At 38.1% G+C, this 82062-nt stretch carries 63 protein-coding genes, 3 tRNA genes and 2 pseudogenes (1 of these 68 only partly in view); 35 read left to right on the forward strand and 33 right to left on the reverse strand.

What is annotated here, in order from left to right; all coding sequences use genetic code 11:
• Positions 1-2471: the final stretch of a GH36-type glycosyl hydrolase domain-containing protein gene (locus ACFIMI_RS00865; RefSeq protein ID WP_375692174.1), read on the forward strand. 6100 nt of this gene lie to the left of the window's left edge; only the last 2471 of its 8571 coding nucleotides appear in the window; the start codon falls outside the window, past its left edge; the stop codon is at positions 2469-2471.
• A 132-nt stretch (positions 2472-2603) separates the two neighbouring features.
• Complete coding sequence (pncB, locus tag ACFIMI_RS00870) at positions 2604-3908, forward strand: nicotinate phosphoribosyltransferase (RefSeq protein ID WP_375611404.1); 1305 nt, start codon at positions 2604-2606, stop codon at positions 3906-3908.
• A gap of 1463 nt (positions 3909-5371) precedes the next feature.
• Here pncB and ACFIMI_RS00875 read toward each other — a convergent pair.
• The 10 genes from ACFIMI_RS00875 to nth all read right to left on the reverse strand — a co-directional run bounded on the left by ACFIMI_RS00875 (position 5372) and on the right by nth (position 15118).
• Positions 5372-5758, reverse strand: a complete 387-nt coding sequence (locus ACFIMI_RS00875) for a YbaN family protein (protein ID WP_375611405.1) — start codon at positions 5756-5758, stop codon at positions 5372-5374.
• Positions 5759-6168: 410 nt separating this feature from the next.
• Positions 6169-7074 carry a metal ABC transporter permease gene (locus ACFIMI_RS00880; protein ID WP_273790250.1) on the reverse strand — a complete coding sequence of 302 codons (906 nt, stop codon included), beginning with the start codon at positions 7072-7074 and terminating at the stop codon, positions 6169-6171.
• Positions 7071-7937, reverse strand: a complete 867-nt coding sequence (locus ACFIMI_RS00885; protein WP_375611406.1) for a metal ABC transporter permease — start codon at positions 7935-7937, stop codon at positions 7071-7073. The genes ACFIMI_RS00880 and ACFIMI_RS00885 overlap by 4 nt, the downstream gene beginning before the upstream one ends.
• Positions 7934-8764 carry a manganese/iron ABC transporter ATP-binding protein gene (locus tag ACFIMI_RS00890; RefSeq protein WP_375692175.1) on the reverse strand — a complete coding sequence of 277 codons (831 nt, stop codon included), beginning with the start codon at positions 8762-8764 and terminating at the stop codon, positions 7934-7936. Before ACFIMI_RS00890 ends, ACFIMI_RS00885 begins: the two co-directional genes overlap by 4 nt.
• Entirely contained in the window at positions 8761-9669 is a 909-nt protein-coding gene (locus ACFIMI_RS00895; protein ID WP_375611408.1) for a metal ABC transporter substrate-binding protein, read from the reverse strand. Before ACFIMI_RS00895 ends, ACFIMI_RS00890 begins: the two co-directional genes overlap by 4 nt.
• A 290-nt stretch (positions 9670-9959) precedes the next feature.
• On the reverse strand, positions 9960-12374 hold the full coding sequence (gene pheT, locus ACFIMI_RS00900) for a phenylalanine--tRNA ligase subunit beta (protein ID WP_375611409.1): 2415 nt from the start codon (positions 12372-12374) through the stop codon (positions 9960-9962).
• 32 nt (positions 12375-12406) lie between these two features.
• Positions 12407-13489, reverse strand: coding sequence for a phenylalanine--tRNA ligase subunit alpha (gene pheS / locus ACFIMI_RS00905; protein WP_375611410.1), 1083 nt, complete (start codon positions 13487-13489; stop codon positions 12407-12409).
• A 94-nt stretch (positions 13490-13583) separates the two neighbouring features.
• Complete coding sequence (rplT, locus tag ACFIMI_RS00910) at positions 13584-13985, reverse strand: 50S ribosomal protein L20 (RefSeq protein WP_012754515.1); 402 nt, start codon at positions 13983-13985, stop codon at positions 13584-13586.
• Positions 13986-14018: 33 nt separating this feature from the next.
• Positions 14019-14222 carry a 50S ribosomal protein L35 gene (gene rpmI / locus ACFIMI_RS00915; protein WP_183193590.1) on the reverse strand — a complete coding sequence of 68 codons (204 nt, stop codon included), beginning with the start codon at positions 14220-14222 and terminating at the stop codon, positions 14019-14021.
• 155 nt (positions 14223-14377) lie between these two features.
• Positions 14378-15118 (reverse strand): endonuclease III, encoded by a 741-nt coding sequence (gene nth / locus ACFIMI_RS00920; RefSeq protein ID WP_375611411.1) that lies wholly within the window; start codon positions 15116-15118, stop codon positions 14378-14380.
• Between the two features lie 120 nt (positions 15119-15238).
• Between nth and ACFIMI_RS00925 the strand changes: the two genes are divergently transcribed.
• From ACFIMI_RS00925 to ilvD, 3 genes are all read left to right on the forward strand, one after another.
• The gene (locus ACFIMI_RS00925; protein ID WP_375612819.1) at positions 15239-15670 is read left to right on the forward strand and encodes an Hsp20 family protein; all 432 of its coding nucleotides are present in this window, start codon (positions 15239-15241) and stop codon (positions 15668-15670) included.
• Positions 15671-15696: 26 nt separating this feature from the next.
• A complete protein-coding gene (locus ACFIMI_RS00930; protein ID WP_012754519.1) occupies positions 15697-15948 on the forward strand; it encodes a DUF1150 domain-containing protein in 252 nt (83 codons plus the stop codon).
• 970 nt (positions 15949-16918) lie between these two features.
• Positions 16919-18757: a dihydroxy-acid dehydratase gene (gene ilvD, locus ACFIMI_RS00935; protein WP_375611414.1), complete on the forward strand. Its 1839-nt coding sequence runs from the start codon at positions 16919-16921 to the stop codon at positions 18755-18757.
• A gap of 1031 nt (positions 18758-19788) precedes the next feature.
• On the opposite strand, the gene mutS is transcribed toward ilvD, so the two are convergent.
• A complete protein-coding gene (gene mutS, locus ACFIMI_RS00940; RefSeq protein ID WP_375692176.1) occupies positions 19789-22533 on the reverse strand; it encodes a DNA mismatch repair protein MutS in 2745 nt (914 codons plus the stop codon).
• A gap of 195 nt (positions 22534-22728) precedes the next feature.
• Between mutS and ACFIMI_RS00945 the strand changes: the two genes are divergently transcribed.
• Positions 22729-25029 (forward strand): NADP-dependent malic enzyme, encoded by a 2301-nt coding sequence (locus tag ACFIMI_RS00945; RefSeq protein WP_375612821.1) that lies wholly within the window; start codon positions 22729-22731, stop codon positions 25027-25029.
• A gap of 67 nt (positions 25030-25096) precedes the next feature.
• On the opposite strand, the gene secB is transcribed toward ACFIMI_RS00945, so the two are convergent.
• Together secB and ACFIMI_RS00955 are read right to left on the reverse strand one after the other, a co-directional pair.
• Positions 25097-25573: a protein-export chaperone SecB gene (gene secB / locus ACFIMI_RS00950; RefSeq protein WP_375611417.1), complete on the reverse strand. Its 477-nt coding sequence runs from the start codon at positions 25571-25573 to the stop codon at positions 25097-25099.
• A gap of 142 nt (positions 25574-25715) precedes the next feature.
• On the reverse strand, positions 25716-26210 hold the full coding sequence (locus ACFIMI_RS00955) for an FxsA family protein (RefSeq protein WP_375612822.1): 495 nt from the start codon (positions 26208-26210) through the stop codon (positions 25716-25718).
• 174 nt (positions 26211-26384) lie between these two features.
• On the opposite strand from ACFIMI_RS00955, the gene ACFIMI_RS00960 reads away from it, so the two are divergent.
• Positions 26385-27077: a Tim44/TimA family putative adaptor protein gene (locus ACFIMI_RS00960; protein ID WP_375612823.1), complete on the forward strand. Its 693-nt coding sequence runs from the start codon at positions 26385-26387 to the stop codon at positions 27075-27077.
• Positions 27078-27129: 52 nt separating this feature from the next.
• Complete coding sequence (locus tag ACFIMI_RS00965) at positions 27130-27720, forward strand: Smr/MutS family protein (RefSeq protein ID WP_375612824.1); 591 nt, start codon at positions 27130-27132, stop codon at positions 27718-27720.
• A gap of 135 nt (positions 27721-27855) precedes the next feature.
• On the opposite strand, the pseudogene ACFIMI_RS00970 reads toward ACFIMI_RS00965, so the two are convergent.
• Both ACFIMI_RS00970 and ACFIMI_RS00975 read right to left on the reverse strand, forming a co-directional pair.
• A pseudogene (locus tag ACFIMI_RS00970) lies at positions 27856-28104 on the reverse strand (Arm DNA-binding domain-containing protein); the annotation flags it as partial.
• A 528-nt stretch (positions 28105-28632) separates the two neighbouring features.
• The gene (locus ACFIMI_RS00975) at positions 28633-29172 is read right to left on the reverse strand and encodes a GcrA family cell cycle regulator (RefSeq protein WP_375612825.1); all 540 of its coding nucleotides are present in this window, start codon (positions 29170-29172) and stop codon (positions 28633-28635) included.
• Positions 29173-29662: 490 nt separating this feature from the next.
• On the opposite strand from ACFIMI_RS00975, the gene ACFIMI_RS00980 reads away from it, so the two are divergent.
• Genes ACFIMI_RS00980 through ACFIMI_RS00990 form a run of 3 tightly spaced genes read left to right on the forward strand, consistent with a single transcriptional unit; the run spans position 29663 to position 32847 of the window.
• Complete coding sequence (locus ACFIMI_RS00980) at positions 29663-30877, forward strand: aspartate aminotransferase family protein (RefSeq protein ID WP_375612885.1); 1215 nt, start codon at positions 29663-29665, stop codon at positions 30875-30877.
• Positions 30874-31809: an ornithine carbamoyltransferase gene (gene argF, locus ACFIMI_RS00985; protein WP_375611422.1), complete on the forward strand. Its 936-nt coding sequence runs from the start codon at positions 30874-30876 to the stop codon at positions 31807-31809. Before ACFIMI_RS00980 ends, argF begins: the two co-directional genes overlap by 4 nt.
• A gap of 36 nt (positions 31810-31845) precedes the next feature.
• Entirely contained in the window at positions 31846-32847 is a 1002-nt protein-coding gene (locus ACFIMI_RS00990; protein WP_375685947.1) for an Hsp33 family molecular chaperone, read from the forward strand.
• Between the two features lie 841 nt (positions 32848-33688).
• On the opposite strand, the gene ACFIMI_RS00995 is transcribed toward ACFIMI_RS00990, so the two are convergent.
• Genes ACFIMI_RS00995 through ccmA form a run of 5 tightly spaced genes read right to left on the reverse strand, consistent with a single transcriptional unit; the run spans position 33689 to position 36610 of the window.
• On the reverse strand, positions 33689-34282 hold the full coding sequence (locus ACFIMI_RS00995) for a DsbE family thiol:disulfide interchange protein (protein ID WP_375612827.1): 594 nt from the start codon (positions 34280-34282) through the stop codon (positions 33689-33691).
• Complete coding sequence (locus ACFIMI_RS01000; RefSeq protein ID WP_375612828.1) at positions 34257-34508, reverse strand: hypothetical protein; 252 nt, start codon at positions 34506-34508, stop codon at positions 34257-34259. Before ACFIMI_RS01000 ends, ACFIMI_RS00995 begins: the two co-directional genes overlap by 26 nt.
• Positions 34496-35275: a heme ABC transporter permease gene (locus tag ACFIMI_RS01005; RefSeq protein WP_375611426.1), complete on the reverse strand. Its 780-nt coding sequence runs from the start codon at positions 35273-35275 to the stop codon at positions 34496-34498. Before ACFIMI_RS01005 ends, ACFIMI_RS01000 begins: the two co-directional genes overlap by 13 nt.
• Before the next feature lie 46 nt (positions 35276-35321).
• Positions 35322-35987, reverse strand: a complete 666-nt coding sequence (gene ccmB / locus ACFIMI_RS01010; protein ID WP_375611427.1) for a heme exporter protein CcmB — start codon at positions 35985-35987, stop codon at positions 35322-35324.
• An 11-nt stretch (positions 35988-35998) separates the two neighbouring features.
• The gene (gene ccmA, locus ACFIMI_RS01015; protein ID WP_375611428.1) at positions 35999-36610 is read right to left on the reverse strand and encodes a heme ABC exporter ATP-binding protein CcmA; all 612 of its coding nucleotides are present in this window, start codon (positions 36608-36610) and stop codon (positions 35999-36001) included.
• A gap of 295 nt (positions 36611-36905) precedes the next feature.
• On the opposite strand from ccmA, the gene acnA reads away from it, so the two are divergent.
• The 11 genes from acnA (at position 36906) to gpsA (ending at position 51470) form a co-directional block, all read left to right on the forward strand.
• On the forward strand, positions 36906-39593 hold the full coding sequence (gene acnA, locus ACFIMI_RS01020; RefSeq protein WP_375692177.1) for an aconitate hydratase AcnA: 2688 nt from the start codon (positions 36906-36908) through the stop codon (positions 39591-39593).
• A gap of 237 nt (positions 39594-39830) precedes the next feature.
• Positions 39831-40097, forward strand: coding sequence for a 30S ribosomal protein S20 (gene rpsT, locus ACFIMI_RS01025; RefSeq protein ID WP_375612830.1), 267 nt, complete (start codon positions 39831-39833; stop codon positions 40095-40097).
• A 702-nt stretch (positions 40098-40799) separates the two neighbouring features.
• Positions 40800-42371, forward strand: coding sequence for a chromosomal replication initiator protein DnaA (dnaA, locus tag ACFIMI_RS01030; RefSeq protein WP_375611430.1), 1572 nt, complete (start codon positions 40800-40802; stop codon positions 42369-42371).
• A 186-nt stretch (positions 42372-42557) separates the two neighbouring features.
• Positions 42558-43679, forward strand: a complete 1122-nt coding sequence (dnaN, locus tag ACFIMI_RS01035) for a DNA polymerase III subunit beta (protein ID WP_375606188.1) — start codon at positions 42558-42560, stop codon at positions 43677-43679.
• 20 nt (positions 43680-43699) lie between these two features.
• Entirely contained in the window at positions 43700-44833 is a 1134-nt protein-coding gene (recF, locus tag ACFIMI_RS01040; protein WP_375692178.1) for a DNA replication/repair protein RecF, read from the forward strand.
• 54 nt (positions 44834-44887) lie between these two features.
• The gene (gene aroQ / locus ACFIMI_RS01045) at positions 44888-45340 is read left to right on the forward strand and encodes a type II 3-dehydroquinate dehydratase (RefSeq protein ID WP_375611431.1); all 453 of its coding nucleotides are present in this window, start codon (positions 44888-44890) and stop codon (positions 45338-45340) included.
• Between the two features lie 130 nt (positions 45341-45470).
• Entirely contained in the window at positions 45471-46442 is a 972-nt protein-coding gene (gene cyoA, locus ACFIMI_RS01050; protein ID WP_375611432.1) for a ubiquinol oxidase subunit II, read from the forward strand.
• A gap of 76 nt (positions 46443-46518) precedes the next feature.
• Positions 46519-48537: a cytochrome o ubiquinol oxidase subunit I gene (cyoB, locus tag ACFIMI_RS01055; protein ID WP_375611433.1), complete on the forward strand. Its 2019-nt coding sequence runs from the start codon at positions 46519-46521 to the stop codon at positions 48535-48537.
• A complete protein-coding gene (locus tag ACFIMI_RS01060) occupies positions 48534-49202 on the forward strand; it encodes a cytochrome (ubi)quinol oxidase subunit III (RefSeq protein ID WP_375628427.1) in 669 nt (222 codons plus the stop codon). The genes cyoB and ACFIMI_RS01060 overlap by 4 nt, the downstream gene beginning before the upstream one ends.
• Positions 49202-50230, forward strand: a complete 1029-nt coding sequence (cyoD, locus tag ACFIMI_RS01065) for a cytochrome o ubiquinol oxidase subunit IV (protein ID WP_375692179.1) — start codon at positions 49202-49204, stop codon at positions 50228-50230. The genes ACFIMI_RS01060 and cyoD overlap by 1 nt, the downstream gene beginning before the upstream one ends.
• Positions 50231-50462: 232 nt before the next feature.
• The gene (gpsA, locus tag ACFIMI_RS01070) at positions 50463-51470 is read left to right on the forward strand and encodes an NAD(P)H-dependent glycerol-3-phosphate dehydrogenase (protein WP_375612834.1); all 1008 of its coding nucleotides are present in this window, start codon (positions 50463-50465) and stop codon (positions 51468-51470) included.
• A 1846-nt stretch (positions 51471-53316) separates the two neighbouring features.
• Here gpsA and fabI read toward each other — a convergent pair.
• The 3 genes from fabI to fabA are packed head-to-tail and all read right to left on the reverse strand — an operon-like array spanning position 53317 to position 55971.
• Entirely contained in the window at positions 53317-54135 is an 819-nt protein-coding gene (gene fabI, locus ACFIMI_RS01075; protein ID WP_375610038.1) for an enoyl-ACP reductase FabI, read from the reverse strand.
• 48 nt (positions 54136-54183) lie between these two features.
• Positions 54184-55404 (reverse strand): beta-ketoacyl-ACP synthase I, encoded by a 1221-nt coding sequence (gene fabB / locus ACFIMI_RS01080; protein ID WP_375628420.1) that lies wholly within the window; start codon positions 55402-55404, stop codon positions 54184-54186.
• 57 nt (positions 55405-55461) lie between these two features.
• Entirely contained in the window at positions 55462-55971 is a 510-nt protein-coding gene (gene fabA, locus ACFIMI_RS01085; protein ID WP_273722474.1) for a 3-hydroxyacyl-[acyl-carrier-protein] dehydratase FabA, read from the reverse strand.
• 232 nt (positions 55972-56203) lie between these two features.
• Between fabA and irrA the strand changes: the two genes are divergently transcribed.
• Complete coding sequence (irrA, locus tag ACFIMI_RS01090; protein WP_375612837.1) at positions 56204-56716, forward strand: iron response transcriptional regulator IrrA; 513 nt, start codon at positions 56204-56206, stop codon at positions 56714-56716.
• Positions 56717-56762: 46 nt separating this feature from the next.
• Here the strand turns inward: irrA and ACFIMI_RS01095 are convergent, their stop codons facing one another.
• The 4 genes from ACFIMI_RS01095 to ACFIMI_RS01110 all read right to left on the reverse strand — a co-directional run bounded on the left by ACFIMI_RS01095 (position 56763) and on the right by ACFIMI_RS01110 (position 61867).
• Positions 56763-57323 (reverse strand): SH3 domain-containing protein, encoded by a 561-nt coding sequence (locus ACFIMI_RS01095; protein WP_375612838.1) that lies wholly within the window; start codon positions 57321-57323, stop codon positions 56763-56765.
• A 1619-nt stretch (positions 57324-58942) separates the two neighbouring features.
• Positions 58943-59176 (reverse strand): 30S ribosomal protein S21, encoded by a 234-nt coding sequence (gene rpsU, locus ACFIMI_RS01100; protein ID WP_012754552.1) that lies wholly within the window; start codon positions 59174-59176, stop codon positions 58943-58945.
• A gap of 185 nt (positions 59177-59361) precedes the next feature.
• Entirely contained in the window at positions 59362-61035 is a 1674-nt protein-coding gene (locus tag ACFIMI_RS01105) for a formate--tetrahydrofolate ligase (protein ID WP_375611441.1), read from the reverse strand.
• Between the two features lie 755 nt (positions 61036-61790).
• A tRNA-Arg gene (locus ACFIMI_RS01110) sits at positions 61791-61867 on the reverse strand.
• Positions 61868-62235: 368 nt separating this feature from the next.
• Here ACFIMI_RS01110 and ACFIMI_RS01115 point away from each other — a divergent pair.
• The 3 genes from ACFIMI_RS01115 to pgi all read left to right on the forward strand — a co-directional run bounded on the left by ACFIMI_RS01115 (position 62236) and on the right by pgi (position 68360).
• The gene (locus ACFIMI_RS01115; RefSeq protein ID WP_375612839.1) at positions 62236-63375 is read left to right on the forward strand and encodes an efflux RND transporter periplasmic adaptor subunit; all 1140 of its coding nucleotides are present in this window, start codon (positions 62236-62238) and stop codon (positions 63373-63375) included.
• Entirely contained in the window at positions 63372-66506 is a 3135-nt protein-coding gene (locus tag ACFIMI_RS01120) for an efflux RND transporter permease subunit (protein ID WP_375612840.1), read from the forward strand. The genes ACFIMI_RS01115 and ACFIMI_RS01120 overlap by 4 nt, the downstream gene beginning before the upstream one ends.
• 189 nt (positions 66507-66695) lie before the next feature.
• Complete coding sequence (gene pgi, locus ACFIMI_RS01125; RefSeq protein WP_375612841.1) at positions 66696-68360, forward strand: glucose-6-phosphate isomerase; 1665 nt, start codon at positions 66696-66698, stop codon at positions 68358-68360.
• Between the two features lie 317 nt (positions 68361-68677).
• Here the strand turns inward: pgi and ACFIMI_RS01130 are convergent.
• Positions 68678-68767, reverse strand: a tRNA-Ser gene (locus ACFIMI_RS01130).
• A gap of 285 nt (positions 68768-69052) precedes the next feature.
• On the opposite strand from ACFIMI_RS01130, the gene rplU reads away from it, so the two are divergent.
• From rplU to ACFIMI_RS01150, 4 genes are all read left to right on the forward strand, one after another.
• Positions 69053-69532, forward strand: coding sequence for a 50S ribosomal protein L21 (gene rplU / locus ACFIMI_RS01135; RefSeq protein WP_375612842.1), 480 nt, complete (start codon positions 69053-69055; stop codon positions 69530-69532).
• A gap of 12 nt (positions 69533-69544) precedes the next feature.
• Positions 69545-69814, forward strand: coding sequence for a 50S ribosomal protein L27 (gene rpmA, locus ACFIMI_RS01140; RefSeq protein WP_375692180.1), 270 nt, complete (start codon positions 69545-69547; stop codon positions 69812-69814).
• Positions 69815-71223: 1409 nt separating this feature from the next.
• Complete coding sequence (gene ptsP, locus ACFIMI_RS01145) at positions 71224-73755, forward strand: phosphoenolpyruvate--protein phosphotransferase (protein ID WP_375672090.1); 2532 nt, start codon at positions 71224-71226, stop codon at positions 73753-73755.
• A gap of 1273 nt (positions 73756-75028) precedes the next feature.
• Positions 75029-75118 (forward strand) — tRNA-Ser (locus ACFIMI_RS01150).
• A 249-nt stretch (positions 75119-75367) separates the two neighbouring features.
• Here the strand turns inward: ACFIMI_RS01150 and ACFIMI_RS01155 are convergent.
• The 3 genes from ACFIMI_RS01155 to lexA are packed head-to-tail and all read right to left on the reverse strand — an operon-like array spanning position 75368 to position 79089.
• On the reverse strand, positions 75368-76426 hold the full coding sequence (locus ACFIMI_RS01155) for a hypothetical protein (protein ID WP_375612844.1): 1059 nt from the start codon (positions 76424-76426) through the stop codon (positions 75368-75370).
• Positions 76395-77621 (reverse strand): hypothetical protein, encoded by a 1227-nt coding sequence (locus ACFIMI_RS01160; RefSeq protein ID WP_375612845.1) that lies wholly within the window; start codon positions 77619-77621, stop codon positions 76395-76397. Before ACFIMI_RS01160 ends, ACFIMI_RS01155 begins: the two co-directional genes overlap by 32 nt.
• A 4-nt stretch (positions 77622-77625) precedes the next feature.
• Positions 77626-79089 (reverse strand): transcriptional repressor LexA, encoded by a 1464-nt coding sequence (gene lexA / locus ACFIMI_RS01165; protein WP_375612846.1) that lies wholly within the window; start codon positions 79087-79089, stop codon positions 77626-77628.
• 335 nt (positions 79090-79424) lie between these two features.
• Between lexA and ACFIMI_RS01170 the strand changes: the two genes are divergently transcribed.
• From ACFIMI_RS01170 to ACFIMI_RS01190, 5 genes and pseudogenes are all read left to right on the forward strand, one after another.
• The gene (locus ACFIMI_RS01170) at positions 79425-79628 is read left to right on the forward strand and encodes a hypothetical protein (protein WP_375646230.1); all 204 of its coding nucleotides are present in this window, start codon (positions 79425-79427) and stop codon (positions 79626-79628) included.
• Between the two features lie 52 nt (positions 79629-79680).
• Positions 79681-80087 (forward strand): annotated as a pseudogene (locus tag ACFIMI_RS01175) (DUF2924 domain-containing protein).
• A complete protein-coding gene (locus tag ACFIMI_RS01180; protein WP_375629539.1) occupies positions 80084-80296 on the forward strand; it encodes a hypothetical protein in 213 nt (70 codons plus the stop codon). Before ACFIMI_RS01175 ends, ACFIMI_RS01180 begins: the two are co-directional and overlap by 4 nt.
• Positions 80278-80472, forward strand: a complete 195-nt coding sequence (locus tag ACFIMI_RS01185; RefSeq protein WP_375612849.1) for a recombinase family protein — start codon at positions 80278-80280, stop codon at positions 80470-80472. Before ACFIMI_RS01180 ends, ACFIMI_RS01185 begins: the two co-directional genes overlap by 19 nt.
• A gap of 225 nt (positions 80473-80697) precedes the next feature.
• On the forward strand, positions 80698-80856 hold the full coding sequence (locus ACFIMI_RS01190; protein ID WP_375692181.1) for a hypothetical protein: 159 nt from the start codon (positions 80698-80700) through the stop codon (positions 80854-80856).
• A 92-nt stretch (positions 80857-80948) separates the two neighbouring features.
• On the opposite strand, the gene ACFIMI_RS01195 is transcribed toward ACFIMI_RS01190, so the two are convergent.
• Complete coding sequence (locus tag ACFIMI_RS01195) at positions 80949-81272, reverse strand: helix-turn-helix domain-containing protein (RefSeq protein WP_015856199.1); 324 nt, start codon at positions 81270-81272, stop codon at positions 80949-80951.
• A gap of 1 nt (position 81273) precedes the next feature.
• Positions 81274-81624 (reverse strand): type II toxin-antitoxin system RelE/ParE family toxin, encoded by a 351-nt coding sequence (locus ACFIMI_RS01200; protein ID WP_041581387.1) that lies wholly within the window; start codon positions 81622-81624, stop codon positions 81274-81276.
• Positions 81625-82062 lie beyond the last annotated feature (438 nt).

The following is an 82062-nucleotide window of genomic DNA, read 5'->3' on the forward strand; positions in this document are numbered from 1 at the left end:
CAACACAAACTGAACAAAATCTTTTTTCTTCCATTGGTCTTATTAGCCAACAAAAACCATCCTCTTTTCTCCCAAATGGAGAAGATCTAAGGTATTGGAATGGTTACGGTGGTTTTAATCAGCACAATCATTATGTAATACGTCTTCATGGACGTACCACTACACCGCATCCGTGGATTAATGTCATTGCTAATCACAGATTTGGTTTTCATGTCTCTGCTGAAGGTGCAATTTTTACTTGGGCTAACAATAGCCGCGATTATCAACTAACTCCTTGGGCGAATGATCCAACGTCTAACCGACCAGGAGAAGCTCTTTATCTGGTTGATCGCCAGTCTTTAAAACGTTTCTCACCCGTTTCTACTGTTGAATGTGACGAAAATATTGTCTATGAGGCGTGTCATGGGTTTGGATTCTCAACTTTTAAATCAACACATTCAGAAATCGCATTAGAACTGACTCATACACTTGATCCCGAAAAACCTATTCGCTTTTCACGTCTTATCCTTACGAATGAAGGGAAAAAACCACGCAGTTTACGCCTTTATAATTATGTTGAATGGGTTTTGGGAAATGTCCGTACAAAATATGCCCCCTTTATTGTTTCCTCTTATGAGACCAGATGGGGTGCACATTTTATTCAAAATCCCTATCACATCGAGAAATCTCAACAAGTTACATTTTTATCAGCATCCGAAATGCCAACCAGCACGACGACCAATCGCGCTGAATTTATTGGTGCAACGGGAACCGTAACACGTCCAAATGCGATCCGTAAAGCCGCTGCTCTTTCAAATACCATTGAAGCAGGATGTGATCCTTGTTCAGCATTCGCCTATGATATTGATCTTCAACCAGGGCAAACAAAAGAAATCATCTTCTATCTTGGCAGTGCTGAAAATAGGCAAGAAGCTGAAAAATTACTCAATCAAGTACGTGCAAGTGATTTTGAAATTCAGCTCACAAAACAAAAACAGCAATGGAGTGATTTTGTTTCTCCTTTCCAAGTCAAAACACCTGATGCTTCTTTTAATCTTATGGTCAACCATTGGCTTCCTTATCAAATCTACGCATGCCGCATCATGGCACGCGCAGGCTTTTACCAAGCGAGTGGTGCATTTGGTTTTCGTGACCAGTTACAAGATAGCTTGTCTTTGTTATTGCTGGAACCACAATTAGCACGTGAACAATTGTTAAATGCAGCAGCGCACCAATTTCTTGAAGGTGATGTGCAACATTGGTGGTTGCCTGACACAAATGCTGGTGTTCGTACATACATTTCTGATGATATCGTTTGGCTTGCATATGCAACAGCTCTTTATGTCACTACCACTGGTGATGACGCTTTTCTTGATACGCTCATTCCTTTTATTGAAGGTGATGTTCTCAAAAGTGGGCAACAGGATGCTTATTTTCAACCCACCCAATCCCCAAAGGTTGCAACAGTTTATGAACATTGTGTTTTAGCTTTAGACCTTGCCATTAAACGCTGCGGACCACATGGTCTCCCTCTTATTTTAGGTGGGGATTGGAATGATGGCATGAATTTGGTCGGTGTGGAAGGAAAAGGCGAAAGCATTTGGTTAGGATGGTTTCTTGGGTACACATTACAAGCATTTATCTCTTTAGCCAAAAAACGTGGTGACAATAGCCATATGCAAATATGGAGTACGTACCTTGAACATTTAACAAAATGCCTAGAGAAAAATGGTTGGGATGGTGCTTGGTATCGACGTGGTTATTTTGATGATGGAACACCTCTTGGCTCTAAAATCAATGATGAATGTCAAATTGATACCATTGCTCAATCTTGGGCTATCATTTCTCAAATGGCATCGCCTGAACGTCAAAAACAAGCAATGACATCAATGTTGGAACATCTCTATGATAAAAAAGGCGGACTCATTCGCCTTTTTTGGCCGCCTTTTGATAAAAGTACGCTCGAGCCTGGTTATATAAAAGGTTATCCTCCAGGAATTCGAGAAAATGGTGGTCAATATACGCATGGTGCCATTTGGAGTATTTTTGCGTTGGCTGAAATGGAACAAAACGATAAAGCTTATGCTTTATTTTCTATGATAAACCCAATTACCCATGGACAAGATCCTGAAATTTATCGTGTTGAACCTTATGTAATGGTCGCAGATATTTATGCTGTTGAACCACGATGTGGTCAAGGCGGTTGGACTTGGTATACAGGTTCAGCCGGTTGGTTTTATCGCGCCGCAACACAAGCTATTCTTGGAATACAGCGTCAGGGAGACCTATTGTTTTTGCAGCCACATTTACCCTCTATTTGGCCAAAATATGAAGCAACAATGAAGTTTTATGATGCCGTTTATTGCATTAAAGTAAAATGGGGACCTAAAAATATGCTCTATATTAATAGCAAAGAATATACCGAAGTTCATATAGGGATAAAGTTACAAAAAACAGGTCAGCATGAAATTATACGTATTGTCAAATCTTAAAGATTAAAGATGAAAAAAGAGAGCAGACTTTTTATTCTTGTCCAAAACTGTAGAGTTGTTATATTGCACCGCCTATATTAGCCGTGTTGGTGCATAATATTTTAGATTTTATGAAAATGAAAGAAAAAGGTTATGAATCATCCGGATATTGCTAGACGTGTTTACAATCACACTTGGAAACTTGATCCCATTATTCGGTCACTTCTTGATACGGATTTTTATAAGCTTCTAATGGTGCAGATGATTTGGGGGTTATATCCTAATGTTAATGTTACTTTTTCCCTCATAAATCGCTCTAAAACAATACGTCTTGCCGACGATATTGATGAGAGTGAATTGCGTGCCCAACTTGATCATGCTCTTAGTTTGCGCTTTACAAAAAAAGAAATGATTTGGCTTGCTGGTAATACATTTTATGGACGCAAACAAATTTTTGAACCGGATTTTCTTCAGTGGCTTGAGAATTTTCAACTTCCAGAATATGAACTCACCCGCAAAGATGGCCAATATATCCTTCATTTTCATGGACCCTGGGCCCATAGTTCCATGTGGGAAATTCCTGCTCTTGCTATTATTAGTGAATTACGTTCACGTGCTGCTCTCAAAAAACTAGATCGTTTTGCTCTTGATGTACTTTATGCGCGTGCTAAAGCAAAAATGTGGAGTAAAGTTGAACGTCTCAAAAAATTGCCTGATATTAAAATATCTGACTTTGGGACAAGGCGTCGCCATTCTTTTTTATGGCAGCGCTGGTGTGTGGAAGCATTAAAAGAAGGCATTGGTCATTCTTTTACTGGAACTTCTAATGTTCTTCTTGCCATGGATACGGATTTAGAAGCTCTTGGAACCAATGCACACGAATTGCCTATGGTTATTGCGGCTCTCAGCAACAATGATGATGAATTACGCAGAGCTCCGTATCAAGTCTTGCAAGATTGGAATCGTTATTATGGTGGAAATCTTCTCATTGTATTACCTGATACCTTTGGTACAGAAGAATTTTTACGCAATGCACCAGATTGGGTCGCTGATTGGACGGGTTTCAGACCCGATAGTGCGCCTCCTATTGAAGGTGGTGAACGTATTATTCAATGGTGGAAAGAAAAAGGAAAAGATCCACGCAAAAAACTTTTAATTTTTTCTGATGCTCTTGATGTCAATACAATTGAAAAAACCTATCATCATTTCCATGGTAAAGTGCGCATGAGTTTTGGATGGGGCACGGATCTTACCAATGATTTTACAGGCTGTGCACCTCAGGAAATCGAAACTCTTGATGCTCTTTCCCTTGTTTGTAAGGTGACCTATGCCAATGGTCGACCAGCCGTAAAACTTTCAGATAATCCTGAAAAAACGATCGGTGATTCAAAAGAAGTACAACGTTATCTCAATTTTTTTGGTAATAAAAAACGAATTGCTAGACCTATAAAGACATAGTTTCCGGTTCTTTAAAACAAGTATATTGATCCATCATATTGTTTATAAGATTGATTTTTGTCCTACCCTAAGGACGAGGATTCTTAACCTTTGCTGGTCTGTAAACAGTTCGGCTGTTTTTGAGCAGATTCTACTTGGCCTACCACGCATACGCTTCACTTACATAAGGCGCGATAGATAAGACTTAAAAATATTTACGACGCATTAAAAAAATACTTAACGGGCCAAGGAAGTTTAGCCAAGGAGATTTTCTCATTTTAACCCTGTTAAATCAAGCACACTCATCTCCTTGCATGTATGAAGGTTTTCAAGTTCTAAGGGTTATTGTTGTAGTTTGACAGTAGGTTTTATACTAAGTGGGAAGAGGTTGGATTAAGTAGGAATACGTGGTAATTTGTTGTTTTTATGTACAATTTTGACCATTCAATGCGCGTTTTATCAAAATAGATTTTGACACCTAAAATTGCAAAAATTACCGAAAATCAGAAAAAAGTGCGTTTCCATAAGTAAAAATGAGAAAAGGCTTTCAAAACCCTTTGAGAACATCTTTAAACTCTTTGAAAAAATAAATTGGTACAAAATCTAGTGTCAAAATATACAAAACCAGATGACAAGCTATAATTGTAGCATTAGGAATTACTAAGGCAACATTGGAGGATGACAAATAGCATGGTGACTATTGGTGTGCATTTTGAAAGGCAAGGATGATGGTGCTCAAATAGATTTTATACACGTTACAATGAGATTTTACTTTATCCATGTATGGTCTGCTATTATGAAATGAGTAAAGTGTTGGGAGATGTTTCATTAAAATAAATGTGTAAATAACATGATTTGGGAGACCTTTTGTTTTACGTGAGGGGCATGACTTTATTAAAAACAGAGAATGCAATAATATTTTTATTTCGAATAAGCTTTATACAAAGACAGAGAAATTATTTATTCGCATATTATAATAAGAATGCGTGTATATATAAAACCATTTGAAAAACTCTGTTGTTTCTTATGAATTATTCTTAAGTTAATAACAGATGTAACATTAAAGATTGATATAATAGACCGGCTTCTTAACTGTATAAGTATAAAAATGATGGTGTTTAGTAAGCTTTGTATTATATCCTCATTAAGAGATATGAAAACAAACGAAATGTCTTTTAGAAAGAAATGACTATCATATCAATGACTTTTTAATGATGTATATGTAGAGATTCATACAAACATGCTTTACAAAAATAATGACTCTCTTCCATGAATGTGATTTATCATTGTTTACCAAGTGAGAACATTTTGAGTGTTCATAAAAATTATTTCACAAACATATTATTAATTAATTGCGTTCAAAAAGCTTGCTATTTCATATGCATTTTGGAAATGGAGAGCTTATATTCAAAACTTAAAAGTTCTCATAGTTTTTACAAATAAGTTGAAGCTAAAAAGAGTATCCCATAAAGCCTTTTTTATCATTAGGAAGATGGACGTGTTACAATATAAATGGCAATCAGCAATAATATAACCGCAACAAGTAAAGAAATCCACAAAGGAGGGTGTAGCATTACAAAAAAGGATAAAAATCCTCCTGTCATACTCATCATTGCAAAAACTTTAACGAATGGAGAGATTGCTTTTTTTTCTTCCCATCGCTTAATAGGGGGACCAAAAATACGATGATTATTCAACCATTGATGAAAACGTGGAGAAGAACGCGTAAAACACCATGAGGCAACCAATAAAAAAGGCACAGTTGGCATAATAGGTAATACGACACCGATAATACCTAATATAACCATCGCCCACCCTGCTATATAATAGCAGATACGTAAAGGGTGCGATATCTTCAAATCTTTTTTCATTTTCTCGTACTATTTTCCTCTACGCAAAACCCTATACAAAAACATTGTATCTGTTTTTTTCTGTTTACATGTCTGAGTGCACAATTACGCTCTACCCCTTCATGCGTAAGTGTCTTTGCTGTTATAAGTTCCTTGAAAATACCGAATAGCTTACACAATATTATAATCATTTTAAATGATTTCAAGAAAAGAGGAGAGATTTTAGAAAAACAAAAAAATAAAAAGGCTGCAGAAGAAATCAATGCAGCCTCTTAATTAAGAATGCAGTGTTGGGGGGGGGAGAAAATTTACTGCATTCACCTGCTAGATATTAGGAGGAAAAATAATCTAGCACTCGGGACTCTAATTAAAATAAAAATGAGAAACAATATATAAAAATGCATGGCTGATATGCATGAATTTTAACACTTTCAAGTCTCTTGAACTGTGTTTCGACGAAAGAAAATCATCATGAAAATAGCCATAAAAATCAACGTCAAGATCAACACAATTGTGGAAGCAGAATCAGAGCCGATAAATAAGCTGAGATAAATCCCTAAAAAACCAGAAAAAGCTGCAACAAGTATCGCGATCATTAACATAAAAGAAAACCGCTTTGTGACAAGATAGGCAATTGCTCCTGGTGCTATCAGTAAAGAAATAACGAGTACGATCCCTACAGCTTTCAAAGCCGCAACAATTGTAAGAGAAATCATCGTTAGCAGGGTATAGTGGAGTAGAGATATTGGTAACCCCATTGCACGTCCTTGAACTGTGTCAAAAATATACAGCATAAAGTCGCGCCATTTTGCTGCTAAAATAAAAGTGACAACAGCGGAAATGATTGCCGTCTGCGTTATATCAAGCCAGTTAACACCCAAGAGATTACCAAATAGAATATGATTCAAATCTAAGCTACTATAAATAGACGTGGCTAAAACAAGCCCCAAACCAAACATTGAAGAAAAGACCACACCCATCACCGTGTCCTGTTTGATACGGCTATTGCTCCCTAAAAAACCCGTTAATAGTGCACACACCATTCCTGCAACAAAAGCACCGCAAGTAATCAAAGTCATTGTAATATTCTCTGGACGCATATGCTGAAACCAAGCAAATGGCAAAGAAGTTAAAAATGCGATTACCCATGGTGTTGTCATATAACCAACAACAACACCTGGAAAAACTGCATGAGAAATGGCATCGCCTAACAGCGCCCATCCTTTCAAAATAAGAAAACAGGAAAGCATCGCCATGGGAATAGAAAGAATCATGACAATAAGCATACCCTTAAGCATAAAAGAAAACTGAAACGGAAGCAGTAATTGATCAATCATGATAATATTACACCCTTTTTTGCCGCATTTATGCGTAAGCGCGCAGCAATAAACCCATGTTTAGGAGCAAAAATAAAAGCCAAAACAAATAAAGATGCTTGAAAAAGCACTACAACCCCCCCCGTTTGTGCATTCAAAAAATAACTCACATAAACACCCAAGACACTTGTGAAGGTTCCAATTACAACTGCAATAACCAAGATGTTTACGAAACGATCACTTAAAAGATAGGCCGTTGCCCCAGGTGTCACAACAAGACAAATGACTAAGAACGCTCCAACGGTTTGCATCGCAGCAACAGTACAAGCGGCAAGCAATGTGAAAAAGAGAATCTTTAAAAATTTTACGTTTAATCCAATGGCATGCGCATGCGTTTCATCAAATAATGACACAAGAAGATCTTTCCATTTCAAAAGCAATATAAGCAACGAAACAAAGCCGATAAAAGCCAATTGTAGAATATCTGTTGAACTCACTGCTAAAATATTTCCCAAAACAATCGTATCAATATTAACAGCCATTGGTTTTAATGATTTGAGAAACAACCCAAAGGCAAAAAAGGAAGAAAAAATGAGCCCAATAATGGTATCTTCTTTAAGCTTTGTCCGGTGGTTAAAAAAGAGCATTGCTGCTGCTGCAAGACCACCAGAAAAAAAAGCGCCGAGTGAAAAAGGTAACCCTAAAAGGTAAGCTCCTGCTACACCAGGAACAATCGAATGGGAAAGTGCATCACCAATCAATGACCAACCTTTTAACATCAAAAAAGCTGAAAGAAAGGCACAAACACACCCAACTAACCCAGAAACCCACATTGCATTCACCATATATTGATAGCTCAGTGGCTCAAGCAACCAAGAAATCATGCAACGTGCTCCACTCTTTCAATATCTTCACAAACGCTAGACTGCTTTCTTCCCATGAAAACATCATTTTTTTTTGTGGTTTGAAGATCAAAAATATGGTGATGCAAAGATCCTCCAAAAGTTTTCTCCAGATTTTCCTTTGTAAAGATTTTTTCTGTTAACCCAGAAGCTAAAACAGTACCTTTTATTAAAACTGTATGATCACAAAATTCGCGAACAGAACCCAAATTGTGAGTTGAAACCAAGATCACTGCTCCTTCTTTACGGAGATCTTGTAACAAAGCAATGATTTTATCTTCTGTTGTAACGTCAACCCCTGTAAACGGCTCATCTAATAAAATAGCTTTTGCTTTCTGTGCAAGCGCGCGCGCTAGGAAAACACGCTTTTTCTGTCCACCAGAAAGTTCTCCAATTTGGCGCTTGGCAAAAGCCAACATATCAACGCGTTCTAAGGCAATACGAACGGCCTCATAATCTTGTGTACGGGCATAGCGAAAGAAATTCATATGACCGTACCGCCCCATCAATACAACATCTTCAACCAAGACAGGAAAATTCCAATCAACATCTTCACTTTGAGGAACATAAGCAATAAGATTTTTTTTCAAAGCTATATTAACGGGCAAATCAAACATACGAATTTTTCCCTTTGAGGGGCGTACAAACCCCATAATCGCTTTAAATAACGTTGACTTACCGGATCCATTAACACCAACCAATGCCGTAATAGAACCCTTTGGACTTTCAAAATTCACTTCGCGTAAAGCTGTATGTCCATTACGATATGTTACCGTTACTCCTTGGGCAAAAATTCCACATTCCGTCATTGGTTTTTTACTCCCTCTACTAAAGCATTGCTAATACGCCCACTCGTGACACGTAATAAATCAATATAAGTGGGTACCTCACCATTTTTCTCACTTAAAGAATCAACATAAAGAACACCACCGTATTTAGCTCCTGTTTCTCTGGCAACCTGCTTAGCAGGCGCAGGGGAAATAGTGCTTTCAGAAAAAACTGCATGAATATTGTATTTGCGAACCATATCAATAACATGCTTGACCTGCTGTGGTGTTCCTTGTTGGTCAGCATTGATGGGCCATAAATAAAGTTCTTTTAGATCAAAATCACGCGCCAAATAGCTAAAAGCCCCCTCACTGGTCACAAGCCAACGTTTATCTTGCGGTACAGCTTCTAATTCAGCCCTAATTGGATCAATCGTTGCACGAATTTTCTGTTTATAAATTTCAGCATTCTGTTTATAAATTTCAGCATGTTCAGGATCATATTTTACAAAAGCATCGCGAATATTATCAACGTAAATCAAAGCAGAGGTCGGTGACATCCACGCATGAGGATTGGGTTTACCGCTAAAGGGGCCCTCACCAATTTTAATGGGTACAATACCTTTTGAAACAACAACACTTGGAACATCCTTGATATTTTGAAAAAACTTTTCAAACCAAAGCTCTAACTCTAAACCATTCCACAATACAAGGTTAGCTCCCTGAGCACGCATAAGATCGCGTGGGGTGGGTTGGTATTCATGAATTTCCGCACCTGGTTTTGTAATGGATTCAACATCAGCGGCATCACCTGCTACATTGCGTGCCATATCAGCAATGATAGTGAATGTCGTAACAGCTTTAAATTTACCAGCACACAAAGCAAAATTGGGTGTAAAAAAAATAACACTTCCAAAAACTATGGTGAAAAACGTTCTTACGTTCATTGATTCTCTCTTTCCTTTATATGCCTTCTTTTTATTGCAAATAATTTGCATTATCATTTAGCAATAGCAGTTATCTTTTACATTTGCAATGAAGGATTAAGAGAAAAAATAACTTTTCAAGATGTTTAAAAACAGTTTTTTCATATTGAAAAAACTGATGATTTAAGCAGCTTGTTTTGGTAATAAAATCCCCTTTCAAGAAGCTCTATAGCTCTTGAATGCCAAACAAAAAGGGAGCACGCAAAGATGCTCCCACTTCATGTAAAATATCTCATAAAAAATGAGAATACTCAGTAGCGCAAATATGCACCTGTCATTTTGGTAACATTATCCACGATCTTTGAGGCAAGCTTTTCTAAATCTTCATCTGTTAAAGTCCGTTCTATGGGCTGAATAGTTACTTCAATTGCAACAGATTTTTTATCTTCACCAAAGCTTAAATCTTCAAAAATATCAAAAACCTGCACTGAATGAATAAGTTTTTTATCAGCTCCACCTGCCGCACGAATAATAAGAGAAGAGGCAACAGTTTTATCCGCTATAAAGGCAAAATCACGCCGCACCATTTGAAAAGGTGAGAGTTTCAAAGGAGGACGGCTTTTGGTCGTTTTTTTCTTTGATTCTGGAATTCGATCTAGAAAAATTTCAAAGCCGCATAAAGGGCCACTGACATCTAACTTTTCTAATGTAGCAGGATGAAAAACACCAAAAAAACCAAGAATAATCTTTGATCCAAGTTTTATGACACCTGAACGACCAGGATGATACCAATCCGGTGCTCCAACTTCAATCTGCACTTTCCCAACATCCATATCGCATGCTTCTAAAATAGCTAAAGCATCTGCTTTGGCATCAAAAACATCAACGACGGTTGCATTTCCATTCCAAAAACGCCCAGCCCCTTTAAATTGCTCTGTTCCGCGACGAATTCCACTAACAACACGGTGTTGTTTATCAGGGGTGTCGCCCTCATAAATACTTGAAACTTCAAACAAAGCAAGATCGGAAAAACCACGATCAGCATTTCTTTGTGCCGCCATAATCAAGCCAGGTAAAAGGGAAGGACGCATCATTGACATATCAGCAGCAATAGGATTAACTAATTTAAGCTCTTCTTGACCTCCTCCAAAAGCAAGAGCTTGATTTTCAGAAATAAAAGACCATGTCACCGCTTCTTTCATACCACGTTGCACTAGAGCCAAACGTGTAGCACGTGAACGAATTTGTGCGCATGTTAAAATTTGATCTTTTCCTTCTGCAAAGTTTTCCAAAGGAATAGGTTTAATTTTATCTAACCCATAAATTCTCATAACCTCTTCCACCAAATCGGCTTTACCCATAATATCAGGGCGCCATGATGGTACTTTTACCGTAACGACTTCTCCTTTTCCTTCAACAAAAAATCCAAGTTTTGTTAAAATAGAGATGACTTTTTCAGGTTCTATTTCCAAATTTGTTAAACGTTTAATTTCAGAAAAAGGAAAAGCGATCTGTTTGATTTCTTGTTGCTGATAGCCAACGATCTTCTTTTTAGATACTTCACCACCACAAAGACGTAAGACCAATTCTGTTGCAATCTCAAGTCCTGTTTCTATAAAAGCCGGGTCAACACCTCGTTCAAATCGATAACGTGCATCACTAATAAGACCTAATGCTCTTCCTGTTTGTGCAATGCTTCGCGCATCCCAAAGCGCCGATTCAATAATAATGCGATGTGTTGTTTCATCACAACTCGTTCTTTCACCGCCCATGATACCGGCAATCGAAACAACCCCCTCGTCATCTGCAATGACACAATTCTTAGGGCCCAGATGATAGATTTTTCCGTTCAGTGCTTGAAGCTGCTCTCCTTCACGCGCGCAACGTACACACAAATTACCTTTAATTTTATCTGCATCAAAAACATGGAGCGGACGACCAAGGTCAAAACTGATGTAATTGGTCATATCAACAAGCGCATTAATCGGTCTCAGACCAATTGCATTCAAACGCTGTTGCATCCACTGTGGTGATGCACCATTTTGAACATTGCGCACTTCACGCCAAGCAAAACCTAAACATAATGATGAATCTTGCGAAAAATCTAATGAAACATCGAGAGGTGTTTCAAAGGAAGGATCAAATTTTGACAAGGATAATTCTTTTAATTTTCCCATTCCAGCGGCAGCAAGATCACGTGCAATACCACGAACACCTGTGCAATCGGAACGATTAGGGGTCAAACCAATATCAATAACCGGATCATCTAAACCAGCATAAGCTGCAAATGAACCTCCAATAGGTGCATCTTCTGGAAGTTCAATAATCCCATCATGCTCATTTGATAATTCAAGCTCCGCTTGTGAACACATCATCCCAAAACTTTCAACACCTCGGATTTTTCCTACAGATAATGTTACATCAAGTCCTAGAATATAAGTGCCTGGTAGTGCCAGAACACCAACAAGACCTGCGCGTGCATTTGGTGCTCCACAGACAACTTGAACAGGTGTGGAAGTCCCTGTATCGACTGATAAAATTTGAAGTTTATCTGCATCAGGATGCTTTATTGCTGTTAAAACTTTTGCAATCACAAAACCTTTTAAAGAAGACCGATCATCAACGTAATCAACCTCAAGACCTATAGCGGTTAATTTTTCACAAATTTCATTCAAAGATGCATTTGTTTCTAAGTGATCTTTTAACCAGGACAATGTAAACTTCATTTTAAAACCTCACATGAAAGCGATGACTAAGATCACACATTTCTATTAGGAAAAAAAGCAGGCATATCAAAGCAACGAAAGCCATAATGGTCTAACCAACGCAGGTCAGCGTCAAAAAAAGCCCGCAAATCAGGCATACCGTATTTCAACATGGCAATACGATCAATGCCCATGCCCCATGCAAAACCTTGATATTCATCTGGATCTAAACCAACATTTTTCAACACCTGGGGATGCACCATTCCGCATCCTAAAATTTCCAACCAATCCTGCCCTTCTCCGAACTTTACTTCTGAACCAGAACGATCACATTGAATATCTACCTCCATAGATGGTTCGGTAAAAGGGAAAAAAGAGGGACGAAAACGCATTTTTACAGAGGGAACTTCAAAAAATGCTTTACAAAAAGTTTCATGCAGCCACATCATATGTGCAATGGTGGAGGTTTTATCAATGACAAGACCCTCGACCTGATGGAACATGGGAGAATGTGTTGCATCCGAATCCATGCGGTAAGTTTTTCCAGGAATAATGATTCGTATCGGTGCTTTTTGTTTTTCTAGTGTGCGAATTTGTACGGGTGATGTATGGGTTCGCAATAATTTTCGTTCTCCCATTTTATCAACATCAAAAAAGAAGGTATCATGCATTTCACGCGCTGGATGCCCTTCAGGAAAATTCAATGCTGTAAAATTATAATAATCTGTTTCAATATCAGGTCCCTCTGCAAGAGAAAAACCCAACTTTGTATAAATGGCAATAATTTCCTCAATCACTTGTGAAATAGGATGAATGCGTCCCCGTTCTATAGGTGAAGAGCGAACAGGCAAGGTAACATCAACTGTTTCACGAGAAAGACGGACATCCATTGCCTGTCTTTTCAGAAGATCACGCTTTTGTGCCCATAATTCTAAAATGCGATTTTTTAATCCATTAAGAACTGGTCCAACTTTATGGCGCTCGCCAGCATCCATTTTTCCTAATTCTTTTAATTTTTCAGAGATACTACCTTTTTTACCCAATGCTGCAATACGCACTTCTTCAAGTGCTTGTTCATCACCTGCTGCCTCTAAGGCTAAACAAATTTCTTGTTCTAGACGCTCAATATCATTCATATTTTTGCCTATTTTTTAATAAAGAAAAACCCGCACTCGCAATAGCCAGCACGGGACCTCGAATAAATGAATGCTTTAAGAGAACACGACTGGCTTATTTGACAGCGCCTTCGAAAGCATTAGGTGTCGTATCTTTTAAATATTCTAAAGCTTTTTTTGCCGAAGCAACTAAAGCAGAAAATGCTTCTGCCTCATGGATTGCTATATCTGAAAGAACCTTACGATCAACCTCAATACCGGCTTTTGATAAGCCATCAATAAAACGTCCATAAGTTAAACCTTCTGCGCGAACAGCCGCATTAATTCTCTGAATCCACAAAGCACGGAAAGTACGTTTCCTATTTTTGCGGTCACGATAAGCGTATTGCTTTGAACGATCAACCGCTGCTTTAGCTGCACGAATGGTATTTTTACGACGACCGTAAAAACCTTCAGCCTGTTTAAGAACTTTTTTGTGCTTAGCGTGTGCTGTCACACCTCTTTTCACACGAGCCATATTATAATCTCCTCAAAATCAAAAGCGTAAGGTTTAAATACCATTCGGCAAATAATGCTGAATGACTTTTTTAGCATCTTGTTCACACAAAACCATTGTTCCACGTGCATCGCGAATAAATTTATTCGAACGCTTAATCATGCCGTGGCGCTTACCGGCAGCTGCTACTTTAATTTTGCCTGACGCAGTGATTTTAAACCGCTTTTTAGCGGATGATTTGGTCTTCATCTTGGGCATTTTGCTACTCCGTACATTAATTTATTCAATCAAACATTTTATTCACTCAAGCGGACCAACGCTTGAACAAGCATTTAAACAGCCACGGCATGCCCTGCCGGGCGGCTCTTAAAGACGTTTTCATAAGCTAGTATACACAAAATAGCAAGACCGTATTACAAAAAAATCGGCGCTCCATTGCCGTGAAGCTCAACCAAAGGTGCTGGAATTGCATTTGTTTTGATGGCTGCTTTACATAAATCGGCAATAATGCATTGCGTACATTGTGGTTTACGGGCTTGACAAATATAGCGACCATGTAAAATCAGCCAATGATGCGCATGGCGAATATAATGAACCGGTATAATCTTTAATAATTTTTTCTCAACAATTTCTGGTGTTTTTCCAGGCGCCAAACCAAGACGATTGCTTAAGCGAAAAATATGTGTATCTACTGCCAATGTAGGCTGACCAAAAGCAACATTCAAGACCACATTAGCCGTTTTGCGCCCCACTCCAGGAAGGGCCATGAGTGCTTCACGCGTATCGGGTACTTGACCGCCATAATAATCAATTAAACAGTTGCAAAGCGCATAAACATTACGTGCTTTTGCACGCCAAAGGCCAATTGAACGGATATGATTTGCTATTTCTTCTTCCCCTAATGCAACCATTTTTTCCGGTTGATCAGCAAGGCAAAATAATTCTTTTGTCGCTTTATTAACGCTTACATCTGTCGCTTGAGCCGAAAGCACAACGGCAACTAAAAGTGTAAAAGTATTTATGTAGTTAAGATCACTCTTAGGTGTTGGGCGTTGCACAGAAAAACGGCGAAATATTTCCGCAATTTCATCTTTATTATACAATATACTAGATAAATTTCGCACCTTTGATAATTTTATGTTACTTTGAGGCATTGAACTCTCTTAAATCTTCTCTCTTGAAGTTATCATTCACGCTCGCCATATGAGAGGAGTGCAGCGAACACTTTTATAGAGTTTGGTCAAGTAAAGCCGTTTTAAAGAGGATACTCATGAATGACACATGTGACGCCTTTCTCCAATCCTTTTCTTTTAGGGTTTGAAACCGTAGAAAAAATATTGCAACGTATCGGTAAAGCTGATGAGGCTTACCCAGCCTATAATATTGAACGTTTGCATAAAAGTGATGATGCAAATCATATCCGGATAACTTTGGCTGTTGCTGGATTTAAGATTAACCATCTTAATATTTTACTCGATGATAATCAATTGGTTATTCATGGTAAACAAACAGACAACCAAAATCATCAATATTTATATCGCGGTATAGCTGCGCGACAATTCCAGCGAACCTTTGTTCTCGCGGAAGGGATGCATGTTACAAATGCAGAGTTGAAAAATGGTCTTTTATCAATTAATCTGTATCAACCAAAATTAAAAAAAGAAATAAAACAGATTCCAATTAAAGTCAGTAGTGGTGAGTCATAAAAGTTAAGGCGTAAAGGAACAGTGAAATGGGAGAACACAAACAAAACTTGTCGTTTCAGAACACATCCTACTCTGATGCGGGACAGATTGCCTATTTAAAAAAAGTTTGTACAGATGATCTGGCTAAAAACTTTCCAGATCTTCCACCAATGACCCCAGGCATTACGATATGGGCTCTCTTTGGTGAAACAGGTTATCCTATCATTTTATCCGATGAGCGTTCTATCGCCCTTGCTGGAGCCAATGAGCATGAACTACAAATTGTAACTCTGCACTAGATTACCTTACGAGAAAAAGCTGTACTCTTTATAAATTCTATCTGTTTTTTCGTAAAGGGTGTAATGTGAGTTATAATTATATTAAGTATTGATTTATATTCATAATTAATTTTTTACAACTGGAATGAGAGTCCCGAATATCATAAGGTTCTCTCATTTGAGATCTTCTTATATTGAAACAATTAAAGTCACTTGCTTGATGTCATAAGCAGGGAGAGCCATGTGGATAAAAACACTTGAAGAAAGGAATAAAAATATCTCTTTTTAATTGTCTCAATTACCAAGGACGTTCACGATATGGGGATAAAAAATGTATGATGGTGTCAGTTTTCTTCTTCATAAGTGTGAAGATGTCCCTTATAGATTTATATTATTCACGGGGGCTGTTATACCATTCATAGGCGCTATCGTGAAATGGGCTCGAGTGCATTGAAAGATGTCTCTTTAAAATGAGTATAAAGGCTATACAAGTGTATTTTGTTTGGTGTGTTTTGTTCTTCCTGAGGGGAGTAGCTCTATTGAAGAGTGTAAAAACAAAAGCATGAGATAATGCGTCATCATTATTTAAAAGATATTTTTATGAATGCGTTTGAAAGGTGTAAAGCTGAATTATAAGGAGATGATAGATTTTTATCACGATTTCTTTATATTCTTTCCAATTCCAGAAATTACGCAAACAGATAGATGCAATATGCTAACCAAATCTGGCATACAAAAATCTGGAACAGTTCGTGTTATACTGAAGCGTTTTGATATTTGTCTCAAACGTGGACTTGCACAGGGATTAGATGTTGATTAACAGGTAATAAAAAACAAAGGCTTTATGAAAAAGTTTATGCAGAGCTTTTAATTTTGTGCTTCAAATGCCGCAGTACAAGGTATTTTTCTCTTTTGAATATTAAAGCTCTTGTTTTTATAATGAAGTTACAGCACAACAAGCAAAATGGAATTATTTGAGGGGAAAAAAATAATGCCTTCTTACCGTTCAAGAATATCAACCCACGGGCGTAATATGGCAGGAGCCCGCGGACTTTGGCGTGCAACAGGGATGAAAGATACTGATTTTGGTAAACCCATTATTGCGATTGCGAATTCTTTTACACAATTTGTACCAGGGCATGTTCATTTAAAAGATCTTGGGCAATTAGTCGCACAACAGATAGCAGTTGCCGGTGGTGTTGCGAAAGAATTTAATACCATTGCTGTAGATGATGGAATTGCGATGGGGCACGATGGAATGCTCTATTCGTTGCCCTCACGTGAAATCATTGCTGATTCTGTAGAGTATATGGTTAATGCACACTGTGCAGATGCACTTGTTTGTATTTCTAATTGTGACAAAATTACACCTGGTATGTTAATGGCTGCTTTACGGTTGAATATTCCGACAATCTTTGTTTCAGGCGGTCCTATGGAAGCAGGTAAGATTAAATGGAAGGATCAAGATCTAACGGTTGATTTGGTCGATGCCATGGTTGCAGCAGCTTCAGAACAAAATTCAGAAGAAGAAGTTGCTGAAATGGAGCGTGCTGCTTGTCCTACATGTGGTTCTTGTTCAGGAATGTTTACGGCCAATTCTATGAATTGCTTAACGGAAGCATTGGGGCTTTCTCTTCCCGGAAATGGATCAATGTTAGCAACACATGCAGATCGACGAATGCTTTTTGAAGAAGCTGGAAAACAGATTGTTGCATTGGTTAAACGTTATTATGAAGAAGATGATGAAACAGTTTTGCCGCGCTCTATTGCTTCACGCAAGGCTTTTGAAAATGCAATGACCGTTGATATTGCCATGGGGGGATCAACCAATACAGTACTGCATCTTTTAGCTGCAGCGCAAGAAGGTGAGGTGGATTTTACCATGACGGATATTGATCATCTTTCACGTTGTGTTCCTGTTTTATGTAAGGTTGCTCCTGCTGTTGCAAATGTACATATGGAAGATGTTCATCGCGCTGGTGGTATTATGGGGCTTTTAGGTGAACTGGATGCGGCAGGACTCATTGATACATCAACTTATACGGTTCACGCAAAAACAATGAAAGAAGCTCTTTACCGCTGGGATGTAAAGCAAACTAATGAGCCAACAGTTCATGCATTTTATCGTGCCGCTCCAGGTGGTATTCCAACACAGACAGCTTTTAGTCAATCTTGTCGCTATGAGACCCTTGACCTTGATCGTGAAAAAGGTGTGATTCGCGATAGGGAACACGCATATTCACAAGATGGAGGATTGGCAGTTCTTTATGGGAATCTTGCAAAAGATGGCTGCATTGTAAAAACAGCAGGCGTTGATCAATCAATTTTAACTTTTAAAGGTCCGGCAAGAATTTTTGAAAGCCAAGATTCAGCTGTTTCAGCTATATTAACTGATAAGATTAAAACAGGTGAAATTGTTTTAATCCGTTATGAAGGCCCACGTGGTGGACCTGGAATGCAAGAAATGCTTTATCCAACGAGTTATCTCAAATCTAAAGGATTAGGCAAGGTTTGTGCACTTGTTACAGATGGACGTTTTTCAGGGGGAAGTTCAGGGCTCTCAATAGGACATATTTCACCAGAAGCTGCTGAAGGAGGAGAAATTGCGTTGGTGGAAGAGGGGGATATCATAGAAATTGATATTCCAAATCGTAGAATTCATATGTTGGTGGATGACGTTGAGATGAAGCAGCGCCGTTCTAAGATGGAAGCAAAAGGAAAAGGCGCTTGGCAACCGATTGAGAAGCGTCAGCGTAAAGTTTCAAAGGCTCTCAAAGCCTATGCAGCGATGACCACATCTGCTGCAAAGGGTGCAGTACGTAATATTTGATGAGTTGAATAGAGATAGTGCTCTGATTTTTTGCATCTTTTGCACGATATTCTAAGCTAATTATTTTATGAGTTTATGAACTTATCAGAATATTTCGAGTCATGATGAGTATGATTAAAAAGCTATCAATACAACTAAAAACTGCGGTAGATTGCTTATTTTAGCAGCTATGTAAGACAGATACAGTATAATTACTTTTCATATCATATTCCAATCTTATATGAGATTATGATTTCTTATTACTCATAATTTATGAAAGATATTTATTGTACTGGTGGCATTATCTTGTTGTACCGTAAAAACACTGTCATTTAGAGCTGTGATATACGGCATCTTCCTTAAATATTAAGTGTGTTTTTAGTGTGTGGTGAATATTCTTAGACTTGTTTGTAAAGCTTTGAGTTTAAGAGAAGCACATGATTAGGAAGTCAAGGAAAATCCGTTAGAAGCTGGACTATTTGCAGACTTTATTCGAATGAAAATCCTTATCCATTAAGGTGTGGGAAGGAGTTGAAGGATGTTTATGAAAATAAAGTACAGCTGTGATATATCTGATTATATGTTTCATATGAAAACAGTAAAAGAGCTCTTTATAACTTAAAATGTGAAGAAAATACGAGACCCATTATCTATGAATTTATTATGCAAAATGGGATGGCATTCCAACACCAACAGCTTTAAACTAGAAATGTTGCTATGATAACAATAATATCGATCGTGAAAAAGCATAATTCACTAAATATGGCGTATTTGCAAGGTGGAGGAGATTTCATGACAATCTTTACAAAAAACGACTATCTTGTAAAAATAGTCGATCTTGACCAATTTTTTGTATAAGAGCCAATATTAATCTAAGGGAATATGAAATATAATGCATAGGGTTTTGCCTATAGGCAATTACACTTATCAAAATATATTATGTAGAAAAGCGATGGGAATACGATAAATAACTGTTTATGCTGTGGTATATCAAAAATGGTTACGTTATCTCCTATTAAGAAGGTTTTTTAATAAAAAATAACATCTGTTTTCTATAAAGGGTTACTCTTTTCAAGCTGTTTGAGGTGGTAAATTGCTTCTAAAGCTTGTTTAGGAGAGAGTTCATCGGGATGAATATTTTTTAAAGCTTCGTGAAGTATACAATGTTTGTTTTTTGCTTCATTGACGGGAGATGTTGCTTTAAGAGAAAAGAGTGGTAAATCATCAATGAGTTTATGTCCTTTTCCAGCCATTTCGCCTTGTTCTAATTGATGGAGTACATCTGTTGCTCGTGTAATAACGGCTGGGGGAAGTCCAGCAAGCTTTGCGACTTGTACACCATAGGAACGGTCAGCGGCTCCTGGTGTGACCTCATGAAGAAAAACTACATCACCATCCCAATTTTTGACTTTCATGGTTACATTATGCAGTCTGTCAAGTTTTTCGGTAAGTGCAGTCATTTCATGAAAATGGGTAGCAAGAATAGCACGACAATGGTTAACTTCATGGAGATATTCAACAGCAGCCCAAGCAATAGAAAGTCCATCAAAGGTTGATGTTCCACGTCCTATTTCATCAAGAATAACAAGGGAATGGTGGCTAGCATGATTGAGAATCGTTGCTGTTTCAACCATTTCCATCATAAAGGTTGAGCGCCCTCGTGCAAGATCATCGGAAGCCCCAACGCGACTAAATAGGCGATCAACGACACCAATATGTGCTGAAGTTGCTGGAACGAAGGACCCCATTTGCGCCATAATAGCAATAAGAGCATTTTGCCGCAAAAAAGTTGATTTTCCTCCCATATTAGGCCCTGTCAACAGCCAGATTGCTGCATATTGCTGATTTTCTTGCACAGAGAGATCACAATTATTGGCAATAAAAGGTTCTGCTGCTTGTTTGCGGAGTGCTTGCTCGACGACAGGATGGCGTCCTGCTGTAATGCGAAAGGTAAGTGAAAGATCAATTTTAGGGCGGCAATATCCTTGTTCTTCAGCAAGATATGCTAAAGCGACAGATACATCTAAAATAGCAAGTGCTTCAGAGGCTTTGCGAATAAAATCAACTTGTTCGGTAATTTCATGAACGAGAATATCAAAAATCTCTAGTTCAAGTGTCAATGCGTGATTGGCAGCATGGGCAATACGGCTTTCAAGGTCAGCGAGCTCTGTTGTCGTAAAACGCATAGCGTTTACCATTGTTTGCCGATGAATGAAACGTGCTTTAGCTTGTGGATTATTTGTAAGAGCAGATGCTTGTGTACTGGTTACTTCAATGAAATAACCTAGAATATTATTATGCTTTATTTTAAGCGTCTTAATAGCTGTTTCTTGGGCATATTGCGCTTGAAGCTCAGCAATGACACGGCGAGATTCATCACGTAAAGCACGCATTTCATCGAGCTCTTTATGATAATTAGAACGAATAAAACCACCATCACGTTTAAGGAGTGGGAGATCATCAGCTAATGCTTGTTCTAAATGAAAGTATAACGCTGTGGGTAATTTTGAGAACACCTGTTGTACATCACTTATTTCTTGAGGCAGAAGCTCATTATCAAGAAGTTGATGCAATTCACGAATGATTTCAAAGCCACGCTGGATTGTCGCCATATCACGGGGACCTCCTCGTCCAAGAGCCAAACGTGAAACGGCGCGGGGCATATCTGGTCCCCCCTTTAAAATAAGCTTTATCGCTTCTGCAAGAGAAGGATTACGTAGAAAAAAATCGATAGAATCCAAACGCGTATCAATAGCTGAAGGAGTTGTGAGGGGAGCAATAAGGCGGTCAATAAGAAGGCGTGATCCTCCTCCTGTTACAGTGCGATCAATAGCTTTTAATAAACTTCCATCCCGTTGACCTGATGTCGTACGAATAAGTTCAAGGCTTAGTCTGGTTGCAGCATCAATAAAAAGAGTTGCACTTTCATTTTGGCGCTCAGGCTGCATGAGGGGAGGGCGATGCGTGATTTGTGTTTTTTCGATATAACGAATAGCAGCTACAATTGCAGAGAGTTCACAGCGTGAATAATCGGCAACGCCTTCAAGAGTTGAGAGTTTAAAATAATTGCAAATATCGCGTTCAGCGGTGAGTGCATCAAAGAGACAAGCAGGTTGAGGTGAAACGATACGATCAAGAACACTAAAAAGTGACTTGTGAGATTTATCATGAAAAAATGAATCAGAAACAATGATTTCTTGTGGATCCACACGCATAATATCTGCTAAAAGTTTTTCTTGGCGGCTCTCTGTTACACGAAATATGCCTGTTGAGATATCAATCCAAGAAAGAGCAAATTCCTCTCCATCATTGGTTTTTATACGGGAAAGTGTCATCAAATAATTTGCGCGTGTTGGATCAAGGAGTTTTTCTTCTGTTATTGTTCCAGGTGTTACAAGACGAACAACATCACGCCGAACAACAGATTTTGAGCCACGTTTTTTTGCTTCAGCAGGATCTTCTATTTGTTCACAAACAGCAACTCGGTAACCACAAGCAATCAGTTTTTGTAAATAATCATCTGCAGCATGAACGGGAACACCACACATAGGAATATCTTGTCCTAAATGTTTTCCGCGTGCTGTGAGTGTGATTCCTAAAGCCTGAGCAGCTTCAATCGCATCATTAAAAAATAATTCATAAAAATCCCCCATTCGGTAAAAGAGAAGGGAATCATGATGGACGGCTTTGATTTCTATGTACTGCTCCATCATAGGTGTAAGACGTTCTTGAGAGGAAGCAGATGGGGAGGCAGGCTGTGGAATTAAATTATTTTTATGATTGTTTTTTTTATCCATTTGTACGAGGCCTGTTTCCTTTAAGTGAAGTTTTTACTCTTTTTTGTTTACTTCAATATCTATTTATCTCTAAATTGCAACGCATCATCAGATTTGCTAAGGCAAGAATAGCGATTTCTAATATATGAATCAAATTTAATGACTATACGCATTATCAAGCAAAATTTACACTGTTTTTGGAGAAAATAAAGTGAGATGAAAAAGAGCGAGCAAGATCAGAAAATGTCTCAAACTGTTTACAGTGCGAGCGAAAGAGAAGCTCTAGATTTTCATAGTCGTGGTCGACCAGGAAAGCTTGAGATTGTTGCAACAAAGTCTATGGCAACACAGCATGATTTAGCACTTGCTTATTCACCAGGTGTTGCCGTTCCAGTTAAGGCAATTGCTCAAAATCCAGCGCTAGCTTATGATTATACAGCAAAAGGCAATCTTGTTGCTGTTATTTCAAATGGTACAGCTATTTTAGGGTTAGGCAACTTAGGGGCACTTGCCTCTAAGCCGGTCATGGAAGGCAAAGCAGTGTTGTTTAAGCGTTTTGCGGATATTGATTCCATTGATTTAGAAATTGATATAAACGATACAGAAAGTTTTATCAATTTAGTGCGTCATTTAGAACCTTCTTTTGGTGGAATTAATCTTGAAGACATTAAGGCGCCAGAGTGCTTTATGATTGAAAGCCGCCTACGCGAGGTGATGAATATACCTGTTTTTCACGATGATCAACATGGTACAGCGATTATTGTTGCTGCGGGTGTTCTCAATGCTTTGACTTTAACAGGGCGCGATATGCAAAATACGCGGTTAGTCTGTAATGGTGCTGGTTCTGCAGGGATTGCTTGTATTGAATTGATTAAAGCGATGGGCTTTCGTTCCGAAAATATCATATTATGTGACACAAAGGGTGTGGTCTATGAAGGCCGCAAAGAGGGAATGAATCAGTGGAAATCTGCGCATGCTATTCAAACAGATAAACGTACGCTTATGGAAGCAATGGAAGGTGCAGATATATTTTTTGGGGTCTCTGCTAAAGGTGCTCTTACTCCTGAAATGGTAAGATCCATGGCACCCCAGCCGATCATTTTTGCTATGGCTAATCCCGATCCAGAAATTACGCCGGAAGAGGTTATGCAAGTGCGTCATGATGCCATTGTCGCAACAGGACGTTCCGATTATCCAAATCAGATTAATAATGTTCTTTGTTTTCCTTATATATTTCGTGGTGCGCTTGATGTGCGTGCAAGAGTTATTAATGAAGACATGAAGATTGCTGCGGCAAAGGCTCTTGCTAATTTAACGCATGAAGAAGTGCCTGACAGCGTTGCAGAAGCTTATTATGGAAAGCGATTAAAGTTTGGTCCTAACTATATCATCCCTGTTCCTTTTGATCCGCGTTTATTTACGGTTGTTTCAATAGCGGTAGCAAAAGCAGCAATGGAAAGCGGTGTTGCGCAAAAGAACATAGATGATTTAGAGGCCTATGAGCGCGATTTGAATGCGAGACGTGATCCTACTTCCTCGATGATGCGTAGGGTTTATAACCATGTTCGTCAAGCGCCAAAACAAATTGTATTTGCAGAAGGTGAAGAAGAGCAAGTTATGCGGGCAGCCGTTTCCTATGTTCATCAAAAATTGGGACAAGCAATTTTGGTTGGTCGTGAAGAGCAAGTAAGAGAAGCGGCTGTTATCGCTGGAATTGATCTGGAGCGTGAAGGTATTTCTATTATGAATGCTAAGCTTTCTTGCCATACAGATGCTTATGCGAATTATCTTTATAAAAAAATGCAGCGTCAAGGTTGGCTGTTGCGTGATTGTCATCGTCGTATCAATAATGATCGCAATTATTTTGCTGCGTGTATGGTGGCACTAGGAGATGCTGATGCGATGGTTACAGGGGTGACACGCAATTATGAAACAGCGTTGATCGATATACGTCGTGCAATTGATGAAAAACCAAAAGAACGATTGATTGGTATTTCAATGGCTATTTGCCGTGGACGAATTGTGTTTATTACGGATACAGCCGTTTATGAAAATCCTAATGCTGAAGAACTTGCAGATATAGCTGAACAAGCAGCTTCATTTGTGCGAGGATTTGGATATCAACCACGGGTAGCATTTTTAGCATTTTCTACATTTGGTTATATGAAAGGGAAGACGACGCAGCAAATTCAGGATGCGATTAATATTTTACATGAACGCAAAGTTGATTTTGAGTTTGATGGAGAAATGAGTGCTGATGTGGCACTCAATTCCAAATTGATGCAGCAATATCCATTTATGGGATTAACGGAGCCTGCTAACATTTTGGTTATGCCTGGATATCACGCATCTTCCATTGCAAGCAAAATGTTACAAGAACTCGGTGAAGCAACTATCATTGGTCCTATTTTAATTGGATTGGAAAAATCTGTCCAAATTGTACCGTTTAGTGGGAGCGATACAGATGTTGTCAATATTGCAATGCTTGCGGCTTATCATGCCGCAAAAGTCGTCTAAAGGAAAAAAGCCCCTAATATACCAATAATATATCAAGGGGCTTTTTGATAGCAAAAAAATAAATTTTTTAAGAGGGCTGTATTTGATTGTCTTTTTGCTCTTCAGAAAGACGCTTTTGGAAGAGTGCTGCAAAATCAATAGGATCAATCCACAAAGGTGGAAAACCACCACTTTGAGTAGCATCAGATATAATTTGGCGAGCAAATGGAAATAAAAGACGGGGACATTCAATAAAGACCAGTGGCATAACATGTTCTTGTGGAATGTTTTTAAGGTGAAAAACACCACCGTAAATAAGTTCTACATGAAATAAGGTTTCAGTTTCATCATTGGCTTTGACGGAGAGAGACAAAACGACATCATAATTGTCATCACCAATTGGGTTAGCATTGACGTTAATATTGATATCAATTTGTGGTGATTTTTCACGTGCACGTAATGAACGAGGAGCACCAGGGTTTTCGAATGATAAATCTTTTAAATATTGAGTTAATACAGCAAAAACCGGCTCTCCACCACTGTTATTCATTTCATCTTCGGCCATACGACAAACCTCTTCCATTATAATATGTATATTTATTTTAGATCTAAAGACCAGATTGGTTATCACGCCTTGCAAAAGGTTGCAAGAAATGCGCTCTTTATCTTGAATATTTTTTTAGTTTGTTACAGATTTTTTAGGCATTTCAATGGTTATCATCATTTTTGCGCCATGGAGATTCTGTCGTATCATGAATTGTGTAATCTTCTGCTTTTAGATCAATTATTTTTTCAGAGTCATTTTTTCTTTTAGTATTGGGATTCATTTTGTTTTTTAATGATGCAAAGAAATGCCAAGCAACAGAGCGAATTGGTTTAATAAGAAGTAATATTCCCAAAAGGTCAGTTACAAAGCCGGGAAGAATAAGTAAAATTGCACTAAACATGATGAAAGCATCATTAATAATATTATTCTCTAATGTGCGTCCTTGGATAAGTTCATTTTGTATATTTTTTAAGAGGCTAATCCCTTGAATTCGCAATAAAACAACCCCAACTATGGTTGTGAGAATAACCAAGCTCAAGGTTGCCAAAATACCAATTTCTTGACCAACAAAGATAAAACCAGCAATCTCGATTAAAAGAATGCAAAGAAAGATAACAACAAAAAAACGAGGATTTATAGAATAAAGTTTTATCACATGAAAGTTTCCTTCTAGATGAGTAGGGGGAGAAATTCTTAAGAGAACTCCGTTTAAATACAAAATCTATAAAAATATTTGAATGATAAGATTCCTTATTTTACATATTTATTGATAAATGGTATTGACTGCAATGTTTATTAGAGACTTAAGCTTTGGAGATTGACAGCGCCTATGGAATTTGACGTTATACTTGTCATAGCTCTTGTTGTTATGGTTGTTATTTTTGTGCAACTCCGTAATGTATTAGGGAAACGAATTGGGTTTGAAAAGCCACCCTTTGATCCTTATTCACGACGTTCTAAAAAACAAGTTGAAGCAGAAACGGCTGATAATATTGTTTCGTTCCCTCATCAGAAAAATTCACAAAAAGACGACTTTAGTGAAATTGATAAAATTTCACCGGAGGGGAGTGTTTTGAATAAAAATTTGCGGGAATTTCATAGAATTGATCCTCATTTTTCTCCTCAACTTTTTATAAAAGGTGCACAAATTGCGTATGAAATGATTGTAACAGCTTTTGCCAAAGGTGATCGCAATCAACTTAAAAGCTTGCTTTGTCAGGATGTTTTTGAGAGCTTTTGTATGGCTATTGAGCAACGAGAAAAAAATAAAGAAAGAATAGAATTCACTTTTGTTGGAATTAATAAGGCCGAATTTGTTGCGGCGGCAATACAAGAAAAAGATGAACTTTTAACGATACGTATTGTCAGTGAGATGATTTCTGTTACTTATAATGAACAGGGCGAGCGTATAGACGGTGATCCTGATGCTATTGTAGAAATCAGGGATATTTGGACTTTTGTTCGCAATAGTTTATCGTCAGATCCCAACTGGAAGCTTTTTGCTACAGAAAATGAAAATTAAAATACTTTTTGTTTTTCTTCCATAAGCATTCAATGATTTATGAGAAATTAAAATGTCCTCAAGTAAATGGAGACAAAAAAGAGATTTATTGGCTTCACAAGATCGTCTTTTATGGGAGATGGTTTGTCGTACGATAACACCGCTTCACGGTAAGATGCTCTCTTCTGCTTCAGAAACTATTGCAAATATTAATGATAAAAAACAGCCTGTAACTCAAATCTCCTCATTGTCTCAGGAAAATCAACAACCCTCGACAATTATTAAAAGAGAAAAGAGGTCAGTTACACAAGCACAAAAGATTCATTTCTTTGATCATGTTGCATATCGTAAAATTTCCCAAGGTCGTTGTCCTCTTGAGGCGCGTCTTGATCTCCATGGTTATATACAGGAAGAAGCTTATTTTTTCTTAAAAAAATTTCTACAGTCCTCTCAGCAGAGAGGATTGCGTTATGTCCTTGTGATTACAGGAAAAGGACGATCCGTTGGGAGCGATGGAGCTTTGTATAGATTTGTTCCGTATTGGTTATCAACACCAGCTTTTCGATATTATGTCCACGCGTTTGAGCAAGCAGCGCGTCAGCATGGCGGAGAAGGTGCGCTTTATGTTTGGTTGCGCCGTTTTGTGTCGGGAGAAGGAAAGTGATGTTATTGTGGTCGCTCTAGATTTTATATTTATTTATACTTATAATTTATTGTTTTTGTATATTTCGTAAGAGCCTTGAATACAATATTCCCTTCTTTATAATTTTTTATAAAAAATTATAAAGATATTATTTTACATTCTACGTATTGCTTCACGCTTTTGTTTATCGCATTCTTTAACGGGGCACATCCCTCACGCAAAACAGAATGACATTGAATTGCATGTATTCACAGGCTTGTTTTAAAGAAATATCTCTCAACGCTCCCAAGCCTATTTTGCGACGGCATCCGTGAAGAGTATAATGATAAATCCATGAAGCACCCCCTATCTTTATACTTAATAAAAGGGCAATCTGGCATCATCATACACTTTGCCATCTCCCAATGTTGCAACAACCCTTTAAGTCCTTGGCACTTGAAAGCATTTATAAGAGGCATGCTTTTCTTTAAGTGTTTTTAACTCTCCACAGTTCTCATCTCGCTCGTGACGCCCAAACAAAAGATTTTGATTGATTCAATATAAGAGGACTTAAAATGAGAGAGATATAAATGGATCTCATTCAGGTTGCAAAGCGATAAATTATTTTTATAAACCACAGCATTACTCTATTAAATACACGAAGCATAAAAACATGAGAAATTGAGAAACTAGCTTATTCAAAAGATGTCGCTATGGATAGTGTTAAAAGCAGTACAACTAAATTAAAGAAAATTGTGAAAATAAACAGGAATATAACTTTACAACACACAGCTGCGCTATAGCACCAAAAGATACAGTTTCGTTGAATAGTTTCATGAAGAAATTTTTTCATTCATTAAAAGCTCCATTAAATTTCTTTCTCATAATAATTCGATAATTAAAATTTAATAGCGAAGCGCAGAAGGCGTAGAATACGAGATTCAATTGAGGATATTACACTCTTATCCGACGTCTTTCAGATATTGGTTGAAATGCTAGCTTAGCATGAAAGGCACAATAGGGGCTATTTTCATCAGAATCTGCACCACAAAAATGAAAATCTGCTGATAATGGATCGCCAACCGGCCATCTACATGTATTTTCACTCAATTGTAGAAGATTAAGTTGACGTGATATAGGCACAACTACATTGGATTTTGTGGACATATCAACTTCTTTTACATCTTCCACTACAAATTCTGTCTTTAAAGCGGTTTCTTCAATACTTACAGATGATGTGTTTATTGGCGATACCGTGGATGTGTTGCGACGCACACGTGGAGATGATGGGCTGCTACTTCCCACGGGAGTTTTTTGCGCACGCGTGGTGCTTCCTTGTGCTGTCTTACCACGTCCTGGTAACTTTAATCGATGTACTTTGCCGATGACTGCATTTCTGCTGACCCCACCCAATTGAGCAGCAATTTGACTTGCACTTAACCCTTCACTCCAAAGCTTTTTAAGAAGCTCAACGCGTTCACATGTCCAACCCATACCAGCACTCCATTCCGATTACGTCACTAAGATGCTCTCCCCCGTTGCATCTTCAAATGTTTAAATAATGTTTTCATTACGCTGAATGAAAGAACTTTACACTCTACGTGAGCATAAAAAAATCATCCAACCTGTGGATTTACAAATCAAAACACATCATCTTGCTTATTATATTGTAAATTACAATATGCACTCACTCTATGACAAGAGTCTTTACCTCTTAAAGAGTTTATTTAGAATGTTTTCCCCAACTTGCAAATCAATCATAGGTTAAACTTTCACTTTTGTTTAAGGCTTTTTCCCAAAATGCTTATTTGTAGAACCTTCATTGACTTTTTTTCAATTGGTGTAATGATCTATTCTATAGGTGTAATCACTAATCGTAATGAAATGTTGAAAGCACCGTAACGAAATATACCATGCTGTTTTATTTGTAGTGTTGCTTTGTATATATATATATTGAAAAGACTAAAATATAAAGGGAATTATGATGGATGCCGTCTCTATACAACCACTTTATGAATGCTTCGCAAGACGAAATTTGCATTTTGAACAAGGGCATGGTGTATGGCTTATTTCCGATAAAGGAGAACATTATCTTGATTTCACATCTGGTATTGCTGTTAACGCATTAGGGTATTCATATCCAAAATTGGTTGATACGCTCAAAATACAAGCTGAAAAACTTTGGCATATTTCTAATATTTTTCAATCTCCTGAACAGGCATCTTTTGCCACGCGGCTTTGTGCAAATAGTTTTGCGGATAAGGTTTTTTTCTGCAATTCAGGTACTGAAGCATTGGAGTGCGCATTCAAAACGGCACGCCATTATTACTATGCTGCTGGTCATTCAGAACGCATTGAAATAATTACTTTTGAAGGGGCATTTCATGGACGTACACTTGCTGCACTTGCTGCGACTGGGCATGAAAAATATCTTGAAGGCTTTGGACCTAAAGCTGGTGGATTTATTCAAGTACCTTTTTGTGATGAAGTCGCTTTGCGTAACGCTATTAATAAAAATACCGCCGCTATTCTTATTGAACCTATTCAAGGAGAAGGAGGAATACGAACGGTCCCTCATGAATATTTAAGATTTTTGCGCAAAATATGCGATGATAATGGTCTGTTATTGATTTTAGATGAAGTCCAAACGGGTATAGGACGAACAGGAAAGCTTTTTGCTTATGAATGGAGTGATATCACGCCTGATATTCTTACCCTCGCAAAAGGATTAGGAGGGGGATTTCCATTAGGTGCTTGCCTTGCAACGGATAAAGTTGCAAAAAGCATGACACTTGGGACACATGGCTCAACCTTTGGAGGAAATCTTCTTGGAATGGCTGTAGGAAATAGTGTTCTTGATGTTTTGTTAGAGCCAAGTTTTCTTAACCATGTTCAGCGTATGGGGGATAAACTAAAAAGTGGACTTTTGCACATTCTCAATATCTATCCTGATATTATCTGCGCAGTTCAGGGGATGGGGCTTATGTTGGGTATTCAGTGTATTGTACCTTCAAATCTTGTCGTTAATGCTTTGGAAAATGAATATCTCTTAAGCGTTGCAGCCAACAACAACGTTGTGCGCTTATTGCCTCCTCTTATCATTAGGGAAGAAGAAATAGATGAAAGTTTACATCGTATTGAAAAAGCAATAGCGTATCTTTCACAAGTAAACAAAGAAAGACAAATATCACACACATGACAAATGCTCTTCGTCATTTCACGGACTTATCCATTTTAACGCCAGCAATAGCACGTGCACTGATCGATTATGCAAAGATCCTTAAAGCATCTTTTAAAGCAGGAAAAGGTTCAAAACCTTTTATAGGTAAAACACTTGCGATGATTTTTGAAAAACCATCCACACGAACCCGTATTTCATTCGATATCAGTATGCGCCAGCTTGGCGGAGATACAATCATGCTCACGGGTTCAGAGATGCAACTTGGTCATAGTGAAACCATAGCTGATACGGCGCGCGTTTTATCCCGTTTTGTGGATATCGTGATATTGCGAACAACGAAACACCAACGTATGCTCGAATTGGCACAATATGCACAAATTCCTGTCATTAATGCCCTTACAGATGATACACATCCTTGCCAAATTCTAGCAGATATCTTAACCTATGAGGAGCATCGGGGGCCAATTGCTAGCAAAATATTTGCGTGGATGGGGGATGGTAATAATGTGCTTCATTCCTTAATTGAAGCTGCAGCTCTTTTTGGTTTTCATTTGCGTATTGCCACACCAAAGGGCAGTGAACCACAGGAACAATTTGTACATTGGGCACGTGAGCGGGGAGCACATCTTATGCTAACCCATGATCCCCAAAAAGCGGCTCAAGATGCTGATTGTATTATGACCGATACATGGGTCTCCATGGGACAAGAATTTCGTGCTCGCAGTCATTCTATTTTTCAGCCTTATCAAGTCAATGAATCTCTCATGAAATTAGCAAAATCTGATGCTCTTTTTATGCATTGTCTTCCTGCTCATCGTGGTGAAGAAGTGGTTGATTCTGTGATTGATGGACCGCACTCCGTTGTTTTCGATGAGGCTGAAAATCGTCTTCATGCTCAAAAAGCAATTCTTTCTTGGTGTTTACAAGATGCGTTTTTCTCTCCACAATAGCCTCCCTACAACAAATTATATAAAAAAGGCAAAGCTATGAGTGAACAAGCTAAAGATGAAGCCTCTCTCAACAACAACTTCTTGCATGAAGATGATAGTGTTATTCCCTTTCAAGTTGAAGAACTTGATATCCGTGGACGTGCCGTACAACTTGGGGAAACTTTAAATTCTATTCTCACAAGACATCAATACCCTGAACCGGTTTCTTATCTTCTAGCAGAAGCTTTACTTTTAACGGTTCTGTTTGGAACTTCTCTAAAACTTACGGGAAAATTTATTTTACAAACTCATTCCGATGGACCAGTTAATATGTTGGTGTGCGATTTTTTGCCTCCTTCAAGTTTACGTGGATACGCTCGTTTTGATAAAGAACAGCTTAAACAAGCCATAGACAATGGTCAAACCTCTTCAGAAACACTTTTAGGAAAAGGCACTTTAGCTTTCACAATTGATCAAGGTCCCCATATGCAACCCTATCAAGGGATAGTTGCATTAGATGGATCAAATTTACAAGAAGCTTCTCGTATTTATTTTGATCAATCAGAACAAATTCCTACCGATATCCGTCTGGCTGTTGCTATATTAATTAATCGTGACCAACAAGGAAAACAGCAGAAAAGCTGGCGAGCTGGAGGTATTTTGATCCAACTTTTACCCCAAGAATCGTCTCATCATAAAATAGATGCCCCTCATCAAAAGCGAGAAGAAACGAAAACTCATACCCAATTGGATAACCAATGGCAGGAAGCTAAAATACTCATGGCAACGATTGAAAGTTCAGAATTAACAGATCCCCAAGTCGGTAGTAAACAGCTCTTGTTCCGTCTTTTTCATGAACAAGGTATTAGAGTTTTTAACCCTTTTTCTCTTGTCGATCAATGTTCTTGTTCACACGAAAAAATTAAAGGAATCCTAGAAGGCTTTTCTATTGATGAACGCAATAAAATGGTTAAAAATAAATATATTTCAGTCACATGTGAATTTTGCTCAAAAACATATTGTTTTACACCGCAAGAATTTTTAGAAGAAAAAACATAATCAAATATTTTTCATAAAAAATGATGATTGCAACAAAAGCCTATTTTATTTGCGTCATAAAAGTTTACGCATAAGCTCATATGAACTTCTAGAATATTTCTTGTCTTAGAGTTTTTTTAGTGTATACGAGTGATCGTTCTGTTGAGATCGGTAATTACGTCATAGAGTGCTTAAAAAAGAGTTCTCTGTAAAATATATTTTCTCTTCTCGAAAAAGCTTCTTTTGTACTTTTTACATCTCAAAAGTTTATTTCTTACAATGAATTCTTTTATAATTTTCATTGATAAATTGATTATGTACTCATAACTTATCTTCTCTGTTAAATGAGACTTTTTGATTGTAGTCATATTTTCTTACTCGAATTTATCTTATTAAGACTCAATAAAGCTTATTAGTTATAATCATAAGGGAAATTATCGAGAGAATAAGAATGTATAGATTCAATATAGACTTTATGGAGTCTATTACGAACAGATAAGTGTAATGGGAATAAATATAACAATGACGCTGCAAAAGAGCAGATTTATTATTTTATAAAGATGAGAATAGTGGTGAAGTCCCCTCATAACAATGTGTATTTCAGATAAAAAAGCGGAGAAAAAATACTATATGATTTTGAAAACAATAGTTGGTTGCTGTCACTAAGCTAACGATGGTTCTATAGCAATATTGTTTTGTCCAAATAATCAAAAATAAAGCTCCCAAACAGATATTTCTTTACACATGTTTTTGAATCAACAATGGTAATGCTCTTGTAAAATTTTTCTAAGAAGAATGATGGTCCGTATAAATAAAATAGCATACATAGCATGATAAAACGTTATGTTTTTACAAACCTGCATTATTTTTCTTCTGTCATAATCGCTTGTTCAATTTTTGGTAGAATTTTTTTTTGATAAATTTGCCATGTTAAGGGACCAACATGTTTGGCAATAATGATGCTCTCTTTATTCAAGAGAAAGGTTTCTGGAGGTCCATATATTCCCCAATCAATGGCTGTATATCCTGAAACATCAAAGCCAATAAATTTAAAAGGATTACCAAAACTGTTTAAAAAGCGCAGGGCGTTTGTTTTATTGTCTTTGTAATTAATACCAATCAGATCAAAACGTTTATCTTGTGCAATTTGCATAAGAATAGGATGCTCTTCGCGACAGGGCAAACACCAAGAACCCCAAAAATTGACCAATGTGACACGTCCTTTAAACTGTTTTGAATTGAGATAACTGTCTTTATCAAGAAGAGGAAGATAAATATTGGGAGCAGGTTTTTCAGCTAATGCGTTTGGGAGAAGAGAAGAATCTTGAAGGTGTTTTTTATCCATAAAGTTGAAAAAAAACATCATGAGAAGAAGAAAAAGCACAAATGGTCCAAAAAAAACAAGCAGAACAGGCAAAGATATATTTTTTTTAAGTTTTGGAGGGATGTTTTTCATTATACTTTTCTTTTTGTGACAGCTCTTTTTTGTTTAGCTGTTGGAGAATTTTTTTTTGGTAGAGGGCTTTGCAAAGAATATATCCAATAAGACATAAGAGGGATATTGCAGAAAGCACATAGCTTAAAACAACAATTTGCTCGTGTTTAAGGGTGCTCAGGAAAAAATCAATTTTCTGAGATAGATTTCCTAAAAGTCCGCCGTGGATGCCATTTAGGTCGAGCATGATGAAGCGTCCTGTTGTTGTGCACGACGGGATTTTTTAATCTGAAGTATTCGGATATAATGACGATTGATTTCATTTCGCATAGCCATCAAATAAAGAGCAATAAACATAAAGATGAAACAAAAGAGCATTGTTATAAGGGGCCATAACATAGCATTGTCGATTGTTGATCCTCCAGCACGTAACAATGATGCTGGTTGATGCAATGTATTCCACCAATTAACGGAAAATTTAATAACAGGGATATTAACAAATCCAACAAGTGTAAGAATTGCAGTAGCACGAGCGGCTTTTACTTGGTTGTCAAAAGCACGCCCAAGCAGGATAATGGAGAGATAGATAAAAAGCAGAATTAAAACTGATGTTAATCGTGCATCCCAGACCCACCATGTTCCCCATGTAGGTCGCCCCCAAAGCGCTCCTGTCATGAGAGCCAAGGCGGTAAAAATTGCCCCAATAGGCGCTCCACATTTAAGTGCTACATCAGCAAGATGATATTTCCAAATCAGATTTCCTAAAGCCGCTGCACTCATCGTTACATAGCAGAATGTAGACAACCACGCAAAGGGTACATGAAGGTACATAATCTTAACAGTAATGCCTTGTTGATAGTCATCAGGGGAATGCATCACTAGAATAAGCCCTAAGATAAGGAAACACAATGTTATGCCGGCCAACCAAGGTAAGACGACTCTGCTTATTTTCATGAAAAGGGTGAAACTTGCAGGGAGTAACCTGATTTTATATGTACGAGATAGTTTATTCATAAAATTCATAATAGGCAGAGTTTTGCTATGCGGCAATCATCTTTTATTATTCTGATAAAAGTTTAAGCGTTATCGCAGCAACAAAAGAGCTAAAGAGACTCAAAAGAAGTGAAAAAGCGCTGAGAAGAGCTAGAGAAGTGAGAAAAGAGGTATTTGGGTTTATTGGGGCTGTAGCAGCGGAAACACCAAAAATCATAATTGGAATGATCCACGGCAAGATAATGATAAAAATAAGCAAAGTACTGTGCAACAATGAGGTTGCGAGTGCAGCGCCTATAGCACCAATAAAAATAATAGCTGGTGTTCCGCATAAAAGGGTAAGTATTGTTGTAAAAGTTATTACTACATCTAAATGGAGCATGAGGGCTAAAATAGGTGTGGCAAAAATAAGAGGAAGCATTGTTCCTACCCAATGGGCAAGACATTTTGTAAAGACAATTAGTGTAAAACTTTGTCTTTTTCCTGAAAGGATAAATTGGTCGAGATTACCATCATCGCGATCGATTTGGAAAAGTTTGTTCAGATTGAGGAGTCCTGCAAGAAGGGCTCCAAACCACAATATACCTGGTCCTATTTGTGCAAGAGTTTTGGGATCTGGTCCAATGGCAAAGGGGGTTATGACAACAACAGCGATAAAAAACAATAATCCTGTTAGTGAAGTGGCTTGTAGCGCTAATAATAGTTTAAGATCACGCCAGAACAGTGCTTTCATTTTATTCTCTCCTAGAGAGGTAAAAATTTTTCCAGAGCGATTTTATGGTTTTCTGGAATGCCTATGGAATTATGAGTTGCAGCGATAATCATACCACCTTGATTGAGATGACGCTGGAAAATACGAGCGAGGAGTTTTTGAGCATGGTTATCAAGCCCAGATATTGGTTCATCTAAAATCCAAAGAGGACGATAGGAGAGCAAAAGGCGAGCAATAGCTACGCGTCTTTGTTGTCCAGTTGACAGAGCGTTAAAGGGTAAATGTTCAAGGTTAGAAAGACCAATATCGGCAAGAGCTTCATGCGCAAAACGTAAATGTTGACCGTAAAAATCTGCCCAAAATTGCAAATTATCAATGACAGATAAGAGAGGTTTCATAGCATTTTGAGGACCAAGATAATGACAAGCAGTTGCAACAGGGTATATTTGATCATGGTCTTTAAGTATTATATGACCTTCAGCAGCCTCAAGAAGACCGACAATGATTCGGAGTAATGTAGACTTTCCGATACCATTAGGACCGGTGATTGTCATAAGTTGCTGTGAAAATAAACAAAAAGAAAGACCTTGAAACAGAATTTCCTCGTTTCTGTAAGCGGCTAAATCTTTGCCTGATAACACCATGTGATTGCCTATTTTGTTTTTATTTTCATATTCTTTATTGCATTATAGAATAAAAAACACATTTTTTATGCAATTGTACCTAGAATAGTTCTAGAAATAGTTCTATAAGGGATACCTTACATCAATATCTGGTGTAAAATGGTTTTTGGCGCTGATTTCCGCATTATGCCTAGAGGGTGGAGGGGGAAATGGATGGCGGAGGTAATTGCGTCTGCGCTCAAGCTGCGACCTTGACTCGTAGTTTGTGTTGTTCATTCCTGGAAATTGGGTGGTTATAGTATGAGGGTGGACAGTCATGACTCAAATTGATAGCTTTAATTGTCGTAGAGTATTAAATGTTGGTGGCAAAGAATATACTTATTATAGCTTGATTGAAGCGGAGAAGAACGGACTTGAAGGTGTTTCTCGTTTACCGTTTTCGATGAAAGTTATTCTCGAAAATTTATTGCGATTCGAAGATGGTCGCACAGTTAAAAAAGAGGATATCTTCAATGTTGCTAAGTGGTTAAACGACAAAGGGAGCGCTGGGGCAGAAATTGCTTACCGTCCTGCACGTGTTCTTATGCAGGATTTTACAGGTGTTCCAGCAGTTGTTGATCTTTCTGCAATGCGTGATGCTATGGTTAAACTTGGCGGTAACGCTGAAAAAATTAATCCTCTCATTCCCGTTGATCTCATCATTGATCACTCAGTTATTGTTGATGCTTTTGGCAATTCCATGGCTTTTAAGGAAAACGTTGAGCATGAATATGAACGCAATGGTGAACGCTATCGTTTCCTTAAATGGGGGCAACAAGCCTTTCAAAATTTTCGCGTTGTTCCTCCAGGAACAGGGATTTGTCATCAGGTTAACTTAGAATATTTAGCACAATGTGTATGGATGAAGAATGAAGAGGGCTGTGAGACGATTTATCCTGACACCTGTGTGGGAACTGATTCGCATACGACTATGGTAAATGGTTTAGGGGTTTTAGGTTGGGGTGTTGGTGGTATTGAAGCAGAAGCAGCAATGTTAGGCCAACCTGTTTCTATGTTGTTACCTGAAGTGATTGGTTTTCGTCTAACAGGTAAACTTAAGGAAGGTGTAACAGCCACCGATCTCGTATTAACGGTGACCCAAATGCTACGTCGGAAGGGTGTTGTCGGTAAATTTGTTGAGTTTTTTGGTCCTGGTTTGGAGCATATGACGCTTGCTGATCGGGCAACGATTGGAAATATGGCACCTGAATATGGAGCAACGTGTGGTTTTTTCCCAATTGATAAGGAGACAGTGCGTTATCTCAATATGACAGGGCGTGATGAAAGTCGGATTGCCTTAGTGGAGGCTTACACCAAAGCACAAGGGATGTGGCATGATGAAATGGTGGCTCATCCCATTTTTAGTGATACAATTGAATTAGATATGGGAACCGTTGTCCCTTCTATGGCTGGTCCTAAACGTCCTGAAGGACGTATTGCATTGGAAAATGTTGGGCAGGGTTTTGAGAAGGCATTGGTCGAAGACTATAAGAAGACTTCTGGACAAGATAAGCGTTATCAGGTTGAGGGTGAAGAATATACGCTTGGTCACGGTGATGTGGTGATCGCTGCGATTACGTCGTGTACGAATACATCGAATCCAAGTGTTCTTATTGCAGCGGGTCTTTTGGCACGAAATGCTGTGGCAAAGGGTCTTAAGAGTAAACCATGGGTAAAAACTTCTCTTGCACCTGGTTCACAAGTCGTTGAAGCTTACCTTCAAAATTCGGGTCTGCAAAAAGATTTAGATGCATTAGGATTTAACTTAGTAGGATTTGGGTGCACAACATGTATTGGGAATTCTGGTCCTTTGCATCCAGCTATTTCCAAAACGATTAATGACAATGGTATAATTGCATCTGCGGTTCTTTCAGGAAATCGTAATTTTGAAGGGCGTGTTTCCCCTGATGTGCAAGCGAATTATTTAGCTTCACCACCATTAGTTGTTGCACATGCGCTCATCGGGACGGTGTGTAAAGATTTAACCAAGGAGCCTCTAGGTGAAGATTCAAATGGCCACCCCATTTATTTGAGAGATATTTGGCCAACTTCTCAAGAAATACAGGAGTTTATCGAAAAAAATGTCACGCGGAAGGTTTTTGCCGAAAAGTATGCAGATGTTTTTAAGGGAGATGAAAATTGGCAAAAAGTTCAGATTCCTACGGGTTCTACCTATTCTTGGGATGAGCAATCCACCTATGTACGCAATCCACCTTATTTCGATGATATGCAGAAAACACCTGATATCTTACCAGATATTAAAGATGCACGGATTTTAGGTTTATTTGGTGATAAAATCACGACGGATCATATTTCTCCTGCTGGTTCTATTAAAGCAGCTTCTCCTGCCGGAAAATATTTAATGGATCATGGTGTTAAAGTGGCTGATTTTAATCAGTATGGAACGCGTCGTGGGAATCATGAAGTTATGGTGCGTGGGACCTTTGCCAATATTCGCATTCGTAATTTCATGTTAGGGGAAAATGGTCTAGAAGGAGGTTATACGGTTCATTATCCGTCAGCGGTAGAACAAACCATTTACGATGCAGCAATGGCGTATAAACAAGAAGGTATTCCACTCGTTGTTTTTGCAGGTATTGAATATGGTAATGGATCATCCCGCGATTGGGCTGCCAAGGGGACCAATCTTCTTGGTGTCAAAGCAGTGATTGTGCAGTCTTTTGAAAGGATTCATCGCTCTAATCTTGTTGGTATGGGCATTGTCCCTTTTGTTTTTGAGGAGGGGCTAAGTTGGAAATCTTTAGGCTTAAAGGGAGATGAAAAGGTGACAATTGAAGGGATTCATAACTTGAAACCTCGTCAAAAGACTGTAGCGAAAATTACTTTTTCTGATGGTACGGTAAAAACCGTTCCATTATTATGCCGTGTTGATACTGAAGATGAGCTAGATTATTTGCATCATGGTGGAATTTTGCAATATGTCTTGCGTAAGTTAGCCGTTTAAATTCTTTTGTTTGTTAAGGAATATCTATTATTAAGCTATAAAGTTGCGGATCAAAGAGTTTGGCTTCGTTTTTTTATGGCTATCTTTGAAAATCTAATTGACGTTAGCTTTAGGATTGCGCTATAACCCACACGGTTATAGGCAGCTTTATAGTTTTGCTTGGGTTGGATTTATTTATATTGGTAGAGTTGTTATTGAGACTCATTTTACCAAGGTGTTGAAAGAGAGATTATATTTATGGCGAATACACCTTCTGCTCGAAAAGCGGTGCGCAAGGTTGCGGCGCGCGCACAGGTTAATAAGGCCCGCCGTTCACGCGTTCGTACTTTTATACGTAAGTTTGATGATGCTTTAGCGGGTGGCGATAAGGCATCTGCAGAGATTGCATTTAAGAATTTTGAGCCTGAAATTATGCGTGCAGTTTCTAAAGGGGTTTTTCATAAAAATGCTGCTGCGAGGAAAGTATCGCGTTTAGCTAAACGTTTGAAGGCTCTCAGCGTTTAAGCTTTTTCTCCTTTAATTGAGAACAAAGCCAGTATCCATAAGGATGCTGGCTTTTTGTTTATTATTTCAAAAAGTTTCTATTGAAAATAAGAATCGATAATGATTCTCCACTTGAAAAAGGAGAGAAAGTTTATAGGGGGAGGTATGGTTATCCACAAGCTTTGTGGATTTGTACAGAGTCTTTTTTGTCAAGCATTTTATTTTTTTTTTTAAATCTGAAGAGATTCTTTAATTATTGGTAAATTTAGAGAAAAAAAATGAATTGAATCAATATTTTTTTCAGTCCTCATTAATATAAGCATTTTTTTCGGGTTTTTTGATTTTATTTTGACCTCTTGCATTTTACCTCTGCTGTTTTGTATGGTTCTTATGAAGACTAAGAAGCATGAAGGGGTCACATCAGCGCATTATTCTGTATTTTGTTGAATACAAGATGTTTTGATTTAGGCTTTTCGAAACTTTTGTGTTGGAGAGGTTTTCTGACGGTTTTTTAGTTTTCTTAATGGATATGTTTACCATTTTAGAAGGGTGGGTCATATCATGAGTGCAAGTAAATCTTATTGGTCATCTTTGTTAGTAGGGTTGTGATGAGGCTATCCTAGGGGAGGGTGAGTAATCTTATTTGGGGTAGGGCGTTTTGCCTTCGCTAGATTTATTTTAGTTGTTTGGCAGGACAAAATTTTATTTTTATCAGGATGGAAGATGGTGGATAAATTGAACTCTAAAGCTAGTTCCTTTAAAAGGGTTTCGGTAAATATCCTGTCGGCAGAGAACATAATAAAGAATAGGATGACGGAAAGTGATGAGAACGTTTGTAGAAATGCTTCTATAGGGCATTCTATTGTTTCAGAGGAGGAAAGTGCGGCGGCTTTTATACGTGTTATGGCGCAATTAAAGGTGCAGGTTGGTGTTGAGGCTTATACCAGTTGGTTTGGACGTGTGAAGCTTGCTGAATATAGTCATACTCTTGTAAAGCTTTCTGTTCCTACTGCTTTTTTGCGTTCATGGATTAATAATCACTATGGTTCTCTTTTGACTCATTTATGGAAACAAGAGAATTCAGCAATTCTTCGTGTTGAAGTTATTGTTCGTGGTATGGAACGCGTTTCAAGAGATGTCGTTTGTAAAAGAAGTGTTCCTCCTGTTGTGCTAGAGGAGCAGGCGACTTCATCTTTTGTTGAAAGTTGCGCAGAGCATTCAGTTAAGAATTCTCAAACGGGAGTTTTTGGATCTCCACTTGATTCTCGCTATACTTTTGAAAGTTTTGTTGAGGGGGCTTCTAATCGTGTTGCTTTAGCAGCTGCGCGTTCCATTGCAGAGGGGCATAAAAGTGCCTTACGTTTTAATCCTCTTTTTATTCACGCATCTGTTGGCTTAGGAAAAACACATTTGCTTCAAGCGATTGCTGCTTCTGCATTGAAGCGTTTAACGTCTGCGCGCGTTATTTATTTAACTGCTGAATATTTTATGTGGCGTTTTGCAACAGCTATTCGTGATAATGATGCTCTTTCTTTTAAAGAACAGCTTCGTGATATCGACCTTTTGATTATTGATGATATGCAGTTTTTGCAGGGTAAGTCGATACAACACGAGTTTTGCCATTTGCTTAATATGTTGCTTGATAGTGCAAAACAGGTTGTTGTCGCTGCAGATCGTCCACCAGCAGAATTAGAATCGCTTGATCTTCGCGTTCGCTCTCGTCTTCAGGGAGGGGTAGCTCTTGAAATTGAAGCACCAGATTATGAAATGCGTTTGCAAATGTTGCGCCAGCGGTTGAAGGTGGCACAACAAGATGATGGCATGGTATCAATTTCTGATGATATCTTGGAATATATTGCGAAAACGGTTTTAGGGTCGGGGCGTGATATTGAAGGTGCGTTTAATCAGCTCTTGTTTCGTCAATCTTTTGAGTCTGATTTATCTTTAGAGCGGATTGATGAGTTATTAGGTCATTTGACACGTCCTGGTGAACCTAAGCGTATTCGGATTGAAGAAATTCAGCGTACGGTAGCACGCCATTATAATGTTTCTAAACAGGACTTGTTATCTAATCGTCGAACACGTACGGTTGTGAAGCCACGGCAAGTTGCAATGTATTTAGCAAAAGTATTAACTCCTCGCTCATTACCAGAAATTGGGCGCCGTTTTGGTGGGCGTGATCATACAACAGTTTTACACGCTGTGCGTAAAATTGAAGATTTGGTTTGTGGTGATCAGACCTTGGCTAAGGAACTTGAGTTGCTTAAGCGGTTGATTGGAGAACAGGCTGTATAGTGTTTATCGTTTCTTTCTTTGGAGAGACTTTAAAGAATTTAATGAAAAGATTTATTTTTTCTTATGCAGGAGTGACTTGCCATTTTAAGAGAGGTTTAATAAACTCTAGCAGGCGATTCTTAAAGAGGGTCTATTCTTTAAGTCTAAAGAATTCTTATAGTTTTTAGTAAATCATACGGGGCTTTTATGCGGATTACAGTTGATCGCAGTCAATTTCTCAAGTCTCTTGGTCGGGTTCACCGTGTGGTAGAGCGCCGTAATACTGTTCCTATTTTATCGAATGTGTTGATTGATGCAGAAAATGGCCGTGTACAGTTAAAAGCAACAGACCTTGATTTAGAGGTTATGGAATCTTTTGCAGTTAATGTTAAACAAGCTGGAGCAACAACTGTTCCGGCACATTTGCTCTATGATATCATTCGAAAACTTCCTGATAGCAATGAAGTTGTATTATCCCTCGATGAGAATCAAGCAGGTACAATGTCCGTTGTTTCGGGTTGTGCACATTTTCAGCTTCAATGTCTTCCGAAGGCAGACTTTCCAGAGTCGCTTCCTGGGCAATTTGGTTATCGTTTTTCTTTATCGGCATCAGGCTTAAAACATTTACTTGATTGTACACAATTTGCCATTTCTACTGAAGAAACCCGTTATTATCTTAATGGTATTTATTTCCATATTATTAATGATGGTGTTTTGAAATTGCGTTTGGTTGCAACTGATGGTCATCGTTTGGCACAAGTTGAGATGGAAGCTCCTTCGGGAGTTGAGGGAATGCCTGGTGTTATTGTTCCCCGTAAAGCTGTAGGAGAATTGCAAAAACTTCTTTCAGAAGAAAATGATAGCGATGTATGTATAGAGCTTTCGGAGACAAAAATTCGTTTTTCTATAGGCTCTGTGATTTTTACATCAAAATTAATTGATGGAACATTTCCAGATTATCAACGTGTTATCCCTCTTGGAAATGATAAAGAATTAATTGTTAATAGGCAGGACTTTTCTTCTGCAGTTGATCGTGTTTCAACGATTTCAAGTGATCGGGGGCGTGCAGTTAAATTAACGATTGAGCATGGACAGTTAAGGCTTGTTGTTAATAGCCCAGATTCGGGCAGTGCAGAAGATCAATTATCAGTAACTTATGCATCTGAACCGCTTGAGATAGGATTTAATTCACGTTATCTTTTGGATATTGCTGGGCAGCTTTCAAGTGATGAGATGGTTTTTATGTTGGCTGAGGCTGGAGCACCAGCTCTGATTCGTGATAATGATGATGCGGATGTGCTCTATGTACTGATGCCTATTCGCGTTTAGGGGCAGTTGTTTTGCAATGCATGGCCAGTCATGTGCACAAAGTGGCAGTGAGGCAGCTGAAGCTTTTACGTTATCGCAATTATTCTTTTTTCAATATTCATTTTTCTGGTCAGCATGTGGTTTTTACTGGCCATAATGGTGCTGGTAAGACGAATCTTTTAGAGGCGTTATCTTTTCTTTCTCCTGGTCGTGGTTTGCGGCGTGCTGTTTATTCTGACGTTAGTTTTGTAGATGGTGGTGGTGGAGGATTTGTTGTATTTGCGCGTCTTGAATGCGCTCTTTATGGTGAAGTAAAGATTGGTACAGCTTTTGAGATTAGCGATAACAGTCGAAAGGTCCATATTAATGGTATGAATGAGTCGAGTGATTGCCTAACAGATTATTGTCATATTAGTGTCCTAACACCGTCTATGGATGGTCTTTTTACAGGTCCTTCACTTGAGCGCCGTAGTTTTTTGGACCGTATGGTTTTGGCGATTGATCCCTTGCATAGGCGCCGCATAGCCGATTATGATAGAGCTATGCGCGCACGTAATCGTTTGTTTTTAGATGGAAATGAAGATTGTGCTTGGTTTGATGCTTTAGAAAAGCAAATGGCAGAATTGGCGACAGCTATTTCTGCGGCGCGTGTTGATGTTATTCGTCTTTTAAATGACATGTTTACACAAATGCCCTCACAGATACCTTTTCCACGAGCTTTTTTGCAAATTGATGGTTTTTTAGAAACAGCTCTTAGTGAAATATCAGCAACTGAAGTTGAAGAACAATTTTGTGATCGATTGCGGCATAATCGCGCAATGGATCGTGCTGCTGGTCGGACGTTAGAAGGACCACATCGTGCAGATTTGCAGGTTTTTTATGCTGATAAAAATAGAGCAGCAACATCTTGTTCAACAGGTGAACAAAAAGCGCTGCTAACAGGTTTAGTTTTGTGTCATGCACGTCTAACAGGTATGATGTCGGAAAGATCTCCCATTCTTCTTCTTGATGAAATGGTTGCCCATCTTGATTCGCATCGACGTGCTGCTCTATTTGATATTCTTGATGATTTAGCTGTACAAACATTTATGACAGGAACAGATCGTCTTTTATTTGATGACTTAAAAGGACGCGCAGAATTCTTTGAGATTAAGGATGGAGCTTTATTGCCGTAAAAACATGCTAAATATTTTTTTAATAAGTGATAGGTCTGAAAGAAAAGGCTTGCTATGTCAGAGATAATAACGATTTTAAATGGTCCTAATTTAAATTTTCTAGGTCAACGTGAGCCAGAAATTTATGGAACTGAAACTCTAGAAGATATTGAAAAAAGATGCAGAGAATGGGCAAAAAAAAATGATATTATAATAAATTTTTATCAAAGTAACTATGAAGGGCAATTAGTGGCATGGATACAAGAAGCAATAGAGGCAAGTTCTGGATTGATCATTAACCCAGCGGCTTACAGTCATACATCTGTTGCACTTCTTGATGCCCTAAAAATGTTTTCAGGGCCGAAAGTAGAAGTTCATTTATCTCATATTTATCAGCGTGAAGCTTTTCGTCACCATTCTTATACATCTGCAGGTGTAGACGCTATTATAACTGGGTGTGGAGGTGATGGATATCGGTTTGCACTTGAGTATATTGCAAAACAATTAAGCAAAACAATTAAATTGTGATAGGTAAAGAGTAAGCATTTAATAAGAGTAATATAGGCATTTAATTCTCTTGATAATTATTTTCAAATCTGTACAATGTGAGGTATATATTTATGACAGTTTTTAGTGCGTATGACGGGGGTAAATAGAGATGAAAAGCTTTGTTAGACAATTAGAAATGCTTGTGATTTTAGGGGGAGCACTGCTTTTGTCTGGTTGTAAAATTGATGTTATGCAGCCATCAGGTTATGTTGCACGTCAACAGCTCATTTTGATCGTTGTTTGTGTGGTGGTGATGCTTTGTATTGTTATCCCAGTTATGGTGAGTGTGGTATTTTTAGCTATAAAATATCGTGCATCGAATATGAAAGCGGACTATTCTCCTGATTGGGCACATTCAAATAAAATTGAAGCATTGATGTGGGGTATTCCAGTTGTAATTGTAATGGTTTTAGGTTCATTAACAGCTTATTATACCTATAAGCTTGAACCTACAAATCCTCTTCCAGTGGAAGTTGTAGGTGAAGGAAAGCCATTACAGATTGATGCTGTTGCTCTTGATTGGAAATGGCTTTTTATTTATCCTGAATACGGTGTTGCATCGATTAATGAGATTTATGCGCCTGAAGGACGTCAAGTTTTATTGCAATTGACGTCAGAGAATTCTGTCAATGCTTTTTGGGTTCCCAAATTGGGTACAGTTCTTTACGCTATGCCGCAGATGAATGCTAAGTTGCATTTGGTCGCTGAAGAGCAAGGAGTATTCAAAGGAGCCTCAGCAAATTATAGTGGTGATGGTTTTTCGGGTATGCGGTTTAAGTGGCATTCTGTGTCTTTGCAGGATTTTGAGGATTGGATTGTAAAAGCTCGGGCTAATGGTCGAGTACTTGATCGTTCATCTTATCGTCAACTTTCTATTGCGCCTCGTATGGGTGATATTGCTGCGAAGGAAAAAGATGCTGAAGTTCGTTATTTTGCACCTGTTGAGAAGCGGCTTTACTATCGTGTTGTTAATCGATGTGTCGATGAAAAGACGGTATGTAATGAAGATTTAATGAAACGTGCTGCTGCTCAGACGCTATGGGGTGCACTATGTTCAGTATTTGATCCTGATGTTATTTAACAGAGTCAATAAAGTAAAGAGCCCTTTTAACAAAGGTTTCTTTTAAACTTGAATTTCATTTGAAATGGGTTGAGAAATGTTTGGAAGACTTACAGATCCTACGGCAGGTGCTTTTCATGCGCTTGCACATGAACCGATCGTTTTGTATACATGTATTGCGATTGTTTTGGTTGGTTTAATTGCTGTTATTGCTCTAACAGTACTTGGGTGGTGGGGGATTCTATGGCGAAATTGGATTACAACGGTTGACCATAAACGCATAGGTATTATGTACATCGTTCTTGGAATTATTATGCTTGTTCGCGGTTTTGCGGACGCACTTATGATGCGAACGCATCAAGCTTTAGCTCTTGGGAGTGAAACAGCAGGTTATTTGCCCCCTGAGCATTTTGATCAAATTTTTTCGGCGCATGGTACGATCATGATTTTTTTCATGGCCACGCCTATTTTATTTGGTCTTTTTAATTATCTTATACCACTTCAAATTGGTGCGCGTGATGTTGCTTTTCCCTTTGCAAATAATCTAGGTTTTTGGATTACGGCTGCAGGGGCGATATTGATTAACATATCCCTAGGTGTTGGGAATTTTGGTCGTGGTGGTTGGTTGATGTATCCACCTTTTACAGAATTGCAAACGAGTCCAGATACAGGGGTAGATTATTATTTATGGTCACTTCAGCTTTCTGGTATTGCAACAACAATGGGATCAGTGAATTTTATTGCAACGATGATTAAAATGCGTGCTCCTGGAATGACAATGATGAGAATGCCTATTTTTTGTTGGAGTGCTTTTGTCAGCAATGTTCTTATTGTAGTCATTTATCCTGTTTTGGCTGTAGCATTTGCACTCTTGGCATGTGATCGTTATTTGAACATGAATTTCTTTACCAATGTTGGTGGCGGAAATCCGATGGTATGGATTAACTATGTTTGGGTTTTTGGTCATCCTGAGGTTTATGTTTTGGTTGTTCCTGCTTTTGGAATTGTTTCTGAAGTTGTATCAACTTTTTCTTCAAAACGCCTCTTTGGTTATACTTCAATGATATGGGCCATGTTGGTTATTTTGATTCTTTCGCTTCTTGTTTGGGGCCATCATTTCTTCACAATGGGTGGGGGTGAAGCTGTAAATACCTTCTTTAGTATTGCTACGATGATTATTGCAGTTCCAACCGGTGTAAAAGTTTTTAATTGGCTGCTTACGATGTATAGAGGTCGGATTCGCTTTGAGCCTCCTATGCTTTGGTGCATGGGTATGATCTTTACATTTGTTGGTGGTGGATTAACAGGTGTTTTATTATCTATTGTTCCTGCTGATTGGCAGTTTCATAATTCGCTCTTTTTGATAGCACATTTCCATCATACAATTATTGGAGGTGTGGTTTTTGCGTACTTAGCGGGGATTGCATTTTGGTTTCCAAAAGTTTTTGGTTATAAACCAAATCGCATACTAGGTATTACATCTTTTTGGTGTTGGTTTATTGGTTTTTACCTTGCCTTTTTCCCGGTTTATGCGCTTGGTTTAATGGGGGCGACGCGTCGTCTGCAGCATTACATGGAACCTAGTTGGCAGCCGATGTTTATTATTGCTGCATTGGGTGCTTGTATTATCTTACTTGGTATCCTTTGTTTTGTGCTACAGGTTGTTTTGGCGATTTGGTACGGTATTAAGCATAAAGGGCACTTACCGGTAACATTAAATGATTCTTGGGGTGATGCACGTACACTTGAATGGTTTACCTCTTCACCGCCTCCTTCTTATAATTTTGCCCTCCTTCCAAAGATACAGTCTGATGATGCTTATTGGAATATGAAGAAAAGTGGTTATCAACGGCCGACAAGTGGATTTACAAAAATTCATATGCCATCGAATACATCGGCTGGAATTATTGCTGGCTTCTTCTCATTAGTTGTTGGTTTTGCGCTTGTTTGGCATATTTGGTGGCTTGTTGCGGTTGGACTGGTTGGTTTTATTGCAACGCTTGTGTGTCATTCATTAACAGGTGATCATCATGGTTACTATATTCCAGCTGAAGAAGTGCAAAAAACTGAAGATGCCTTTACGGCTGTTCTTAAAGAACAAGGAGTGACAGTATGAGTGCTGTAACAATGAATAACGCGAGTACTATAGATGAACTTCACCACGATAGTAGCTCGGTAATGACGTTTGGTTTTTGGGTCTATATTCTTTCAGACTTAATCCTGTTTTCGACACTGTTTTCAAGTTTTGCTGTATTTTCTGCTTCTTATGGTGGTGGTAAAGCGGGCAGTGAGTTTATAGATTTAAAGTTTGTTTTGGTTGAGACTGCTTTCTTGTTGTTTTCGTCCGTCACTTATGGCTTTGCAATGGTACAAGCACATAAAAATAACATCAGTGGTGTGCGTTTATGGATGGCTATTACCTTTGGATTGGGGTGTTGCTTCATTGGTATGGAACTTTACGAATTTCATGAACTTTTGAGTGAGGTTTTTTATTTTGATCCAAATGCTTATGCGGGTATTGATCCTGCAACAGGTTTACAGCTTTTTGGACGGGAAATTCTCTCTGCTTATTGGTCAGCATTTTTTGCTTTGGTTGGCACCCATGGACTTCACGTAAGTGTTGGCCTTCTTTGGATGGTTGTGATGTTTTTTCATCTTCGTCGTAATGGCTTGGATCAGAACAATAAAACACGTTTAGCATGTCTTTCCATTTTTTGGCATTTACTTGATATTGTATGGATTGGTGTTTTCACCATGGTTTATCTATTAGGAGCGTTGTGATGAGCGTGCAAAATGAAACACATGGTCCCAGTACTGGTTCCTATTTGGTTGGTTTTATTCTGGCTGTATTTTTCACTTTGGGTTCTTTTATTCCTGTGATGTATGGAATGATGGAAAGTTGGGCAGTTAGTACAAAGGTTGCGTATCTTATTGGGATGGCGATTATTCAGATTATAGTACAAATTGTTTTCTTTTTGCACTTGAATTCTGGTCCAGACGCCAAGTGGAATTTAAGCGCGTTGTGGTTTGCTGCTATTTGCGTTTTTGTTATTATTGGGGGAACTTGGTGGGCTATTTCTCATTTGAATTATAATATGATGGGTGGTTCAGGACGTGTTATTGAACCGGAAATATCAAGTAGAGATGATTCTTCAGTGTCTGAGCAGTTATCAAACAAAGATATATCCGTAAGAAAACAGCCAGAAAAGATACAGGGCTCAGAGGTTTCGATGGAGCAAGGTGCAAGTACGCAAACTCCTGTAGATCAAGCACCTGGTTCAGAAATGCCTATGGGGCAGGGTCTAAGTACGCAAACTCCTGTAGATCAAGCACCTGGTTCAGAAATGCCTATGGGGCAGGGTCTAAGTACGCAAACTCCTGTAGATCAAGCACCTGGTTCAGAAATGCCTATGGGGCAGGGTCTAAGTACGCAAACTCCTGTAGATCAAGCACCTGGTTCAGAAATGCCTATGGGGCAGGGTCTAAGTACGCAAACTCCTGTAGATCAAGCACCTGGTTCAGAAATGCCTATGGGGCAGGGTCTAAGTACGCAAACTCCTGTAGATCAAGCACCTGGTTCAGAAATGCCCATGGGGCAGGGTCTAGGTACGCAAACTCCTGTAGATCAAGCACCTGTTTCAGAAATGCCTATGGGGCAGGGTCTAGGTACACAAACTCCTGTAGATCAAGCACCTGGTTCAGAAATGCCTATGGGGCAGGGTCTAAGTACGCAAACTCCTGTAGATCAAGCACCTGGTTCAGAAATGCCCATGGAGCAAGGTCCAAATACGCAGTTTCCTGTGGAGTAGTTGTTAGAAATATCTACGGAGCTGATGCGGCATGTATCAGCTTCGTAGAAGAAATTTGTAGGATATAAAGCAGGAGATAAGTACAAGATATCAGTGGAATGAGTATCATTATTTTGAATATACTTTTAATTTAAAAGAGAAAGTCCGTGGGGTATTTAGTATAGCATTAAAATTATTTGTAATAATAATATGCAATTGAAATCAAAAATTTAGAGAATAATCAGAAAATTTAATGAAAACCGTTGCAATGACAGTTATAGGTGCTGGTTCTTTTGGTACTGCATTAGCGATAGCTCTTGCCCGTAATGGTCATAATGTTTTACTTTGGGGATATAGTCCTCAACATATCAAAGAATTACAGGAACAACGTTGTAATCAAGTATATTTACCCGATGTTCGATTTCCTGAAAATTTATTACTTGAAGCTTCCCTTGAAACTGCAATAACGGCAAGTCACAATATATTAATCGCTGTTCCAAGCCATGTATTTCATCAAGTTTTGTATAATATTCAGCCTTATTTAGATCAGCATTCACGCGTTATTTGGGCTACAAAAGGTTTAGAACATGGTACTGGACGTTTCTTACAAGAGGTTGCTCGTGAGATTTTAGGTGAAAAAATTCCTTTAGCTGTTTTTTCTGGACCAACTTTTGCTCAAGAACTAGCTATTGGTTGGCCTACTGCAATGACGATAGCAGCTTCTGATGTTGAGTTTGGTAAAGAATTGCAGCAACTTTTTCATTGTGACAAAAGTTTTAGAGTTTATAAAAGTTCAGATATGATTGGTGTTCAATTAGGGGGGGCAGTCAAAAATGTTATTGCTATTGGTGCAGGAATATCAGATGGCATAGGTTTTGGGGCAAATGCACGAATAGCTCTTATCACACGAGGACTAGCTGAAATCAGTCGTTTAGGGGAGGCTATGGGTGCTGAGCTTTCCACATTTATGGGAATGACAGGCTTAGGTGATCTGGTTTTGACATGTACTGATAATCAGTCGCGTAATCGCCGTTTTGGAATACTTCTTGGTAAAGGAATAGATATAAAAGAAGCAGAAAAACAAATTGGTCAGGTTGTGGAAGGATACTTAAATACCAAGGAAGTATATACGTTGGCGCAGCGTATTGGGGTAGAAATGCCCATTGTAGAACAAATTTATCAAATTCTCTATTGTGGTAAAAATATAACTGAAGCGGCAAACACATTACTAAGCCGCGCCCTCAAGGACGAAATTCAATAATATCCTGTTTTTTAATAATTCCAATCGTAAAAAATAGAAACATGCTATGATAGACATATAAAATAGATTTTATTGATGGTTGTATAAGGCAGTCATATTCCAGAAAATTATAGATTCATATCATTCGATTCTTTATGAAACATGGCTGAAATATAAAAGTTTTGGCTTTTGTCTAAGAGCTATCTCTTTTAAGATAAATTATCGTTTCCACTTACACATGTTTATGTAATGTAATGAACAAGATATTTTTATTGTCTCTTAAATTCATCTCACAATGATATTTGCAAACAGAATAGTACAAGACTCATTAGGTAGAAGCATCTTATTTATGTAACGTATAAGCTAAGAATATCGGGGCAGGGATATTGTGAATCTCTGTTTTTGTAATTCTTTAAAACAAGAAGACAATCTAATTTGGGAAGAAGATGAAATTTTAAAGCTGAAAATCTGTTCCCATTTCTACAATCATTTTTAAATTCAGTTTTACGCTATCTAAAGCAATATCTTTTAAATAATGGAGATTATCTCACACCTTTATTTTTCTCATTTTCTAATGAAAGCATTTTTCTGATGTGTCAGGTAAAATAGAACGTCCAAAAAAACACGATTGCTGTTATATATTCACGTGCTTGTTTTAAAGAGACCTCTCTTAAAAATCCTAAGTCCAATTTGCGACGGTGACTGTGAATAGTGTAACCGATAAAGCTATTGTGCACATCCCCATCTTTATGTTTATGAAGGAGGAAGACGAGCATCATTACACCCCCAAATGTTGTGAGACAGCTCTTGGCACTTGAAGCTGTTCAGTAGAGATATTTAAGCCTTTTATTTTCTCACATGTCAATTCTGTTTTTTATATGCAAGAAATGATTTTTGGAATTATAACTTTGAAAGTCTAAGATTGAAAAAATGTTATTGTACTTGTTTGTGGCTGTCATTTAAACTGAAAAATAATGTGATTATAAAGATAAAAAATTGATTTATATAAATAATTCATTTTATTTTTGTATTGAGTTAATTAAAAATATATGTTTGCTTGTCACAAGCGGGTTAGTATGTGGATAAAAATTATTAAAGATACTTCTAATGAATCATCTCAAGTGTCAAGGGTTGTTTCAATATTAGAACATGGCAAGTAAAATGACGGTGTCGGTTTGTCATCTGTATAAACATTAAAATGGTGGTAAAAAAAGGATTTTATGTACTTCACAAGGATTTTTTATATGTTCTACAGGTACCATTGTGAAATGGAATGGCGTGCATTGAGAGATATCTTTAAAAAATGCATGAAGGAGAAACAGCTATAGTGTTTTTGGGTGTTCTATTTTACCTGACACATCAGAGCAATGCTTTCATTAAAGAACAATAGTAAGATTAATGATTGATTTCTTTACGCCTTCATATTCATCCTAAATTAGATTGTATTTGCGTTTCAAGAATAAATCAAACGGTAGGAATATTTTTTTCAATTTGCTACACAAAAGCTGAAACTAAGGGTTTTAATAATTCTCTAATCTCTGTTTCAAACTGCGGTGGCATGAGGGTTGGATATTGATTTATAAGCAATGGCAAAAGCGTATGCTTTAGTAAGGTAAATAACGTCATAAAATACACACTTTATCAACCATGGATTGAAGAAATATTCCGGCTTTTATAAAATATTTTGCGAAACAAGGCATCGTACATCTGGTTTTGTATTGACTTATTCTTACAAACATTTGCACATATTCCTTACGTCATATTATTATAAGTCAATACACTATTATATAGCTGAGAAAGTACTCAATACCCGATTAAAGCACTATGTACATGATTGATTTTCTTTTTTAGTGCAATGAAATAAATTTTATTCTTCTTGGGAATCGTCACTTTTTTTCAGTTCTTCAAGTATTGGCATAGACATGATGTTATAGCCTGAATCAACATAATGGATTTCACCTGTAACACCTGATGATAAGTCAGAGAGTAGATAAAGAGCAGATTTTCCAATTTCATGAATATCTACGGTACGCCGTAATGGGGCATTACGGCGTTGATGTGAAAATATTGCCCGTGCAGCTGCAATACCATTACCTGCTAAAGTTCTAACAGGACCAGCGGAAATCGCATTGACACGAATATTTTGAGGACCAAAGTCCGCTGCTAAATAACGTACCATAGCTTCTAAAGCTGCTTTAGCAACACCCATGATGTTATAATTAGGCACAACTTGCTGTGAAGCACCATAGGTAAGAGTTAAAAGTGTTCCTCCATTGGGCATAAGCTTACCCGCGCGCTGGGCAATTTCAGTAAAGGAATAAGCTGAAATAACCATCGTGCGTTGAAAGTTTTCACGTGTTGTAACATCAACGTAACGCCCTTTTAGCTGAGTTTTATCTGAAAAACCAATGGCATGGACAATAAAATCAATTGTTTTCCATTCTTTTTCAAGTTGCTCAAAGACGTAATCAATATTTTCACTTTTTTCAACGTCACACTCTAGCACTAATTTGCAGCCAAGTTTATCTGCTAGGGGATGAACACGTTTTCCAAAAGCATTTCCTTGATAAGTCAACGCTAATTCCGCTCCTGCTTGTGCGAGCTGACAGGCAATGCCCCAAGCAATTGAATGGTCATTCGCAATTCCCATAATAAGGCCGCGTTTGCCCTCCATCAAACCTTTCATATTATTCTCCGTAAGACCGTACTTTTTTCAATTACTAAGAGCTTTTGTTTATACATAACGTTGGAAAACAAGCGTTGCATTGGTACCGCCAAAGCCAAAAGTATTCGACAATACGGTATTCAGTTGTTGATGATCACGTCGTTCACGAACGATTGGCATATCAGCAAAAGCTGGATCAAGTTCTTCAATATGGGCACTTTCACAAATAAAATTATGATTCATCATTAACAATGTATAGATTGCTTCGTGAACACCTGCTGCTCCCAAGGAATGTCCTGTTAGAGACTTGGTAGCGGAAATGGGGGGGCATTGATCACCTGCTCCAAAGACACGACGGATAGCTTCTATCTCAGGAGGATCACCAACAGGAGTTGCTGTCGCATGGGGATTGATATAATCAATTTTATTATCGACTGTTGCAAGGGCCATGCGCATGCATCGTTCTGCTCCCTCTCCTGATGGGGCAACCATATCATGTCCATCGGATGTCGCACCGTATCCAACGATTTCTCCGTAGATTTTTGCACCACGTGCTTTAGCAAGTTCTAAATCTTCAAGGACTAAAACGCCAGCACCTCCAGCAATGACAAAACCATCACGATTAACATCATAAGCACGTGAAGCTTTGTGAGGAATGTCATTATATCTGCTGGACATAGCGCCCATGGCATCGAATAAAACAGATAGTGTCCAATCCAAATCTTCGCAGCCACCGGCAAAGATGCGCTTCTGTTTACCATATTGTATCATTTCGTAAGCATTACCAATACAATGATTGGAGGTAGCACAAGCTGAAGAGATTGAATAATTGATCCCCTTTATTTTAAAGAAAGTTGCTAATGTTGCAGATGCTGTGGAACTCATCGCTTTAGGGACAACAAAAGGTCCAACACGTTTTGGACCTTTTTGGCGTGTAATGTCAGCAGCTTCTACGATTGAATGTGTTGAAGCACCTCCAGAACCCATAATAATACCCGTGTGTTCGTTCGATACTTCATGCGGTTCTAGACCCGCATCAGCAATTGCTTGATCCATGGCGATGTGATTCCATGCTGTTCCACGCCCATGAAAACGTAGAGCACGTCGATCTACGAGTTCTTCTATATTAATATCGGGCTTGCCATAAACTCTGCTACGAAAGCCTAATTCAGCATATTGAGGTGCGTAAGAAATTCCGGATTTTGCTTCACGTAAACTGGTTAAAACAGCTCCAGGATTATTTCCAATTGCGGAGACAATTCCCATTCCGGTTACAACAACTCGACGCATTCATACCTCCTCGTTCCATACAGAATAGTGAAAAGTTCTTTCTGACGGAAATAACGTTCAATCTTCTTTGAATAAAGCAACGCGTAAATCGTTCGCCTTATAAATAGTCTCTCCATCTGCTTTTAGCCACCCATCAGCTATTCCTAAGACTAAATTTCCACGTCGAATACGCTTAAAATCTATTTCATATTCAAGAATTTTGGTTTGTGGAGTTACCATCCCTGATAACTTTACTTCACCTGTTGATATTGCTCTTCCTTTGCCTGGTTCGCCTAGCCAACCAAGAAAAAAACCTGTTAATTGCCACATACCATCCAGTCCGAGACATCCTGGCATGACGGGATCGCCTATAAAGTGACAATTAAAGAACCACATGTCTGGTGTAATGTCAAATTCGGCGCGAACCATTCCTTTATCGTATTTACCATCAGTTTCACTAATTTGAGTGATTCGATGAATCATTAACATTGGCGGTGCTGGCAATTGCGCATTACCTCTACCAAACATTTCGCCGCGAGCGCAGCTTAGAAGCTCTTCATATGTGTAGCGAGACTTTTGTTCAGCCATTGTTACTCCATTTATTTGCATATATCTTTATTTCTGCGCTTTTCCCAACCTACTTTTAGAGCAAATTTTAAAGAGAGGGAAATGATTTTATATCATTTTTAATGACAAAAGCCTTTTTTTATGTATTCTACATAGGTAATTATTTAAAAATGGAATACAAGATTACACCATACTATTCCCATTTTTTTGTATTTTGATCTTATTTAGCAGGAATATATTTGGGTTTGTAATTATGTCAGTGAGTGCAGACAATTTAGATATGAATGAAGAGCAGCAGTTCACAAAAGAGTGTGGAAAAATTGTGCAATATTATTCCATTTCTATGTTAGAAAAACATTTGCGTCAAAATGGTCTGCGTCCAACACGTCAGCGGTTGGAACTTGCACATATGATTTTTTCTCAAGGAAATCGTCATATTACTGCTGAAGAGCTCTATGAGGAAGCGGTGAGGGCAGGTGTACCTGTATCTTTAGCAACGGTTTATAATACGCTTCATCAATTTACGGAAGCGGGATTATTACGGATTATTGCCGTAGAAGGCTCAAAAACTTGGTTTGATACCAATACCTCTGATCACTACCATTTTTATATAGAAGGCGAAAATCGTATTCTTGATATTCCTTATAATTTGGAAGAAGCTCCCATTATTAGAAATTTGCCTAAGCCACCAGAAGGTATGGAAATTTCACATGTTGATTTAATCGTGCGATTGAAACCAAAAAATCAATCTTGTGATAGGCAGTGAGGATATTCAATGAGGAATAAAAATTAAACTTGTTGAGTTTGAGTATTCACCAACCTTTTACTTTTTCATCAGGATAGATTCCCCATAACTGGGGTTGCTGAAGCCATCCGCGCGTATTATTAATGTTTAGTTCGCACCATTGTCCATCACATTGGCGGATGTTACCAATGACGTTAGGTTCTACTTCCGCCACAAGTTCTGCGTTGTCGGTGGGGTTTTTTCGTAGCATCAGCCTTTTTGTTTTATCTTTTTGCCATGGAATAGTTATAGCAGTTCGCTTTCCCGATAAAAGCGATTGATACACCCATCCCTCATCGCCTTCTGCATCACGAATTTTGCGCCATTGATCATATTCTTGAATGATTTCAATAGGTAAGCCCTTCTTTTTGTAGGTGAAAATGATTGAATAGTTGCTTCCTGGTCCGACGCGTACATTAACGCTGGTGGGTTTAATCGAAGCAAATCGCGGAAGTGGTAAACCACTGGGCCCTAAATTTTGATTAAATGTTTGTGCATGCAACAAATGAGATGAACCCAATACAATGACTATTGCTATTAAGATACATGATATGAGTATTGAAACGCGAAACCAACGAGAATTTTGCACACCGAACTCCTTTATTTCGTCATATATTGGAAATTTAAAATCTGAAAGATAAGACTGGAAACTGATAAAAAGTATGACACATTGCTCGTTAAAGAGATCTAAACGATGAAAAAATTGCTACAAAAATATCAAAATAAGGAAAACAAAAGGTTTGTATTTCTTAGTGCTTATCTTGTTTATGAGGGGGTAGATATAAATAAACATTAGATTTTTATGTAGCTGTAAGCGTGATAAAACAGTAAAGTATATTGGAGCCATAGGCAGTTTTTGTACAGGAAATTAGGGCTAAAGTATTGCATCTCTTTTTTGAGTTTGTTTCTCAAAGTAAAAGTGCATGTATGCATACTATGAACAAAGAGCTGTTCAGAAAGGGATTATTGTGTGGCTTGAAAAGAAGTTTTGAATGAACAAAATAATACGATAAATAAAACATTTAAGCGTAAAAATATGAGCAACATTATAGAGTAGATTGATATATGAAGGGCTAATTTTAACAGGACACTTTTTCGTGATAATTCATTTATAAAATTTTCTACACTCTAATCTTATGCCATGATAATGCTTATCCGTATGGTAGATAAGCTGGCTCCATCGTTCTATTTACCAGCTTTCAATGTTATGCAGTTCCTATTATTTATAGTGTTTATAAGAAGCATTTTTGTTTTTTCTTAAATAGCTTTTATTCTATTTGCATACGAATCCCGCTTATGATGTACAAGAAAATAATCTTGATTGATTCAATATGAGAAAGTGTTGAGAAACTTTACGTTATTCAGAATTATTACTTAATATGAAAAACGATTACCTATAATAATAAATCTCCGCGTTAAAAACTTTAACTCGTTATTTAAATTTTAAAAACATTTCCATCAAAAATGGTAATAAAAGGCACATTCACCCATATTAAAATACAGTGTTTTCTCTGTTTATTGTCAATTTTCTTTTTCTCTAACTCAGTATAGAAGAAAGTTGAATGAAATAGAAAGGCTTATTCGATACACTGATGAGGGTAATTACATAAGTGATGAATAGAAGAAATTTATCAAGAAAAAAGAATCTATAGTGCAGTGGTTGAAATTCGTCATCCTTTAGAGAGACAGAATCAAGAGATATAAAAAGTTATGGAATTATATCGTTTCGTTACATAACTGAAGGGAAAGAGGATTATGAATTTGATATTATATTTTACACACAATCGCATATTGCGATAGTTATTTTTGTTTTGTAATCAGACCTAGGATGATCGAAAGATGTAGAATATTTAATGACAAAAAAGAAGTTCATCATGAAATTTGTACATAAGAAGCAGTGATGTAAGAGATATCCAGAAGGAGAAAATTATAGCGAAAAGTGATAATAAAACACCCCGCACTCAATTTACATAGGAAAAAGTCGCTTAAATATCTCAAGTGTAGTTTGTTATCTATTTTTAAAATATAAGAGTGAAATAAAAACCACCTCTATGATAGAAACCTTATTATTTTCAAATAACTAACATATTAGATAACATTGTACATAAAAACCTACACAAGCAATTCATCGCAATTGCCTATGAAGATAAAATTTTCTAGTAGCTTACTATCTATTGCTTATGCAATTATATAATATCATAAAGCACATTACTTTACCGCAACAGTCCGTCCGTTACTAACAAAACCTTCTCTTTGTGCACGCTTACGAGCAAGCTTACGTGTACGACGAATAGCCTCAGCTTTTTCACGAGCACGCTTCTCAGATGGCTTCTCATAATAACTACGCATTTTCATTTCACGGAAGATACCTTCACGCTGCATCTTTTTTTTCAACGCGCGGAGCGCTTGATCAACATTATTATCACGAACGAGTACTTGCACTATTTATCCTGCTTTTTTCAGTGTCACAAATAATAGGAAAACCTACGTCCTTTTAAAGGCATATCCAAAAGGACAGAAACTTATATCATATAAATAAGACATTTGTCTATATCGCTTTTAAAAATTCTATTTTTTTTGTAATAAAATGCTTTTTATAATGAATGATAGATTTCATGATTATAAACTTATGAAAGTCCTTGTATTTGATCATTTTCGTCAAGATGAATTTTTTCCGCCGTGGGATAATGGGGTAGTCCCGGCATGGTCATAACATCTCCACAAATGACAACAATAAAGCCGGCTCCCGCACAGAGACGAACTTCTCGTATGGGAATTTCAAAATCAACAGGAGCTCCGTATTGCTTGGGATCAGAAGAAAAAGAATAAGGTGTTTTGGCCATACAAATAGGGTAGACGCCAAAACCTTCTTTTTCCCAAGTTTCAAGTTGTTTGAGAATAGGGGCTGAGATGATGGCGCCACGTCCACCGTATAGCTTTGTTATAATACAATTAATTTTTTGAACGAGTGGAATATCATCTTGATAGAGAACTTTAAAATCAGAATCGTGCTTTTCAATCAAGGTAACGAGTTCTTGTGCAAGTTCTATAGCGCCTTTTCCACCTTGTTCCCAATGCTTACAGATAATAGCTTTGTGTCCAGTTGTTGCAACTATTTTTTGTAATGTTTTTATTTCAGCATCGCTATCGCTGTCAAAATGATTGATAGCCACAACACAAGGAATACCGTAGTGCTTCATATTTTTTATGTGTCGTAAAAGATTGGCAGCTCCTTTTTCTAAAGCGGTGATATTTTCTTCTGTCAGGTTATTTTTATCCAGACCACCATTCATTTTTAATGCACGAATAGTTGCGACGATCACTGTAGCATTTGGTACAATACCTGCTTGCCTACATTTGATATTGAAGAACTTTTCTGCTCCAAGATCTGCTCCAAACCCTGCTTCTGTGACAACATAATCAGCAAGTTTTAAAGCAGTTTTTGTTGCTATAACTGAATTGCAACCATGAGCAATGTTGGCAAAAGGTCCTCCATGAACGAGAACAGGATTATTTTCAATTGTCTGTACGAGATTGGGTTGTATAGCATCTTTGAGAAGAACTGCCATTGCACCTTCCGCATTGAGATCAGCAACGGTGATGGGCGTTTTATCATAACGATAAGCAACAATAATTTTTTTGAGTCTTTGTGTAAGGTTTTCTAAATTTTCAGAGAGACAAAGAAGCGCCATAATTTCTGATGCAACAGTAATATCAAAACCTGTTTGACGTGGAAAACCATTTGTTATGCCCCCCAATGAAATGACAATATCGCGCAATACACGGTCATTCATATCAAGAACGCGTTTCCAAACAATGCGACGTGGATCAATGTTTAGAGTATTTCCCCAATAAAGATGATTATCTATCATTGCGGCAAGAAGATTATGAGCAGATGTAATAGCATGAAAATCACCGGTAAAATGTAAATTAAGGTCATCCATTGGAATGACTTGCGCATAACCACCACCAGCAGCACCACCTTTTACACCAAAACAGGGACCTAAAGATGGTTCTCTCAAGGTAGCTATTGTTTTTTTACCAATAAGATTAAGAGCATCACTTAGTCCAACTGTTGTTGTTGTTTTGCCTTCTCCCGCAGGTGTGGGATTGATAGCTGTGACAAGGATAAGTTTACCATCTGGATTTTTATTAAGCGATTTTATGTATTCAGAAGAAATTTTAGCTTTATCATGACCATAGGGAATGAGATTTTCATGTGAAATACCAATTTTTTGTGCAATTTCAATAATATGTTGCTTTTTAGCAGTGCGAGCAATTTCAATATCAGTTTTAGGCATGGAAAAATTCTTTAAATTCAGCTTTTATTAATGTTTGAGATCTGTACTCCATGGATTAATTAGAAAAATTCATAGAGAACAGAAAAATATTAAGATATCATAGAAATCGATGATATGCCATGCAAGAGATAATGCTAAAGAAGCACAAGAAGAGTTTTATTGTTTTTTAGGAAAAAGAATCTTTTTGCTTTTAAGCAGTAAAAATACGTTTAATTCAATTAAAAATATTGCGAAAAGAAGCTTTGGTTTGCAACAAATGCTGATGACATTAATGGATACCATAAGTGTTTCATAGTAGTACGTTTGAGAAGTAGTTTATTTATTCTTTCCAACAACACACTGAAAAAGTTTCACATGGTGGTAAACCGGAATTTATGGCGGCACATCTGAAGTCCCTCTTAAGATGGGACTGCTAGGAATAAAATATCCAGAAACATCCAGTTATGGAACAATTAGAAATAAGCACGTAAAAAATTACCTAACTGAGTAGAGAGTATAATCCGGAAGAGACCAAAAACAAGCGCATAGATTGATAAAAGAAAACAACAACATACGCTACTCATGCAATCGCTACGATTATAAGCTAATAAAAGCACCTTAGAGCTGAATTGAAGGACTCATAACATCTTATTCTAGCAAAATGGCTAAAGAAACGACTCACAACAGAATGAAATAACAAAATACAAAGATAGGTAAAAATAAATCACAAAATAAAGAATTTAAAAAGTCTGACTTTATAAGAAGATATTGATAGATGGCGCACCCGAAGAGATTCGAACTCCTGACCCCCAGATTCGTAGTCTGGTGCTCTATCCAGCTGAGCTACGGGTGCATACATTTCAATTTTTTACATTGTCTAAGACAAAGGGTTCCTAATCGTTTCATTAAAGAAATGCAAGTGAAACTTGAGTCGTCATAAAAAAAATCTCTCTTTTTTTATGATATATTTTAAAAAAGGATATAATATATTATGGCTTCAGTTGGTTTTGATATGAACATTTTTTTGTCATGACCATACAAAGCAATATGAACGATAGTTAACTTGACGTTTTAATCTATGAAAGATAGTCAAGCAGAGATGAGATGTGTTTTTTGCGGTGGGGGTAAGATATATACACCCGCTGTTGGGTTTTTGTGTAAAACGCCGATATTACTGTTGAAAACTATTTCAGATGAACATGACACAGCAAGGGCGGATGTATGGCGTTATTAAAAAAGAGCTTTCCATTAGTGTTTTTAATCGTTGTTTTAACGGTTACTTATTGGGCTGGAAAAAAGAGTGCAGACCAACCCATTTCTATGGTGGATAAAACAAGAGTATCGGATAAAGCTTCAAATGAAAAAATGGGAAGGCCACCGGTAAATGTTGTCGTTGATCTTGTAAAAGTTCAAGATCTTTATGAACAACTTAACGTTCTTGGGAGTGGAAAAGCTCTTGCAGAAGTCGAGCTTACCCCTTTATCCTCAGGTGTTATTGATAAGCTTTTTGTATCAGCGGGTACAAAAGTACAAGCTGATGATGTGATTGCAAAGCTTGATTCTAAAAAAGAAGAAATAGCGGCTGCAAAAGCAAAAGTGCAACGTGATAACAATGCGTTGACGCTTTCGCGTATTCTTAAATTACGCGCCAGCAATACAGCAACGGAAGTTCAAGAAATTATGGCACGCTTAGAGTTGGATAACGCAAATTTAGTTTTGCGTAATGCTGAATTAGATCTCGATCGGCGAACAATTCGAGCACCGATTCCTGGAGTTGTTGGTATTTTGCCCGTTGATGCGGGGAATAACGTGACCCTTAATACTGTAATAGGCCGTATTGAGAATAGAGAACGTATTTTGGTCGATATATGGGCCCCTGAACGATATGTGTCGCGCATCCATAAAGGAGATGAGGTAACGGCAACGTTAATCGCGCAGCCAGATAGATCTTTTGTTGGTCATATTTATGCGATTGATAATATCGTTGATCCAGAAAGTCGCACACTTCATGTTCAGGTTGAAATCAATAATGAAAAAGATACGCTCATGTCTGGTATGTCCTTTTCTGTTTCCTTGCAGTTTCATGGTGGTTCTTTTCCTGTCGTTAATCCTCTTGCAGTTCAATGGAATAGTAAAGGGTCATTCGTTTGGCGTGTGAGAGAAGGAAAAGTAGAGTCTATTCCCGTAACAATTATTCAGCATAAAGCCGATCATGTTTTCGTGAAAGCTCCCCTAGAAAATGGTGATCAAGTTGTCATTCAAGGGGTGCAAATGCTTTATCCAGGAAGTAAAGTAACTATTGATGATCCAAAGTCTCATCAACAGCAATTATCAGTAGGTTATGGAACGGATATACAATGAGCCAAGAATTGAGCACAAAACAGCCTATGTCAAAGGTGGAGCAAGGTGGTCTCATTACCTTATTTATTCGCAGACCGGTTTTTACTCTTGTTTTGAATGCTATGATCATTATTGCAGGATTTGCAGCATGGTTAAATGTTGATGTAAGAGAATTACCCGATGTTGATACTCCTGTAACAACGATTGTGACGATGTTTTCTGGTGCATCGGCAGAAACAATTGATCGTGAAGTTACAAAAGTTATAGAAGATGCTGTTTCTCGTGTTTCAGGTGTTAAGACGATTTCTTCAACGTCTTCTTTTGGACGCTCCCGTGTGAAGATTAACTTTAATGTCGGTGTTGATTTGAATGTTGCAGCATCTGATATTCGTGATGCTCTCTCTCGTGTTACCTATTCTTTACCGAAAGATGCGGATTCGCCTTTGATTATTAAAGCAGATTCGAATGCTGCTGCCATGATGTATTTGGTTGTGACGTCACCAACAATGAGTGTTGATGATTTAACCACGATTGTAAACGATCAGATTGTTGATGCTATTTCTGCTGTTGATGGTGTTGGTGATGTACAGGTCGATAGTGCTCGCACAAAGATTTTTCAGATTGATATAGATCAAGCAAAACTTGCAAGTTATGGATTAACTGTAGCAGATATTTCACGTGTTCTTGCTGATATGACAACAGATGTGCCAGTAGGGTCATTACGCAATTCTAAGCAAACTTTAGTTGTACGTGCTACTGCACGTTTAACAACACCAGAATCTTTTGAACAAGTTGTTTTAAAGCCTCATGTGCATCTTGGTGATGTTGCGCATGTTACTTTATCGCCGGATATAGAAACAGTTATTCTTCGTATCAATGGAAAGACAGGTATTGGATTAGGTATCGTGCGTAAAGCACAATCCAACACTCTTAATATTTCTGAAGGTGTGAGAGCCGTTGTTGATAATCTCAAAAGTATTGTTCCTTCTTCTGTAAATATAGACGTTATTAATGACGATGCAATTTTTATTAAAAGCGCTCTTCATGAGGTTGAAGTTGCGTTGGTCATTGCTATTTTGAGCGTTATCTTGGTCATTTTTCTTTTTCTCAGAGACATTCGTGTAACGCTGATACCTGCTTTATCTCTTCCTGTCGCTTTGATTGGTACCATTGCGGCTATTTATCTTGTAGGATTTTCATTGAATATTCTCACATTTTTAGGACTTGTTTTAGCAACAGGGCTTGTTGTGGATGATGCCATTGTTGTTCTTGAGAATATTGTTCGGTGGCGCAATATGGGATTAGGTTCCAGAGCAGCAGCGGTGATAGGAACACGTGAAGTATTTTTTGCTGTTTTAGCAACAACATTGACATTAGTGGCTGTGTTTGTTCCTATTTCCTTTCTTCCTGGGCAAGTTGGAGGTCTTTTTAGAGAATTTGGTTTTGTTTTGGCAATTTCTATTTTGCTTTCTTCAGTTGTTGCCTTAACGCTTTGTCCAATGTTGGCTTCGCGTTTTCTCAAAGAACATATTGAGGAAAAAGAGGAAAAGTCCCATCATTTTGCTTTTTTATATAAATTAGGTACTTTTTTTCATAAGGCATATACTTACAGTTTGCATAAGTGTTTAGAAAAGCCTTGGGCTGTTGTTTTTGCTTCACTAATTTTTGCCGGTCTTTGTGTTGGAGGCTATACGAAGCTACAACAGGAATTAACGCCAGCAGAAGACAGAGCTGTGATCTTTTTGGTTATTAATGGACCACAAGGTATTTCAACACAATATTTGAACGAGCAAATAGAGCAAATTGAAGCAAGTCTACAGCCATTACGTGATGCAGGGGAGATTGCTAACAGTTACTCTATTGCGGGTGCTGGCGGTTCACCCAATACTGCTTTTTTGATTTTATTGCTTTCATCTTGGGATAAACGTTTACGGAGTCAGCAAGAAATCGTGAAAGATATTAATGCAAAGGTTAAACAGTTTCCCGCAGTTTTTGTGTTTGCTGCGCAGGGAAATTCTCTAGGTGTGAGCGGAACTGGGCAAGGGTTGCAATTTGCAATTCTTGGCAATGATTATGCAATATTACAACCCATTGCTGATAAGCTGGTAAGTGCTTTACAAGATGATCCGCGTTTTATTCGCCCACGCCTTACTGTTGATGCAACACAACCGCAATTTTTTATTGAAATCAATCGAAAAAAAGCCTCCGATTTAGGGATTGATATCACCAATTTGGGCGATACATTACAAACAATGTTGGATGGTAAAAAGATTGGTTCCATTAACGTGGATGATCATTCTTACGATGTTAAATTGATATCGCGTACAAATTCTATGAAGAGTCCTAGCGATTTAGAAAATATTTTTTTAAAAACCAAAGACAATCGATATGTTCCTTTATCGGTTATTGCGCGTTTACATGAAAAAGCTATTGCTCCTCAATTAAAACGGGAAAAACGCATGAGTGCTGTTATTTTAAGCGCAAATCTTACTCCAGATATCGCTTTAGGGGAAGCTTACCAAACTGTACAGAAAATTGCTTCTCCTTTGTTATCAAAAGGAACCTATTTGGTTCCCTTAGGGGAAGCCGAAACGCTTAATGAAACATCTTCCAATTTTATGATTGTTTTTGGCATTGCCTTTTTGATTATTTTATTGATTTTGGCTGCTCAGTTTGAAAGCTTTATTTCAGGATTCATTATTATGGCCACTGTCCCATTAGGGATTGGTTGTGCTGTAATTGCTATGCTATTAAGTGGTGTAAGTCTTAATATTTACAGCCAAATTGGATTAATTTTGTTAATTGGTGTTATGGCAAAAAATGGTATTCTCATTGTTGAATTTGCAGATCAATTACGCGATCAGGGAAGAAGCGTGCGTGAAGCCGTAGAAGAAGCAGCAAACATTCGCCTTCGTCCAGTTTGTATGACAATGATTTGTGCCATTTTAGGAGGTATTCCTTTGGTTTTGGCCAAAGGTGCTGGCGCAGAAGCTCGTATAGCCTTAGGTTGGGTTATCGTTGGTGGCTTAGGTTTAGCAACTATTTTTACGCTTTATGTCACACCGGTTGTTTATCTTTTTTTAGGGCGTTTTATAAGACCAAAAGCAGAAGAAGATTTACGTTTAACAAAAGAACTCAATCAAGTTAAATGATGTATATGATAGAAAAGATTTGAAAGTTTATTCTTGTAAAAATATCATTTTCGGATCTTATCCTTTTATTTTGTATATTCCTTCATTTTTATGTGAGCAGTGAAAATAGCGAGCAATAAAGGAGGTGTTTTCTGCTTTGTTATTGTTTGGGCATAGATTTCATTATCAATAACCGTATAGGATAAGCTTATGGGAGATAGCTTTTCGATTCGAAATGAAATGGCTTTTGAAGCCACATTAAAAGCTTTAAGAAACCATGCCGCAAAGGATGGGGTCTATGATATTCGTCGGCATTTTGTAGAAGATGAACAGCGTTTTTCCCATTTTTCCCTCAGACTTGATGATCTTCTTTTCGATTTTTCAAAATGTGGTGTGACATTTAAAACATTGCAACTTCTAGATGATTTAGCGGTCGCAGCAGATGTGTTAGGCCGGCGTGATGCAATGTTTTCTGGTAAGGCGATTAATACAACTGAAAAACGCTCAGTTCTTCATATTGCATTACGTTTACCTGCTGATGAAATTTTCATGTTGGATGGTCATAATCTTATTCGCGATATTCAAGACGTCCTTGAAGATATGGAAAGATTTTCTGAAAAGGTGCGTGATGGAAGCTATAAGGGAAGCAGTGGCGAGAGAATAAGTGATATTGTCAATATTGGTATTGGTGGTTCTGATCTTGGTCCTGCAATGGTCACATATGCTTTAAAACCTTATCATGATGGTCCACAGTGTCATTTTGTTTCGAATGCTGACAGTGCCCATATTTCTGATACTCTCTCTATTTTGAATCCAGCAACAACGCTGTTTGTCATTGCTTCTAAAACTTTTACAACGGCTGAAACAATGGTCAATGCTCAAGTTGCACGTCAGTGGATTTGTTCACATTTAGGAGAAGAAGCCGTTTGTACGCATTTTGTTGCTGTTTCAAGTGCGCTTGATAAAGTGGCAGAATTTGGCATAGATTCCACAAGAGTTTTTAAATTTTGGAATTGGGTTGGAGGACGTTATTCAATTTGGTCAGCCATTGGACTTGTTGTTATGTTTGCAATAGGTGGTGGAAATTTTCGCCAATTTCTCAATGGTGCTTTGCAAATGGATCAACATTTTAAAACTATGCCTTTGCATAAAAATATTCCTATTCGTTTTGCTCTTTTAGGATTCTGGCATCGTGTTATTTGTGGTTATTCATCACGTTCGATCATTCCTTATGCACAGCGTTTAATACATTTTCCAGCTTATTTACAACAGCTTGATATGGAATCAAATGGTAAACAAGTCTCGCTGGATGGAAAACCATTAAGTTTTTCAAGTGGTCCAATTGTTTGGGGGGATTCAGGAACAAATAGTCAACATGCTTTTTTTCAGCTTCTGCATCAAGGAACAGATATTATTCCTGTAGAATTTATTTTATTTATAAAAGGGCATGAGAAAAAATTACATTCTATGTATGAGATGTTGCTAGCAAACGGTTTAGCACAATCAAAAGCCTTGATGAAGGGGCGTAGTCTTGAAGATGCTCGGCATATCTTGATAAAAAATGGAGTTGATGAGGGTGAAGCAGACCATTTAGCACGTCATAGAAGTTTTAAAGGAAACCGTCCCAGCATTACGCTGGTTCAAGATTCATTAACACCTTTTGCACTCGGTCGTCTTATTGCGCTTTATGAACATCGCACTTTTGTTGAAGGGATTTTAATGAATATTAATTCATTTGATCAATGGGGTGTTGAACTTGGTAAAGAATTAGCAAACGAGTTACTACCAATTCTTCGTGGAGAAAGTAAAGCGGATAATCGTGATAGTTCAACATTAGGGTTGCTAGCACATATTCAAGCAAGACGTGCAAAATAATATAATTTTACAGTAGGTTTTGTACTAACTAAGCAAAAGTAGAATGAGAGAGAAATATGAGATAATTCTTTAATTTTACTATGCCTTCTCTTATTATCTGGATTAGATTTATGTAACAGAAAATCAAAAAAGTGCAAAAATTGTAAAAATGAGAATTTATTCGCAAAAACGATAAAGACCTTTGAGAGGTCTTTGAAGACCCTTTGAGCCCCCCTTAAAATCCTTCGAAAAAAATAAATTGGTACAAAACCTGCTGACAAGCTACAACCGGAAAGCTACGATTAAAGACAGTTTTAATAATATCGCTTTATAAACTGTGGCGGAGAGAGAGGGATTTGAACCCCCGATAGAGTTGCCCCTATGCCGCATTTCGAGTGCGGTGCTTTCAACCACTCAGCCATCTCTCCATAATAAAGTGAAACAAAAATCGGCACTATTTGAGTGTATAAGGGGTAGATAACCTTCAATTGTTTTTGGTACAACCTTTTTTTCTTTTTTATGGGACTTTATTGACAGAGAATAGAAATTCCTTCATATATACAAAATATAAGCGTGGGGAAATCTGCGCATATTTGTGTTGAAGAAGGTTTTATCCTTCTTTGGGATCTATTACGACTGATAAAAAGCAGCCTATTTTCCCTTATTTCAAGGCAGAAATTAAATAAGAGCTGGAGTGAACGGAAGGATAAAAAATGTTCGCAGTCATTAAAACTGGTGGTAAGCAATACCGCATTGTTGCTAATCAAGTGGTAAAAGTTGAAAAAGTTAGTGGAAATGCGGGTGATGTTGTTGAATTCAATGACATATTAATGGTTGGGCAAGAAGGTAATGCGGTTATTGGTACCCCTGTCGTTGCTGATGCATTGGTGACAGCTGAGATTTTAGAACAGGCACGTGGGCGCAAGGTTATCGCATTTAAGAAGCGCCGTCGTCAAAATTCTAAACGCACGCGTGGCCATCGTCAAGAATTTACGAGGCTTCGTGTTTTAGAAATATTAATGGGTGGTTCAAAACCTAAAAAAGTTGCTGCAAAACCGATAAAAGAAGAAGCAATTACACCAAAAGAAACAAAAGCTGCTGCTTCTGTTGAGAAGACGGCTAAAAAAACAGTTGAAAAAAAGACTGCGCCGCAGAAGAAAGCGTCTGTAGCATCAAAGAGTAAGAAAGATTAAAGGAGAGCGTCTATGGCACATAAAAAAGCTGGTGGTTCCTCGCGTAATGGTCGTGATTCAGAATCGAAACGTCTAGGCGTTAAAAAATTTGGTGGTGAAACCGTTATTGCCGGAAATATTATTATTCGCCAGCGTGGTACACGTTGGCATCCTGGTAACAATGTTGGTATTGGAAAAGATCATACGCTTTTTGCATTATCAAATGGAAAGGTTTCTTTTCAACGCAAAGGGGGTAATCGTTCCTATGTTTCAGTCATTCCTATGCTGGAGGCAGCAGAGTAATCTGTAACACTCTCTAGCAATCAACAGGATTTCATTGAATTATAGTTGTGGTTTTATAAGTATTAAAAGGGAAAGATAGAGTCTTATCTTTCCCTTTTTGCGTTGGTACTATAATAAATGTAGAAGATATACGAAAAAGGTACAATTGAGGAAATGGCTTTTCTCAATGAGGGAAAGAGTTTGTGCGATGTTATGTTAGTATTTAGTCCTGAACATATTGATATTATGATAGAATTTGTTGATAAATTTCTGTATAATAATAGTGAGAGAGACTTTCTTTTTATGCATGAAGAAGTGTCTAGTGATTTCTTATAAGAGAAGCAGTTTGTTTTCAGAAAATTATGAGAAATTTAATGAGAGCATTCTTTATGTAATCATTTTGATAAAGATGGGTCTTTTTATCGGCATTGTGGTATTGATGAGTTGTCATACTGTTTTTAGGTGGTAGTGTGGATAGGTGTGGCTATTCATTTAAAAAGACATAGGGATAAAAAATCCATAAGAAGGCAGCCAAAACGACTTTGAAAGTGACGTGCATTAAGGAATTTTCGGTAAATCAAGAGTGAAATTATATTTTTAAGGAGGACGGTGTTTAAAGATATAAAAATAACCAACGTGCAATCAGCGCCCTTCAAGAATATTTTTTCTGATTTCACTATTATTGTGTATTGTTGAAAGTAAATAAGCATAAGAGCTAGGGTTAAGGCAATCATTGCGTTTCATTTTTTACTTTATTTATCTTATTTGTAGAGTTTTTCTTTATTTTAGTAATTGATGATGGTGCTTGGGGGGGGGATGTTCGTACTTTGCAAATGTGCGACAGAGGGTATTGTGTATTTGCGATATTGATTGAAGTAAAGGTGTAGCTTAAAATATATAAATATTATATATCGAGGGTTTGATATCATAAGATGGGCAGCACGGAATTTTAAAGATGATAAGTTGCATGGAGCAATTTGTAATTATGTAATGAATTTATAAAGAGGGATAATAGGTTAAATAAACTTTGAGGAATCAATCAAAATATTAGCTGAAGTTACGGATGATTGGGAAGGATGCTTTCTTGTAGGAAAAATAATGAAAAGTTATGTTGAATAACTTAGGATAATGAGAGCGTTTCGAAAACATAGTTTTTCAGGTGATTGGTTCTGTAGAAAATGGGGTTTTGTCTTTGTAAAGTAAAAGAGTAAGAGGTAGATTTGCTTATAATGGTTTTAAGCACTTCGCTAGATAATAATATCCAATTGTTTTATCGGTTATATTGAGGTATTTAAGCACCTCACTTAGCTATATTCCGTAAAATATAAATAAAGCTGTGGTGGTATTTATAGCTTGTATTTTGGGAAATGCAGCTTTGAAAAGGAATGTGTCAGAGATATTGGTGTTCAAATGTGAGGCAATTTGAATTCATGATGAGATATGAGAAAGCAGAAGCAATGAATGTAGATTTTGCTGATGGTGAAATCTTGTCTATAAGATCTGTACAACTTGCAGCTGCTTTTGATCATAAAAATGATGCAATTTATGCTGCTGCTGAATTGCTTGTGCAGGTTGGTGCAGTTGATAAGTGTTATCTGGCAAGCATGCTTGCACGTGAAGAAACAACCAATACTTGGCTTGGAAATGGTATAGCCATTCCTCATGGTATGGCTGAAAATCGTGATTTAATTATCAAGGATGCTGTTGCTGTTATACAGGTTCCTGCTGGTGTTGAGTGGCAGGATGGCAAGAAAGCATATTTGGTTATTGCCATTGCAGCGTGTCCAGATCGCTATAGAGAAATTTGTAAAAAATTGACGTCTCTTTTATTTGATAAAAAACAGCTTGAAGTACTTGCAACAACTATGGACAAACAACAAATTGTTACAACTTTGTTTGACCAAAATATGAAGATAGAAAAAACTTTTATTGGTGACCTTTCTGTGTGTCAGGAATGGACTTTAGATTATCCAAGTGGTCTTCATGCACGACCAGCTTCTCTTTGGGTTGATTTTGCGAAAAAGGCTCAAAGTTCCATCAGAGTTCGCCATGGTCAATATACCGTTGAAATGAAAAATTTGGTTGGTTTATTGCAATTAGGAGTAAAAAACGGTGATGTTCTGATTTTTTCTACAGATGCTGCAGAAGGAGCACAACTTCTCAATGATGCCATTGCTATTGCAAAAAAAGTGAGTATTAGTGAAAAATGTCTGATGAGAGCAATGGAATCTCAAACAAAGGCTTTTCATGGTTGGTATCCACGCTCTATGCAAAAAGGCATTTCTGGTGTTGGAGCGAGTTCAGGATTAGCATTTGGTAAGATTTTTGTTTTAAGGCAAAATGATATTTCCATAATAGATCAGCCAATTGATTTTGCAGCTGGTGCAGCATGTCTTGAAAATGCTCTTACAAAAACAAAACATAAAATGGCATCTGTGATTTCTGATATTACAGTGCGTATGGGAGCAGATTCTGCTGCGATTTTTTCTGCGCAAATGGTTTTGCTTGAAGATGAAAATTTAATAGCTCAAGCTTGTCGTTTTATAGCGGAAGGTCATGGTGTCGCTTGGTCTTGGGATAGAGCGGTTCGTCAATTTTCAGATATGTTTTTTAAGGTAGATAATCCTTTGTTAGCAGCACGTGCTGTTAATTTAGTTGATGTTGGTCGACGTGTTTTAGGTGAAATCAATCCATCCTATAGATCGTTCTTTTTAAATGATATTCCACATGGTGTAATTCTGGTTACAAATGACCTTTCTCCTTCTGATGTAGCACAACTTGATTGTACAAGGGTAAAAGGATTAGCAACAGCATGGGGAGGTCCATTATCTCATACAGCTATTTTGGCGCGTACTCTTGGTATTCCAATGGTTGTTGCTGCAGGTGATGATATTTTAGCAATTCAGTCTGATATTCAGGCTATTATTGATGGCGATAACGGGTTTATTTACCTTAATCCTACGCTTGAAGACGTTGAAGATGCTCAAAGGCATATTGATACTGTTGCGCAAAAACGTGTCAGTGAAATAAATGCATGTAGATTACCAGCGCAAACGACAGATGGTCAAAGAATTCGTATCATGGCTAATGTCAACTACGCAAATCAGGTTCCTGTTGCGCTTGATTTAGGGGCTGAAGGTGTTGGACTCATGCGCACGGAATTTTTGTTTTTAGAGAATCCATATATTCCGGATGAAGAGCTACAATTTAATATATATCGGGCGATGATTACAGCTGTAGGAGATAAGCCATTAATTATTCGTGCACTTGATATTGGTGGAGATAAACAGGTTACGCATTTACATTTATCTAAAGAGGACAATCCTTTTTTAGGTGTTCGAGGAACGCGGCTTTTGTTACGTCGACGTGATCTTTTGGTGCCTCAATTACGTGCTTTATATCGAGCGGCAAAAGAGGGTGGAGATCTATGGATTGTGTTTCCGATGGTCATGTCTGTTTCAGAGATTGTCGCTATAAAAAAGATTGCAGAGGAAATCCGCAACGATGTTGATGCACCAAAATTAAAACTTGGTATTATGATCGAAGTTCCAGCAGCGGCCATTATGGCAGATGTATTAAGCGCCCATGTTGATTTTTTTTCAATTGGAACCAATGACCTAACACAGTATACAATGGCTGTTGATCGGCAAAATCCATACCTTGTGTCTGAAGCTGATAGCCTTGATCCAGCAGTTTTGCGTATGATTTATCAGACTATTCAGGGAGCTGCACAACATAAGTGTTGGGTTAGTGTATGTGGTGGTATGGCTGGAGATCCTTTTGGTGCAATGATTTTGACTGGATTGGGAATTAATGAGCTTTCTATGATATCTTGCGATATTTCTCCAGTAAAGGCGTGTTTACAGACTCATAGTTTTGAAGATATGAAAATTTTAGCACAAAAAGCATTACAATGTGAAACTGCACGAGCTGTACGTGCTCTAAGCAAGGATATAAGGTGATAAAGAACATTAAGGGAAAAGAACGAGCTCATTTTGCAGAGTAATCAGATCTTTAGTGCTGTAAAACATTATCCTTTAAGACGATTATTAACAACATATTAATTTATAATGGTAATTTATCGTTTTACATAATGAGAACTCTAAATATCGTAAGGTTTTTTCGTTTTAAATTTCTCTATATTAAATTAATAAAAATTATTCTTTTATACATTACAAGGAGGAGTAATGTATGGATAAAAACACTTTAGGAAAGAATAAATGCCTTTTATGCATTCTCTTAAATAGCAGGGGATGTTGCAACATTAGGGGATAAATAGCGTGATCGTACTTGGCTTTTCCTTTTTATTTAAGAAAAGATGATGCTATCCAATAGATTTTATACCACTCATAGACACCGTATGAGGTAGATGTGACAAGCTTTAAGAGATGTTTTTTAACAAACGTGTGGATGAGAAAGAAAATATATTTTTAGAGTATTCTGTTTTGTTATGAGACCATATCCCACTTAAAGAATGCGATAATCAAAAGTATGAAGTAATACGTAATTTTTTTTAAATAATGGAGACTACTTTAGATATTTTGAAGACTGTAACGCTGAATTTAAAAATATATGGTAAAAATGAAAACAGGTTTGCATTTTTATGATTTTGTATTTGATCAAAATGAGACTATTTTTTCATTTTAGAAAATAAAATATATTCATACATATTAAATTAAAAATGCAAAGTTTTTTTCTGAATTTTATTTTCTTTAGTATCAACTAAATATAGAAGTGTGAAATTGAATAGAGGATTTAGAATAGGGCTTATTATGTAATCCTATGAAAGAGAAAACTGATACCATCACACTATTTTACAGCTCTCAATGTTGCAAAAATTCGTGCTATTTAAGAAAATGCATAAGAGCCGCTTATCCTCTCTTAAAATGTTCTTCCCCCACATAGCATCCCTTCCTATGACGTATAAGTAAGTGATTTTAATTATTTGGTTGTGTAAAACTATGGACTGTATGCTAATTTTAAGAGAAGTATTTTTTTGTGAAGCAGAAAGTGCGTAAATGAGCATGAAAGTTTATAACTGGTGACAATCTTTTTATTCTCATTATTGTATTCTACAAACCTATCCACGAAAAAAGTTTTTTCTTAAAAAGAAGGGATGTGCTTGTTATTCAACAGATAAAAGCTCTTACTTTAATAAATGAATTTGTTTTTTGGGTTTTGAATGTATAGTTTAGACTTGCACGTTATTTCTTTCTGGGTATAGTGCGAACTTCTGGAGAGATGGCCGAGTGGTTGAAGGCGCACGCCTGGAACGCGTGTATATGGGAAACCATATCGAGGGTTCGAATCCCTCTCTCTCCGCCATTAACCTAAAACGAACTTTCATATGCCTTATATGGCATAGCCTCAAAAGCCCAGCATTTGCGGGCTTTTTCGCTATTTGCAATTGACTTCCTCTCTATAAAAACACCCCGTTTTTCTCTAATTTTTCTCCTATATATGCCCCTTTCCTGAAAAACACCGTACTTGGAAAAACGAAGTACGGAGCTTTTAGTCATGGGAAATCAAGGGTTTGGCAATTGACCAGTTCGCAGCAGTCTATGCCTAGCATTTTCAACCAGTGAGCTGACGCAGGACATTATCATCTGCGCGAATGATGAAGCGGGCTTTATAGCACTCCTCTTTACGCGACCATCGAAGCGGGTTTTCAGAAAGGCCGAAGGTCTGTTTGAGTTTGTTTGCTAATTCCTGCTTCTGCTTTTTTAGCTTATCATTTGCATCGCTATCCTGCCACGAGAGGCTTCCCCCGGTTTTTGCAAGAACCAATAGGAGTGTCCACTGGTTCGTTCTTTTTCCAGATCTCTGATCTTTCATCTTCAGATGCTCAGGTTCCAGACGTTTCTGAGTTTGTCCGCATGTCACTGACAACATCTCTGTTGCGGTAAATTCGAACACAAACTGCTCCCATGTTGCGCCTGCTGGTGTCGGGAATTGGTACTCAGATCCCGGTTTAGCTGATTTCGGCAACACCGTTTCCAACCAATTGGAGATGATGGTTTGAGCGCTGTCTCTCGCCGTGACCTTGCCTGCAGCATCAACGACGAGCACATCATTTATGCCGATGAGCTTGGATTTATGCCTGATGCTTGCGTCAGAGCTGGCAGTGCTGATAAGACTGCTGGTGGAGGCAATTAACAGAAACGTCTGATCAGCCATGCAAAGCTGATTGACAATTTTATCCAACTGCGAGGATGTCTGGCCCAAAAAGCAATAGACAGGAAAGCTATGCTCGGCTTGTGGATTGAGCACACCAAATTTCCAAAGAGCCGTTTGGCCCGTGATCTTTTCATTTTCCTCAGTAAAACCAATGGCCTCAGCAATTTTGGTCGCCAGCTTTTTATGATCTATGCGATACAGCGCCAGTTCTGATTTTTTGAGCGTGCGTCGGTCGCACTGCTTGGTATCTGATGTGCAGATGCCAACAATATCGCTAGACCCATGTTGCACGACATTCATGTAGCACCCAGCTCGGCCATTACAGGGAATGGCAGATGCCTGCTCATTGGTGATGGCAAGCAATTCTTCTGGAAAGTCTAGCCATTCAGCTTTTACACCCTTGCCACCAGAAAGCTCTGTGAGTTTATGCCATGGCGGCGATTGATACGGCGTCATGACTCTCCTGATGTGCTACGGGTTGTTTGCTGTCTTCTTCCTCTTTCTGCTCATTTACAAAGCCACGTTTCCGCAGCCATGTTTCAATCAGGTGAGAATCTTCCTTGCGATCAAAGTTGGCCATATTCGGTGTTCGCACCTTGACCATGCGTGGACGTTTGGCATTTTCAAATTTCACCGAAAAACTGGCTGAGACTAGTCTGCCAAAGTTCGGGAATTCACGATCTCTTGAGGCTAAGGACGCAAACACATCATTTGAGCGTAGCGTCTGCTTGTCATTATACGGTCCAAGAAACTGGTGCTGGATTTCTACCAGCTTTATATCTTCCAGCCCATCAATATCGGCACAAGCCAAAGCATCAACGCCGTTATCGATCAGTGGCTGCAATGTATATTTTTCTGCGCCGGGGAAATATTCAGCCTGACCGAAGAGATGTTGGCTGAACAAATCTAAATACATGGTGCGCTCTTTCTTGGCACCGGACTTATTAAAGACGGCTAGTTCATTATTGGCACGATCATAGACAATCACGTCATGAAACTCTGGGCGGTAAAAAATGGTCTTGGATTGTCCAGATTCAATCTTGCCCTCACGCTTAAACGGCATGCCATGACGGATCAGGAAGTATGTCTTGTCTTCGTCCTCTGCGCTGACAGGCAAAATTCGACAGTCAGTGCCGCGTTTATTTTTCAAAAACCAAGCGTCCATATCAGCTTCCAGCGTTCGCATGGTTTCTGATTTTGGAAGAGTAAACGTATCAGGGGACTTTTGATCAGACTGGAAATACATGAATGATTTTGGCTTGAGGATCATCGCCTCTGCGTGAGGACGCTTTAAAAGCTCGGGATCGTGCAGCCATAATGCTAAGGCCAAATCAGCTGCTGTTGAATCTTCATGCGTGTCAATATTATTGGCTTCAGCCTGTTCACTCAACTCTTCAAAATGTTCATCATCGGACATTTCTTGAATGAAAAACAAGGATTCAACGAATTCAATGTCCATATCCTCTGATGGATTCATCAGAACTTGGCAGAGCGTTTCAAAATCCAGCTCATTATCTTCATTCAGTTCAAAGCTGAACCCGCGTCCGGTCAGGTAGCTTTCATACCGTTTAAGAAAAGTAATCAGATTATCTTGTTCGATGTGTTTCAAAACGTCAGGTTGGGCAAAACGTCGTAAATTATAGGTGCTCATGTAGTTATCTTCCTTGGGGTTCGTCTAGGAGGGCCTCGGTGTCAACACCCGAGCAGACGTGTAAGACCTTCCCAATTATTTTAAGTTCATCCTGTTGTCCTATGATGATGGGTTTTCGTTTCTGATTTTCAGGGCGCAGCTCAATATGCTCCCCTTCAATACTCAGCCGCTTTACAGTGGCCTCTTCGCCAACCATGGCCACCACAATATCGCTGTTTTCAGCAATAGATTGCTGGCGCACAACAACGTAATCTCCTTCGAAAATATCAGCATCGATCATGCTGTCGCCGTGCACTTTGAGCGCAAAGCACTTCCCGCGTAGAACATTATTCGGCACCATGACCTGACCAATCTTGTTTTCAAGAGCAAGAATCGGTTGGCCAGCCGCAATCATCCCCAAAACAGGAACAGCCGTCAAGTTGGTCTTATCCGGTGTTTGTGCATGGAGGATTTCGATGGACCGCGCTTTTCGCGCCTGTCTGCGAATATAGCCTTTATCTTCCAGTCGCTTGAGCCCTTCAAACACACTGGGTGCTTTCACCCCCAATTCCACAGCAAGCTCTTGTACCGTGGGCGACATCTCCATGGCACGTTTCAGGCGCTCAATGGCCTGTAATAAACTCTGTTGTGCTTGTGTTAATCTATCCATCTTACACTCAGTTATGGTTAAGCCCTTGCTCGCCTCTTGTGAGCAAAATGCGTTTCCAGAAGACTTCTCTTTCCAGTATTTTTTCATCGGGGGGGGGGTGCTAAGCCGCTGCTCAAGCAACGCAAAACGGAAATGAGAACGGCAGTAATCAATTCCCGCTTTGTTTATCATATCATGAATGCCTTTGTTTCCCCCATGACCCGTTTCAATGTAACACTTCCATTGTGACCATATGCCTTGATCACCATAAGCAGAGCCGATGTAGCGTTTTCCCGTATGCGTATCGGTAATCGGGTAAATACCCTTAACGCATTCTAGTGCTGTTTTCCAATCTGGCCTGTCATTCTTGATCAAGACTTCGAGCTCTTCAAATGATAAGTCTATTTTATCGTATCCGCAGAATGCTCTACCGGAATATGGCTCACGCAAAATCTCTTGCACTTCAAACTTATGGTAATGTGGCTCCATATTGGTCCTAGTCGTGCGGTTGCGATAAGATGATCGGATTTTCAGACGCCCAATAAACTCTTTGCCCAAATCAGTAAGCTCAACCTCATAGCGGTCTGCATGTTTCTCCAATACTCTGAACACACCACCGAACAGCCAGATGTCGGTTTCGTAGTGAAATTGCATGAGTGAGAAAATAAGCGGCCTGTTAAAATCATTGCGGCCCGGCCAGTATTCCTGCCAGCCTTGCCATTCGTCTTTGCTTCTTCCCCATACTTCTAGCGGCTGCGAGTGCTGGTTGTATCTCGCAAAGTGAATTTTATAGTCGGCCAAATTTTCAATCGGCCATATATCTTTGAGCAAAATTGACATTTTCAAACTTCAACTATATCTTAATTAACAACCTAATATAAATTAGGCTTATGATTTTCACAAGCCTAATTTGATTCAATGCACAGCATTGACTGAACCGACAGTTTTCAAGTCATTTCAGTAAGTAACTCCTTGAACGACGCAATAATTCTCAAGGAGGTTCGCCATGTCTTCACTTTCTCCAAACCTAATAAATGAACGAGATTGCCGCAATGAGGTAGTGCATTTGCTGACACTTGGCATCCTGCGTCGCAAGATACGCCTGAACCGTCAGTTCGAGCCAACACATCCCTCTAATTCATTGGACTTCAGGTTTTTTCCAAGCATTCATGTCCATGACGAAGAACCAAAAAACCAAGGAGTTCCTGATGAGTCATGAAAACAAAGAGCTCACCGAACGGGAGCGATTACAAATCAAGCTGGGCCAACTTCCTGCCGGACTTGTGTCCGATGCAGATCGGCAAAAGGAAGTCGCCCATATTGTCGGCTTGGGCTGGCAACGCCTCCGCTTGAAGCAAAAGAAAAAAGCAGAATCGTAGGAAGTGAAGAATGGATAAAACACTTCTGGCGCGTGTGGCGGCGCTCCCAAATATGCCGTTATCCGACTTAAAGGCTTTATGGCGGGATGTGTATCAGGACGAACCACCCGGTGGCCATAAAAGCCACATTGTCCGCAGACTGGCTTATCGCCTGCAGGAGCTTGCTTACGGCGTTGATCCACAGATTGAGAACCGGATCGAACAGCAGGCCAATGATTTATTCGGCTCTGGCAAAAAAGCCAAGCCGAAACGCAAGACACAATATCAGCGGCCCATCCCCGGTATCAAACTGGTGCGGGAATATAAGGGCATCAGGTCACCATTTTAGAGGAAGGTTATGAATATGCAGGCTGCCTATACAAAAGCCTGTCCAAGGTTGCACTGGCCATTACAGGCAGCAGCTGGTCTGGACCTGCCTTCTTCGGATTAAACAACAAAGCACAAAGAGACAAACATTGAGCACAACCACACCGAAAAAACGCTGCGCGATTTATACGCGCAAATCCACCGAGGAAGGCTTAGACATGGGGTTCAACAGCCTTGATGCTCAGCGAGAAGCTTGTGAATCCTACATCGCCTCACAAAAGCATGAAGGCTCTGGTTCCAGCTTCCCGATAATTACGATGATGGCGGCTTTACAGGCGGCAATATGGATCGCCCAGCTTTAAAACGCCTTATGGACGACATCAAAAGCAGCCTGATTGATACAGTTGTCGTGTACAAGGTTGACCGCTTGTCACGCTCCTTGGCTAATTTTGCCAAACTGATTGATCTGTTTGACGAGCACAAAGTGTCCTTCGTTTCCGTTACTCAGCAATTCAACACCACCACATCAATGGGCTGATTGACGCTGAACATCCTGTTCAGCTTTGCCCAATTTGAACGTGAAGTGATCGGCGAACGTATCCGCGATAAATTGGCAGCCTCCAAACGCAAAGGCATGTGGATGGGGGTGTCACACCTATGGGCTATGTGGTCAAAAACCGTGAGCTTGTGATTGAGCCCGATGAGGCTGAGGGTATCCGCAAAATATTCGATCTATTTTTGATGACCAGAGTCGCCCACGGAAATGGCAAAGATGTTGCCGCGCATGGGGGTATTAAGCAAAAAGCGCACAACCAAAAACGGACGTGTTATCGGTGGTAAAGCACTTGTTGAAGGATATTATAAACAAAAACACAATAAAGTCAATAGGTTGTGTGAAATTATTTTATATGAATCCACTTAAGAATCCACACTTTTATGCATGATTCATTTGACCATTTTTTATATAAGATTGCCATGTATGAATAGACCCAAAAAAGCTAATCATAAAGAAGTTTAAGAAGAAAAAACAACTTCAAAATGTCCTTCAAGCGTTTTAACTTCTTTCGGATTAACAATAATCTTTATATCGTTTCCCAATTTTGCCAAACACTCAAGCATTTTCATTTCACTAATTCCTCGAAATTCTCCACTTAAGAGTTTAGACAGTTTTGGTTGAGTCATTTTCAAAAGTTGACTAGCCTGTTTTTGTGTTAAGTTCTTTTCTTTCAGAATTTGACTAATCTTATGAGCAAGTTGCGCTTTGATAAGCATCTCTCTGGAATCTGAAAAGCCAAGATCCGCATAAACATTGGAACTACCGTGAAAAACATTGATCATTTTAATTCCCTTCTAATTGTTCTGCTAACTTGAGACGTTCTTTAATCAGATTAATGTCTGGTTTTGGTGTTGCAATGCCACGGGTCGATTTTTTCTGAAAACAATGCAACACATAAAGAGATTTTTTATATTGTATCGTATAAACAGCGCGATAAGTTCCTTGAATATCGCGTTCAATAATTTCTAGAACATTGGCAGATCCAAACCCCTTGAGAACCTTAACATTTTCTCCTCTATCTCCTATCTGAGCAAGATAAAGAGCATAACCAATCCTTTGTTGAATAAGATCAGGAAGACTTTTTATATCTTTGAGTGAAGAACCAAGCCATATGATACGTTTTATTTTACTCATGATTATTAATATACCCATATGGATATATTTTCAAATATTTATTTTAATTTTGTGATTTTTTAATAACTATTATTAATAAAATTGACTTGATAAAATGGTAACAAAAAACCATAATTGTTTATTTATCTTATGAAAAGCTGCTTTGTAAAAACCAACGCTTCCAAATGTAAAAAGAACGTTTTTTGCAGATATTTATTGAATATGCATTTGCTTTTGATTGGATTGTTAAAGCTACCGAGCATTTTGATTTGTTTGATACGTTTGATAGCCATAACAAGCGTTTATAGGCTCTCTCATTCAAATGAGTGATTAAAGATCATACGCACATTTACATTCCTTTTGATAAGTTTTCATATCTCTCATAGAGCGCTTGCAATATGATACGTTTTGTATATATGCATTCATTACTCCATTGTGGATGATTCATTTTAATCAATA

It is taken from the genome of Bartonella sp. AP4SXKL (assembly GCF_042195845.1).
In the GTDB taxonomy this organism is placed as follows: domain Bacteria; phylum Pseudomonadota; class Alphaproteobacteria; order Rhizobiales; family Rhizobiaceae; genus Bartonella.

What these genes read in the sequence shown, in the direction of transcription:
- ACFIMI_RS00880 (WP_273790250.1), bottom strand. Translation starts at nt 7,074, where the DNA reads ATGATTGATCAATTACTGCTTCCGTTTCAGTTTTCTTTTATGCTTAAG.
- rpmA (WP_375692180.1), top strand. Translation starts at nt 69,545, where the DNA reads ATGGCACATAAAAAAGCTGGTGGTTCCTCGCGTAATGGTCGTGATTCA.
- dnaN (WP_375606188.1), top strand. Translation starts at nt 42,558, where the DNA reads ATGCGGATTACAGTTGATCGCAGTCAATTTCTCAAGTCTCTTGGTCGG.
- rplU (WP_375612842.1), top strand. Translation starts at nt 69,053, where the DNA reads ATGTTCGCAGTCATTAAAACTGGTGGTAAGCAATACCGCATTGTTGCT.
- ACFIMI_RS01185 (WP_375612849.1), top strand. Translation starts at nt 80,278, where the DNA reads ATGGATCGCCCAGCTTTAAAACGCCTTATGGACGACATCAAAAGCAGC.
- nth (WP_375611411.1), bottom strand. Translation starts at nt 15,118, where the DNA reads ATGCCTCAAAGTAACATAAAATTATCAAAGGTGCGAAATTTATCTAGT.
- acnA (WP_375692177.1), top strand. Translation starts at nt 36,906, where the DNA reads ATGACTCAAATTGATAGCTTTAATTGTCGTAGAGTATTAAATGTTGGT.
- cyoD (WP_375692179.1), top strand. Translation starts at nt 49,202, where the DNA reads ATGAGCGTGCAAAATGAAACACATGGTCCCAGTACTGGTTCCTATTTG.
- ACFIMI_RS00965 (WP_375612824.1), top strand. Translation starts at nt 27,130, where the DNA reads ATGTCCTCAAGTAAATGGAGACAAAAAAGAGATTTATTGGCTTCACAA.
- ACFIMI_RS01000 (WP_375612828.1), bottom strand. Translation starts at nt 34,508, where the DNA reads ATGCTCGACCTAAATGGCATCCACGGCGGACTTTTAGGAAATCTATCT.
- ACFIMI_RS00925 (WP_375612819.1), top strand. Translation starts at nt 15,239, where the DNA reads ATGACACATGTGACGCCTTTCTCCAATCCTTTTCTTTTAGGGTTTGAA.
- ACFIMI_RS00945 (WP_375612821.1), top strand. Translation starts at nt 22,729, where the DNA reads ATGAAAAAGAGCGAGCAAGATCAGAAAATGTCTCAAACTGTTTACAGT.
- ACFIMI_RS01190 (WP_375692181.1), top strand. Translation starts at nt 80,698, where the DNA reads ATGGCAAAGATGTTGCCGCGCATGGGGGTATTAAGCAAAAAGCGCACA.
- ACFIMI_RS01105 (WP_375611441.1), bottom strand. Translation starts at nt 61,035, where the DNA reads ATGCCTAAAACTGATATTGAAATTGCTCGCACTGCTAAAAAGCAACAT.
- ACFIMI_RS00990 (WP_375685947.1), top strand. Translation starts at nt 31,846, where the DNA reads ATGAGTGAACAAGCTAAAGATGAAGCCTCTCTCAACAACAACTTCTTG.
- secB (WP_375611417.1), bottom strand. Translation starts at nt 25,573, where the DNA reads ATGGCCGAAGATGAAATGAATAACAGTGGTGGAGAGCCGGTTTTTGCT.
- ptsP (WP_375672090.1), top strand. Translation starts at nt 71,224, where the DNA reads ATGATGAGATATGAGAAAGCAGAAGCAATGAATGTAGATTTTGCTGAT.
- mutS (WP_375692176.1), bottom strand. Translation starts at nt 22,533, where the DNA reads ATGGATAAAAAAAACAATCATAAAAATAATTTAATTCCACAGCCTGCC.
- ACFIMI_RS00885 (WP_375611406.1), bottom strand. Translation starts at nt 7,937, where the DNA reads ATGATTTCTTGGTTGCTTGAGCCACTGAGCTATCAATATATGGTGAAT.
- ACFIMI_RS01200 (WP_041581387.1), bottom strand. Translation starts at nt 81,624, where the DNA reads ATGAGTAAAATAAAACGTATCATATGGCTTGGTTCTTCACTCAAAGAT.
- ACFIMI_RS00980 (WP_375612885.1), top strand. Translation starts at nt 29,663, where the DNA reads ATGGATGCCGTCTCTATACAACCACTTTATGAATGCTTCGCAAGACGA.
- ACFIMI_RS01170 (WP_375646230.1), top strand. Translation starts at nt 79,425, where the DNA reads ATGACGAAGAACCAAAAAACCAAGGAGTTCCTGATGAGTCATGAAAAC.
- dnaA (WP_375611430.1), top strand. Translation starts at nt 40,800, where the DNA reads ATGGTGGATAAATTGAACTCTAAAGCTAGTTCCTTTAAAAGGGTTTCG.
- recF (WP_375692178.1), top strand. Translation starts at nt 43,700, where the DNA reads ATGGCCAGTCATGTGCACAAAGTGGCAGTGAGGCAGCTGAAGCTTTTA.
- lexA (WP_375612846.1), bottom strand. Translation starts at nt 79,089, where the DNA reads ATGTCAATTTTGCTCAAAGATATATGGCCGATTGAAAATTTGGCCGAC.
- ACFIMI_RS01195 (WP_015856199.1), bottom strand. Translation starts at nt 81,272, where the DNA reads ATGATCAATGTTTTTCACGGTAGTTCCAATGTTTATGCGGATCTTGGC.
- ACFIMI_RS01155 (WP_375612844.1), bottom strand. Translation starts at nt 76,426, where the DNA reads ATGACGCCGTATCAATCGCCGCCATGGCATAAACTCACAGAGCTTTCT.
- fabI (WP_375610038.1), bottom strand. Translation starts at nt 54,135, where the DNA reads ATGAAAGGTTTGATGGAGGGCAAACGCGGCCTTATTATGGGAATTGCG.
- argF (WP_375611422.1), top strand. Translation starts at nt 30,874, where the DNA reads ATGACAAATGCTCTTCGTCATTTCACGGACTTATCCATTTTAACGCCA.
- ACFIMI_RS00890 (WP_375692175.1), bottom strand. Translation starts at nt 8,764, where the DNA reads ATGACGGAATGTGGAATTTTTGCCCAAGGAGTAACGGTAACATATCGT.
- ACFIMI_RS01160 (WP_375612845.1), bottom strand. Translation starts at nt 77,621, where the DNA reads ATGAGCACCTATAATTTACGACGTTTTGCCCAACCTGACGTTTTGAAA.
- pheT (WP_375611409.1), bottom strand. Translation starts at nt 12,374, where the DNA reads ATGAAGTTTACATTGTCCTGGTTAAAAGATCACTTAGAAACAAATGCA.
- pheS (WP_375611410.1), bottom strand. Translation starts at nt 13,489, where the DNA reads ATGAATGATATTGAGCGTCTAGAACAAGAAATTTGTTTAGCCTTAGAG.
- ACFIMI_RS00930 (WP_012754519.1), top strand. Translation starts at nt 15,697, where the DNA reads ATGGGAGAACACAAACAAAACTTGTCGTTTCAGAACACATCCTACTCT.
- cyoB (WP_375611433.1), top strand. Translation starts at nt 46,519, where the DNA reads ATGTTTGGAAGACTTACAGATCCTACGGCAGGTGCTTTTCATGCGCTT.
- ilvD (WP_375611414.1), top strand. Translation starts at nt 16,919, where the DNA reads ATGCCTTCTTACCGTTCAAGAATATCAACCCACGGGCGTAATATGGCA.
- irrA (WP_375612837.1), top strand. Translation starts at nt 56,204, where the DNA reads ATGTCAGTGAGTGCAGACAATTTAGATATGAATGAAGAGCAGCAGTTC.
- gpsA (WP_375612834.1), top strand. Translation starts at nt 50,463, where the DNA reads ATGAAAACCGTTGCAATGACAGTTATAGGTGCTGGTTCTTTTGGTACT.
- fabA (WP_273722474.1), bottom strand. Translation starts at nt 55,971, where the DNA reads ATGGCTGAACAAAAGTCTCGCTACACATATGAAGAGCTTCTAAGCTGC.
- rpmI (WP_183193590.1), bottom strand. Translation starts at nt 14,222, where the DNA reads ATGCCCAAGATGAAGACCAAATCATCCGCTAAAAAGCGGTTTAAAATC.
- rplT (WP_012754515.1), bottom strand. Translation starts at nt 13,985, where the DNA reads ATGGCTCGTGTGAAAAGAGGTGTGACAGCACACGCTAAGCACAAAAAA.
- ccmA (WP_375611428.1), bottom strand. Translation starts at nt 36,610, where the DNA reads ATGGTGTTATCAGGCAAAGATTTAGCCGCTTACAGAAACGAGGAAATT.
- fabB (WP_375628420.1), bottom strand. Translation starts at nt 55,404, where the DNA reads ATGCGTCGAGTTGTTGTAACCGGAATGGGAATTGTCTCCGCAATTGGA.
- ACFIMI_RS01120 (WP_375612840.1), top strand. Translation starts at nt 63,372, where the DNA reads ATGAGCCAAGAATTGAGCACAAAACAGCCTATGTCAAAGGTGGAGCAA.
- ACFIMI_RS00960 (WP_375612823.1), top strand. Translation starts at nt 26,385, where the DNA reads ATGGAATTTGACGTTATACTTGTCATAGCTCTTGTTGTTATGGTTGTT.
- ACFIMI_RS00875 (WP_375611405.1), bottom strand. Translation starts at nt 5,758, where the DNA reads ATGAAAAAAGATTTGAAGATATCGCACCCTTTACGTATCTGCTATTAT.
- cyoA (WP_375611432.1), top strand. Translation starts at nt 45,471, where the DNA reads ATGAAAAGCTTTGTTAGACAATTAGAAATGCTTGTGATTTTAGGGGGA.
- pgi (WP_375612841.1), top strand. Translation starts at nt 66,696, where the DNA reads ATGGGAGATAGCTTTTCGATTCGAAATGAAATGGCTTTTGAAGCCACA.
- ACFIMI_RS00895 (WP_375611408.1), bottom strand. Translation starts at nt 9,669, where the DNA reads ATGAACGTAAGAACGTTTTTCACCATAGTTTTTGGAAGTGTTATTTTT.
- ACFIMI_RS00975 (WP_375612825.1), bottom strand. Translation starts at nt 29,172, where the DNA reads ATGGGTTGGACATGTGAACGCGTTGAGCTTCTTAAAAAGCTTTGGAGT.
- ccmB (WP_375611427.1), bottom strand. Translation starts at nt 35,987, where the DNA reads ATGAAAGCACTGTTCTGGCGTGATCTTAAACTATTATTAGCGCTACAA.
- ACFIMI_RS01060 (WP_375628427.1), top strand. Translation starts at nt 48,534, where the DNA reads ATGAGTGCTGTAACAATGAATAACGCGAGTACTATAGATGAACTTCAC.
- ACFIMI_RS01115 (WP_375612839.1), top strand. Translation starts at nt 62,236, where the DNA reads ATGGCGTTATTAAAAAAGAGCTTTCCATTAGTGTTTTTAATCGTTGTT.
- ACFIMI_RS01005 (WP_375611426.1), bottom strand. Translation starts at nt 35,275, where the DNA reads ATGAATAAACTATCTCGTACATATAAAATCAGGTTACTCCCTGCAAGT.
- rpsT (WP_375612830.1), top strand. Translation starts at nt 39,831, where the DNA reads ATGGCGAATACACCTTCTGCTCGAAAAGCGGTGCGCAAGGTTGCGGCG.
- ACFIMI_RS00995 (WP_375612827.1), bottom strand. Translation starts at nt 34,282, where the DNA reads ATGAAAAACATCCCTCCAAAACTTAAAAAAAATATATCTTTGCCTGTT.
- pncB (WP_375611404.1), top strand. Translation starts at nt 2,604, where the DNA reads ATGAATCATCCGGATATTGCTAGACGTGTTTACAATCACACTTGGAAA.
- aroQ (WP_375611431.1), top strand. Translation starts at nt 44,888, where the DNA reads ATGTCAGAGATAATAACGATTTTAAATGGTCCTAATTTAAATTTTCTA.